The organism is Streptomyces megasporus (assembly GCF_000718985.1).
In the GTDB taxonomy this organism is placed as follows: domain Bacteria; phylum Actinomycetota; class Actinomycetes; order Streptomycetales; family Streptomycetaceae; genus Streptomyces; species Streptomyces megasporus.
The window spans coordinates 1-115,343 of record NZ_JODL01000012.1 but is presented as its reverse complement, the minus strand read 5'-3'; the positions used below and the strand labels follow the sequence as shown (position 1 = coordinate 115,343).

Annotated in this window: 86 protein-coding genes, 1 tRNA gene, 1 rRNA gene, 1 pseudogene and 1 riboswitch (1 of these 90 running past the window's edge); of the genes and pseudogenes, 29 read left to right on the top strand and 60 right to left on the bottom strand. The window is 72.0% G+C overall.

Annotation, left to right across the window (positions count from 1 at the left end):
* On the top strand, positions 1-123 hold the 3' portion of the coding sequence (locus IF47_RS0112565; RefSeq protein WP_031508807.1) for a hypothetical protein. 57 nt of this gene lie to the left of the window's left edge; only the last 123 of its 180 coding nucleotides appear in the window; the start codon falls outside the window, past its left edge; its stop codon occupies positions 121-123.
* 163 nt (positions 124-286) lie between these two features.
* Here the strand turns inward: IF47_RS0112565 and IF47_RS0112560 are convergent, their stop codons facing one another.
* Positions 287-1,090: an inositol monophosphatase family protein gene (locus IF47_RS0112560; RefSeq protein ID WP_031508806.1), complete on the bottom strand. Its 804-nt coding sequence runs from the start codon at positions 1,088-1,090 to the stop codon at positions 287-289.
* Between the two features lie 50 nt (positions 1,091-1,140).
* On the bottom strand, positions 1,141-2,253 hold the full coding sequence (locus IF47_RS0112555; RefSeq protein ID WP_031508805.1) for a ferrochelatase: 1,113 nt from the start codon (positions 2,251-2,253) through the stop codon (positions 1,141-1,143).
* A gap of 162 nt (positions 2,254-2,415) precedes the next feature.
* On the opposite strand from IF47_RS0112555, the gene IF47_RS0112550 reads away from it, so the two are divergent.
* Both IF47_RS0112550 and sepH read left to right on the top strand, forming a co-directional pair.
* The gene (locus IF47_RS0112550) at positions 2,416-3,750 is read left to right on the top strand and encodes a D-arabinono-1,4-lactone oxidase (RefSeq protein WP_031508804.1); all 1,335 of its coding nucleotides are present in this window, start codon (positions 2,416-2,418) and stop codon (positions 3,748-3,750) included.
* 493 nt (positions 3,751-4,243) lie between these two features.
* Positions 4,244-5,305 carry a septation protein SepH gene (gene sepH / locus IF47_RS0112545; protein WP_078591775.1) on the top strand — a complete coding sequence of 354 codons (1,062 nt, stop codon included), beginning with the start codon at positions 4,244-4,246 and terminating at the stop codon, positions 5,303-5,305.
* Positions 5,306-5,369: 64 nt separating this feature from the next.
* Here sepH and IF47_RS0112540 read toward each other — a convergent pair whose 3' ends face one another.
* Positions 5,370-6,212: a sulfurtransferase gene (locus tag IF47_RS0112540; RefSeq protein ID WP_031508802.1), complete on the bottom strand. Its 843-nt coding sequence runs from the start codon at positions 6,210-6,212 to the stop codon at positions 5,370-5,372.
* A gap of 260 nt (positions 6,213-6,472) precedes the next feature.
* Here IF47_RS0112540 and IF47_RS0112535 point away from each other — a divergent pair, with 260 nt between their 5' ends.
* Positions 6,473-7,276: a VOC family protein gene (locus tag IF47_RS0112535; RefSeq protein ID WP_031508801.1), complete on the top strand. Its 804-nt coding sequence runs from the start codon at positions 6,473-6,475 to the stop codon at positions 7,274-7,276.
* Positions 7,277-7,324: 48 nt separating this feature from the next.
* Here IF47_RS0112535 and IF47_RS0112530 read toward each other — a convergent pair whose 3' ends face one another.
* The 4 genes from IF47_RS0112530 to IF47_RS0112515 all read right to left on the bottom strand — a co-directional run bounded on the left by IF47_RS0112530 (position 7,325) and on the right by IF47_RS0112515 (position 12,612).
* Entirely contained in the window at positions 7,325-8,008 is a 684-nt protein-coding gene (locus IF47_RS0112530) for a thymidine kinase (RefSeq protein WP_031508800.1), read from the bottom strand.
* Positions 8,009-8,077: 69 nt separating this feature from the next.
* A complete protein-coding gene (locus tag IF47_RS0112525) occupies positions 8,078-9,262 on the bottom strand; it encodes an alkaline phosphatase family protein (RefSeq protein ID WP_031508799.1) in 1,185 nt (394 codons plus the stop codon).
* Entirely contained in the window at positions 9,262-9,855 is a 594-nt protein-coding gene (locus IF47_RS0112520; protein WP_031508798.1) for a DUF5998 family protein, read from the bottom strand. The genes IF47_RS0112525 and IF47_RS0112520 overlap by 1 nt, the downstream gene beginning before the upstream one ends.
* 27 nt (positions 9,856-9,882) lie before the next feature.
* Entirely contained in the window at positions 9,883-12,612 is a 2,730-nt protein-coding gene (locus tag IF47_RS0112515; protein ID WP_031508797.1) for a bifunctional acetate--CoA ligase family protein/GNAT family N-acetyltransferase, read from the bottom strand.
* Positions 12,613-12,819: 207 nt separating this feature from the next.
* On the opposite strand from IF47_RS0112515, the gene IF47_RS0112510 reads away from it, so the two are divergent.
* The gene (locus tag IF47_RS0112510) at positions 12,820-13,101 is read left to right on the top strand and encodes an HPr family phosphocarrier protein (RefSeq protein ID WP_031508796.1); all 282 of its coding nucleotides are present in this window, start codon (positions 12,820-12,822) and stop codon (positions 13,099-13,101) included.
* 176 nt (positions 13,102-13,277) lie between these two features.
* On the opposite strand, the gene IF47_RS0112505 is transcribed toward IF47_RS0112510, so the two are convergent.
* The 3 genes from IF47_RS0112505 to IF47_RS0112495 form a co-directional block, all read right to left on the bottom strand.
* On the bottom strand, positions 13,278-14,153 hold the full coding sequence (locus tag IF47_RS0112505; protein ID WP_031508795.1) for a M23 family metallopeptidase: 876 nt from the start codon (positions 14,151-14,153) through the stop codon (positions 13,278-13,280).
* A 12-nt stretch (positions 14,154-14,165) separates the two neighbouring features.
* Positions 14,166-14,330, bottom strand: a riboswitch (cyclic di-AMP (ydaO/yuaA leader).
* Positions 14,331-14,682: 352 nt separating this feature from the next.
* Complete coding sequence (locus IF47_RS0112500) at positions 14,683-16,050, bottom strand: M16 family metallopeptidase (RefSeq protein WP_037732490.1); 1,368 nt, start codon at positions 16,048-16,050, stop codon at positions 14,683-14,685.
* Between the two features lie 47 nt (positions 16,051-16,097).
* On the bottom strand, positions 16,098-17,489 hold the full coding sequence (locus tag IF47_RS0112495; RefSeq protein WP_031508793.1) for a M16 family metallopeptidase: 1,392 nt from the start codon (positions 17,487-17,489) through the stop codon (positions 16,098-16,100).
* Positions 17,490-17,715: 226 nt separating this feature from the next.
* On the opposite strand from IF47_RS0112495, the gene IF47_RS0112490 reads away from it, so the two are divergent.
* On the top strand, positions 17,716-20,163 hold the full coding sequence (locus tag IF47_RS0112490; RefSeq protein WP_031508792.1) for a DNA gyrase/topoisomerase IV subunit A: 2,448 nt from the start codon (positions 17,716-17,718) through the stop codon (positions 20,161-20,163).
* 94 nt (positions 20,164-20,257) lie between these two features.
* On the opposite strand, the gene IF47_RS0112485 is transcribed toward IF47_RS0112490, so the two are convergent.
* The gene (locus IF47_RS0112485) at positions 20,258-21,304 is read right to left on the bottom strand and encodes a CobW family GTP-binding protein (RefSeq protein ID WP_031508791.1); all 1,047 of its coding nucleotides are present in this window, start codon (positions 21,302-21,304) and stop codon (positions 20,258-20,260) included.
* 133 nt (positions 21,305-21,437) lie between these two features.
* Between IF47_RS0112485 and IF47_RS0112480 the strand changes: the two genes are divergently transcribed.
* The gene (locus IF47_RS0112480) at positions 21,438-22,340 is read left to right on the top strand and encodes a ferredoxin family protein (protein ID WP_031508790.1); all 903 of its coding nucleotides are present in this window, start codon (positions 21,438-21,440) and stop codon (positions 22,338-22,340) included.
* 54 nt (positions 22,341-22,394) lie between these two features.
* On the opposite strand, the gene IF47_RS27740 is transcribed toward IF47_RS0112480, so the two are convergent.
* Complete coding sequence (locus IF47_RS27740) at positions 22,395-22,844, bottom strand: DUF485 domain-containing protein (protein ID WP_037732477.1); 450 nt, start codon at positions 22,842-22,844, stop codon at positions 22,395-22,397.
* Between the two features lie 197 nt (positions 22,845-23,041).
* A complete protein-coding gene (locus IF47_RS0112470; RefSeq protein WP_031508788.1) occupies positions 23,042-25,144 on the bottom strand; it encodes a DNA gyrase/topoisomerase IV subunit B in 2,103 nt (700 codons plus the stop codon).
* Positions 25,145-25,618: 474 nt separating this feature from the next.
* Here IF47_RS0112470 and IF47_RS0112465 point away from each other — a divergent pair, with 474 nt between their 5' ends.
* A complete protein-coding gene (locus IF47_RS0112465) occupies positions 25,619-25,849 on the top strand; it encodes a DUF7455 domain-containing protein (protein WP_031508787.1) in 231 nt (76 codons plus the stop codon).
* A 444-nt stretch (positions 25,850-26,293) separates the two neighbouring features.
* Here the strand turns inward: IF47_RS0112465 and IF47_RS31905 are convergent, their stop codons facing one another.
* The 4 genes from IF47_RS31905 to IF47_RS0112445 all read right to left on the bottom strand — a co-directional run bounded on the left by IF47_RS31905 (position 26,294) and on the right by IF47_RS0112445 (position 31,446).
* Entirely contained in the window at positions 26,294-27,868 is a 1,575-nt protein-coding gene (locus tag IF47_RS31905; RefSeq protein WP_031508786.1) for an RNA polymerase sigma factor, read from the bottom strand.
* Positions 27,869-28,249: 381 nt separating this feature from the next.
* Positions 28,250-29,284 carry a FadR/GntR family transcriptional regulator gene (locus IF47_RS0112455; protein WP_051717530.1) on the bottom strand — a complete coding sequence of 345 codons (1,035 nt, stop codon included), beginning with the start codon at positions 29,282-29,284 and terminating at the stop codon, positions 28,250-28,252.
* A gap of 185 nt (positions 29,285-29,469) precedes the next feature.
* Entirely contained in the window at positions 29,470-30,225 is a 756-nt protein-coding gene (locus IF47_RS0112450) for an NUDIX hydrolase (RefSeq protein WP_031508784.1), read from the bottom strand.
* A 54-nt stretch (positions 30,226-30,279) separates the two neighbouring features.
* Complete coding sequence (locus tag IF47_RS0112445) at positions 30,280-31,446, bottom strand: DUF4192 domain-containing protein (RefSeq protein WP_051717526.1); 1,167 nt, start codon at positions 31,444-31,446, stop codon at positions 30,280-30,282.
* 130 nt (positions 31,447-31,576) lie between these two features.
* Here IF47_RS0112445 and IF47_RS0112440 point away from each other — a divergent pair, with 130 nt between their 5' ends.
* Entirely contained in the window at positions 31,577-33,742 is a 2,166-nt protein-coding gene (locus IF47_RS0112440) for a RecQ family ATP-dependent DNA helicase (RefSeq protein WP_031508782.1), read from the top strand.
* A gap of 142 nt (positions 33,743-33,884) precedes the next feature.
* Positions 33,885-34,460 (top strand): hypothetical protein, encoded by a 576-nt coding sequence (locus IF47_RS0112435; protein WP_031508781.1) that lies wholly within the window; start codon positions 33,885-33,887, stop codon positions 34,458-34,460.
* Positions 34,461-34,491: 31 nt separating this feature from the next.
* Here the strand turns inward: IF47_RS0112435 and IF47_RS29390 are convergent, their stop codons facing one another.
* The 5 genes from IF47_RS29390 to IF47_RS0112410 all read right to left on the bottom strand — a co-directional run bounded on the left by IF47_RS29390 (position 34,492) and on the right by IF47_RS0112410 (position 38,913).
* On the bottom strand, positions 34,492-34,917 hold the full coding sequence (locus IF47_RS29390) for a hypothetical protein (protein ID WP_342667254.1): 426 nt from the start codon (positions 34,915-34,917) through the stop codon (positions 34,492-34,494).
* A gap of 267 nt (positions 34,918-35,184) precedes the next feature.
* Entirely contained in the window at positions 35,185-35,862 is a 678-nt protein-coding gene (locus IF47_RS0112425) for a ribonuclease HII (protein WP_031508779.1), read from the bottom strand.
* Positions 35,863-35,993: 131 nt separating this feature from the next.
* Complete coding sequence (locus IF47_RS0112420) at positions 35,994-36,722, bottom strand: histidine phosphatase family protein (protein ID WP_051717523.1); 729 nt, start codon at positions 36,720-36,722, stop codon at positions 35,994-35,996.
* Positions 36,723-36,827: 105 nt separating this feature from the next.
* On the bottom strand, positions 36,828-37,436 hold the full coding sequence (locus IF47_RS0112415; RefSeq protein WP_031508777.1) for a YdbC family protein: 609 nt from the start codon (positions 37,434-37,436) through the stop codon (positions 36,828-36,830).
* Positions 37,437-37,479: 43 nt separating this feature from the next.
* Positions 37,480-38,913 (bottom strand): amidase, encoded by a 1,434-nt coding sequence (locus IF47_RS0112410; protein WP_031508776.1) that lies wholly within the window; start codon positions 38,911-38,913, stop codon positions 37,480-37,482.
* 116 nt (positions 38,914-39,029) lie between these two features.
* Here IF47_RS0112410 and IF47_RS0112405 point away from each other — a divergent pair, with 116 nt between their 5' ends.
* Positions 39,030-39,632 (top strand): TetR/AcrR family transcriptional regulator, encoded by a 603-nt coding sequence (locus tag IF47_RS0112405; protein WP_031508775.1) that lies wholly within the window; start codon positions 39,030-39,032, stop codon positions 39,630-39,632.
* Here IF47_RS0112405 and IF47_RS0112400 read toward each other — a convergent pair.
* Positions 39,586-40,350, bottom strand: a complete 765-nt coding sequence (locus IF47_RS0112400; RefSeq protein WP_031508774.1) for an SDR family oxidoreductase — start codon at positions 40,348-40,350, stop codon at positions 39,586-39,588. The genes IF47_RS0112405 and IF47_RS0112400 overlap by 47 nt on opposite strands.
* A gap of 389 nt (positions 40,351-40,739) precedes the next feature.
* On the opposite strand from IF47_RS0112400, the gene IF47_RS0112395 reads away from it, so the two are divergent.
* Positions 40,740-41,270 carry a TerD family protein gene (locus IF47_RS0112395; protein ID WP_031508773.1) on the top strand — a complete coding sequence of 177 codons (531 nt, stop codon included), beginning with the start codon at positions 40,740-40,742 and terminating at the stop codon, positions 41,268-41,270.
* A gap of 126 nt (positions 41,271-41,396) precedes the next feature.
* Here IF47_RS0112395 and IF47_RS0112390 read toward each other — a convergent pair whose 3' ends face one another.
* Both IF47_RS0112390 and nrdR read right to left on the bottom strand, forming a co-directional pair.
* Positions 41,397-44,258 (bottom strand): vitamin B12-dependent ribonucleotide reductase, encoded by a 2,862-nt coding sequence (locus IF47_RS0112390; RefSeq protein WP_031508772.1) that lies wholly within the window; start codon positions 44,256-44,258, stop codon positions 41,397-41,399.
* Between the two features lie 113 nt (positions 44,259-44,371).
* Entirely contained in the window at positions 44,372-45,028 is a 657-nt protein-coding gene (gene nrdR, locus IF47_RS0112385) for a transcriptional regulator NrdR (protein WP_031508771.1), read from the bottom strand.
* Between the two features lie 415 nt (positions 45,029-45,443).
* Here nrdR and lexA point away from each other — a divergent pair, with 415 nt between their 5' ends.
* Positions 45,444-46,247: a transcriptional repressor LexA gene (gene lexA, locus IF47_RS0112380; protein WP_031508770.1), complete on the top strand. Its 804-nt coding sequence runs from the start codon at positions 45,444-45,446 to the stop codon at positions 46,245-46,247.
* 114 nt (positions 46,248-46,361) lie between these two features.
* Here lexA and IF47_RS0112375 read toward each other — a convergent pair whose 3' ends face one another.
* From IF47_RS0112375 to IF47_RS0112365, 3 genes are all read right to left on the bottom strand, one after another.
* A complete protein-coding gene (locus IF47_RS0112375; protein ID WP_031508769.1) occupies positions 46,362-48,371 on the bottom strand; it encodes an ATP-dependent DNA helicase in 2,010 nt (669 codons plus the stop codon).
* 127 nt (positions 48,372-48,498) lie between these two features.
* Positions 48,499-49,260: a GNAT family N-acetyltransferase gene (locus IF47_RS0112370; RefSeq protein ID WP_078591771.1), complete on the bottom strand. Its 762-nt coding sequence runs from the start codon at positions 49,258-49,260 to the stop codon at positions 48,499-48,501.
* 17 nt (positions 49,261-49,277) lie between these two features.
* Positions 49,278-51,269 (bottom strand): IucA/IucC family protein, encoded by a 1,992-nt coding sequence (locus IF47_RS0112365; RefSeq protein ID WP_051717521.1) that lies wholly within the window; start codon positions 51,267-51,269, stop codon positions 49,278-49,280.
* A 269-nt stretch (positions 51,270-51,538) separates the two neighbouring features.
* Here IF47_RS0112365 and IF47_RS0112360 point away from each other — a divergent pair, with 269 nt between their 5' ends.
* On the top strand, positions 51,539-52,759 hold the full coding sequence (locus IF47_RS0112360) for a trypsin-like serine peptidase (protein WP_031508766.1): 1,221 nt from the start codon (positions 51,539-51,541) through the stop codon (positions 52,757-52,759).
* Between the two features lie 1,202 nt (positions 52,760-53,961).
* Here the strand turns inward: IF47_RS0112360 and panD are convergent.
* The 5 genes from panD to IF47_RS0112330 form a co-directional block, all read right to left on the bottom strand.
* Positions 53,962-54,378, bottom strand: a complete 417-nt coding sequence (gene panD, locus IF47_RS29380) for an aspartate 1-decarboxylase (protein ID WP_031508764.1) — start codon at positions 54,376-54,378, stop codon at positions 53,962-53,964.
* A gap of 195 nt (positions 54,379-54,573) precedes the next feature.
* Positions 54,574-55,101, bottom strand: a complete 528-nt coding sequence (locus IF47_RS0112345) for a hypothetical protein (RefSeq protein ID WP_031508763.1) — start codon at positions 55,099-55,101, stop codon at positions 54,574-54,576.
* A 181-nt stretch (positions 55,102-55,282) separates the two neighbouring features.
* Positions 55,283-56,077, bottom strand: a complete 795-nt coding sequence (locus tag IF47_RS32130; protein WP_425423579.1) for an RHS repeat-associated core domain-containing protein — start codon at positions 56,075-56,077, stop codon at positions 55,283-55,285.
* The gene (locus tag IF47_RS30675; protein ID WP_157839955.1) at positions 55,992-56,558 is read right to left on the bottom strand and encodes a hypothetical protein; all 567 of its coding nucleotides are present in this window, start codon (positions 56,556-56,558) and stop codon (positions 55,992-55,994) included. Before IF47_RS30675 ends, IF47_RS32130 begins: the two co-directional genes overlap by 86 nt.
* Positions 56,559-57,953: 1,395 nt before the next feature.
* Positions 57,954-64,115, bottom strand: a complete 6,162-nt coding sequence (locus IF47_RS0112330) for a DNRLRE domain-containing protein (RefSeq protein WP_425423581.1) — start codon at positions 64,113-64,115, stop codon at positions 57,954-57,956.
* 304 nt (positions 64,116-64,419) lie between these two features.
* On the opposite strand from IF47_RS0112330, the pseudogene IF47_RS31490 reads away from it, so the two are divergent.
* Positions 64,420-65,166 (top strand): annotated as a pseudogene (locus IF47_RS31490) (histidine kinase); the annotation flags it as partial.
* A gap of 381 nt (positions 65,167-65,547) precedes the next feature.
* On the opposite strand, the gene IF47_RS29365 reads toward IF47_RS31490, so the two are convergent.
* Entirely contained in the window at positions 65,548-66,126 is a 579-nt protein-coding gene (locus IF47_RS29365; RefSeq protein WP_342667257.1) for a response regulator, read from the bottom strand.
* A 290-nt stretch (positions 66,127-66,416) separates the two neighbouring features.
* Here IF47_RS29365 and IF47_RS0112320 point away from each other — a divergent pair, with 290 nt between their 5' ends.
* Complete coding sequence (locus IF47_RS0112320) at positions 66,417-66,980, top strand: GNAT family N-acetyltransferase (protein ID WP_031508760.1); 564 nt, start codon at positions 66,417-66,419, stop codon at positions 66,978-66,980.
* Between the two features lie 160 nt (positions 66,981-67,140).
* On the opposite strand, the gene hflX is transcribed toward IF47_RS0112320, so the two are convergent.
* The 5 genes from hflX to miaA form a co-directional block, all read right to left on the bottom strand.
* Complete coding sequence (hflX, locus tag IF47_RS0112315) at positions 67,141-68,640, bottom strand: GTPase HflX (RefSeq protein ID WP_031508759.1); 1,500 nt, start codon at positions 68,638-68,640, stop codon at positions 67,141-67,143.
* A 172-nt stretch (positions 68,641-68,812) separates the two neighbouring features.
* Positions 68,813-71,017, bottom strand: a complete 2,205-nt coding sequence (locus IF47_RS0112310; protein ID WP_078591765.1) for a RelA/SpoT family protein — start codon at positions 71,015-71,017, stop codon at positions 68,813-68,815.
* Between the two features lie 29 nt (positions 71,018-71,046).
* Positions 71,047-71,964, bottom strand: a complete 918-nt coding sequence (gene dapF, locus IF47_RS0112305; protein ID WP_051717514.1) for a diaminopimelate epimerase — start codon at positions 71,962-71,964, stop codon at positions 71,047-71,049.
* A 37-nt stretch (positions 71,965-72,001) separates the two neighbouring features.
* Positions 72,002-72,475: a hypothetical protein gene (locus IF47_RS0112300; protein ID WP_031508756.1), complete on the bottom strand. Its 474-nt coding sequence runs from the start codon at positions 72,473-72,475 to the stop codon at positions 72,002-72,004.
* Between the two features lie 107 nt (positions 72,476-72,582).
* On the bottom strand, positions 72,583-73,521 hold the full coding sequence (gene miaA / locus IF47_RS0112295) for a tRNA (adenosine(37)-N6)-dimethylallyltransferase MiaA (protein ID WP_031508755.1): 939 nt from the start codon (positions 73,519-73,521) through the stop codon (positions 72,583-72,585).
* Positions 73,522-73,702: 181 nt separating this feature from the next.
* Here miaA and IF47_RS0112290 point away from each other — a divergent pair, with 181 nt between their 5' ends.
* Together IF47_RS0112290 and IF47_RS0112285 are read left to right on the top strand one after the other, a co-directional pair.
* Entirely contained in the window at positions 73,703-74,023 is a 321-nt protein-coding gene (locus IF47_RS0112290; RefSeq protein ID WP_031508754.1) for a hypothetical protein, read from the top strand.
* Between the two features lie 58 nt (positions 74,024-74,081).
* A complete protein-coding gene (locus IF47_RS0112285) occupies positions 74,082-74,288 on the top strand; it encodes an antitoxin (protein ID WP_031508753.1) in 207 nt (68 codons plus the stop codon).
* Positions 74,289-74,409: 121 nt separating this feature from the next.
* On the opposite strand, the gene IF47_RS0112280 is transcribed toward IF47_RS0112285, so the two are convergent.
* Together IF47_RS0112280 and miaB are read right to left on the bottom strand one after the other, a co-directional pair.
* The gene (locus IF47_RS0112280) at positions 74,410-75,117 is read right to left on the bottom strand and encodes a class III extradiol dioxygenase subunit B-like domain-containing protein (protein ID WP_031508752.1); all 708 of its coding nucleotides are present in this window, start codon (positions 75,115-75,117) and stop codon (positions 74,410-74,412) included.
* A gap of 75 nt (positions 75,118-75,192) precedes the next feature.
* The gene (gene miaB / locus IF47_RS0112275; RefSeq protein ID WP_031508751.1) at positions 75,193-76,671 is read right to left on the bottom strand and encodes a tRNA (N6-isopentenyl adenosine(37)-C2)-methylthiotransferase MiaB; all 1,479 of its coding nucleotides are present in this window, start codon (positions 76,669-76,671) and stop codon (positions 75,193-75,195) included.
* A 77-nt stretch (positions 76,672-76,748) separates the two neighbouring features.
* Between miaB and IF47_RS0112270 the strand changes: the two genes are divergently transcribed.
* Positions 76,749-77,747: a TAXI family TRAP transporter solute-binding subunit gene (locus tag IF47_RS0112270; RefSeq protein WP_211257199.1), complete on the top strand. Its 999-nt coding sequence runs from the start codon at positions 76,749-76,751 to the stop codon at positions 77,745-77,747.
* Positions 77,748-77,825: 78 nt separating this feature from the next.
* Here the strand turns inward: IF47_RS0112270 and IF47_RS0112265 are convergent, their stop codons facing one another.
* Positions 77,826-79,256 (bottom strand): sensor histidine kinase, encoded by a 1,431-nt coding sequence (locus IF47_RS0112265; protein ID WP_031508749.1) that lies wholly within the window; start codon positions 79,254-79,256, stop codon positions 77,826-77,828.
* A gap of 20 nt (positions 79,257-79,276) precedes the next feature.
* Positions 79,277-79,993, bottom strand: coding sequence for a response regulator transcription factor (locus IF47_RS0112260; RefSeq protein ID WP_031508748.1), 717 nt, complete (start codon positions 79,991-79,993; stop codon positions 79,277-79,279).
* Positions 79,994-80,250: 257 nt separating this feature from the next.
* On the opposite strand from IF47_RS0112260, the gene IF47_RS0112255 reads away from it, so the two are divergent.
* The 7 genes from IF47_RS0112255 to IF47_RS0112225 all read left to right on the top strand — a co-directional run bounded on the left by IF47_RS0112255 (position 80,251) and on the right by IF47_RS0112225 (position 87,563).
* Positions 80,251-81,027 carry an amino acid ABC transporter ATP-binding protein gene (locus IF47_RS0112255; protein ID WP_031508746.1) on the top strand — a complete coding sequence of 259 codons (777 nt, stop codon included), beginning with the start codon at positions 80,251-80,253 and terminating at the stop codon, positions 81,025-81,027.
* Between the two features lie 48 nt (positions 81,028-81,075).
* Positions 81,076-81,912 carry a glutamate ABC transporter substrate-binding protein gene (locus tag IF47_RS0112250; protein ID WP_031508745.1) on the top strand — a complete coding sequence of 279 codons (837 nt, stop codon included), beginning with the start codon at positions 81,076-81,078 and terminating at the stop codon, positions 81,910-81,912.
* Positions 81,913-81,999: 87 nt separating this feature from the next.
* Positions 82,000-82,677, top strand: coding sequence for an amino acid ABC transporter permease (locus IF47_RS0112245; protein WP_031508744.1), 678 nt, complete (start codon positions 82,000-82,002; stop codon positions 82,675-82,677).
* Positions 82,674-83,570 (top strand): amino acid ABC transporter permease, encoded by an 897-nt coding sequence (locus tag IF47_RS0112240; protein ID WP_031508743.1) that lies wholly within the window; start codon positions 82,674-82,676, stop codon positions 83,568-83,570. The genes IF47_RS0112245 and IF47_RS0112240 overlap by 4 nt, the downstream gene beginning before the upstream one ends.
* Before the next feature lie 207 nt (positions 83,571-83,777).
* Complete coding sequence (locus IF47_RS0112235; RefSeq protein WP_031508741.1) at positions 83,778-85,358, top strand: FAD-dependent monooxygenase; 1,581 nt, start codon at positions 83,778-83,780, stop codon at positions 85,356-85,358.
* 133 nt (positions 85,359-85,491) lie between these two features.
* Positions 85,492-86,169 carry a helix-turn-helix domain-containing protein gene (locus IF47_RS0112230; protein ID WP_078591764.1) on the top strand — a complete coding sequence of 226 codons (678 nt, stop codon included), beginning with the start codon at positions 85,492-85,494 and terminating at the stop codon, positions 86,167-86,169.
* 89 nt (positions 86,170-86,258) lie between these two features.
* Entirely contained in the window at positions 86,259-87,563 is a 1,305-nt protein-coding gene (locus tag IF47_RS0112225) for an MFS transporter (RefSeq protein WP_425423580.1), read from the top strand.
* On the opposite strand, the gene recX is transcribed toward IF47_RS0112225, so the two are convergent.
* The 6 genes from recX to IF47_RS0112195 form a co-directional block, all read right to left on the bottom strand.
* On the bottom strand, positions 87,548-88,075 hold the full coding sequence (recX, locus tag IF47_RS0112220; protein WP_051717510.1) for a recombination regulator RecX: 528 nt from the start codon (positions 88,073-88,075) through the stop codon (positions 87,548-87,550). The genes IF47_RS0112225 and recX overlap by 16 nt on opposite strands.
* A 3-nt stretch (positions 88,076-88,078) precedes the next feature.
* Positions 88,079-89,206 carry a recombinase RecA gene (recA, locus tag IF47_RS0112215; RefSeq protein ID WP_031508737.1) on the bottom strand — a complete coding sequence of 376 codons (1,128 nt, stop codon included), beginning with the start codon at positions 89,204-89,206 and terminating at the stop codon, positions 88,079-88,081.
* A 226-nt stretch (positions 89,207-89,432) separates the two neighbouring features.
* Entirely contained in the window at positions 89,433-89,627 is a 195-nt protein-coding gene (locus IF47_RS0112210; RefSeq protein WP_031508736.1) for a DUF3046 domain-containing protein, read from the bottom strand.
* Positions 89,628-89,686: 59 nt separating this feature from the next.
* Complete coding sequence (locus tag IF47_RS0112205) at positions 89,687-89,995, bottom strand: AzlD domain-containing protein (protein ID WP_031508735.1); 309 nt, start codon at positions 89,993-89,995, stop codon at positions 89,687-89,689.
* Positions 89,992-90,765 (bottom strand): AzlC family ABC transporter permease, encoded by a 774-nt coding sequence (locus tag IF47_RS0112200; RefSeq protein ID WP_031508734.1) that lies wholly within the window; start codon positions 90,763-90,765, stop codon positions 89,992-89,994. The genes IF47_RS0112205 and IF47_RS0112200 overlap by 4 nt, the downstream gene beginning before the upstream one ends.
* A 10-nt stretch (positions 90,766-90,775) precedes the next feature.
* Complete coding sequence (locus IF47_RS0112195) at positions 90,776-91,627, bottom strand: AraC family transcriptional regulator (RefSeq protein ID WP_031508732.1); 852 nt, start codon at positions 91,625-91,627, stop codon at positions 90,776-90,778.
* A gap of 105 nt (positions 91,628-91,732) precedes the next feature.
* Here IF47_RS0112195 and IF47_RS0112190 point away from each other — a divergent pair, with 105 nt between their 5' ends.
* Positions 91,733-96,499, top strand: a complete 4,767-nt coding sequence (locus IF47_RS0112190) for an Lhr family helicase (RefSeq protein ID WP_031508731.1) — start codon at positions 91,733-91,735, stop codon at positions 96,497-96,499.
* 91 nt (positions 96,500-96,590) lie between these two features.
* The gene (locus IF47_RS0112185; RefSeq protein ID WP_031508729.1) at positions 96,591-97,388 is read left to right on the top strand and encodes an Fpg/Nei family DNA glycosylase; all 798 of its coding nucleotides are present in this window, start codon (positions 96,591-96,593) and stop codon (positions 97,386-97,388) included.
* Between the two features lie 244 nt (positions 97,389-97,632).
* Here the strand turns inward: IF47_RS0112185 and IF47_RS0112180 are convergent, their stop codons facing one another.
* The 8 genes from IF47_RS0112180 to IF47_RS0112145 all read right to left on the bottom strand — a co-directional run bounded on the left by IF47_RS0112180 (position 97,633) and on the right by IF47_RS0112145 (position 111,136).
* A complete protein-coding gene (locus IF47_RS0112180; protein ID WP_031508727.1) occupies positions 97,633-98,016 on the bottom strand; it encodes a helix-turn-helix domain-containing protein in 384 nt (127 codons plus the stop codon).
* A gap of 94 nt (positions 98,017-98,110) precedes the next feature.
* The gene (locus IF47_RS0112175) at positions 98,111-98,659 is read right to left on the bottom strand and encodes a CinA family protein (RefSeq protein WP_031508726.1); all 549 of its coding nucleotides are present in this window, start codon (positions 98,657-98,659) and stop codon (positions 98,111-98,113) included.
* Positions 98,649-99,305, bottom strand: coding sequence for a CDP-diacylglycerol--glycerol-3-phosphate 3-phosphatidyltransferase (pgsA, locus tag IF47_RS0112170; RefSeq protein ID WP_031508725.1), 657 nt, complete (start codon positions 99,303-99,305; stop codon positions 98,649-98,651). The genes IF47_RS0112175 and pgsA overlap by 11 nt, the downstream gene beginning before the upstream one ends.
* Positions 99,302-100,795, bottom strand: a complete 1,494-nt coding sequence (rimO, locus tag IF47_RS0112165; protein WP_031508723.1) for a 30S ribosomal protein S12 methylthiotransferase RimO — start codon at positions 100,793-100,795, stop codon at positions 99,302-99,304. The genes pgsA and rimO overlap by 4 nt, the downstream gene beginning before the upstream one ends.
* 49 nt (positions 100,796-100,844) lie before the next feature.
* Complete coding sequence (locus IF47_RS0112160; protein ID WP_031508722.1) at positions 100,845-101,651, bottom strand: helix-turn-helix domain-containing protein; 807 nt, start codon at positions 101,649-101,651, stop codon at positions 100,845-100,847.
* Between the two features lie 188 nt (positions 101,652-101,839).
* Positions 101,840-104,605 (bottom strand): DNA translocase FtsK, encoded by a 2,766-nt coding sequence (locus IF47_RS0112155; RefSeq protein WP_051717553.1) that lies wholly within the window; start codon positions 104,603-104,605, stop codon positions 101,840-101,842.
* Positions 104,606-104,740: 135 nt separating this feature from the next.
* Positions 104,741-105,418: a response regulator gene (locus tag IF47_RS0112150; RefSeq protein ID WP_031508720.1), complete on the bottom strand. Its 678-nt coding sequence runs from the start codon at positions 105,416-105,418 to the stop codon at positions 104,741-104,743.
* Positions 105,419-105,667: 249 nt separating this feature from the next.
* The gene (locus IF47_RS0112145) at positions 105,668-111,136 is read right to left on the bottom strand and encodes a HAMP domain-containing protein (RefSeq protein ID WP_078591763.1); all 5,469 of its coding nucleotides are present in this window, start codon (positions 111,134-111,136) and stop codon (positions 105,668-105,670) included.
* Between the two features lie 433 nt (positions 111,137-111,569).
* Between IF47_RS0112145 and IF47_RS0112140 the strand changes: the two genes are divergently transcribed.
* Positions 111,570-114,203, top strand: a complete 2,634-nt coding sequence (locus IF47_RS0112140; protein WP_031508718.1) for a SpoIIE family protein phosphatase — start codon at positions 111,570-111,572, stop codon at positions 114,201-114,203.
* Positions 114,204-114,278: 75 nt separating this feature from the next.
* On the opposite strand, the gene IF47_RS0112135 is transcribed toward IF47_RS0112140, so the two are convergent.
* The 3 genes from IF47_RS0112135 to rrf form a co-directional block, all read right to left on the bottom strand.
* Positions 114,279-114,351, bottom strand: a tRNA-Thr gene (locus tag IF47_RS0112135).
* An 84-nt stretch (positions 114,352-114,435) separates the two neighbouring features.
* Positions 114,436-115,146, bottom strand: coding sequence for a DegT/DnrJ/EryC1/StrS family aminotransferase (locus IF47_RS0112130; protein ID WP_078591762.1), 711 nt, complete (start codon positions 115,144-115,146; stop codon positions 114,436-114,438).
* 101 nt (positions 115,147-115,247) lie between these two features.
* Positions 115,248-115,343: ribosomal RNA gene (gene rrf, locus IF47_RS28705) — 5S ribosomal RNA — on the bottom strand; the annotation flags it as partial.

Genomic DNA, 115,343 nt, shown 5'->3' with positions numbered 1-115,343 from the left:
ATCCGCGCTCGCGAGTCGGGCGACGACTTCCTGGTGGACGTCGAGCAGGCGGAGCTCGACGACCTGCGCCGTCTGGCCGCCGAGTACGGAGTGGAGGTGGAGGTCGGCGCCGCCGGCGCCTGACCGATCACGGAAACCGTACCAGTCGTGACGGCGGCGTCCCGGGCCTGCCCCGGGGCGCCGCCGTGTGTCCGCGGGGGTGCGTTCTCGTCCGACGAGAACGCACCCCCGCGGCTTGGTCGTGGATCTCTCCGCGGGTGCGGTGCCGTGGCCCGGTGCCGTGGGCTCAGTCGTGCCAGGCGCCCAGTTCGTCCAGCAGCGGCTGCAGCTCGGCGAAGATCCCGGGCGAGGCGGCCACCGTCAGGTCGAAGCCCGGCGCCCCGCCGGGTCGGCCGCCGGTGAGCGCGCCCGCCTCACGGGCGACCAGGTCGCCCGCGGCCACGTCCCACGGGTGCAGCCCGCGCTCGTAGAAGCCGTCCAGACGACCGCCGCCGACGTCGCACAGGTCGATGGCCGCCGATCCGGAGCGACGGATGTCGCGGACCTCCGGCAGCAGCCTCCGGGCCACCTCGGCCTGTGCGGCGCGGCGCTCGGCGACGTAGTTGAAACCGGTGCCGATCAGCGCCTGTGACAGCGGCGGCGAGGGTCGGCACCGCACGCGCTCCCCGTTCAGCCAGGCGCCGCCGCCCAGCACCGCGTGGTAGGTCTCGCCGCGCGGCGGTACCTCGACCACGCCGACGACGGTCTCGCCCCGGTACTCGGCGGCGATGGAGACGGCCCAGGCGGGCAGCCCGTACAGGTAGTTCACGGTGCCGTCGACGGGGTCGACGATCCACCGCACCCCGCTGCCGCCCTCCACCGACGCCCCCTCCTCGCCCAGGAAGCCGTCCTCGGGCCGGTGCTCGGCCAGGAAGCCGGTGATCAGCCGCTCGGAGGCGAGATCCATCTCGGTGACGACGTCGACGGGGCTGCTCTTGGTCGCCGCCACGCCCAGGTCGGCGGGGCGGCCGTCGCGCAGCAGCTCCCCCGCCCGGCGGGCGGCCTCCAGGGCCAGGTCGAGCAGTTCGTTCCTGAGCCGGTCGTCGGTCACGTCTCTCCTCGGGTGTGTCCTGGGGGATGCACGGTGCCGGTCGTCCCCGGTCAGGCGTACGGGCTGTCGGCGCCCGCGGCGGCCGGCCTGGGCTCGCGTCCCGCGCAGCAGCCCACCGGGCACACGTCGTGGCTGGGGCCCAGCGCGCCCAGCGCGCAGCGCCGGGGGTTCTCGCCCCGCTCGGCGGCGGCGCGCTCCACCACCAGCTCGCGCACGGCCGCGGCGAAGCGCGGGTCCGCGCCGACGGTGGCGGACCGCACCATGGGCAGGCCCACCTCCTCCGCCTTGGCCTTCGCCTCGGTGTCGAGGTCGTACAGGACCTCCATGTGGTCCGAGACGAATCCGATCGGGACCACCACCGCGGCCGGCGCGCCCCGCTCGCTCAGCGCCTCCAGGTGGTCGCAGATGTCCGGCTCCAGCCAGGGGATGTGCGGAGCGCCGCTGCGGGACTGGTAGACCAGCTCCCAGGGACGGTCGACGCCGGTCTCCTCGCGCACCGCGTCGGCGATCACCCGTGCCACGTCCAGGTGCTGGGCGACGTACGCGCCGCCGTCCGGGCCGGCGGTCTCGGCCTGGGAGATGGGGATGGAGTGGGTGCTGAAGGCCAGGTGCGCGCCGTCCCGCACCTCCTCGGGCAGCTCGGCGAGGGAGGCCAGCACCCCGTCGACCATGGGACGGACGAAACCGGGGTGGTTGAAGTAGTGCCGCAGCTTGTCCAGCCGCGGGAGTTCCAGCCCCTCCTCCTTCAGGGTGGCGAGCGCGTCGGCCAGGTTCTCCCGGTACTGGCGGCAGCCGGAGTACGAGGCGTAGGCGCTGGTGACCAGCACCAGGATGCGGCGCCGGCCGTCGCGGACCATCTCGCGCAGGGTGTCGGTCAGGTACGGCGCCCAGTTGCGGTTGCCCCAGTACACCGGCAGGTCCAGGCCGTGGGCGGCGAAGTCCTCGCGGAGGGCGGCCAGCAGTTCGCGGTTCTGGTCGTTGATCGGGCTGACCCCTCCGAAGAGGTAGTAGTGCTCCCCGACCTCTTCCAGCCTCTCCCGCGGGATTCCCCGTCCGCGGGTGACGTTCTCCAGGAAGGGGACCACGTCGTCGGGCCCCTCCGGGCCTCCGAAGGACAGCAGCAGCAGGGCGTCGTAGGGACGGACATCAAGCGCATCGGGCATGTATCGATCCTGCCATCCCGCCTCGTCGCACTCCGTCAGGACCCTCCGCCTGCCGGCCGGGCGCCCCCGTGAGTATGATCCCCCACCAACCGGCCGGGCCCGCCCCTCCGCGCCGGGATCCGGGACGCGGAGCACGTGGAGCCACGGGGAGGGCCGACACGGATGAGCACGCACACCGCCCGACGCGACCGCCGTCCCGCGCCGCCGACCTGGCGCAACTGGGCGGGCACCGCCGAGGCACGGCCGCTGCGGACCGTGGCCCCCTCCACCACCGAGGCCCTCGCCGAGGCCGTGCGCCGGGCCGCCGAGGACGGGCTGACCGTCAAGGCCGCCGGGACCGGGCACTCGTTCACCCCCGTGGCCGTCACCGACGGAGTGCTGATACGTCCCGACCTCCTCACCGGCATACGTCGGATCGACCGTGCGGCGGGGACGGTGACCGCCGCCGCCGGCACCCCGTTGAAGCGGCTCAACGAGGCGCTGGCGGCCGAGGGTCTGTCCCTGACCAACATGGGCGACATCATGGAGCAGACCGTCTCCGGCGCCGTGAGCACCGGCACCCACGGCACCGGACGCGACTCCGGCTCGCTCGCCGCCCAGGTCCGCGAGCTGGAGATGGTCCTGGCGGACGGCTCGGTGCTGCGGTGCTCGGCGGAGGAGAACGCCGACGTCTTCGCCGCCGCCCGGGTCGGGCTGGGGGCGCTCGGGGTGATCAGCGAGGTCACCTTCGCCGTGGAGCCGCTGTTCCTGTTGACCGCGCGCGAGGAGCCGATGCCCCTCGACGCGGTGCTGGCGGACTTCGACCACCTGGTGCGCGACAACGAGCACTTCGAGTTCTACTGGTTCCCGCACACCGACCGCTGTGTCACCAAGCGCAACAACCGGAGCGCGGGCCCGGCCGACCCGCTGCCGCGCCTCGCCGGCTGGCTGACGGACGAGTTCCTCTCCAACGGGGTCTTCCAGGCGGCCTGTTCGCTGGGGCGCGCCGTTCCGGCGACCGTGCCGGGCATCGCCCGGATCGCCGGCCGGGCGCTGTCGGCCCGCACGTACACCGACATCCCGTACCGGGTCTTCACCTCTCCCCGCCGGGTCCGCTTCGTGGAGATGGAGTACGCCCTCCCCCGGGCGGCGGCGGTGGAGGCGCTGCGCGAGCTGAGGGCGACGGTCGAGCGCTCGGATCTGCGGGTGAACTTCCCGGTGGAGGTGCGGGTGGCGCCCGCCGACGACATCGCGCTGTCCACGGCGTCGGGCCGCGACACGGCCTACATCGCGGTGCACGTGTACCGGGGCACCCCCCACGAGCGGTACTTCACGGCGGCCGAGCGGATCATGGTCGCCCACCAGGGGCGTCCCCACTGGGGGAAGCTGCACGGCCGCGACGCGGAGTACCTGGCGGAGATCTACCCCCGTTTCGGGGAGTTCACCGCGCTGCGCGACCGACTCGATCCGGGACGGACGTTCGGCAACGACCACCTGCGGCGCGTGCTGGGGGACTGACGCCCCGTCCGGGGTTCCGCGTCTTCCGAGGGGACCTCGACGGCCTTTCACTCCGGTGCCGTCACCCCTGCGCCCCGTCCGTCCCTCTCCCGGGCCGGATCGCACATATCTTCCTTCACACGCCCGAGCAGCGACTTCCGGCCGGAACGGCGCTCCGGAATCAACGACCTATCGGTGGATTCCGTGCGGAACCGCACATCCACGACCCGCTTTTGACCTCGGCGTGGTGGTCAACTGCCCCTGCCTGTGAGAACTTGGGCGGCGTGCCGATCCACTGGCATGGCCCCAATGGAGTAGTGTGACGAGCCCTGGCCCTGGTCCCGGTCGGCCAGTACCGCGCACAGCGACCCCTTCGGTCACTGTGCGTGGCCAACAGGCAACCGTGCCACAACGGCGGATCCGGGCGCGGGCCCGACACGCCGGGCAAGTCGGCAAGGTTGTGGCAGGCTGCACCCGGGCACGCCACACTCGTCTAGCGGGAGCAGCGACGCACGTGACGTCGGCAGGCACCACCCGGGAGGTTCCCATGCCCGAACTGCGTGTCGTGGCCGTCAGCAACGACGGCACACGGCTGGTGCTCAAGGCTGCCGACAACACGGAGTACACCCTCCCCATCGACGAGCGGCTGCGCGCCGCCGTCCGCAACGACCGTGCCCGGCTGGGGCAGATCGAGATCGAGGTCGAGAGCCACCTCCGTCCCCGCGACATCCAGGCCCGGATACGAGCCGGGGCCTCGGCCGAGGAGGTCGCCCAACTCGCCGGCATCCCCGTCGACCGGGTACGCCGGTTCGAGGGACCGGTGCTCGCGGAGCGCGCCTTCATGGCCGAGCGGGCCCGCAAGACCCCCGTGCGCCGCCCCGGCGAGAGCACCGGCCCACAGCTCGGCGAGGTCGTCTCCGAGCGCCTGATAAGGCGCGGCGCCGAGAAGGACTCGGTGCAGTGGGACTCCTGGCGCCGGGACGACGGCACCTGGGAGGTGCTGCTCGTCTACCGGGTGGCCGGTGAGCCGCACTCGGCGAGCTGGACGTACGACCCGCCGCGCCGACTGGTGCAGGCCGTGGACGACGAGGCGCGGACCCTCATCGGGGAGAGCGACGACACCCCCGAGCCGAGCTTCCCGTTCGTGCCGCGCATCGCCCGGTTGCCGCGCGAGCGCTTCGACCGGGCGGACCGCGCCGAGGGCTCCCTCCCCGAGCCGCCGGAGCCCGTGGGCCAGGACGGCAAGGGCGAGCGGGACTCGCTGACCAGCCTCTTGGAGGCGGTGCCCAACTTCCGAGGCGATCTCGTCGTGCCGGAGCAGTCGTCCTCTCCGGGCGGCAGGCCGGACGAGGCCGAGGACGAAGCGGAGTCGGTGGAGCCGCCGGCGCCCGCGGCGAGCGCCGGCAGCGCGTACGCCGACGTGCTCATGCCGCGTTCGGTGTCGGGCCACCGCGACCGCCTCACGGGCAGCACCGACCGCCAGGCCGAGGCGGACGGCGTCCGCCCGGGCCGTCGGGCGGCGGTCCCCAGTTGGGACGAGATCGTCTTCGGCACTCGCCGCAAGAAGAAGGAGTGACCGCCGCTCGGGGCCCCCGCGCGCCGATCGAACGGCAAACGCGCGGGGGCTCCGGCTCGTGGTCTCAGCCGGGCTGTGGCCCGGTCGCCACCGGGCGGGACGGGTCGGCGCTCCACTGCGACCAGGACCCCACGTACAGCGCCGCGTCGATGCCCGCCACCGCCAGCGCGAGGACCTCGTGCGCCGCGGAGACGCCCGAGCCGCAGTAGACGCCGACCTCGGTGTCCGCGTCGATGCCCAGTCCGGCGAACCGGGCGGCCAGTTCGGCCGCGGGCCTGAGACCTCCTCCCCCGGCTCCCTCCGCGTCGTTCTCGACGGTCGGGGCCGAGAGCGCTCCGGGGATGTGGCCGGCGATCCTGTCGATCGGTTCCACCTCGCCCCGGTAGCGCTCGGCGGCGCGGGCGTCGAGCAGCACGCCGGTGCGGGCCAGGGCCGCCGCGCCGTCCGCGTCGAGCACGGGGACCGACCCCGGCCGGGGGACGAAGTCGCCCTCGGGCGGTCGGGGGATCTCGCGGGTCAGCGGGCCCTCCCAGGCCGCCAGGCCGCCGTCCAGCACCCGTACGTCCTCGTGGCCGGCCCAGCGCAGCAGCCACCAGGCACGGGCCGCCGCCCAGCCGTGGCCGCTGTCGTAGGTCACCACCGGACGGTCGTGGCGGACACCGGCCCGGCGCATCGCCGCGCCGAAGGCCTCGGGGTCGGGGAGCGGGTGACGGCCCGTCCCCTCCCCCACCGGACCGGCCAGTTCGGTGTCGAGGTCGACGTACACGGCGCCGGGCAGGTGGCCCGCCTCGTAGGCGGGGCGGCCGGGTGAACCGCCTGGTTCCCAGCGGACATCGAGCAGCACCGGCCGGGTAGGAGTGCCGTTGAGTTCCCGCGCGAGTTGGGTAGGGGAGACGATGACTGCCATGGCCGTATCTTCGCGCGGCCGTGTGCCCCGCGTCCCGTTCTCTTCCCGGCGCGCCCGTACCGGCGTGCGGATCACACGGAACGAACGGGGGCGCGAGGCGGCGTGTCCGGTGGTCCCCCCGCGGGAGCGCCTTTCCGGTACGGCCGGTCGGTGCGGTCGCGGAACACCGCGGGCGAGGGGTGAGAAGATGGGCACCGGCAGTGCGCGGACCATCACCGAACGACCGCATCGACGACGGTCACGAGGAGAGAAGTGAAGAGATGACCGAGGCTGCGACCCGGTGCGTTCCGGGAACCCCTTGCTGGGTGAGCCTGTTGGCCGAGGACCCGGCCGCGAGCCAGGAGTTCTACCACGAGTTGTTCGGCTGGGAGTATCGGCCCGGCCCGGGGCCGGGAGGCGTCGAGCCGCACGCCCGGGCCGTGTTGGACGGGCACGAGGTCGCGTGCATCGGTCGGATGCCGTCCGGGCGGCGGTGCCAGGCCGCCTGGCTTCCCTATCTGGCGGTCGACGACACCGACGCGGCGGCGGACCTGGTCCGGATGTGCGGCGGAACGGTCGGGGTCGGGCCGTTGGACATGGGCGGAACCATGCGCGTGGCGATCGCGGCGGACCCGGCCGGCGCGTCCTTCGGGATCCGGCAGACGAGCACGCGCCCCGCGGCGCGCATGAGCGGCGGTCCGGGCACGGTGGTGTGGAACGAGCTGATCACCCATCGGACGTCGGCCGTGGAGAAGTTCTACCGGACGGTCTTCGGCGTGGAAACCGAGCCCTCGGCGGGGGCCGCTGAGGGGACGGAGGGCGCCGGGGAGCCGGACCTTCTCACCGTGACGGCGGGCGGCCGGGTCGTCGGCGGCATCCGCGGCGTGGGGGCCGCGATGCCGCGCGACCGCGGCCCGCACTGGCTGATGTACGTCGAGGTGGAGGACGTCGACGCGGTGGCGAACCGGGCGGCCGGGTTGGGCGGACGGGTGTTGACCCCGCCCCAGGACTCGCCCCACGGGCGGTTGGCGCGGCTCGCCGACCGCGAGGGGGCGCCCTTCGCGGTGATCCGACGGGACGGCTGACCCACCACGGGCCCGCCACGCTCCGGGCGGCCCCGACCTCCCCGGGCCTCACCCCCGGGAGAGGGAGGGAGCGTCCGCGCCGTCCACCGGCAGCACCTCCGGGGACAGCGCGCCCGCCCGGGCCGTGGCGGCGGTGAGGCGGCGTCGGTGGTGGCGTCGGCACAGCACCTCGTAGCCGACCTCCTCCCCGGACGCTCCCGCCCCTCCCACGTCCCCGACGACGACCTGGGCGCCCTCGACGACCATCTTCCCGCCGATCGTGCGGGCGTTGTGCGTGGCCCGGGCCCCGCACCAGCACAACGCCTCGACCTGGAGCGACTCGATCCGGTCGGCCAGTTCGATCAGCCGCTGGGAACCGGGGAAGAGCCTCGTCCTGAAGTCGGTCGTGATGCCGAAGGCGAAGACGTCGATGCCGAGGTCGTCGACGATGCAGGCGAGTTGGTCGACCTGCTCGGACGAGAGGAACTGCGCCTCGTCCGCGATCACGTAGTCCGTGCGTCCGCCCGCCGTCAGGTGCCCGACCAGATGGGCGTGGAAGTCGAAGCCCTCGCCCGCCTCGACGGCCTCGGTGACCAGGCCGAGCCGTGAGGAGAGCCGCCCCTCCCCCGCCCGGTCGTTGCGGGTGAAGATCATCCCCGAAAGACCGCGCGCCGAGCGGTTGTGCTGGATCTGGAGGGCGAGGGTGGACTTCCCGCAGTCCATCGTTCCGGCGAAGAAGACCAGCTCGGGCATGGGGGGTTCGGGACCTTTCGAGGGTCGGCGGACGGAGGGCGGGCGGGCCGGACTTCGGGACGCGCGGCCCTAGGTACGGATCTCGAGCAGGGGGACCAACTGCTCGGCGGGCGTCATGGAGCCGTGCATGCCGACGAGTTCGGACTCGTTGGGCTCGGTCTCGGTGGCGACGACCGCGACGCCGTCGCTCATCGCGGCCACCACGTCGCCGATCCGGTCGCGCACCCGGTCGTCGACCCGCGGGCCGAACCAGCCCAGTTCGATCGCCTCGTCCCGCGTCGCCACCCAGGCCCGATCCCCCAGGACCTCGCGCCAGACGGCGTGGACGTCCCCGGCCGCGCCCGGCACGGCGTACAGGTGACGGGCCCGGCCCTCGCCGCCGAGCCGCGCGACGCCCGCGCGCAGCTCCCAGTCCTCGTCGAAGTCGTACCGTGCCTCGGGATCGCGGGGGACGTCCACCATGCCGTGGTCGGCGGTGACGTAGAGGACCGAGCGCGGCGGAAGTTGCTCGGCGAGGCGCTGGGCGAGCCGATCGACGTACATCAACTGGCCGCGCCAGGCGTCGGAGTCCACCCCGTAGCGGTGTCCGTTGCCGTCGAGTTCGGCGTAGTACGTGTAGACCAGCGAGCGGTCGGCCGAGCCCAGTCGGTCGGCGGCGAAGTCCACCCGCTCCTCGGCGGAGAGCCTGCCGTGGAAGGACCCGCCGGACAGCGCGATCTGCGTGAGGGGGGTGTGCTCGAAGTGGGGGGCCGTGACCTGGCAGGTGGCGACCCCGGCCGCGTCGGCGAGCCGGAAGACGGTGGGGTACGGCTGCCACAGGTACGGGTCCGTCCACGGCTGCCAGCGGAGCTGGTTCATCAGCTCGCCGGTGGCCGGGTCGAGCACGCTGTAGCCGGGCAGCCCGTGGGCGCCGGGCACCTGGCCGGTGCCGACCGAGGCGAGCGAGGTCGCGGTCGTCGAGGGGAAGCCCGCGGTGATCGGCTCCCCGGTGCCGGCGCGCGAGGTGGGCAGCAGCGAGGTCAGGAAGGGCGCCTCGTCGGGGTGGGCCCTCAGCAGTTCCCAGCCCATGCCGTCCACGAGGAAGACGCAGGCGCGGTCGGCCGGCTGGAGCTTCAGCCCGGACGTCATCCCCGGCACGCCCTGCCCCGCCACGACGGCGGGGAGCAGGTCGGCCAGGGACGCCTCGCCGTAGCGCGGCACGGGCGCGGTGCGCGGGTCCAGGGGCGCCGGGTCGTGCGGGAGGGATCGGACCATCAGCGGGCGCCGGCCGTCGACGCGGTGGCCTCGGAGAGCGCCTGCGCGAAGGCGAGCGCCTGACGGACGGTGTCCGGGCCGTCGCCCGTCTCGCTGACGCGCAGCGAGAGGTCGTCGGCGGTGAGGGAGCCCGTGTAGCCGTGGTCCGCGTCGCAGTTGGGGTCGCCGCAGTTGGCGGGCTCCATGTCGAGGCGGGAGACGGCGCCCCAGCCGATGGTGAGGACGACCTCGCGGGGCAGGGTGCCGGGGGTGTAGGACTCGGGGTTGGCGACGACGCGGCTGAGGACGACGGAGGAGATCCGCTCCAGCTTCACCGACTCGGTGGAGGTCGTCGCGTAGGGCGACGGGGAGGTGCCGTCGGCGGGCTGCTCGTCGGTGTGGCTGACGATGAACCGAGTGGCGGTGAGCACCAGCACCGTGACGTGGCGCCGTACCTCGTTGGAGTCGAACGTCGTCTCCTGGTGAACCAGATACGAGGCCACGGGCTCACCGCCCACGGCGGACTCGACCGCCTCGGCCACGAGAGCCGGGTAGTAGCCGCTGCGCTCGATCGCCGCGCGCAGCCCCTGGGTCATCGTACCGGTCTTTGCCATGCCGCCCATCCTACGGGGATCGGACGGTCAGTACGCGGGCAGGCGGCGGGGGCCCAGGTCGGCCCAGGCGGGGTTGCCCGTGCCGAAGGCCGCGGGGGCGTCGGCGACGCGGACCGCGGCGTCCAGGACGGTCAGGCCGCGGGCGGCCACCACCACCGGCTCCAGGTCGACGGAGACGATCTCGGGATGGTCGTCGACGAGTCGGGAGACGCGCAGCAGCAGCTCCTCCAGGGCGGCGGTGTCCACCGGCTGCGCGCCGCGCCAGCCGAACAGCACGGGCGCGGAACGGATGGAGCGGACCAGGTCCGCGGCCTCCCGGTCGGTGACGGGGACGAGTCGGTGCGCGGTGTCGCCCAGCAGTTCGGAGGGCGGACCGGCCAGGCCGAAGGAGAGCACCGCGCCGGTGGCGGGGTCGACGGCGGCCTTCACCACGGTGTCCACACCGCGGGGGGCCATGGCCTGGACGACGGGCCGCAGCTCCGCGGGCTTGCCGAGCTGCTGGGTCATCTCGGCGTAGGCGTGTTTCAGGCCGCTCTTGTCCGCGATGTCCAGCCGTATGCCGCCGAGGTCGGGCCGGTGGCGCAGGTGGGGGGCGGTGGTCTTCAGGGCCACGGGGTAGCCGAGTCGCCGCGCGGCGGCCACGGCGGCGTTCACGTCGGGGGCGGGCAGGGCACGCTGCACCGCGATGCCGTAGTGCCTCAGCAGCTCGGCCGTCTCCCTGCCGCTCAGCGGCACGCTGTGGCGCGGATCGCGTTCCCTGTCCAGGACGCGGGCGAGCAGGGAGGCCGCCGCCGTCTCGTCGATGTCGTCGTACTCGGGCACCCGGCCGGGCGACTGGGCCCGGCGCCGCCACTTCGCGTAGCGGACGGTCTCCGCCAGGGCGCCCACGGCCCGTTCGGGCGAGGGGTAGGCGGGCAGACCGTGTTCGGCGAGGGCGGCGTCCAGGCCCTCGATGGCCAGGTGGACGACGAGCACCGGCTTGGCGGTGCCGTCGGCCGCCTCGCGCAGCGCTCCGGCCAACTCGGCCGCGCCCCAGCCTCCGCGGGGGTCGTCCACCCAGGGGATCGCGGTGACCACGGCGGCGTCGACGGCCGGGTCCGCCAGCGTCCCGCGCAGGGCGTCCCGGAAGTCCTCGGGCATGGCCTCGGTGGTGAGGTCCGTGACGGGCTGCGGGCGCAGTCCCCGGGCGAGGCAGGTGTCGTAGGTGAGCAGGCAGAGCGACTCGGCGTTGCCGAGGATGCCCACGCGCGGGCCCTCCGGGAGCGGCTGACCGGCCAACAGGACGCCGGTGTCGACGAGTTCGGTGACGGTGTCGACGCGGACGACCCCGGCCTGCCGCAGCAGCGAGGAGACCGTGGCGTCGGGGGTGCGGCTGACGGGGACGACGTGCCCGGGGGGCGGGGCGCTGGCGTTGTGCCGGGCGCCCTTGACCACGACGATCGGCTTGCGGACGGCGGTGCGCCGGGCCAGGCGGTTGAACTTCCTCGGGTTGCCGAAAGACTCCAGGTACATCAGGACGACGTCGGTGTCGGGGTCGTCGTCCCAGTACTGGAGCACGTCGTTGCCGGAGACGTCGGCGCGGTTCCCGGCGGAGACGAAGGTGGAGACGCCGGCGAACCCGCGGCCCCGGTGGTGGAGGGCGTCGAGCACGGCGATGCCGATCGCGCCGGACTGGGTGAACAGGCCGATGCGTCCGCGCTCGGGGGTCTCGGTCGACAGGGTGGCGTTGAGCCGGACGTCGGGGGCGGTGTTGATCACTCCGAAGGCGTTGGGGCCGATGATCCGCATTCCGTACGAGCGGGCCCGGCGGACCAGGTCGCGCTGCTCGTCGCGGTCGAAGTCGGCGGAGAGGACCACCAGGCCCTGCACGCCCCGCTCCCCGCACTCGGCGACGACGTCGGGCACCCTCTCGGCGGGGACGGCGACGACGGCCAGGTCGACGGGCTCGGGGATCTCGCGCACCGACCGGTGGGCGGGCACCCCGTCCACCTCGGCGGTCTCCGGCGGGAAGGCCCGGTTGACGGCGTAGATCCGGCCGGTGAATCCCGCCTCGCGCAGGCCGGCCAGGACGGCGCGCCCGGCGCCGCGCGGGCCGCGGCTGACCCCGATGACGGCGACCGATCCGGGGGACAGCAGTCGCTGCACGGAGCGGGCCTCGGCGCGCTGCTCGCGGGCCCGCATGACGGCCACGGACTGCTCGGTCGGCTCGATCCCGAAGGTGAGGTGGACCGTGCCCTCCTCGAAACTGCGTTTCTGGGAGTAGCCGGCGTCCGTGAAGACCTTGACCATCCTGGTGTTGGCGGGCAGCACCTCGGCGACGAAGCGGCGCACGCCGCGCTCGCGGGCGCAGGCGGCGATGTGCTCCAGCAGGGCGGAGCCGACGCCGCGCCCCTGGTGGTCGTCGCGGACGAGGAAGGCGACCTCGGCCTCGTCGGCGGGGAGGGAGGCGGGACGGCCGGTGCCGTCGATGCGGTCGTAGCGGACGGTTCCGATGAACTCGTCGCCGACGACGGCGGCCAGGGCGACCCGGTCGACGTAGTCGTGGTGGGTGAACCGGCGCACGTCGCGGTCGGAGAGGTGGGGGTAGGGCGCGAAGAAGCGGTAGTACTTCGACTGGTCGGACACCCGCCCGTAGAACTCGACCAGGCGGTCGGCGTCGGCGGGAGTGATGGGACGGACGCGGGCGGTGCCCCCGTCGCGCAACACCACGTCGGCCTCCCAGTGGGCGGGGTAGGCAGGCTCGGTCGGCGTCCGCATGGGGTCAGCCTAGTCACCGGCGTTCCGGTCCGCGGCCCCCGGCGGCAACGTTCCGGGGCACGAGGGGATCGGCTCGCCCGGGAGAACGGTCGAGGAAACAGTCGGGGGAACAACCGGGAGAACAGGCCGAGGCGGCCCTTGCCCGGACCCGACCTTCCCGTGTGCAAAGCTGGTCGGGACAGTTGCTCCGACCCGAAGGAACGACACATGGCTGAGCGCCGCGTCACCGTCGGCTGGGCCGAGGGCCTGCACGCCCGTCCCGCCGCGATCTTCGTCCGCGCCGCGACCGCGTCCGGTGTCCCCCTCACCGTGGCCAGGCCCGGAGGCGAGCCCGTCAACGCCGCGTCGATGCTCTCGGTGCTGGCGCTGGGAGTGGAGGGCGGCGAGGAGGTCGTGCTGGCCTCCGGGGCCGAGAACGCCGAGGACGCCCTGGACCGCCTGGCGAAGCTGGTCTCCGAGGGGCTCGAGGAGCTTCCGGAGACCGTCTGAGGCACAGGAGACCGAGAGAGGGACCGGAAAATCCGTCGACGGTGGTGGAGCGGTGCGCTCCACCACCGTCGACGCGACCGGTGAGCGACGGACGCGGAGACGCCCCCGGCCATGCGCGGCCGGGGGCGTTCGTTCTCCGTGGACGCGTCCGTGGGGCTCACGGGCGCCGTCCGGGGTCAGCGGATGTCGACGCCCTTGGAGGCCAGGTACGCGGCCGGGTCGATGTCGGAGCCGTAGTAGGCGCCGGTGCGGGCCTCGAAGTGCAGGTGCGGGCCGGTGCTGTTGCCGGTGGAGCCGACCGCGCCGATCTGCCGGCCGCCGTCGACCCGCTGGCCAGGGCTCACGCTCGTGGCGGACAGGTGGGCGTACTGGGTGTAGCGGCCGTCGTCGTGGCGGACGACGACCTGGTTGCCGTACGCGCCGCCCCAGCCGACGGTCACCACGGTGCCCGGGCCCACGGACCGCACGGGGGTGCCGGTGGCGGCGGCGAAGTCGACGCCGCTGTGCGTGCCGGAGGACCAGGAGGCGCCGGCCTGCTTGTACAGGGTGGTGGTGTTCACACCCGCGACCGGGTCGACGTAACCGCTCGCCGCACGGCGCTCGGCGGTCCGCTCGGCGCGGCGCTCCTCGGCCGCCTTGCGTGCCTCGGCCGCCTTGCGCTCCTCGGCCGCCTTGCGCTCGGCCGCGCGCTCCTTCTCGACCTTCTCGGCCTTCGCGGCCTTGTCGGCCGCGATCGCCTCGGCCTTCTCACGCGAGGCGTCGGCCGCGCGCTGCTGGGCCTCGGCCTGGGCCCGGACGTCGTCGGCGATCGTGTCGCCGACGGCCATCGCCTGCGCGAAGCCCAGGGCGTAGGTCTTCTGGGTGTCGCCCGAGGCGGCGACGGCGGGGGTGGCGATGGTGCCCACCACGCCGGTGGCGGCGAGGGTGGCGGCTCCCAGCAGGCCGGCGCCCGAACGGACGGCACGGCCGGAGAGCCGGTGCTTCTCGGTGAGCTTCCCGGTGAAGGTGGTGACCTTCTCGGTGAGCTTCTCGGTGGCACGGGTGAACGCCATGAGCGGCGTGCTCCTTTCCTTCCGTGTCGCCTACCGGGTTAGCTGACGGGTTCGGAGCAGGAAGGTCTCCTACGAGCACTCGGCTCGATTCACCCCGGTGGGATGGACCCCTCGCGCACTGAGGGCGGAGGGCGGGTCCCCGGCTCCCCCAGACGGGGGACTCGGCGATGCGCGGGCCGGCGGCCACGGACGTGGGCGCTTCTGACGGCCAGCGGGTTCGAAGCTAAACGGCCGCGTTTGAGCAGGCAAACAAATCGGGCGTTTTGTATCCCATGCCACATAAAGCTTCCATCGGAAGCGCCAATCCGCTCACACGAAAGGCCCTTGGTGTGACAAGCACACCAAGGGCCTTTGTTGCTCTGAGGGTTGTGGTTCGTCGGTGTGTGACGGTCGCCACGCACCGGGGGTGGCGACCATCACCTCCGGTGCGCCACACCCCTCTTGGAGCCGTGACGGCCGTCACTCCCGGATGCGTCGGGGCTCCCCGCCGGACGTGACGACCGTCACTCTCAAGCCCTCGAACCCTCACTCAGTCCGTGACGACCGTCACCTCTCCGATGCCCAGATCCCGCACCGGGTCGGCGATCTGTGACGCGTCTCCCACCAGGACCGTCACCAGACGGTCGGCCGGGAACGCGGCGACGACCGCCGCCGTCGCCTCCACGGTGCCGGTCTCGGCGAGACGGGCGTACAGCCGCGCCTGGTAGTCGTCGGGCAGGTACTGCTCCACCTGGTCGGCGAGGGTGCCCGCCACGGCCGCCGCCGTCTCGTACCGCAGCGGGGCGACGCCCACCAGGTTCTGCACGGCCGCGTCCCGCTCGGCGTCGGTGAGGCCCTCCTCGGCCAGGGTGCGCAGCACCTGCCACAGGTCGGCCAGCGCGGGCCCCGTCACGTCGGTGGCCACCGAGCCGTTGATGGCCAGCAGGGAGGCGCCCGTGCCGTCGGGAGCCGAACGCAGCACCTGGCCGAAGGCGCGCACGCCGTAGGTGTAGCCCTTCTCCTCGCGCAGCACCCGGTCCAGGCGGGAGGTCAGCGTGCCGCCCAGGCAGTACGTGCCGAGCACCTGGGCGGGCCACACGCGGTCGTGCCGGTCGGGGCCGATCCGGCCGATGAGGAGCTGGGTCTGCACCGAGCCGGGGCGGTCCACGATGATCACCCGGCCGCTGTCGTCCGCCGTGATCGGCGGCATGGGCCGTTCCTCGCCGACGGCGCCGGTCCAGGTACCGAGGGTGTCGGCGAGGGCCTTGTCCAGATCCACCCCGGTGAAGTCGCCGACCACCACGGCCGTGGCCGTCGAGGGCCTCACGTGCGCCTCGTAGAAGGCGCGCACGGCCGCGGCGTCGATGCGTTCGATGGTCTTCTCGGCGCCCTGACGGGGACGGGAGAGCCGGGAGACGTCCGGGAACAGCTCGTCGGAGAGCGCGATGGCCGCCCGGCGAGCCGGGTTGGCCAGCTCGTGCGGGATCTCGTCCAGGCGGTTGCGCACCAACCGCTCGATCTCGCTCTCCGGAAAGGCCGGGGCACGGAGCGCGTCGGAGAGCAGGCCGAGGGCCTTGGTCAGCCGGGAGGCCGGGACCTCCAGGGAGACCCGGATCCCGGGGTGGTCGGCGTGCGCGTCCAGGGTGGCGCCGCAGCGCTCCAGCTCGGCGGAGAACTCCTCGGCACTGTGCCGATCGGTGCCCTCGCTGAACGCGCGGGCCATGATCGCGGCCACGCCCTCCTGCTGCCGGGGCTCGGCGTCCAGCGGCGCGAGGAGGTTGATCTCCACCGCGACGACCTTCTGGCCGGGACGGTGGCAGCGCAGCACCGTCAGGCCGTTGGGCAGCTCGCCGCGCTCGGGGGCCGGGAACGCCCACGGCTTGGGCTGCCCGCCGCGGGGCTGGGGGTGGAACTCCATCGAGACGCCGTTTCGGGGCTGGTCGGGGGAGTGGGCAGTGGCGTCGCTCACTGAGCGGCCTCCTGGTCGTCGTCGGTGGCGGTGTCGGAGACGGTGGCACCGTCGGCGACCTCGGCCGCGGTGTCGGGGGCGGTCGTCCCGGTGGGCTCGTAGATCAGCACCGCGCGGTTGTCGGGGCGCAGCCGGGCCGCGGCCACCTCCCGGACCTCGTCGGCGGTGACCTGCAACACGCGCTCCACCGCGGTCAGGGCGAGCTGGGGGTCGCCGAACAGCACGGCGTACCGGCACAGTTCGTCGGCGCGACCGCCGACCGTGGCCAGCCGGTCCAGCCACTCGCGCTCCAGCAGGGCCTGGGCCCGCTCCATCTCCTTTGGCGTCGGGCCCTCGGAGGCGAAGCGGGCCAGCTCCTCGTCGACGGCCCGCTCGATGTCGGCGACCTCGGCGTCTCCCGACGCCTTGACGTCCAGCCACCCCATCGAGGGCGCACCCGCCAGCCGCAGCATGCCGAAGCCCGCGGCGACGGCGGTGCGGTCGCGGCGGACCAGGCGGTTGTGCAGACGGGAGGACTCGCCGCCGCCGAGCACGGTCAGCGCCAGGTCGGCGGCATCCGCCTCGCGGGTGCCGTCGTGCGGCAGCCGGTAGGCGGCCATCAGCGCCCGGGAGGGCACCTCCTCGCGCACGATCTGCTTGATCTCCTCGCCGATGACGTCCGGCAGCGTGCCGTCGCGCGGCGGTCGCTTCGCGTCGTGGGAGGGGATGGACCCGAAGTACTTCTCGATCCAGGCCAGCGTCTGCTCGGGATCGATGTCGCCGACGACCGCCAGGACGGCGTTGTTCGGCGCGTAGTAGGTGCGGAAGAAGTCCCGCGCGTCCTCCAGGGAGGCCGCGTCCAGGTCGGCCATGGAGCCGATCGGGGTGTGGTGGTACGGGTGGCCCTCGGGATAGGCCATCGCCGTCAGCTTCTCGAAGGCCGTGCCGTAGGGCACGTTGTCGTACCGCTGGCGGCGCTCGTTCTTCACCACGTCGCGCTGGTTCTCCATGGACTCCTCGTCCAGGGCGGCCAGCAGCGAGCCCATGCGGTCCGCCTCCAGCCACAGCGCCAGCTCCAGTTGGTGGGCGGGCATGGTCTCGAAGTAGTTGGTGCGTTCGAAGCTGGTGGTGCCGTTCAACGAGCCGCCGGCGCCCTGCACGAGCTCGAAGTGGCCGTTCCCCTTCACCTGTGCGGACCCCTGGAACATCAGGTGTTCGAAGAGGTGCGCCAGGCCGGTGCGGCCCTCGACCTCGTGGCGGGAACCGACGTCGTACCAGAGGCACACCGCGGCGACCGGCGTCAGGTGGTCCTCGGAGAGCACCACGCGCAGGCCGTTGGACAGGCGGTGCTCGGTCGCTGTCAGGCCGCCGGCGGTGGGCGGAGGCGTGGCCGTGTGACCCATGGGCAGGGAGTCCCTTCGATCGCGATCGCGGACCGCGTTCTCACAACGCGTGTGTGGTCACTGTATGCAAGCGGTCAGACAAAGCGCGAAGTTCCCGTACGGTTCGGGGCGGGGATCCGGCTGTCGGTGCCGAGGTCCACAATGGTCAACGTCCGCGTTCCGTCCCTCCCGGCGGGAGCGGGCACAGCCCGCACCAGCGAGAAGCAGTACGCAAGAAGGAGTCGCAGCCGCGATGGCCCGCCGCAGCACGAAGACCCCACCCCCCGGGGAGGAGTTCGAGGAGCGCATCCTCGACATCGACGTCGTCGACGAGATGCAGGGCTCCTTCCTGGAGTACGCCTACTCCGTCATCTACTCGCGCGCCCTGCCCGACGCGCGCGACGGCCTCAAGCCGGTGCACCGGCGGATCCTGTACCAGATGCACGAGATGGGGTTGCGGCCCGAGCGTCCGTTCGTCAAGTGCGCGCGCGTCGTCGGCGAGGTGATGGGAAAGCTCCACCCGCACGGCGACACCGCCATCTACGACACGCTGGTGCGCATGGCGCAGCCGTTCTCGATGCGGCTGCCGCTGGTGGACGGACACGGCAACTTCGGTTCGCTGGGCAACGACGACCCGCCCGCGGCGATGCGATACACCGAGTGCCGCTCCACCCCGGCCGCCGGGCTGATGGTGGAGTCGATCGACGAGGACACCGTCGACTTCGCGCCCAACTACGACGGCAGCGAGTCCGAGCCCGCCGTCCTCCCGTCGGCCTACCCGAACCTGCTGGTCAACGGCGCCTCGGGCATCGCGGTCGGCATGGCCACCAACATGCCCCCGCACAATCTCGGCGAGGTGATCGCCGCCGCCCGGCACCTGATCAGGTACCCCGGCGCCGATCTGGAGACGCTGATGCGTTTCATCCCCGGCCCGGACCTGCCCACCGGCGGCCGGATCGTCGGGCTGGAGGGGATCAAGGACGCCTACACCAAGGGCCGCGGCACCTTCAAGATCCGTGCCACGGTGTCCGTGGAGAACGTGACCGCGCGGCGCAAGGGCCTGGTCGTCACCGAACTGCCCTTCAACGTCGGCCCGGAGAAGGTCATCTCCAAGATCAAGGATCTGGTCAACGGCAAGAAGATCCAGGGCATCGCCGACGTCAAGGACCTCACCGACCGCCAGCACGGGCTGCGCCTGGTCATCGAGATCAAGAACGGCTTCAACCCCGAGGCCGTGCTGGAACAGCTCTACAAGCTCACGCCGATGGAGGAGTCCTTCGGCATCAACAACGTCGCCTTGGTGGACGGTCAGCCGCTGACGCTGGGGCTGAAGGAGCTGCTGGAGGTCTACGTCGACCACCGCTTCTCCGTGGTGCGGCGGCGCAGCGAGTTCCGGCGCGGCAAGCGGCGGGACCGGCTCCACCTGGTCGAGGGCCTGCTGGTGGCCCTGGTCGACATCGACGAGGTCATCAGGATCATCCGCGGCAGCGAGAACGCCGCGCAGGCCAAGGAGAGGCTGATCGAGCGGTTCGGCCTGTCCGACGTCCAGACGCAGTACATCCTCGACACGCCGCTGCGCCGGCTGACGAAGTTCGACCGGCTGGAGCTGGAGGCCGAACGCGACCGGCTGAACGCCGAGATCGAGGAGCTGACCACCATCCTGGAGTCCGACGCGGCCCTGCGGAAGCTGGTCTCCTCGGAGCTGGCCGCCGTCGCCAAGAAGCACGGCACCCCGCGCCGCACCCAGCTCTTGGAGTCGGCGGACGTCCCGGCGGCGGCCGTCCCCCTGCAGGTCGCGGACGACCCGTGCCGGGTGCTGCTGTCCTCCACCGGCCTGCTGGCCCGCACCGCGAGCGGCGAGCCCGTCTTCGACTCCTCCGCCAAGCGCCGCAAGCACGACGTGATCGTCTCGGCCGTCCCCGCCACGGCCCGGGGCGAGGTGGGCGCGGTGACCTCGACCGGACGTCTGCTGCGGCTGTCCGTCATCGACCTGCCCCAGCTCCCGGAGAACTCCCCGCCCAACCTGGCGGGCGGCGCGCGGTTCACGGAGTTCCTCTCCCTGCGGGAGGGCGAGGAGCTGGTGTGCCTCACCACCCTGGACGAGTCCTCCCCCGGCCTGGCGCTGGGCACCGAACAGGGCGTGGTCAAGCGGGTGGTGCCCGACTACCCGGCCAACAGGGAGGAGTTGGAGGTCATCACCCTCAAGGAGGGCGACCGGATCGTCGGCGCCGTGGAGCTGCGCACCGGCGACGAGGACCTGGTCTTCATCACCGACGAGGCGCAGTTGCTGCGCTTCCCGGCCGGGCAGGTGCGGCCACAGGGCCGTCCGGCGGGCGGTGTGGCGGGCGTCAAGCTGGGCCAGGGCGCGAAGGTGATCTCCTTCACCGCCGTCGACCCGGCCTCCGACGCGGTGGTCTTCACCGTCTCGGGATCGCACGGCGCGCTGGTCGACTCCCTGAGCACGGCCAAGCTGACACCGTTCGACCAGTACCCGCGGAAGGGCCGGGCCACGGGCGGGGTCCGGTGCCAGCGCTTCCTCAAGGGCGAGGACCACCTCGTGTTCGCCTGGGCCGGCGCCGCCCCCGCCCGTGCGGCGGACGCCAAGGGGTCGCCGGTCGAGCTGCCCGAGCCGGACCCGCGCCGCGACGGCTCGGGCACCCCGTTGGCCAAGCAGGTCGCGGCGGTCGCCGGGCCGGTGTGACGGTCCGAACGGTTCTCCGGCGGGGCCTCGTCGCGGTGCGCGGCGAGGCCCCGCGTCCCGTCCCGGCGCCTTCCCCGGCGCCGTCCGCCTCGGCTCAGGGGCGGGCGTAGCGCAGGACGCCCCACATGGCGGAGGAATCGGCCGGCTCCGACGCACCGGTCCCCACGCAGGCCGCCAGCTCCTCACGGACGGCCCCGGCGTCGATGCCGGAGCCGATCAACACGAGCCGTGTCGCGCGCGGTTCGCCGCGCCCCCACGGCCCGGGGGTGAAGCGCAGGAAGCGGCCGACCGCGTGCACCGTGAACTTCTGCCGATGGCCGGGCACGCCGAAGTGGACGAAACCCTTGATCCGGTACAGGCCGTCGGGTCTGTCGTCGAGGAACTCCATGAACCGGCGCGGGTCGACGGGCTCGTCGGTGGCGAACTCCACGCTCTCGTAGGCGGCGTGCAGGTGGGTGTCGTGCCCGTCGTCCTCCCGCGCCCGGAGTTCGGCCCACACGTCCTCGAAGGAGAGCTGTCGCGCCGCCTCCGCCGTCTCCTCCCGGGGGCGTGGGTCGAAGAGCAGTTCCGGATCGACACGCCCGTGGACGGCGGGGACGACGGGCGTTCCGCCGCCCAGCCTCCGCAGTTCCTCCGTGAGGGCCCCCAGTTCGGCCTCCCCGACGCGGTCGGCCTTGTTGAGCACCACCAGATCGGCCAGGGCGACGTGCCGCTCGATCTCCGGGTGCCTGGCCCTGGTGGCCTCGAACTCGGCGGCGTCGACGACCTCCACCAGCCCGCCGTAGACGGCGCGCTCGTCGGTGCCGGCGAGGATCATCCGCACCAGTGTCTCCGGCTCGGCCAGGCCGCTGGCCTCGACGACGATGACGTCGATGCGCGCCGAGGGGCGGGTGAGCCGGGTCAGCATCTCGTCCAGGTCACTGGTGTCGACGGCGCAGCACAGGCAGCCGTTGCCCAGGGAGACCATCGAGTCGACCTGCCCGGCCACCGCCATGGCGTCGATCTCGATGCTGCCGAAGTCGTTGACGATCACACCGATCCGGCTGCCCCCGTTGTGGGAGAGGAGGTGGTTGAGCAGGGTGGTCTTCCCCGATCCCAGGAATCCCGCCAGGACGACGACCGGGATCCGCTTCCTGGCCAAGCTCGCGCCTCCATCGTGCCGGTGGCAGTGCCGTGGAACGGCTGCTGATCGTAGTCGACGGCCCGATGTCCGGTCCGACGCGGCCGGGTGCCCCGACAGGCCGCCCGGGACGGCAGAGGTTAGGCTCACCTGTGTGAGTACCTGCTCGGCAGCCTCTCGGGCCCTGTCCGAACCCCTCGCGGCCACCGCCGCGACGGCCCGGACCTGGCTGCTCGTCGAACAGCCCGGGCCGTGGGGCGCCAAGGCCCTCGGCCACAGCCGGCTCGACCCGGACCTCGGCCGCGCGCTGGAGGAGGCCGCCGCCGGCACCGGGGTGCGGGTCGCGTTGATCCGCCGCCCCGGCCGTCACCCGGACCACCACGGCCCCTCCCGTCACCGCGTCTACCTCGCCCACACCCTCCCGGGCCGTTCCTGGGTGCGCACCGGAGTGCTCTCCGACCCGGAGGTGCTCCGCGACCTGGACATGGCCGCCCTCGGCGAGGGGGACCACGGCGGAGTGTGGGAGCCGTACACCGGCGACCCCCTCGCCCTGGTGTGCACCAACGGCAGGCGCGACCGCTGCTGCGCCCTGCTCGGCCGTCCGCTGGCCGCCGAACTCGTCGCCTCCGACGCCGGCGAGGTGTGGGAGATCACCCACCTCGGCGGTCACCGCTTCGCCCCCACGCTGCTGACCCTGCCCCACGGCTACACGTACGGCCGGCTGGGGGGCCATGCCGTCAAGGACGTCCTGGACGGCGTGCGTCACGGCCGCGTCGTCACCACCGGCTGCCGGGGCCGCTCGGCCTGGGGGCGGCCGGGGCAGGCGGCCGACCTGGCCGTCCGCGAGCTGACGGGCGAGACGGGCGCCGACGCCCTGACCGTCTCCGCCACCGAGGGGGCCGCTCCGGAGTGGAGCGTCACGGTGACCCGTCTCGACGGCCGTTCCTGGCGCGTCACGGTCGTGGAGGACGCCGATGTCCCTCCCCTGCCCGCCAGTTGTGGTGCCGACCCCGCCCCCCAGTCCCGGATGACGGTCACGGCCATCGTCCCGCTGTGAGCCCCGCCGGCGCCTCGGAGGGTGCCGGCGGGGTCGAGGTTCGGCGGCCGAGGGTCACCGTCCTGTTCCTCTCCGTCTCCCCCGCCGCGGGCGGTCCGGGTCTCGGACGCACCGGCGCGGTTCGAGCGTCGTCCCGTCCCGTTCCGGTCGTACGGGCCGGGTGTACGCCCGACCCGCCAGGAGGGCGACCGGGAGCTGTGCGATGCCGACGAGCAGCCCCACGGTGAGCGGTCCGTCGGCCGGCGGGCGTCCCAGCAGGTCGGGGGCGACTGCGACGGCGACCGGACACGCCAGGCACCACAGGAGAACCGCGGCGACGGGGAGGGCGGAGCGGCGCCGGCGGCGCGCCTCCCGGAAGGCGGTGCCGTGGTGGGCGGCGAGGCGGCCGGCGGTGGGCGCGTCCGCCCCGGCGCCGGAAGGCTCCGGGCCGGACATCGCGGGCCCGTAACGTCGCTCGCGCCGGCCGGAGGCGAGGACGTCGTACCAGGGGTCGTCGATCCGCATGCCTCAGGATGGGCAGAGCCTTCTCGCCCCCGTGGGTCAATCCGGACTCTTCACCCTTTTCAGCGTACGTTTCAGGGTGCTCCTCGGGGCCGGGGAAGGCCGCGCCCCTGGGGAACGCCGTCGGGGAACGCTCCCGTCCCGCCCCGGACGGGCCGTGGCGGGACGGGAGCGCGGGAGCCGGGCACCGGCCGGAGTCGTCAGATGTCGATCCGGGACCGGTCCATCGTCGCCGCCGAGGTGGTGATGAACTCCTTGCGGGGCGCGACCTCGTTGCCCATCAGCAGGTCGAAGGTCCTCTCGGCGGCCTCCAGGTCGCTGATGTTGATGCGCCGGAGGGTGCGGTGGCGCGGGTCCATCGTCGTCTCCGCGAGCTGGTCGGCGTCCATCTCGCCCAGACCCTTGTAGCGCTGAACGGAGTCCTTGTAGCGGATGCCGCGGCGCTCCAGGTCCAGCAGGGTCTGGCGCAGCTCGTTGTCGGAGTACGTGTAGATGTACTTGCTCTGCCCCCGCTTGGGGTTGACCAGCTCGATCCGGTGCAGCGGCGGCACCGCCGAGAAGACACGCCCCTGCTCGACCATCGGCCGCATGTAGCGCTGGAAGAGCGTGAGCAGCAGGCAGCGGATGTGCGCCCCGTCGACGTCGGCGTCGGCGAGGAAGATCACCTTGCCGTAGCGCGCCTGGTCGATGTCGAAGGTCCGGCCGGAACCCGCTCCTATGACCTGGATGATCGCGCCGCACTCGGCGTTCTTCAGCATGTCGGAGACGGACGACTTCTGGACGTTGAGGATCTTGCCCCGGATCGGCAGCAGCGCCTGGAACTCGGAGTTCCGGGCGAGCTTGGCCGTGCCCAGCGCCGAGTCGCCCTCGACGATGAACAGCTCGCTGCGCTCCACGTCGTCGCTGCGGCAGTCGGCGAGCTTGGCCGGCAGGGACGAGGACTCCAGGGCCGTCTTGCGGCGCTGGGCCTCCTTGTGCTGGCGTGCGGCGATGCGGGTGCGGGCCGCGGCGACGACCTTCTCCAGCACCGCGCGGGCCTGCTGCTTGGCATCGCGTTTGGTGGAGGTCAGGAACGCCTTCAGCTCCTTGGAGACGACCTGGGCGACGATCCTGGAGGCTGCCGAGGTGCCCAGCACCTCCTTGGTCTGCCCCTCGAACTGGGGCTCGGCCAGTCGGACGGTCACGACCGCCGTCAGGCCCTCCAGCACGTCGTCCTTGACGACGTCGTCCTCGGCGACGCGCAGCAGCTTGGTGGAGCGCAGCACCTCGTTCACCGTCCGGGTGAGGGACCGCTCGAAGCCGGAGACGTGGGTGCCGCCCTTGGGCGTGGCGATGATGTTGACGAACGACCTGACCGTGCTCTCGTACCCCGTTCCCCACCGCAGCGCGATGTCGACGCCCAGGTCGCGGGTGACCTCGGTGGGAATCATGTGGCCGCGCTCGTCCAGAACCGGGACGGTCTCCTTGAAGGTGCCCTGTCCGGTCAGGCGCAGCACGTCGCAGATCGGCCTGTCCTGGGCGAGGTACTCGCAGAACTCGCTGATGCCGCCCTCGTAGTGGAAGACCTCCTCGGCGGGCGGGGCGCCGTCGATCCCGCGCTCGTCCCGGACGACGATGGTCAGGCCGGGCACGAGGAAGGCCGTCTGGCGGGCCCGGGCGTGCAGATCCTCCAGGGAGAACCTGGCGTCCTTGAGGAAGATCTGCCGGTCGGCCCAGTACCTCACGCGGGTGCCCGTCCGGTCCTTGGGGATCTTCTTGCCCTTGCGCAGGCCGCTCGCCGGGTCGAAGGGGGCGTCCGGGCCGATCTCGGTGAAGATCCCGGGGACACCGCGCCGGAAGCTGATGGAGTGGGTGCGGCCGCCTCGGTCGACCTCGACGTCGAGGCGGGCGGACAGGGCGTTGACGACGGACGCGCCGACGCCGTGCAGACCACCGGAGGCGGCGTACGAGCCGCCTCCGAACTTCCCGCCGGCGTGCAGCTTGGTCATCACGACCTCGACGCCCGACAGGCCCGTCTTGGGCTCGACGTCGACGGGGATGCCGCGCCCGTTGTCCCGCACCTCGACCGAGCCGTCCTCGTGGAGGATCACCTCGATGCGGTCGCAGTAGCCTCCGAGGGCCTCGTCCACGGAGTTGTCGATGATCTCCCAGAGGCAGTGCATGAGGCCGCGGCTGTCTGTGGAGCCGATGTACATGCCGGGCCGCTTGCGCACCGCCTCCAGCCCTTCGAGGACGAGCAGGTGCCGCGCGGTGTAGCTGGAACCGTCGCGGTCCGCCCCCGTCAACAGGGCGGTGGACGGCATGGGGGTCCCCCTGCCGGAGGCCAGGGGAGTCTCGGCGGTCACGCGGTTCGCTCCTCGCTGAAATTTCGCTGGGGATGGCTGCCTTGCGGGTCAGAGGGTACCGAGGCCCAGGAGAGCCGATGTGACGCCACCCAGGAGAAGGCCCATGGTAACCCAGCGTCGATAATGCGTTCGATAACTCGTCCGGGTGACGTGTACATCACGTTCCCATCGGGGCATGAACCATCTAGGCTCCGGGCACGTCCTCAGGAACAGACCGGGAGACCGGCCCCCGAGGAGACACAACCGAACAGACAACATGAAGGCGACAAAGATCAACACATCTCTGTAAACGGCTCATTCGCCGCCAAACCGGCAACATGTCAGCCACCTCACACAGAGATTTTTCGAGGAAAAGCCACGAGCGGGAACGTTTTCGGCCTGGTTGGATGTTGACCCTGGTACGACAGCTCGTCGAGCTAGAGAAGAGGCGACGTGACTACTGTTCTGACCCCCGCGAGCCCGCTGACGGCCGCTGACCGCTGCGACCGCTGCGGCGCCCAGGCATACCTGCGTGTCGTGCTCCTCAGCGGTGGAGAGCTGCTGTTCTGCGCCCACCACGGCCGCAAGTTCCAGCCGGAGCTCAAGAAGATCGCCGCGGAGATACAGGACGAGACGGAGCGGCTCAACGCCACTTCCGCGAGCGCGGGCGACAGTGAGCACTGACGGCTGATCCGTCGGCTCCACCGCTCCGGCGGCAACCGCGTCCCCATCCGACGAGCTCGGACCGGCCCCGGGCCGGACGCGACGGGCGGCCACTCCCCTCGAGGGTGGCCGCCCGTACCCATGCCGCCCGACCTCCGCGAGGTACGCCCGGGAGCGTCGGAGGGCCTCCGCCCTTCCTCTCCGCGGAGCTCCGTCCCGAGCGGTTTCCTCGTTCCCGACGCACGTCCTCTCCGCGTCACTCCGCACCCATCCGACCATCCGAGTCCGTACCGAGTCCACGCTCCCGCGCTCCCGTCCGGGCGGTTCCGTGCCCCGCGCGCCGCCGGGCGCGAGCACATCGTCGCGAGCCGCACCGTGTCCCCTCCGGGGCCGGTCCCCCGCGGGGGACCGGCCTCGCCGTATTCGGTCACCGGGATTCGGTCGCCTGGATCAGGCCGGCCGGGATCAGTCCAGGTAGTCGCGCAGCACCTGGGAACGGGACGGGTGGCGCAGCTTCGACATCGTCTTGGACTCGATCTGGCGGATCCGCTCCCGGGTCACGCCGTAGACCTTGCCGATCTCGTCCAGCGTCTTGGGCTGGCCGTCGGTGAGTCCGAAGCGCATCGAGACCACGCCCGCCTCGCGCTCGCTGAGCGTGTCGAGGACGGAGTGGAGCTGCTCCTGCAGGAGCGTGAAGCTGACCGCGTCCGCCGGAACGACAGCCTCGGAGTCCTCGATGAGGTCACCGAACTCGCTGTCGCCGTCCTCGCCCAGCGGGGTGTGGAGGGAGATCGGCTCACGGCCGTACTTCTGGACCTCGACGACCTTCTCGGGGGTCATGTCGAGTTCCTTGGCCAGCTCCTCCGGGGTGGGCTCGCGGCCCAGGTCCTGGAGCATCTGGCGCTGGACGCGCGCGAGCTTGTTGATCACCTCGACCATGTGCACCGGAATGCGGATGGTGCGGGCCTGGTCGGCCATGGCCCGGGTGATGGCCTGGCGGATCCACCAGGTCGCGTAGGTCGAGAACTTGTAGCCCTTGGTGTAGTCGAACTTCTCGACGGCACGGATCAGACCCAGGTTGCCCTCCTGGATCAGGTCCAGGAAGAGCATGCCGCGGCCGGTGTAGCGCTTCGCCAGGGAGACCACCAGACGGAGGTTGGCCTCCAGGAGGTGGTTCTTGGCACGGCGGCCGTCCTCGGCGATGATCTCCAGCTCGCGCTTGAGCTTGGGAGCGAGCTTGTCGCTGTTGGCGAGCTTGTCCTCGGCGAAGAGACCGGCCTCGATGCGCTTGGCCAGTTCGACCTCCTGCTCGGCGTTGAGCAGGGGGACCTTGCCGATCTGCTTGAGGTAGTCCTTGACCGGGTCGGCGGTGGCGCCCGCGGCGGCCACCTGCTGGGCGGGGGCGTCGTCCTCGTCCTCGTCGGACAGGACGAACCCCTCGTTCTCGCCCTTGGCTTCGACGGCGGGCTCGTCGGCGCCCTTGCCGCCCTTGAGCGGGGGCTCGTCGATGAGCGCCTCGTCCTCGACCAGGTCGTCGACGGCGGACTTCTTGGCGGTGGTCTTCTTCGCGGTGGTCTTCTTCGCCGCCGCCTTCTTGGCGGTGGTGGTCTTCTTCGCCGCCGTCTTCTTCGCCGCCGCCTTCTTGGCGGGCTTGGCCGGGGTCTCCTCCGCGGCCTCCTCCACGCCCTCGGCCGGACCTCCCACCTTGGGAGCGGCGGTCTTCCTGACGGTGGTCTTCCTGGTGGCGACCGTCTTGGTGGCGGTGCGCTTGGCCGGGGTCTTCGCTGCGACGCTCTTCCGGGTGCGCTTGGGAGCCTCCGCGGCGCTCACCATGAGCGTCACACCCTCTTCGTCGAGGATCTGGTTGAGGCTGCGCAGGACGTTCTTCCACTGAGTCGGTGGAATCTGGTCAGCCTCGAAGGCCCGACGCACATCGTCGCCGGCGATCTGCCCCTCGGCCTTTCCCCGCTCAATGAGCGCCATCACAGACGCGGACTCGGCGATCTCCGCAGGGAGCGTACGGGATGTGCTGGCCGACACGAACAACCTCTCGGAACGATGGAAACGGCTTCGGCCCCGCCCACGAAGGATCCGGAACCTGCAAGCCCCGGCGGGGATGACCGGCGGCTCGGGTGGAAGCGACGGGAAACACGGCACCGGACACGGCGTCGCGTTCCCAGTAACTGCCACCTCTTGAGTCATCGCGTTGCCACGCGAAGCGTTACGCCCAATTAGAGTGTCCCGAGTCACAGGACATACACGGCCATATCGCCTCTTGCGCTCCATATCGCCGGAATGCACGCCTGTGCGGCGGGGTCGGGTCGGGGTCGTGGCGGATGTGGGTCACGGGGCCGCACGGTGTCGCAGGATCCCTCCCCCAGGATCCGGCGACACCGTGCGGGGCCCGGTCGGTGCCGGCGGTCAGTGTTCGCGCGGCGCGGGCACCACATGGTCGGAGGAGCCGCCGGCCGCGGGAGCGTCGGTCGCCGTTCCCGCGGCCGTGGGGACGGGCGCCGCGGGGGCACCGGAGGTCGCGGGGACGGCCGCCTCGGAGGAGACCGCGAGCAGTTGGCGCATCGTGCTCTCGGCGGTGGCGGCCTCGCCGGAGGCCACGGCCTCGGCGATCCTGCGGTGGTGGGCCACCGATGCCTCGGTGGGGCGCTCGCAGCCGCCCGCGGGGGCGCCGGAGACATGGAGGGCGGCGGCGACGATGCCGGAGAGGTGCTCCAGCATCCGGTTGCCCGCGGCCTGGAGCAGCAGGGCGTGGAACTCGGCGTCGGCCCGGGAGAAGGTCAGGGCGTCTCCCTGGGCGAGCGTGTGCCCCATGATCTCGACCATGTCGGCGAGACGCTGCTGGACCTCGTCGTGGCCGTGGTCGGCGGCGAGTCGGGCGGCGAGCGGCTCGATCGCCCAGCGCAGCTCGCACAGCTCGCGGCGCTGGTCGTCGCGCTGTGGGCCGAAGGCGCGCCACTCGATGATGTCGGGGTCGAGAAGGTTCCAGTCGCTGACCGGGCGGACCCGCGTGCCGACGTTGGGGCGGGCACTGACCAGGCCCTTGGCCTCCAGGACCCGGAGCGACTCGCGGACGACGGTGCGGGAGACCTCGAAGCGCTGACCGATCTCCTCGGGCACGAGGGGGCGGTCGGCGCCGAGGTCGCCGGAGACGATCATCTGTCCCAGTTGCTGTACGAGTTGGCCGTGCAGCCCGCGCCCCCGGTTCCCGGCGGTACGGCGTCCGGCCCGGGCCATGTCCGCCTCGCCGCCGTCCCAGGCGGAGACGCTGGTGGCACGGACCGCGCCGGTCGACTCGGCATAGGCGTAACGGTCCGGCTCGCCCGGACCGGCGAAGCCGGGGTCGGCGGAGCGAGCCGAGGTCATCATGGTGTGCGCAAGGGTAGTCACGCATCCTTTGTCGGCGGTGCTCCGGACGGCCTTGAGGGCTTTGGTGAAAAGCACACGAAAGGGTGATCGTCGCCCTCTGCATAATTGACGCCTTATCGGAAGGAAACGCTCTTTCGATCGGTGTGCGCGGAACCGGACGCGCGGTGGCGGCACATGTGTGCGATGCGGGACCGTCCGACGACGCGGCTCCACGGTGGGGAACCGCCGGGAAGCCCCGGCTCCCGCCCGGCCCGGTTCCCTCAGATCTCCGGACGCAGCATCGGCGGGTTCAACAACGTGGCCCCGCCCGCCCGGAACAACTGCGCGGGCCTGCCGCCCTGACGGGTCGTCGTGCCACCGGTCGGCACCAGGAAACCGGGAGTCCCGGTGACCTTGCGGTGGAAGTTCCTCGGATCGAGCGCGACGCCCCACACCGCCTCGTACACCCTGCGCAGCTCCCCCACCGTGAACTCCGGCGGGCAGAACGCGGTGGCGAGCGAGGAGTACTCGATCTTCGAACGGGCGCGCTCCACCCCGTCCGCGAGGATCCGGTCGTGGTCGAAGGCGAGCGGCACGGGTCGGTCGCCGCCTCCCTCCGTACCGTCCCCGGGCTCCAACAGGGTGTCCACCTGTGCCCAGCGGACGCTGTGCGCGTCCCCGCCGGCCGTGGGGGAGGGCAGGTCCGGGGCGAGCACCAGGTAGGCGACGCTGACCACCCGCATCCGCGGGTCCCGCCGCGGATCGCCGTAGGTCGCCAACTGTTCGAGGTGTGCGCCCACGCTCCCGCTGCCCGGGTCCTGGACCCGGAGCCCGGTCTCCTCGGCGAGCTCCCGGGCCGCCGCGTCCTCGAGGTCCTCGTCGACTCGCACAAACCCCCCGGGCAGCGCCCACCGCCCCTGGTACGGCGACTCGCCTCGACGTACGACCAGTGCGCACAGCGCGTGCCTGCGCACCGTGAGCACGACCAGGTCGACGGTGACGGCGAAGGGTGGGAAAGCCGACGGGTCGTAGGGCATGGCGTGATCATAGTCGTCTTCCTGACGATAAACAGCGCTTCCTCTCCCCCACGGTCAGTTGTGGACCGTCGTGGTCCCCGTGGTCCGCTCGGCTCGCTGTCGTCGCAGGCACCGCCTCAGCGGTTCGGGATCGAGTCCGCTGTTGCAGGCGCTGTGCAGCAACCGTGCGAAGACGTACTCGGAGTCCAGTTCCAGTGCCCGCCCCAGCGCCACGCGCGCACCGGGCTCGTCACCGCTGGACCAGGCGACCCAGCCCGCCAGGGTGAGCGGCGCGGCGGCGTGTTCGGCGTAGGCGCCGACGCACCGCCGCGCCAGGGCCCGCCACAGCCGGAGCGCGGGCGCCGCGTCCTCGCCCTCCATCCACTCCGCGGCCCAGTCCCGGGCCACCCGGTCCTGGAGGCCCAGGATCAAGGTGGCGGCCTCCTCGTGGGAGAGGAGCTCGTCGTCCCGGGCGTCGGCCCGCGCCCGTCCCTCCCTCCGGTCCGCGACGGGCGCCTCCCTGTAGCGGTCGATCAACCGCCGGGCGAGCGCGAGGGTCTCGCTCCGTACGGTGCGTCGGTCGACCTCGCCCAGCATCCGCGGCACGAGGGCCGTGCCCGCGAGGTCGAGGGCCAGTTCCTGCGGTTCCGCGATCGGCGGCCCCAGCGGCGCCAGCCTGGCGGTCAGTTCCTTCAGGGAGCCCTCCACCCGCAGCCCCGCGTACGTGGCGGCGGCGGCCATGACCGAGGTGCCGGGGACGCCCAGTGGGGTGCCCTCGGCGGGGCAACAGCGGACGTCCGGGCAGCAGTAGGACCAGTACCGGCCTCCGGAGACGCACAACGCCTCGTACACGGGCATCTCCAGTGCCCCACAGGCGATCCGCAACCGTTGGGCGAGCGGCTTGAGCCGCTCCATCACGGCCCGGCCGCTCTCGCCCTCGTCCGGCTCCCGGCACAGGAAGACGAGAGCCCCGTCGGGACGGGCGCCCCGTGTGGCGCTGTTGCCGTACAGGCAGTCGGCGAGTTGATCGGCGAGATCGTCCCATCCCTCTTCGCCGGAGGGGATGCCCACCCTGAGCCGACAGCCGAAGCGCCCGTTGGAGCCGTGGAGGCCGACCAGGACGACGGAGTCGTCGGGGTGGTAGCCGAGCAGGTACGGAAGGGAGTCGATCAGCTCGGCCGGGCCTCGCAGGGTGACCCTGGTGGTGGACGGCCGGCGGGCGGATTCACTGTGTCGTGTCATGTGCCGACAGTGACGTGGATGGGCGCGGAACCGCTCGCGTTTGTCCACAGGCGACGCCATTCATCACATGAATCCTTGTTTGTCCACAGGTCATTCGCCTGCCGTCGGTGTCATCGGGTTGCATGGGCGTATGAGCGAGGAGAACCTGCGCACCGAGGCCGATGCCGTACTGTCCCGTCTCGTCGGCGACACCACCGGCGCGGCACGGCTGCGCACGGACCAGTGGCGGGCCGTGGAGGCTCTGGTGGTGGAGCGCCGGCGGACCTTGGTGGTGCAGCGCACCGGCTGGGGCAAGTCGGCGGTCTACTTCGTCGCGACGGCGCTGTTGCGCGAGCGCGGCAGCGGACCGACCGTGATCGTCTCCCCGCTGTTGGCGCTGATGCGCAACCAGGTGGAGGCCGCGGAACGGGCGGGCATCCACGCCCGCACCATCAACTCGGCGAACACCGAGGAGTGGGAGGCGGTCCACGCCGAGGTGGCCGCCGGCGAGGTCGACGTGCTGCTGATCAGCCCGGAGCGCCTCAACCACCCCGACTTCCGCGACCAGGTGCTGCCGAAGTTGGCGGCCACGACCGGATTGCTGGTGGTCGACGAGGCGCACTGCATCTCCGACTGGGGCCACGACTTCCGGCCCGACTACCGACGGTTGCGGACGATGCTCGCGGAGCTTCCCCCGGGCGTCCCCGTGCTCGCCACCACCGCGACGGCCAACTCCAGGGTCACGGCCGATGTGGCCGAGCAGTTGGGCACCGGCGGGGAGAAGGCGGACGCACTCGTCCTGCGTGGTTCCCTGGACCGCGAGAGTCTCCGCATGGGGGTGCTGCGGCTGCCGGACGCGGCGCACCGGCTGGCCTGGCTCGACAGCCACCTGGACGAGTTGCCGGGCTCCGGGATCGTCTACACGCTCACGGTGTCGGCGGCCGAGGAGGTGGCGGCGTTCCTGCGACAGCGCGGGCACGCGGTCTCCTCCTACACGGGGAGGACCGAGAACGCCGACCGGGAGGCCGCCGAGGCCGATCTGTTGGGCAACCGGGTCAAGGCGCTGGTGGCCACCTCCGCCCTGGGCATGGGGTTCGACAAGCCGGATCTCGGATTCGTCGTCCACGTCGGATCGCCCTCCTCCCCCATCGCCTACTACCAGCAGGTGGGCCGGGCCGGGCGTGGCGTGGAGCACGCCGAGGTGCTGCTGATGCCCGGCCCGGAGGACGAGGCGATCTGGCGGTACTTCGCGTCCCTGGCCTTCCCTCCCGAGGAACAGGTGCGTCGCACGCTGGACGCGCTGGCGGCGGCCGATCGCCCTCTGTCCCTGCCCGCTCTGGAGCCCTTGGTGGAGCTGCGCCGCTCGCGGCTGGAGACGATGCTCAAGGTCCTCGACGTGGACGGAGCGGTGCGGCGGGTGCGCGGTGGCTGGATCGCCACCGGCGCGCCGTGGTCCTACGACACCGAGCGCTATGCCCGGGTGGCCCGGCAGCGGGAGGCCGAGCAGCGGGCGATGCGGGAGTACGCGACCGGTTCCGGATGCCGGATGGAGTTCCTGCGGCGCCAGTTGGACGACGAGGCCGCCGCGCCGTGCGGGCGCTGCGACAACTGCGCGGGTCCGTGGTTCGCCACCGAGGTCGATCCCGTGTCGCTGGAGGCCGCGCGGGGCGAACTGCGGCGTCCCGGCGTGGAGGTGGAGCCCCGCAGGATGTGGCCGACGGGTCTGCCCGCCATCGGACTGGAGCTCAAGGGCCGCATTCCGCCCGGCGAACAGGCCGCCCCCGGCAGGGCCTTGGGCCGACTCTCCGACATCGGCTGGGGCAACCGGCTGCGCCCGCTGTTGGAATCGCGGTCGGCGGACGGACCGGTGCCGGACGACGTGGCCGACGCCGTGGTCACGGTGCTCGCGGACTGGGCCAGGGGGCCCGGCGGATGGGCGTCCGGGGAGGCGGACGCCCCGGCACGACCGGTGGGGGTGGTGACGATCGACTCCCGGACCCGGCCGCGGCTGATCCGGTCGCTGGGGGAACGGATCGCCACGGTCGGCCGGATACCGCTGCTGGGCACCGTGGAGTACGCCGACGAAGCGGTGGACACCCGTGTTCCGCGCACCAACAGCGCGCAGCGGCTCAGGGCGCTGCACGGGGCGCTGACCGTGCCCGGGTCGGTGGCGGAATCAGTGGCGGCCCGCGGTGGGCCGGTGCTGTTGGTGGACGACTTCACGGAGACCGGCTGGACTCTGGCCGTGGCCGCGCGGCTGTTGCGCCGGGCCGGCGCGACGGGGGTGATGCCGCTGGTCCTCGCGGTGCAGGGGTGATGTCCGGCGCCGGCGGTCCGTCGGGATCCGTTTCGACGAGGTGACGGCCCGGGTGTCCCATGGCAGTCGAGGTCCCATTGCCGCCGCCGTTCGCGCCGGTGAGAATTGGTGCGCCCCACGGACGAGGAACGGAGGAGGGACCATGGCCTTCGGCTTCGCCTCACCGGCCCCCGCGAACACACCGTCCCACCTCGGCCGCGTCCTCGAACCCGCCGAGTGGGCCGCCGCCGGGATACCCCTGCTCCGCGACCCTCGCGAGGTCGTCACCGGCCTGTGTTCACGTCACCGTCCCACCCCGTCCACCACCGTCGTCGCGGTGTTCGGGCCCGACGAACGGCTCGTCGCGAGCGCGTCGTTCGTCCGCTCCGACTCCGTGCCCGACGGCTGGGAGTGCCGCAACGTCCTGCTGTCCCGACTGCGCGGCATCGTCCCGCACGATCTGCGCCTGCGCAGACCGGTGCGCACCGCGGTCCTGCTGAGCTGCCGGGAGGAGGGCCCCGGCTGGACGGAGGAGGACGGCGCCTGGATGTGGGGCCTGCGCGACGCCTGCACCCTGCACGGTCTGCGGTGCGGGGCGTACATCACTCTGACCCGTACCGGGTGGCAGGTGTTCGGCGAGGACCGTCGCGGCCGGCGCCCCTCCCTCGGCCCCACCGCCCGGGGCGGGCGGACGGGGCACGGCGGCGCCGGGGTGCCGCGTCGTGCCGCGGCCCGCTGACCCTCCGGTCCGAAAAGCGCGGCACGGACGGTCAGAGCAGGCTGCGCAGCCTCTGCGGGTCCCCGCAGACGATCAGTCGGGAGCTCGCCTTGGCGAGGGCCAGGGGCAGCGCCCGAGCCGCCTCCTCGTCCGTCCCGCCGTTGACGACGAGCACGACGACCGGACGGGCGGTGGTGCGCTCGACGGCCGTCGCGTGGGCGTAGAAGACGTCCTCGCCCTCGGCCTGCTGACGCCAGTAGGGCTCCTCCCCGAAGGAGAGTTCGTGCTGGGCCCAGGGGTGCTGGTCGCCGGTGGTGAGCACCAGGACGTCGGCGGGCGAGCGGCCCTCGTCGAGCAGTGTGTCGACGGTCTCGTCGGCGACTTCGACCGCGGTCGCCTCCTCGGCGGCGACGAGTTGGATCTGCGGCGCCTTCTTCGTCCGCGCCGTGGAGCGCCCCGCGGTGGGCTGCGGAGGCACCGCCGTGCGCGCCGGCGCGGGCCGGCCCGGAACGGGACGACCGCGATCCGCTCGCGGCGACGTCGGTCGGGGACCGGGAACAGGGGCCGCGGGACGGGGATTCTGGGGGGTCCGGGTGGTGCCCGCCGCGGTGCGGGGGCCGGGGACATTCGGGTGGATCTTGGGCTCCTCGGAGCTGTGAGGCATGGGCTGATGTCTATCAAACGCCGAAGCCGGATGTGTCACCGGGTTCGGAAAAAGGTGCGATTTCGTTAGCGTGACCCGGGGTCAGAAAAGGCCGATCTGTTCGACCCTCTCCCCGCGTGTCCGTTTCATGTGCCGCCAACGCGGAAGCGCGTCCAGGTACGACCACGACAGCCGGTGGTGGGGTGTCGGTCCCAGCTCCGCGAGGGCGGTGCGGTGCGTGGGCGAGGGGTAACCGGCGTTGCGGTCGAAACCGAAGGCCGCGTACTCCTCGCCCAGCCGTGCCATGAGGGTGTCCCGGTGCACCTTGGCGATCACGGAGGCGGCTGCCACCGCCACGCAGGAGCGGTCGCCCTTGATCACCGTACGGACCCTCCAGGGCGCTCCCAGGTAGTCGTGCTTGCCGTCGAGGATGACCGCGTCGGGACGGACCGGCAGGGCCTCCAGAGCGCGTACGGCGGCGAGCCGGAGCGCGGCCGTCATGCCCAGCTCGTCGATCTCCTCCGGTGAGGAGTGCCCCAGGGCGTGAGCCGTGACCCAGTCGGCGAGTTCCTCCGCCAACTCGGCACGGCGTCCGGGGCCGATGAGCTTGGAGTCCGTGAGCCCGTCGGGCGGCCGACGCAGTCCGGTGACCGCGGCGCAGACGGTGACCGGCCCGGCCCAGGCGCCGCGGCCGACCTCGTCGACTCCCGCGACGACCCTCGCTCCGGTGGTGGCCCGGAGGGAACGCTCGACGCGGTGGGTGGGAGGCTCGTACGGCATGGCGCCAGCCAGGGTACGCCCCCGGCCGGGGCGCGTTCCGCGGGGGCCGGTGCCGGCGCTCGTCCTTCGGCTCCTCCGCCGTGGGCGCGCCGGACGACCGGCCGGCCCCGGCGGCCCCGGCGGCCCGGGCGTCACCGGCTCCGGCGCCTGCCGGGTGGCTCGTAGGAGCGCGCCAGTCCGTACACCTCTCCGGCCCCGCTCTCGTACGCCCCCGCGTACGACTCGGGTGTGGTCCAGCGTTCGAAGGGTCGGTCCAGGTGGTAGCGCCCGTTCGGCCCCAGCAGCAGCATGCGGCTCTCCCCGTTCCCCGGATTGGACAGGGACTCGAACTCCGCGACCGTCCAGTGGAGCCACCGCATGCAGAACAGCCGCATGGTCAGCCCGTGCGTCACCAACAGCACGTTCGGCGGGTGGTCGGGCAGGGCGAAGCTGCGCCACAGGCTCTCCAGGAAGGCGCCGACCCGGTCGTAGACGTCCGCTCCCGACTCGCCCTGGGCGAAGCGGTAGAAGAAGTGCCCGTAGGCGTCGCGCGCCGCCTTCTGCCGCCGGACCTCCTCGCGGTCCTGCCAGTTGCCCCAGTCCTGTTCGCGCAGCCTCGGCTCCTCGCGGACCCGCACCCGCGTCGGGTCCAGGCGCAGGGCGCGGAAGGTCTGGTGGGTGCGGCGGTACGGCGAGACGTAGGCCGAGACGCGCTCGTCGCCGAAGACCGCCCGCAGCCGCTCGCCCGCGGCCTCCGCCTGCCGGAGACCTCGCGCGGTCAGGCTCAGGGCGTGGTCGGGAAGCCGCTCGTACACCGAGTCGTCGACGTTCCCCTCCGACTCCCCGTGCCGGACCAGAACGATGCGTCGGGGTCGTGCCATGTGTCCAGCCTATGCGCGTCGGGACCGCCGGCCCACCGCGGGCACGATCTCCCCGGCCCGGACCGGGGGCGGGCCGGAATCGGGTTCAGGGCCGGGCCCGGTCCGTCAGACGGTCCACGCCGGTTCGAGGTCGATCACGTCCCCGGTGACCGCCGTGACGTCGGCCCCGAGCTGGGCGCGCAGCGCCAGTCTCTCGATCCTCTCCGTGCGGTACTTGCCGTGTTCCGCGGCCGAGTCCCACATCGACAGCACCAGGAACTCGTCCTCGCTCCGCGCCTGGGCGAAGACTCCTCGCAGCATCCCGGGCGATCCGGCCATCGCCGGGTTCCACACCTTCTCCTGCATCAGGATGTAGTGCTCGACGCGCTCCCGGCGCACCTTGCAGTGGGCGACGCGCAGCAGGTCGGCGTCCGCGAACCCCGGTTGGAAACCCACCTTCACATCGAAGCGGTACTCGAAGAGGCGGACTTGGGCGTCCTTGTAGGTGCCGTTCTGCGCCGCCGCCAGTCGGTCGTGGGAGCGCGCCATGAAGGAGTCGTAGAAGGCGCGGCTCTCCCAGAAGCCGAAGAGGTGTGCCACGCCCGGCCGGGCCCGGCTCCAGCCGCCGCCCTGCGCGCGGAAGCCCGGCTCGCCGAGCAGCCCCGCCCACTTCCGCTGCCCTCGCTCGAAGCCGCGTCGGTCGACCACCGTGCACCGCATCCACTTGACCAACACCGCGCCATCGTACGGCCATATGGGGCGCTGATCGCATGGCTCGTCACGGTCGGGGGTCGACGGGGGTGAGGCGTCCGACCCTGCGTTCGACCGCCTCGGCCGCGGTCAGGCACAGGTCCTCGCGGAAGGCCCGCCCGACGATCTGCACCCCCTGGGGCAGACCGCCCCACACCCCGGCGGGGACGGCCACGGCGGGGACGCCGGCGAAGCCGGTGACGGTGCACAACCGCAGCGCCTCGGTGACGGCGCGGTGCCCCTCCTCGTCACGGGACTCCAGCCCGGGCGCCGGCGGTGGACTCGTGAACACGGGGCCGAGCAGCAGGGGGTACTCGGCGAGGAACTCGGCCCAGGCCCGTCGGACCGTCAGCCGCACTCCGGTCAGCCGCAGGTACTCCGGGAGATCCACCGGCGCGGTGCGCGCCATCGACATCTCGATGTAGTGGTGTCCCTCCTCGCCGAGGATCCGTTTGACCGACGGCCAGGTGGCGGCGAACTCGGTCATGATCATCCTGCCGTACGCCTCCAGCGCCTCGTCGTGCCTCGGCACGTCGGGCACCTCCGTCACGTCGTACCCGGCGTCCGACAGGTGTGCGGCCACGGTGTCCACCGCCTCCCGCACCCACGGGTGCACGCCCCGGCCGCCCGGATCGGCGACCACCGCCACCCGCGCGGGCCCGACGTCGGGCCCGCGCGTGGGCACCGGAACGGCGCGCGGGTCGCGCGGGTCGGCTCCCGGGCCGGCCAGTGCCTCGAAGGCGAGGCGCAGATCGCCGACGGTGCGGGCCAGCGGGCCGTCCACCGGGATCGTCTGGGCGCTCAGGGGCGGGTCCTGGGCGCCGATCCGGTGGTCGGCGGGGAACCGCCCCTCGGTGGGTTTGAGGCCGGTCACACCACAGAAGGCGGCGGGGACACGCACCGATCCGCCGGAGTCGTTGCCCAGCCCCAGAGGCGCCAGGCCCGCTGCCACGGCCGCGCCGTCGCCTCCGCTGCTGCCGCCCGGGGTGACGCGTGGATCCCAGGGGTTGGCCGTGTCGCCGAAGAGTTCGCTGCGGGAGTGCATCCCGGCGAGCGTGAGGGTGGGCATGTTGCCGCGGCCCACCGGTATGGCCCCGGCCGCCCGGAGCCTGGCCACCGGCGGGGCGTCGGCCGTGGCCGTGGCGTCCCGGAACCATCGGGCGCCGTGGGTGGTCGGCACCCCGCCGACCGCGATGTTCTCCTTGACGGTGAACGGCACACCGGCCAGCGGGCCCGGATCGACTCCCGCCGCGCGGCGGGAGTCGACCTCGGCGGCCTGCGCCCGGGCCGTGTCGGCGAGCACCCGAGTGACGGCGTTGACCTCCGGGTTCACCGCGGCGATCCGCTCCAGATGTCGGTCGACCACCTCGGCGGCGCTCACCTCGCCGGCCCGGACCGCCCGTGCGATCGCGCCGGCCTCCCACCGCCACAGGGCACCGTCCGCACCACCGTCACCGCTCATCACTCGCCCCTCCGAGGCGCCCGCCGTCTCCGCGGGCACCCCTCTTTCCGATGCGCTTGCATCGGAACAGCATCCTGGAATCGATACAAGCGCATCGGAAAAGCGAGGTCGCGGCCATGCCCCGGAGGATCGACCACGACGGCCGGCGTCGGCGGATCGCCGACGCCGTCTGCCTCCTCGCCGACGAGCGTGGTCTCGAGGGGGTCACCCTGCGCGACGTGGCCGCTCGGGCCGAGGTCTCCATGGGAGCCGTCCAGCGCTGCTTCCGCACCAAGGAGGAGGTGCTCGTCTTCGCCCTCGCGCACGTGGGCGAGCGGATCACCGACCGCGTCCGCGCCCGGCTCGCCGCCTCGCCCGCCCGGTCCGCGCGCACCTCCCTCCGGCACACCCTCGCCGAGGTCTCCCTCCTGGCCGAGGAGCACCGCGCGGAGGCCCGGGTGTGGTTGGCGTTCGTGGCGCAGGCCGCCGTCACCCCCGCGTTGGCGACCGTCGTACGCGGCTCCTACGACGAACTGCGCGCCCTCCTGGTGCGCCTGATCGCCGAGGCGGTCGACCCGCCCCACCCCGAACGCGAGGCCGACGCCCTGCTCGCCCTCGCCGACGGCCTGACCACCCATGTCCTCATCGGGCGGCTCTCCCCCGAGGCGGCCCTGGAGATCCTGGACGACCGGCTCACCCGGCTGGGGGAGTCCGAGCGGCCAGGTACTCGTCGTAGGTGACGCGGCCCACCGCGTGGTCGGGCGTCAGGTGGCCTCCCTCCCGGTAGGCGCGGAAGACGGCCCCCGGCAGCCGCAGCGGCAGCACCGGGCGACGGCGGCCCCGGGCCCGCAGCGTCGTCCGCGTCAACTCTCGGTGGTCGCGCACCTGCGGGCCGCCCATGTCGGGCACCCGGCCGGCGGGCCCGCCGACGACGAGGGCCGCGAGCCGGTCGGCCACCTCCCCGGCGTCCACGGGCTGGAAACGCACCCCGCCGAGCGCCAGGGTCACCGGCAGTCTCCGCTGCGCGTCGACGATCCTGGCGATCAGGTCGTGGAACTGGGTGGCCCGCAGGATGCTCCACGGCAGCCCCGCCCCCGCCACGATCCGCTCGGTGGCCAACTTGGCCCGGTAGTAGACGAACGGCACCCGATCGACCCCGACGATGGAGATGTGGACCAGGTGCGGGCCGCCTCCCGACCGGCGTACGGCGTCCACCAGCCGGCGGGTCGCCGCCACGTCCCCTCGCCCGATCGTGGTCGCGCAGTGCACGATCGCCCCGACGCCCTCGACCGCGGCGTCGATCCCCTCCCCCGTGCTCAGGTCGCCGGTCGCCCAGTCGTACGGTTCCCGGTCGCCGGCGGGGCGTGGACGGCGACTGAGCACCCGTACCGCGCGCCCCTTTGCCGACAGCCGCCGTACGACGCGGCGGCCGAGCGTGCCGGTGCCCCCGGTCACCAGGACGGGCCTGTCCGCGTCCCGACGACCGGTGTTCGCGGCGTCGTCGAACTCGACGGGTTCCCTGTGTTCCACCGGCCTTCCACCTTCCGATACGGAGTCGCTCCTTCCCTTCCACCGGCGAGGCCGGACGACCCGCGCGGACGCGTCGGCTCACCCGTCCGCCGGGCCGCCGGCGGCGGCCGAGTCGGCGTCACACCCGCCACCCGCCGCCCCATGGTCGGGGAATCACTCCTGACACACGGTCAACCCACCGCGTCAATAGGCGACTTCCCTCCGAGATGGGGCCGCGCTCATGGCACCATGGACGGACGGGCCCGAAGCCCCGCCACCCGGGCGCGGGCACGTACCGCGGCGGCTCGGTTCCGAGGAAGGCGAGGAAGGGGAGCCTGGTGAGCAGTCTCAACAAGGGGGTCGAGAAGGTTCAGGTGGCACTCAGGTGGGATCCCAGCGCCTCCGGCGCGCCGCCCCACGACCTGGACATCATCGCCGCGGTCTACTCCGCGGACGACCCGCACGGCGAGCCCGTCCACCTCGTGCACTTCGACAGGCGCTCGCCCGACGGCACCATCACCCTCAACAGGGACAGCAGGACGGGGCTGGGCTTCGGCGACGACGAGGTCATGACGGTGGAGCTCCACCGGATGGCGTCCTCGTACGCCCGCGTGATGGTGGGCGTGGCCATCCAGCAGAGCGCGGGGCGCACGACGTTCGGCGACATAGCGAACACCGCCATCCGGATCGCCGAGGGGTACACCGAGCTGGCCCGGCACGACTTCTCCGCCGTTTCCGGCTCCACGGCCGCGACCGTCGCGGAGTTCACCCGCAACGGCTCGGGGGTCTGGGAGTTCCGCGAGGACGTTCGCGGGTTCGACGCCGACCCGGACTCCTTCGCCGCGCTGATGGGCGCCGCGGTCTCCTGATCGACCTTCCGCCTCCCCGCGGTCCGGTGGGGCGGACACGGCGGAGGGGCGTCGGCCCCGGGCCGACGCCCCTTTGTGTCGCGTCCGAACGCCGGGCGCGGCGCCCACCGCGCCCGGCGTCGGCCGTCAGCTACAGCCGCTGGTGGAGCCGCAGCCCTCGCACAGGTAGCAGCTACCCGCGCGGCGCATCTTGGTGCCGCAGGAGAAGCAGAGCGGGGCGTCGGCGTTGAGGCCGAGCTGCATCTCCACCAGCTCCGTGGAGCTGTGGACCTCCTTCGGGGCCGGAGCCGGGGCCTGCGGCTCGGGGACCTCGACCGGCTTGGGCGGGTCCACCTGACGCGGCGCCGACTGGGCCAGTCCCTCGACGTCCACCTCGTCCTCGGTCGGCTCGTAGGAGCCGGTCTCCAGGTGGCGCTGACGCTCCTCGGCGGAGTGGATGCCCAGGGCCGAGCGGGTCTCGAAGGGCAGGAAGTCCAGCGCCAGGCGGCGGAAGATGTAGTCGACGATCGACTGGGCCATCCGCACGTCGGGGTCGTCGGTCATGCCCGCGGGCTCGAAGCGCATGTTGGTGAACTTCGAGACGTAGGTCTCCAGCGGCACGCCGTACTGCAGACCCACCGAGACGGCGATGGAGAAGGCGTCCATCATGCCCGCGAGGGTCGAGCCCTGCTTGGACATCTTCAGGAACACCTCGCCGAGACCGTCGTCCGGGTAGGAGTTGGCGGTCATGTAGCCCTCGGCGCCGCCGACGGTGAAGGAGGTGGTGATGCCGGGACGGCCCTTGGGCAGGCGTCGGCGCACCGGGCGGTACTCGACGACCTTCTCGGCCTCGCCCTCCTTGGCCTTCTCCTCCTTCTTCTTGGCGGACAGCGGCTGACCGACCTTGCTGTTCTCGACGTAGACGGCGAGCGCCTTCAGACCCAGCTTCCAGCCCTGGAGGTAGATCTCCTCGACGTCCTCGACGGTGCTGGTCGCAGGCATGTTGACGGTCTTGGAGATGGCGCCGGACAGGAACGGCTGGGCGGCGGCCATCATCCGCACGTGCCCCATCGGCGAGATGGAGCGCTCGCCCATGGCGCAGTCGAAGACCTCGTAGTGCTCCGGCTTCAGACCCGGCGCGTCGATGACGTTGCCGTGCTCGGCGATGTGCGCGACGATCGCCTCGACCTGCTCGGGCTGGTAGCCCAGGCGCTTGAGGGCCTTGGGGACGGTGTTGTTGACGATCTGCATCGAGCCGCCGCCGACCAGCTTCTTGAACTTGACCAGGGCCAGGTCGGGTTCGATGCCGGTGGTGTCGCAGTCCATCATCAGGCCGATGGTGCCGGTGGGGGCGAGCACGGACGCCTGGGCGTTGCGGAACCCGTTCTTCTTGCCCAGGCGCAGCACGTCCTGCCAGGCCTCGGTGGCCGCGGCCCACACCGGGGTGTCCAGGTCGTCCATCCGCTTGGCCTCGGTGTTGGCGTCGGCGTGCTGGCGCATGACGCGCTGGTGGGCCTCGGCGTTGCGGGCGTACCCGTCGTACGGGCCGACGATGGCGGCGAGTTCGGCCGAGCGGCGGTAGGACGTGCCGGTCATCAGGGAGGTGATCGCCCCGGCCAGCGCGCGACCGCCGTCGGAGTCGTAGGCGTGGCCGGTGGCCATCAGCAGGGCGCCGAGGTTGGCGTAGCCGATGCCGAGCTGGCGGAAGGCGCGGGTGGTCTCGGCGATCTTCTCGGTGGGGAAGTCGGCGAAGCAGATGGAGATGTCCATCGCGGTGATGACCAGCTCGACGACCTTGACGAAGCGCTCGACGTCGAAGGACTGCCGGCCCTGCTCGTCGTCGCGCAGGAACTTCATCAGGTTCAGCGAGGCGAGGTTGCACGAGGAGTTGTCCAGGTGCATGTACTCGCTGCACGGGTTGGAGGCGGTGATGCGGCCCGTCTCCGGCGAGGTGTGCCAGTGGTTGATGGTGTCGTCGTACTGGATGCCGGGGTCGGCGCAGGCGTGGGCGGCCTCGGCCATCTTGCGGAACAGCGCGCGGGCGTCGACCTCCTCGATGACCTCGCCGGTCATCCGGGCGCGCAGGCCGAACTTCGAGCCGGACTCGACGGCCTTCATGAAGGCGTCGTTGACGCGGACGGAGTTGTTGGCGTTCTGGTACTGGACGGACGTGATGTCCTCGCCGCCCAGGTCCATGTCGAAGCCCGCGTCGCGCAGGGCGCGGATCTTCTCCTCCTCCTTGACCTTGGTCTCGATGAACGCCTCGATGTCGGGGTGGTCGACGTCCAGGACGACCATCTTGGCGGCGCGGCGGGTGGCGCCACCGGACTTGATCGTTCCGGCGGAGGCGTCGGCGCCGCGCATGAAGGACACCGGGCCCGAGGCGTTGCCGCCGGAGGACAGCAGTTCCTTGGAGGAGCGGATGCGCGAGAGGTTCAGCCCGGCTCCGGAGCCGCCCTTGAAGATCATCCCCTCTTCCTTGTACCAGTCGAGGATCGACTCCATGGAGTCGTCGACGGAGAGGATGAAGCAGGCCGAGACCTGCTGGGGCTGCTGGGTGCCGACGTTGAACCACACCGGGGAGTTGAACGCGAAGATCTGGTGGAGCACGGCATAGGTCAGCTCGTGCTCGAAGATCTCGGCGTCGGCCGGGGAGGCGAAGTAGCCGTGCTTCTCTCCGGCGGCGCGGTAGGTCTTCACCACGCGGTCGATGAGCTGCTTGAGGCTGGTCTCGCGCTGGGGCGTGCCCAGGGCTCCGCGGAAGTACTTGCTGGTGACGATGTTGACCGCGTTCACCGACCAGAAGTCGGGGAACTCCACGCCGCGCTGCTCGAAGTTGACCGAGCCGTCGCGCCAGTTGGTCATGACGACGTCACGGCGCTCCCAGACCACCTCGTCGTAGGGGTGCACCCCCGGGGTGGTGTGGACGCGCTCGAACCGCAGACCCTTGCCGGCCTTGCTCCCCCTGCTCTTGGAGCTTCGCGCCGGGTCGCTCGTCGTCTCTGTCATTCCGCCTCCCTGTACAGGCATAACGCCCTGACACACCCGGTCCTTCCCGGGTGTGGTGTCCGTATCGATGGCCGGAACGCCGACGGCGTTCCGGTCCGGTCCGTGCGGGCCGCTCAGTTCCCGGCGGCCGTCGGGACGGCGGGGGCCTCGGGGTCTCCGCCGCCCCCGTGGCCTCTTCCGCCTCCGGCGCCCCCCTCGTCACCGGCGCCGTTCCGGCGTCCGGCGGCGTCCGTGGGGGTGTCTCCGGCCGGGGCCGCGCTCTCGGAGTCCCCGGGTCTCTCCGGGGCCTCGCCGTCGCCACCGTCTCCGCCGTCGCGTGCGTCGGCTCGGGCCGCGCGCAGTTCCGCGATCGCGGCCTCGAAGTCCTCCAACGAGTCGAAGGCCTGGTAGACGGAGGCGAAACGCAGGTACGCCACGAGGTCCAGCTCGCGCAGCGGTCCGAGTATGGCCAGACCGACGTCGTGGGTGGACAGCTCGGCACTTCCCCTGGCGCGCACGGCCTCCTCGACCCGCTGGCCCAACTGGGCGAGCGCGTCCTCGGTGACCGGGCGCCCCTGGCACGCCTTGCGCACCCCGGCGATGACCTTGTCCCGGCTGAAGGGTTCGGTGACCCCGCTCCTCTTGACCACCACCAGTGACGCGTTCTCCACCGTCGTGAAGCGACGGGAGCAGTGCGGGCACTGACGGCGCCGACGGATCGCGGCGCCGTCGTCGGTGGTACGGCTGTCGACGACGCGGCTGTCGGGGTGCCGGCAGAAGGGGCAGTGCATCGCTTCCCACCCTCCTTCACCCTTGACGGCACGGCATGAACAGCATGAGCGCGGCATGAACGCAGCACTGGACAAGCCTTCGAGTGCCCGGTGAACGGCCCTCGAAGCGGCCACCAGCATAGGTGATGTCCTCCCTCCCTCTCAGGCGGGGGACCACAACTTCTGGGTGGCTGCCGACTATCTAACCACTACATCTGGTGGCCGATGACCGAACACGCCGCACGGGCGGGAAACGTCCGGGCCCACGGCGCACGAAACGGTACCGTAGCGATCGGCGACGATCTTCGGGCCATACATCGGCCACATCGATCACGTCAGCTAATCCGCGAAATTTCACTCGAACGTGTGTTTGGCGCAACCTTTCGAAAGCACCTACCGTTGTCCAGCTAGGGAGAACCGCTTGAGAGGGGCCGACGTGAGCACCACCGCAGAGAGCGCCACCATCACCGCACGGGACCGTTCCCGGGACCGAATCGACCATGTGCACGGAGCAAACGCCGCTCCGGGGAAGACCGACGGCGCGAGCGGTCAGGACACCTCCAGGCCCACCCGCGCGCTGCCCGGCCGGCCCCCCGGCATCCGCGCCGACAGTTCCGGCCTGACGGATCGCCAACGGCGGGTGATCGAGGTGATCCGCGACTCCGTGCAGCGTCGCGGCTACCCGCCGTCCATGCGGGAGATCGGTCAGGCCGTCGGGCTGTCCTCCACCTCCTCCGTCGCCCACCAACTGATGGCGCTGGAGCGCAAGGGCTTCCTCCGGCGCGACCCGCACCGCCCGCGGGCCTACGAGGTGCGCGCCTCCGACGCGCCCACCAGCCAGACGACCGACACCACCGGCAAGCCCGCCGCCTCCTACGTCCCCCTGGTCGGCCGGATCGCCGCCGGCGGCCCGATCCTGGCCGAGGAGTCGGTGGAGGACGTCTTCCCCCTGCCGCGTCAGCTCGTCGGCGACGGCGAACTGTTCGTCCTCAAGGTCGTCGGCGACTCGATGGTGGAGGCGGCCATCTGCGACGGGGACTGGGTGACGGTACGCCGCCAGCCCGTCGCGGAGAACGGCGACATCGTCGCCGCCATGCTGGACGGCGAGGCGACCGTCAAGCGCTTCAAGCGCGAGGACGGGCACGTGTGGCTGCTCCCCCACAACTCCGCCTACCAGCCGATCCCCGGCGACGAGGCCACCATCCTCGGCAAGGTCGTCGCGGTACTGCGTCGCGTCTGAGCGACCGACAGACCGGCCCCGGGACCACTGCGCCGGTCCCGGGGCCCACATGTGTCCCAGGGGCCTCTCAGGCCCCTCCCCCGGCTCCGCCGGCCCGCACCGGCGTCCGCCTCCCTACCCGGCGGCCTTCGCCGCCGCGTCGATGGCGGCCAGCGAACGGCGCACCTGATCGCGGTCGGTGGTGTACCAGAAGTCGGGCATCGAGGCCCGCAGGAAACCGCCGTACCGCGCCCGCTCCAGCCGCGAGTCCAGCACGGCCACCACGCCCCGGTCCCCACCGGCCCGCACCAGACGGCCGGCGCCCTGCGCCATCAGCAGCGCCGCGTGGGTGGCCGCCACCGCCATGAAGCCGTTGCCGCCCGCCTCCTCCACGGCCTTCTGCCGTGCGCTCATCAGCGGATCGTCCGGGCGCGGGAACGGAATGCGGTCCATCACCACCAACTGGCAGTTGGGCCCGGGCACGTCCACGCCCTGCCACAGCGAGAGCGTCCCGAACAGACACGTCTCGGCGTCCGCGGCGAACCGGCGGATCAGCTCCCCCAAGGTCTCCTCGCCCTGGAGCAGGATCGGCACGTCCAGCCTCCCGCGCAGCTCCTCGGCGGCGGCCTGAGCGGCCCGCATCGAGGAGAACAACCCCAGGGTGCGGCCACCGGCGGCCTGGATCAGCTCGGACAGCTCGTCCAGCATGTCGCCGCGGCTGCCCTCCCGGCCGGGCGGGGCCAGGTGCCGGGCGACGTAGAGGATGCCCTGCCTGCGGTAGTCGAAGGGCGAGCCGACGTCCAGCCCGCGCCAGCGCGGGACGGTGTCGTCGCCCTCCTCCTCGGCCTCCTCGGCGGCCGTCCGGTCGTCCGGAAGACGGCCCTCGACGGTCAGCCCCAGGGAGGCGCCCACGCCGTCGAAGTCCCCGCCCAGTTTGAGCGTGGCGGAGGTCAGGACCACCGCCCGGTCCTCGAACAGCTTCTCCCTCAGCAGCCCGGAGACCGTCAACGGGGCGACCCGCAGCGAGGCGCCGTAGCGGTCGTGACGCTCGTACCAGACGACGTCGTACTCCGAGCCCGTCAGGATGCGTTCGGCGACCTCGTGGACGTTCTCCACGGACGCCAGGGCCTGCTTGCGGACCGCGTCCTCGTCCTGGACGGACCTGTCGCGGGTGTTGCCCAGTGCGGTGATCACCGCACGGGCCGCGTCCCGCAACGACGCCAGGGCGTATCCGAGGTCCTCGGGGATCTCCTCCAGTCGGCCCGGCAGGGCCAGCTCCATCAGCCTCTCGAAGCCCTCCGCTGCGGTCTGGAGCCGGTCCGCCTCCTTCTCGTCGACCAGCTTGGCCGCCCGGCGCACCGCCCGGTTCACCCCGCCCGGCGTCAACTCGCCTGTGGCCACCCCGGTGACCCGGGAGACCAGTTCGTGCGCCTCGTCGACGATCAACACCTCGTGGCCGGGGAGCACCGGCGCGCCCTCGATGGCGTCGATGGCCAGCAGCGCGTGGTTGGTGACGATCACCTCGGCGAGCTTGGCCCGCTCCCGCGCCGCCTCCGCGAAGCACTCGGCGCCGTAGGCGCAACGGGTGGCGCCCAGGCACTCCCGTGAGGAGACCGACACCTGGGCCCAGGCGCGGTCCGAGACGCCGGGGGCGAGGTCGTCGCGGTCGCCCGTCTCGGTCTCGTCCGCCCAGTCCCGCAGCCGCAGCAGGTCCTTGCCCAACTTGCTGGTGGGGGCGGCGGCCTCGAAGACGTCGAACAGGCCGTCCTCGTCGTCCTGTGGCACGCCCTCGTGGAGACGGTGCAGACACAGGTAGTTGGAGCGGCCCTTGAGCATGGCGAACTCGGCGCGGCGGCGCAGCAGCGGGTGCAGGGCCTCGACGGTGCGCGGCAGGTCCCGTTCGACCAGTTGTCGCTGCAGGGCGAGCGTCGCGGTCGCGATGACCGTGCGCTCCCCGTGCGCCAGGGCGGGCACCAGGTAACCGAGCGACTTGCCGGTTCCGGTGCCCGCCTGGACCAGCAGGTGGGTGTTGTCGTCGATGGCCTCGGCCACCGCCTCGGCCATGGCTACCTGGCCGGGACGTTCGGTGCCGCCGACGGCGGTGACGGCGGCGTGGAGGAGGTCGGTGAGGGCGGGCTTGGTCATAGGGCTGCCACCTTACGCGGCGCCGCCGACAGCCGTGCCGGGAACGCCCCGTCGTCCGCCGGCGAGCCACAAAGGCGCCACGAGAGGTGATGCCACGGAGGCGTCGCGGGGGGCGTCACGGGAGATCTCACAGGACATGACGCAGGCTCCGCTCGCGGACCATCAGCGCGGCGCGCTTGCCCGGCAGGTCGACCTCGGCGGTCAGCCGGAACCCCGCCCCGAGGAAGGCCGCGACGGAGGGGACGTTCCCCACGTCGGGTTCGGCGACGACGCGGTCGCACATCGGCCTGTTGTCCAGCACCAGGTCCGACACGGCGCGCAGCAGCGCGGTGCCGATGCCGTGCCCGCGGTCCGTCACGCCCCCGATCAGCAGGTGGAGGCCGACGTCGTGTGGACGCGCCGGATAGTGCCGGGCGAGCGGGTCCAGGTCGGCGCGGTAGACCTCCCAGTAGCTCATGGGGACGTCGGAGAGCATCCCCAGGCAGGGGACGCTGCGTCCGTCCCCGTCGAGTTGGGCGCGCAGATGGGCTGCGGTGACCTCGCTGGGGCCGGAGAGCCGCCAGAAGGCCGCCACGGCGGGGTCGTTCATCCAGGCCGTGATCAACCGCAGGTCCCGGTCGAGGCGGGCCGGGACGAGCCGGAAGACGCCCACGGCCGTGGTGATCGGCCCCCAGTCGGCGACGGCGCCGAGTAGGTCCGTCCGCGCCGGGGTCGCGTCGTCGTACGACGGCGCGGTCGGCCCCGCGGGAAGGCGCAGGTCGAGGGTGTCGTCCGTGCTGGAGGTGGTGAAGGTCCCGGCCGTGGCGGGCGGGCCGAACACGGCCGGTGCCACGGTGACACGGGAGGCGGCGGGCATGGCGGAGTCGGCCGACGGACCACCGGTGGGCATGGGGGCTCCTGTACTGGTCAGGGTTTCACCAGGGGGTTGGCGACGGTGACGTAGACGGACTGGGTGTCCACCGGGCCGACCAGTTCGTCCAGCCCGTGCAGCCGGGTGAGGAGGTTGGCCTTGCAGCGCAGGGTCGGGGAGTGCAGCAGCAGGGCGGGCAGCGACGACGGACGTCCGCCGTCCGCGGGACGCTCGGACCGGGTGAGGAAGTGGCGCAGCGCCGCGAGCAGCAGCCGCTCGTCGGCCAGACGCTGGGAGCCGAACGCGCCGATCAGTCCCAGCATGTTGTTGACGCCCAGGTAGTAGGCGAAGCGCTCGTCGACGACCTCGTCGGCGACGAAGGTGTCGCTCGCCTCCCCGATGTCCGGCAGCCGCCGTCGGAGTTCCTCGCGGTGGGACTCGCGGAAGTAGTAGCCCTGGTTGTCGCGGTAGCGTCCGCCCGCGGGCCAGCCGTCCCGGTCGAGCAGGACCACGGTGTTCTGCTGGTGGGCCTCCAGGGCGACGCCCGCCTCGGCGTCCAGCCACAGCACGGGACGCACGACGGTGTGGAGGTAGCGCAGGAACCACTCCACGGCGACGGCGGCCGGCGACCGCCCCGTGCGGGTCGCGAGACGGGTCACGACGTCGGCCAGGCGGGAGCGCAGCGCGCCGCCGGGGGCGCCCGGCCAGGGCCGGGGGGAGGTGAGGCCGGCCAGGCACACGGCGTCGTCGGCGAGTCCGAAAGGGTTGTGGCGGACGACGACGTCCAGCCCCGTGACGGGTTCTCCGCGACCGTCGTCGACGGCGATCCAGGCGGGATCGCGCACGATGTCGAATCCGGGGCGGCCGGGGAAGACGGCGTGCCACCGCTCGGCCAGACCGGTGCGGAGCAGTCGGTGCACCTCGACGCCCCGGTGCAGTTCCTTGCGGAGGTTCTCACGGCGGGAGTTGGTGATCCGCAGGCCCAACGACAGCTTGAGCATGGCCGGCACGCCCGGCCGGTGGACGGTGCGCACGGAGGACGTCGGGTGCCAGGGGTCGCCGTGCGGGCCGAGGTCGTGCAGCAGTCCGGCCTCCAGCAGCGCGGCGACGGCCGGCCGGTGCCGCGCCTCGCGGGCCTGCCAGGGGTGCAGCGGCAGCGGGACGGTCCCCTCCGGCGGAGACAGCCCGGGCCCGGCCAGTTCGGTGACCAGTTGTTCGGCGGACACGGTCCGGCCGCGGACGGTCCAGGCCGAGTCGGCGGCCAGGAGGGAACGGTCCACGGCCATCCAGTGCAGGGGGAAGGCGCCGCGCGTCTCCGGCGAGTAGACGCGCGCCTCGGCGTCGGAGAGTCCCTCGCGGCTCTTGGGGGTGGGGTGCAGGGGGTGGCCGAGGAGCAGGGACTGCTCGCCGTCCAGGAACGGGTCGACGCCGGGCGGGGTCTCGGGGCGCACGCGGCGGTCGGCGAGGAAGGCGGCGGTGTGCCGTACCGAGTCGGCGACCCGGCCGACCAGCGCGGCGCTCTCGCCCGCCGAGCCTCCCCGGCCCGGAGCCCCCAGGTGTGCCGCCTCCCGCGCCAGCAGCGCGGCGAGCGTCACGGCGTCGAGGGGGGCCGCCCCGGCCGGCGCGCCGGAGGAGCGGGTGCCCGGCCCGGTCGCCGCCACGACGGGCGGTCCGAAACGGTGCCAGCCGGTGTCCGACCAGTGGAGGACGGGCACCTCCACCGTCAGGCCACAGGACGCCAGGACGACGCGCAGGACGTCCCCGCCGCCGGGGCCGCCGCCGGGGACGTTCCGGTCATCGGGGCGGGGCAGGCCGCTCTCGCGCACCCAGCAGCGCAGCAGGTTCTCGCGGGCCGCGGCGTCGGCGGCCGTCACCGGGTCGGGGTGTTCCAGCGGGTCGTCGGGGCCCCGGTCGGTGGTCGCGCGCGGCGGCGCGCCGCCCGCCGTTGCGACGCCGCCCTGCGCGTCCGTCTCCCCGCGGGGCGACTGCCGCGGGACGGGGGGCCGTTCCCGCGTCGTCCTCCCGTCCGGACCGGGACATGCGTTCACGGAAGTCTCCCTGGGGGTGAGGGCACCGCACCGGTGCGTGGTCGTCCGGTTCCCGTGGCGCGACGGAGCGCGCCGTGTCTCCGCCCGTACCAACGACGCCGCCGCTGTCCGATCACGGTCGCGGTCAAGATCCTTCGCCTGTGGGCCGTCGGGAACCGGGGACCCGCCGAGTGCCGTCCCCTCCGGCACCGGCATAGTGGGGCCGTCTCCTTCGAGAAGTCCATGACAAGCCGCACCGTACGACGTTCCGTTCAGGGGGATTTTCGTCCATGTCATCTGTGAGCAGAGGGCGGTCGGCGCTGGCCGCCGCGGCGGTGGTCGCGGCCTTGGCCGTCACCGCCACCGCGTGCGATCCGGCGGACGGCGAGGCCGACGCGAGCGCCAAACCCAGCGCCTCCGCCGAGGACGGCGGCAACGCCCTCGAGGGCGGTCTGGGCGATATCCGCCTGCCGGACGAACTGCCCGCCGCGCTGAAGGACTTCGACCCCGAGAAGTGGAGGAACGGGGAGTGGCGGAACTGGGACAGAGAGGACTGGCTGCGCGAGGCCAAGGACTTCGTCAATCCCATCATCGAGGGCCTGTGGGATCCGGACCGGATGAAGGACGCCGAGGAGAACGACCGTCGGGTCGACGACTCCGACATCGACGGCGGTGAGGGCGGCGGCGGGTCGGACGAGGGTGTCACCGACCCCGAGCCCGCGCCGAAACGGGCCCAGCCGGTGAAGGCCCCGTACCGGGAGAACGCCCCGGCGGTGGGCAAGGTGTTCATGGACACCCCCAAGGGGGCCATGGTCTGCTCCGGCACCGTCGTGCAGGACCCGCGCAATCCGGGCAAGTCCAACCTCGTCGCCACCGCGGGCCACTGCGTCCACGCCGGCAAGGAGGGCGGCTGGTTCCGCAACATCGTCTTCGTGCCCGCCTACAACGACAAGGCGCTGACGTCGAAGGAGCTGGAGAAGGCTCCTCGGGAGGAGGTCGCGCCGCACGGCGTGTACTGGGCCACCTGGACGCAGACCACCGACCACTGGATCGCGGAGGGCGCCCAGACGGGCGGGGCGGGCGCTTCCCAGGACTTCGCCGTGCTGCACGTGGAGCCCGAGGAGAAGGGCGGCAAGTCCCTGGAGGAGACCGTCGGCACCGCCCTGCCGATCAACTTCGACACCCCGGCGGTGTCCGCGCTCTCCTCCGTGCGGGCGCACGGCTACCCGGCCGCGCCGCCCTTCGACGGGCTCACCATGCACACCTGCGCCGACGAGCCCGGCCGGCTGACCCTGGGCCCGTCGGAGTCCACGATGTACCGCATCGGCTGCACCATGACCGGCGGTTCCTCCGGCGGCGGCTGGTTCGCCACGGGGGCCTCCGGCAAGCCCGTGCTGGTCTCGGTGACCTCCATCGGCACGCTCGACCACACCTGGCTGGCCGGTCCGCGACTCGGTGACGAGGCCAAGGCCGTCCACGACGCCGTCAGCCGGAAGCACGCCGGAGACTGACCCCCGGCGAGGGGGTCTCCACACCCCGTTCACCGTCCCCGCCCCCGTCCGGGGCGGGGACGGTGTCAACCGGAGCCGCAGTCGACACCACAGGGGGACGCACACCTCATGTCATCGATACGCAGGCGACGCCTGGCACCGGCCGCCGCCGCGGTGGTCGCCGTCCTGGCCGTCACCGCCACCGCGTGCGGGCCGACGGACGGAGGGACCGACGCGAAGACCAAGCCCGGCGCCTCCGCGCGGGACGGCGACAACGGCGACGACGCCGACGTCGACGACCTCGGTCTGCCCAAGGAACTTCCCGACGCCCTGAAGGACTTCGACTTCGACAGGTGGAAGGACGGGGAGTGGCGGAACTGGGACAAGGACCGGTGGCTGCGTGAGGCCAAGGACTTCGTCAACCCCGTCATCGAGGGCCTGTGGAAACCCGAGCGGATGAAGGAGGCCGAGGACAACACCAAGACGGTCTCCACCACCGCGGGCGCCGACCAGGGAGCCACCGACCCCGAGCCGGACCCGGTGGAGGCCGAACCGGTGAGGAGGCCGTACCACCGGCACGCCGCACCGGTGGGCAAGGTGTTCATGGACACCCCGCAGGGCTCCATGGTCTGTTCCGGCACCGTGGTGCAGGACCCGCGCAATCCGGGCAAGTCCAACCTCGTCGCCACCGCGGGCCACTGCGTCCACGCCGGTGGGAGCGGCGGCTGGTTCCGCAACATCGCGTTCGTGCCCGCCTACAACGACAAGGGCCACTCCTCCGCGGACGTCGGAGGCGCGCCGTACCAGGACGTCGCGCCGTACGGCGTGTACTGGGCCACCTGGGCGCAGACCACGAACTACTGGATCTCGCAGGGCACCGAGTCGGGCGGCGGCGGCGCGCAGGAGGACTTCGCCGTGCTGCACGTCCAGCCGGAGCGGAACACCGGCAAGTCCCTGGAGGAGACCGTCGGCGCCGCGCTGAGGATCAACTTCGACGCGCCGGAGATGGCCCGGATCTCCGGGGTGAGCGTCTACGGCTACCCGGCGGCCCCGCCGTACGACGGCGCGCTGATGTACACCTGCACCGACCGGCCGACCCGGCTGACCATCGACCCGTCGGCGCCCACGCGCGCAGGGGGGGGGGCCCGCCCCCTCGGCGGGGAGCGGCGGGCCCTCGCCGTGTGCGCGCACCGCCCCGCCGGGTGGGCCGGTACGGGTGGGTCTCAGGCCATCGCCATCGGGCTGCGCCGGGTGTCGCTGCCGGGGACCGGCTCGGACGGGTCGGCGCCCAGTTCCACGATGCGGTTGTCCGCGTCGACGTGCACGACCGACGGCCGGAAGGAGCGGGCCTCGGCGTCGTCCATCTGCGCGTAGCTGATGAGGATCACCAGGTCACCGGGGTGGACGAGGTGTGCGGCGGCGCCGTTGATCCCGATCACCCCGGAGCCGCGCCGCCCCTCGATGACGTACGTCTCCAGGCGGGCACCGTTGGTGATGTCGACGATGTGGACGAGTTCTCCGGGCAGCAGGTCCGCGGCCTCCATCAGATCCGCGTCGATCGTGACGGAGCCCACGTAGTGGAGATCCGCCTCGGTGACCGTGGCCCGGTGGATCTTCGACTTGAACATGGTGCGCAGCACGGTGCCGTCTCCTAGGAGTGAGAAGGGTCGCGCTCCCGGCGGGATGCGCGCCGTCGCGCCCAATCGTACGGCCGGACGCCCCGGTCACCCGGCGGCCGTGACCTGGATCACGGCGATCTTTCGGCCACGGCTGCCCCGTCGTTCGGTGAGCCGTTCAGTGGGGCGAACACCGCCGTTCCGCCGCATGCTGCGGGCTCAGGGCTCGAGGGCCCGGTCCCGACGCTCCGACCTTGCCAACCTCCTCACCACCCTGGCCCCCGTCGGCCAGAGGACCGGGGAGAGGAAGGCGTACGCGGCGTACAGCAGGGCCAACGTCACGAACACCGGCGACGCGAGAAAACCGGTGAAGCCGGCAAGCCGGGCGTCCCACGGTCGATCGCCCAGCAGTACCCCGAGCACGAACAGGGCGAGTACGGAAGCCCCGAGCAGCAGGACGAAGCATCGGACGCGATCCCACCGCCCCCGTGCCCGGATGTCACGCTCCCGCGGAATGAGATCAGCGGACATCACGTCTGCCCCCAGCAGAGGGAAACCGATGACCAGCCACGCGTACAGCACCCACTGCAGCACCCCGATCTGCCCGAAGACCTCTGCCCAGGAGCTGCCCGTCGCTATCGTGTTGCTCGCGGCCAGCATCAGAATCGCCCACAGGAAAGCCAGGGAGAACGCCACCCGGCTCGCCGGGCGCGGCCCGGCTTTCCGCCGCCTCAGCACCGATTCCACTCCGCCGTCTCGTCTCTCATGTCCGCTGTCTCCTTGCCTGCGAAACAAAGGAGGGAGCAGGGCAAAATTGATCAGACCGGCCCCTATCAGAGGCAGAACGAAGGCCCAAGTCTCCCGAAAGAACAAGATCGCAACAAGGAAAGCCGATGCGTACACGGCGGCCTGAACGAACTTGTGCATTTTATTCCGTTCTGTTGTCGGAGTATTCGCCTTGGGAGGTGGAGACGCTGTTGGGTCCGACCCTCTGAGGTCGGACCCAACAGCAATCCATGTATTGCCTGCCAGGTAGAGAGGGGGGAACAGTGCCTTGTCGATGGTGCCTGCCGCGCTTATAGCCGTGCTTGCCGGAGGACTTGCTCCACGGAAGTGACCAACGAGTCCACCCGTTTCGGCGTACCTCGGTCCCTCTGCCGGCGAAGCCGGAGCGAGTGCACCGCTTTGCGCCCATGTTCCGATTGACCACATAACTCCCGCCGCCGGCGAAGGCCCCTGTCGCGGCACCGGCCAGCACGCAACCAACGATGGCAGTGGCAGCGCACACAACACCAGTAGCCAGGTCGGCGCCAACGGTGATCGCGGCATATCCGACGAACCTGGCGGCCCGCGCGCCTCGGCAGGACCCGTTTCGGTTCTTGCCGAACCAGCACCGCTTCCCGTCGAGGTCGAATCGGCTGAGCGGGTCGGCGTGGACGTACTCATAGGCGCCGGCGTTGCCGCCGTGGACCGGGTCGACGGACAGGAAGCGGCCGGTGGCCGGGGTGTAGAGGCGGACACCCATCAGGGCAAGGCCGGTGAGGGCCTCGGTGGAACGCTGCTCGGCACCCGGCCGGCCGTAGCGGGTGGCCGACCGACCACGGGCGACACCACGAGTTCGATCTCGGTGGGAGGTCTCACGGCAACAAAAAGGCCCAGAACCAGGCGGAGAGGATGGGAACGAGCAGGAGATCCATCCAACCGAATCGGATCCGACGCACAACCTCGCCGCTCTCCTGCCCCGTCTCCCCCTCGACGGCCCGCAGCACCGCGTGCCTCATCTCGCGCCTTGCCTCATTGGCTCTCTTTCCGTCGAAAACCGACCGCGAGAGCGCCCACGGAGGCACTTCCCCGATTCCCTCGACACCGAGCGCTCCCCCCTTGCCCGCCCTGCCGACCAGCCTCACCTTGCCAAGCGGAGCCGAGTACGACACGAACGGATTTTCCACGGATATCCTTCCGTCGCCCCAGGACACCCTCGGCAGGACCCCTGCTCTGAGGAACGCCCATGTCACAGCCGACGGGACGGAGAGAGCCAGAACAGGCTCCCAGATGTCGCGCCCGACAAGCCCGAGTCGAGGAAGACGAAGTATGCGGCCACGGCGGGCTGCGGCGCGATGGCGACGAGAGAGAAAAGGTAGAGCGGCCTGTTTCTGTATTCCATCCGGGATGCCTCCGAAGCGGTGGGGCAGCTTCCAGTCCATGCCACGGGCGAGCGTTCCGGTCCAGGAGTTGCGCGGCGACGCCGGACTCGATGCGGTACCGAGCCACACCGCCGGCAGCACTCAGCGCCGCTCCGCAGACGAGCCCGCCCGCCCCCGCACCATCGGCTCTCCCCTCACCCGGCGCAGGCACACCGGCAAGCGGTCACCGACCGCCTCCCTCTTCCCCCTCCCGCCGCTCCCGACGGGAGCGGATCCGTTCGGCCACCCACGAGACCCCAAGCACCACGGAGGAACAGAAGAAAAGCCTCTGCCCGTCCCTGGCGCCGTAGGCAAAAGACGCGATCACGCCCAGAAAGAAAACAAAAGCGCCGGCACCGAACAACGCTGCGGACTCTCTTCCAGGTTTGCTCACTTTTCCCTCCGGTCGGCACATACATGTTTCATACTGCGATAGCGCTTTGCGGTACCGCCTCGGAAAATCTCTGAGCCGGCCCCTGCCTCTCGGACCTGCACCGGCTGACGCTGCGTCAGCCGGCTGCTGAAGCAGCGGACTGGGCAGCCTGCGAAAACAGCGGATCACGTCTGTTCCCTGATTGAGGCTCGGCGCCGCCACCAGTCCTTACGCGTGCCGCTTCCGCGTCCTGCTCGACGGCCCGCCGGCCGGGACGCCGGCCCCCAGCGGCGCAGGCAGGTGCCCACCCTCTGCTCGGTCAGGCGCACCCGGTACGGCTTCGCGAACAACTCGCCGACCTGGGCACGTGTTCACAACTGCCCGGAGAGCCCCAGGCCACAGGGCTGTGGTGGTCGAGCACCGCCGACCGGAGGGCCGCCCATTCGGTCGGGGACAGCGCCCGGTGCTCACCCACGCGCCGCCCGCGCGGCTGGGACACCAACGCCTGCCGTGCACCGGACGGCCACCTGGTCCACCGGTGGTCCACTGCCTTGAGCGAGACCTTGGACATCGCCGCGGCGTTCTCGCGGTCCCGGTCCTCGACCAGCGCGGCCGCCGCCCGCATCCGCAACGCTTCCCGCGCCGCCGGCGACAAGTGCCGCGCGTCCCCCACCGGAACACTGGGACGAGGTGGTGGGCCGCGACGATCAGTCACGACCCACCACCGGGCTTGCTCCAGGTCAGACGCCCCACCTCTGTTGGTAACGCCGGAGTTCGTTCGTGCTTAGCCGTCCTTTTCCCGCCGCGAGATGCGCTCGAATATCCACGCACCCGCGAATACCACGGACGAACAGGCAAAGAACAATGCCGAATCTGCCCTTCCTGACACTCCCCAGAAGATGATCCCCGTCACGAAGGAGATCGCACCCAGGCCAAAAAACGCGCCTGAATTCTTCCGTGATTCACTCATTGTGACTCCGTAATCCACGTGTGAAGCCCTCCCTGGTTCCCTGAGGGAGCCAGGGCACCAAGGAGAGCGCATGTCACCGTCGCCAGCTCGACCACCACGACGACTTCTTGCGGTGGCTGTGGCTGGACTTGCGGTGCTTGCCGCTGGCGGGGTAGCGCTTGGTGGCCCACCGGGTAACGGTCCGCTTCACGCCCCAACGGCCAATGGCTCCGACTACGGATCCGAAGGGGCCGATACCCGTGGCGCCCGCCACTCCGGCACGTGCGATCGAACCGACCGATGCCTTGCGGTTCCAGTACCACTTGGCTCCAGCACCGGCGGCCGCGCCAAAGACGACCGCGCACCCGGCTGCTGCCAGACCAGCGGTGAACAGGCCGCAACCAATTCCCGCCGCAGTCGCTGCGATGCCGACTCGGTGCCGCTTGATCCAGCGCTTGGTCTTCTTCCAACTCCACCGCTTGCCGTCCAGGTCGTACTCGTTGACGGGGTCGCCTGGGTAGGCATAAGCGTTGTCGCCGCCGCCGTAGACCGGGTCGACGGACAGGAAGCGGCCGGTGGTCGGATTGTAGAGGCGGACGCCCATCAGGGTGAGGCCGGTGAGGGTCTCGGTGGAGCGCTGCTTGGCGCCCAGCCAGCCGTAGCGGGTGGCCGGCTGCCCGGTGCGGGGGTTGCCGTACTCGTCGCTGTCCAGGGCGACGGGCGCCTTGCCGGCGTCCAGTGGAAGCTGGAGGGCGATATCGCCGTGGACCGTGCCGAGCTGGAGGACGGTGTCGCCGGTCTTGCTCGTGGTGGCTGCCAGGTCGCCGGAGGCGGAGTCGACGTTGCGGGTCAACGCTCCGGTGGCGGTGTCCTCCACGATCCAGCGGGGGTTGTCACCGTCGCCGTCGTAGTGGTTGCGCTTGGACTGCGTCTGGGTCCAGGTGCTGCCGCTGCCGGTCTCCACGGTCCAGGCGCGGAAGCGCATGGCTGCGTCCAGAGTCCAGGTCTGGCGCTTGCCGTCGGCGGTCTGGCGGTGGACCAGGTCGTTGGCGTAGTAGCCGAGGGTGCCGTTGCCGGGCGCGGTGGTGGTGCGGCCGAAGGCGTCGTAGGCGTAGCCGGAGTCCACGATCCGGTCGGCGCTGTCGTAGGTGTGGCTGGCGGTGGTGCCTCCGGTGGTGGGGCAGTCGGCGCCGGGTGCGCCGGTCGCGGTGGTCAGGGACTTGCGGTTGGTGCGGGCGTCGAAGGCGTAGGAGCGGCGGGTGCAGACGGTGTCGGCGGTGTCCTCGACGGTGGTGAGGCGGCCGATCGCGTCGTAGCGGTAGGTCTGGCCGGACCAGCCGGCGTGACTGGTGTTCTGGCCGTGGACGGACTCGGTGACGGTGTCGGCGTAGACGAGCGTTCCGTCGCTGTCGCGGGTGTAGGTGCGGTCGGTGGTCGAGCCGGTGGTGTCCTCGGTGACGGTGAGGGTGTAGCCGCCGGGCAGTTTCTCGGTGGCCACCGAGCCGTCCGCGTCGTAGGTGGCGGAGAAGGCACCGGCGATGGAGTCGGTGGTCCTCGTGGCCAGGCCGCGGGGTTCGGCGGTGTGGTCGTAGGTGTAGGTGACCGTCGACGGCACGGTGTCGGTGGCCTTGACCGGGCGGTCGAGCAGGTCGTACTCGGTGGTGGTCTTTCCGCCGTCGGCGTCGGTGTAGGCGATCTGGCGGCCGAGTTTGTCGTACGTCTTGGTGATCGTTCCGCCGGTCGGGGAGACGGTTCTGACGGCCTTGCCGGTGTCCGGGTCGTACTCGGTGGTGGTCTCCGGCACCGCCTGGCCGACTCCGCCGGTGATCTTCACCGTGGTGGGGCGCCCGGCACCGTCGTGGGACGTGGTGGTGGTGCGGGTGACGCCGCCTGCGGTCTCGGTGACCTTGGTCGTGTTGCCCCACCAGTCGTACTCGGTGGTGGTGGTCGGCAACTGGGTCGGGTTGGTGCCGCCGCCGGTGATCGCGCCGCCGGGTCCGACCGAGCAGACCAGGTCGGCCCACTCCGGGCGTCCGGCGCAGGCTCCGGTGCCGCTCGCCGACCAGTAGGTCGTCACGCGCGTCCCGGCGTCGGTGCCGGTGGCGCCGGGCAGGAGGTGCTTGGTGATCCGGCCCTGGGCGTCGTACTCGGTGGTCTCGGTGATGGCCAGACCGCCGGGGTCCTTGATCGTCTTGGTCGGCAGGCCCTTGACCCAGTCGTAGACGGTCTGGGTGACGCGGGTCTCGCCGTGGACGGTGGGGTGCTCGCGCACCTGCGCGCCGACGGTGACCTTGGTGATCTGGTCCTTGACGGTGGCGGTGCCGTCGGTGGGCCGTCCGGCGTCGTACTCGTTGGCCGTCCAGCTCCGGGCGGTCACCGAGGTGCCGGAGGGCACCAGGGTGGTGGTGCCGGACTTCAGGTCGGCGGTGAGGTCGACGCGGCGCAGCGGGCCGAACTCCTCCAGCTCGCGGGTGCCGTTCTCGTTGTAGACCGAGCGGGTGGCGAGCAGGTCGGCGCGCTCGGCGCCGGTGAGTTGGGCGATACCGAGGTCGGCCTGGACGGCCCGGTCACCGGCCGTCAGCCCGAGGGCGACGGCCCGGTTGGCCGCCGACAGTTCGCGGACGGTGTTGCCGAACCGGTCGTACTCGGTGGTGGTGATGTGGCCGCCGGGGGTGGCGGAGTTGACCTCGCGGCCGGAGACCCCGAGGTAGTGGACCTGGGCCCGTCGGTAGGCGGCGGCGGTCAGCGAACCGCCGGTGTGGGAGGCCGGGACGGCGTCCGCGGGGAAGACCGCGGTGGCGTCGGTCGGGGCGTCGAGCTGACCCCATGCCCGCACGTCGGAGGCGCCCATCTTGTACGGAGCGGCGGTGCCGGTCAGGGGCACGTCGTAGACGACGCTGGTGGCGGCCTCGCCCTCGACCGTGTCGACGGTGCCCTGCTTCAGGCCCGGCCGGGTGGCCTTGAGCAGCATGCCCTCACCGGCGGTGGAGGCGTTGCCCGCTCTGCCGTAGGCGAAGGTCCACGGCAGCTCGCCGGGCGGGGTGAGCTTGGTGACCCGTCCCGCCGCGTCGTAGGCGTACTCCGTCTTCAGCGCCGGGCTGATCTGCGGGTTCCATGCCCGGCGCAGTCGGCCGGAGGTGTCGTAGGCGTAGGTCTGCACCGCCTTGGAGGTGGCGTTGGCCGCGTCCGGGGCGGTGGACCACAGCCGGATCTCCTTCACCTGGCCGCTGTAGTCGCCGAAGGCGTCGGCGGTGGCGGTGGTGGAGGTGGCGTAGACGAACTCCATGACCCGGCAGCCCTTGGTCGCCGGGTCCGCGGTGCAGGCCGCGGCCGTGGTCGCGGAGGTCGGGGCGATGATCCGCTTGGGGCGGGCCAGCTTCTTGCCGTCCACGGTGACCGTCTCGGAGACGACGGTGGTGGTGGAGTTGGTCAGGCCGTCCAGCAGCGTGCTGGAGACCTGCCAGGTGGTGGCGGACGTGTCGGGCTTGGTGAACTTCGTCACCGTGCCCTCGGTGTCGGTGAGGGTGAAGGAGCCGGTCACGCTGCCGGTGAGGGTCAGGTCCTCCGCGCCGGGCTCGGGGATCCAGCCGTTCTTCGCCGCGTTGGCGGTGAAGTGGATGGCGTCGCCCTCCTCCGTCACCACGTCCACGGCGGTGTCGGAGACCCTGCGGATGTGGGTGTAGTCGGACTCGGTCAGCTCCGCGACCGTGCCCGCGACCCACTCCTTGCCGAAGATCGGCGCCTGTCCCTCCTGTGTCGCTCCCTTGTCGGGGGTGCGCGAGGAAGCCGTACGGCTGACGGAGAGGTCGAACGCCGAAGCGTCGGTCTCCGACAGGGTGTAGTCGCCGGTGAGCAGGTTGACCGAGCCGGGGCCGATCTCGTCGGTGGCGGCTCCGGTGGCGTTGCGGTCCACCACGACGGTGATCGGTTCGGTGGCGCCGGAGGCGCTGTTCGGGCCGGTGAAGTCGGCCTTGATCTGCACGCTGCCGTCGGGGTCGACGGTGTCGGTGGCGTTCCACACCAGGCGGGCGTTCTTGCCGTTCGTCAGCGGCACCGGCCAGGCGGAGACCGGGTCGCCGCCGGCGGTGACGTCACCGACCGGGATGCGGGTCCAGGGGTCGGCCTCGGAGCGGCGCCAGGAGAAGGACACCTTGTCGTACTTGGCGCCGTCGGCCTCGGCGACCAGCGGCAGCCGCCGAGCGGTGCGCTCGCCGTCGGAGGGCTGGAGGAAGCCGCCGGGACCGGCGTGGAAGGTGTACTCGACCGCGTCGGACTTGTTGTCGGCCTTGTCCACGGCCCGCACCTGGAGGGTGTGGGTGCCGTCCTTGGGCGGGGCGATGGAGATGTTTCTGGCGGTGGACGAGCCGCTGGTGGCGACCTTGGTCCAGGTCACGCCGTCCAGGGTCCACTCCAGCCAGTGGTGGTCGGTGCCGGAGGGCGGGGTGACGGTGAAGGTGCCGGCCTGGCCCGCGCCCTTGACCCACTTGTCCACCGGATAGTCGGTGGAGGCGATCTTGGTGGGGGCGGAGGGGGCGGTGGTGTCGACGGTGAAGGTCTTCCACGCCGACCAGCCGGTGTTGTAGTGCGTCCCGTCATAGGGGGAGGTGCGGAACCGGTAGGTCTTGCCGTTGGCGAGCACCCCGGCGGGGACGGTCACCGAGGCGACCTGCCCGCTGGGCACGTACTTGGAGACCAGCACGTTGCCGACCTGGGTGTTGGTGGCGTCGTCGAAGATCTGGAAGGTGCCGTTGACCTTGTCGCCGTCGGCGTCGACGAAGGTGTCCCGCAGCGTCGGCGTGGTGGTGTTGACCATGTAGGCGCCGCCGTAGGAGAAGTACGGCGGACCGGCCTCCTGCTTGGTGCCGGTGCGCGGCCGGTAGTTGTAGGTCACCACCAGCCTGGGCTGGTTCCTGGCCGCGTTGGCGGAGCTGACCTGCTTCCAGTGGGTGGTCGCGTCGACCGCGGCGCGCAGGCCCATGTGGCCGCGGGTGGCCTTGGCCGAGGCCCATTTCTGCACCAGGCCGGTCACCTCGGCGTTGATCCACCCCGCCCCGCCGCAGGCCGCGCGGCCCTTGGTCTCGGTGGAGGAGTGGTGCTGGGCGACCCAGGTCGGCTGATTGTCCCACCGGGTGGCGGTGGAGGCGGCGCCGGTCTCCCAGATCGTCCACTCGTAGGGCTTGCAGTCGGAGTTGCCGGAGTGGACGTTCCACAGCGACAGCTTCGCGTCGGAGACCAGCGCGTCGGAGATCGGCGAGGTGTTCCAGGTGATGAACGACCGCGACAGCCGCGTGGTGCCGTCCGGGTTGGTGGTGCCCGGATTGCCCAGGTGCAGCTCGGTGTTGGTGGACCAGTCCGTCGTGTCGCCGCGCTTGACCAGAGTGTCGAAGACGTTGGACAGCGCCGAGGTGGAGGGGTCCACCGTCACCGGGTACTTGGTGTCCGGGTCGGCGAGGAAGTCCGCGTCCGGGGTGACGACGAGATCGACGCCGCCCTTGGTCTCGACGACCTTCCAGTCGACCTTCGCCCGGTTGGCGTGCTCACCGGAGACCTTGTCGACGCTCGCGTCCCACATCACCGGCGCGGGCATCACCGCCCGCTTCTTCTTGCCCGACTTCTTGTCGGTGAACAGCAGGCTGCCGTCCCTTTGTTGCTCGACCCTCAGCCCGTCGGTCTTCAGCGGCAGGGTGTAGGAGTAGTCCTTGGCGGTGGGCCGCTCCTTGAGCTCGACGAACTGCTCGAAGCCGGTGCGGGTGGCCTCCACGATCAGGTCGGCGCCGGGCAGGGCGTCGGGGTAGGTGGCGCGGGTGCCGTCCAGTTTCGGCTTCGGCAGGCCGCCCTTCCAGCGCAGGGTGATCCGCTCGTCCCCCTCGCCCAGCGTCACCAGGTCCCGGGCGGGGGCCTCCTCCGCGGCGGTGAGGGACTTGGGCACCGTGCCGCCCTCGCCCGCCAGGCTCAGCCCCGCCGGGTGGGCCTTGGCGGACACCGAGCCGTCGCTCTCCTCCCGCAGCTCGACGTCCACCTCCACCCATTCCCCGTCGCGCTGGAAGCGGGCCGGGCCGGCGGTCAGCTCGGTGGTGAGGCTGCCGTCCTTGTTCACCCACGTCCGGGAGGTCTCGCTCCGCTCGGACAGCGCCTCGACCCGTTTCCCCGACAGTCGGGCGGCGACCTTCGCCGACGGAATGTCGGCCGCCTCGCGCGGCGCCTTGTCGGCCGCCGGCCGGGCCGGGGCCCGGACCTCTTGCCCGGCAAGCGCCACGGCCTGGCCCGACGTGGCGACGACGAGCGCCGTCTCGGCGGTGAGCAGGGCCGCGGCGGCCAGGGCTATGCGGGGCAGGAGTCGTTTGCGGCGCCGTAGCGCCAGGACGGACCCCTGCCACTGTTCGGGCAGGGTGGTGTGGTCTCTCACCGGGGGTGTCCTTCTCTCGACGGCACAGATCGCGTCGATCCGACCACCGAGCCGGCCGGCAAAGAAGTGAAATCTTCACCGAATCCACGTACAACTTCCCAGGGGCTCCACGGATGACCGGCATCCGGCGACGCCCCGACACTGGGAGGATCGGATGTCCAACGGCGAGCGGGACCGCCCCCGGATACCGCAGGGCTCGCGGATCGCCTTCGGGACCGTCGCCGTGGTGGTCGCCGGATCGCTCACGCTGCTCGCGCTGGACGTGCTCAGCCAGCCGTTGAGCCGCCGCGCGGTGATCACGGGGCTCCTGCTGCTGATCGTGCTGCCGGCCGTACTGCTCGGCCAGTACGCCCCACCCCCGTACCGCCTCCCCTACCGGTGGCGCTGGTGGCTGTTGGGGACGCAGGCGTTGTTGACCTACCTGCCGCTCGTGCTCTTCCGGGCCCCCTGGCTCAGCCTGCTGGGCTTCCTGGCCGGGGCCGTCCTGCTCACCATTCCGCCACCCACCTCACTGGTGCTCGCGGCCGGGGTCGCCGCCAGCGGCCCCCTGCTGGCCGTGACGCTCGTCGACACGCACCGCGGCGCGCTGAACGTGCTGGTGTCGGGCGCGGTCACCGCCGGCAGCGTCTACGGCGTCGCGCACCTGGCACTGCTCGTCTCCCGGTCGCAGGCGGCCCAGGCACAAGCCGCCCGGCTCGCCGAGCAGCGCGAACGCGACCGGATCGCACACGACCTGCACGACCTGCTGGGTTCCTCGCTGGTGTCGATCGCCGTCCGGTGCGAGTCCGCGCTGCGCCGGGCGGGCACGCCCGGCCCGGTTCCCGCCACGGAGGAGGCCGCCCAACGCGCGCTGGCCGAGGTCGCGGCGATGGCCCGCCGTACGCACGCCGAGGTGCGGGCGGTCGCGCACGGGCACCTGTCGCTGTCCCTGCACGCCGAACTCGCCCACGCCCAGTTGCTGCTCACGCACGCCGGCATCGCCACCCGCACGGCCATCCCCCCGCACAGCCGGCTGTCGCATCCCGTCGACGGCTGCCTGGGCGCTGTGCTGCGGGAGGCGACCGGCAACCTCCTGCGGCACAGCCGGGCCGCGAACTGCGCGATCACCGTGGCCGAGGACCACGGGAAGGTGGTCCTCACGGTCGTCAACGACGGTGCCCCGCAGCACCGGCCGCGCCACGGCGCGGGGTTGACCGGCCTGGCGGCCCGGGTGGCCGCTCTGGGCGGTCGGCTGACCGTCTCCGCCAAAAGCGGCTCCTTCCGGCTGGTGGCGGAGGTGCCGTCAGATCCAGCCGTTGCGCTCGGCGATGCGGACGGCGTCCACGAGGGTGCGGGCGTGGAGCTTGCCGACCGCGGTGGAGAGGCGGTTGCGCACCGTCCCCACGCTGAGGAACAGGTCGGCGGCGATCTCCCTGGCCCCCGCCCCGGCCGCGGACAGCCGCAGTACCTCGGCCTCGCGGGCGGTCAGTGGGTTCCGGCACAGCGCCGCGCTCTGCTCGGCCAGCCGAGGGTCGACGGCCCGTCCCCCGGCCGCGACGGTGCGGATGGCCGAGGCCAGTTCCCCGGGGGTGGCGGTCTTGAGCAGGTAGCCGGCCGCTCCCGCGTCCAGGGCCCGGCGCAGCAGCCCGGGGCGGTCCAGCGCGGTCAACATCAAGGTCCGACACGCGGGGAGCCGGTCGCGTAACCGTCCGGCCACCTCGATGCCGTCCAGGCCCGGCATGTCGATGTCGAGGACCGCGACGTCGGGGCCGCACCGCCGGGCCGTCTCCAACACGGAGGCGCCGTCCGCCGACTGCCCGACCACCTCGATCCCCAACTGCCCTCTCAGGACCTCGACCAGCCCCGCCCTGACCACGTGCATGTCCTCGGCGACCAGCACTTTGACCATGTGTGCAGTATGCCCGGCAGGCCGGACACGGCACGGTCCCGGCACGGTGGGTCGGAGCGGGCCGCTCGGTGTCGGGCGGCTCGGTCCTCGGTGCGAGCCGCCCCGGGCGACCGCGGTGGCCGGATGTCGTCGCTCCCGTCCCGCCTCCGCTCCCTGGCGTGATCGACTGGGACGCGGCATCCGCGTCCGCCCCGACCGGACGTCGTGGAGCTTCCTTCGACCGATCACCGGCACACGACCCTTCGACACCGTGAGGACCGTGAATGTTCGAACTCGTCGAGCCCATCAAGACCGAGCGCCTCGTCCTCCGTCCCTTCACCCCGCGGGACGAGGAGGACATGCTGGAGTTCGAGTCGCGGGAGGACGTGGCCCGCTACCTCTTCAACGAGCCCCGCACCCGTGAGGACAACGCCAGGGAACTCGCGGTCCGCGTGAACCGGACGGCGCTGCGCAAGGAGAAGGACACCCTGATGGTCGCCGTCGAACTCGACGGCAAGGTCATCGGCTACGTCCTGCTCGTCTGGCTGAGCGAGGAGCACCGGCAGGGCGAGTTCGGGTACGTGTTCCACCCCGATTACCACGGCCGGGGGTACGCCTCCGAGGCCGCCGTGGAGATGCTGCGCATCGGCTTCGAGAAGATGAACCTCCACCGCGTCATCGGCCGCTGCGACCCGCGCAACACCGGCTCCGCCAGGCTCATGGAGCGGCTGGGCATGCGCAAGGAGGCCCATTTCGTGGAGTCGGAGATCTTCAAGGGCGAGTGGGGCGGCGAGCTGCACTACGCGATGCTGGAATCGGAGTGGCGCGCGTCCCACGGCGCTCGGTGATCCCGCCTTCGTCCCCGCTCCCGCCGGGGCCTGCCCTTCCTGGTGCGGCGGCGTACCGCGGGGAGTCGGCGGCCACCGCGCCCTGGCCGTGGCCCCGGAACGAGGGGAAGGTGCGTGCCCCCGGACGGGGACACGCACCTTCCCGGTTGTCGTTCCGCGATCAGGGCCGCGCGTCCGCCGGGACGTACGCCCTCAGCTCCGCCGCCAACTCCTCGTGGACACGGGCCGAGAGCACCGTGCCGGCCTCGGTGTGCTCCTCGGAGAGCACCTCGCCCTCGGAGTGGACTCGGGAGACCAGGTCACCGCGGGTGTAGGGCACCAGAGCCGTCAGCTCCACGCCCGGATGCGGCAGCTCCCGGTCGATCAGCTCCAGCAGTTCGTCGATGCCCTGACCGGTGCGGGCCGAGATCGCGACGGCGTTCCGGTCGGCGCGCAGCAGCCGCTGGAGGACCAGCGGGTCGGCCACGTCCGCCTTGTTGACCACCACGATCTCGGGTACGTCCGCCGCGCCGACCTCCCGGATCACCTCGCGCACGGCGACCAACTGCTCCTCCGGCGCCGGGTGCGCGCCGTCGACCACGTGGAGGATCAGATCGGCTTCGCCGACCTCCTCCATCGTGGAGCGGAACGCCTCGACGAGGTGGTGCGGAAGGTGCCGCACGAAGCCGACGGTGTCGGCCAGGGTGTACACCCGCCCGCTGGGCGTCTCGGCACGGCGCACGGTCGGGTCGAGAGTGGCGAACAGCGCGTTCTCCACCAGGACGCCCGCGCCCGTGAGCCGGTTGAGCAGGGAGGACTTGCCGGCGTTGGTGTATCCGGCGATGGCGACCGACGGCACCTTGTTGCGGCGCCGCTTCTGCCGCTTGACCTCGCGCCCGGTCTTCATCTCCGCGATCTCCCGGCGCATCTTCGCCATCTTCTCGCGGATCCGTCGCCGGTCCGTCTCGATCTTGGTCTCACCGGGACCGCGGGTGGCCATGCCGCCGCCCGCGGAGCCGGAGCCACCGCCACCCATCTGCCGGGACAGCGACTGACCCCAACCGCGCAGCCTGGGCAGCATGTACTGCATCTGCGCGAGCGAGACCTGCGCCTTGCCCTCTCGGGACTTGGCGTGCTGGGCGAAGATGTCGAGGATCAGGGCGGTGCGGTCCACCACCTTGACCTTGACGACGTCCTCCAGGTGGATGAGCTGGGCGGGGCTGAGCTCACCGTCGCACACGACGGTGTCGGCCGCCGTCTCCACCACGATGTCGCGCAGCTCCTGGGCCTTGCCGGAGCCGATGTAGGTGGCCGGGTCGGGCTTGTCGCGGCGCTGGATCACGCCGTCGAGGACGACCGCACCCGCCGTCTCGGCGAGGGCCGCGAGTTCCGCGAGGGAGTTCTCGGCCTCCTGCACCGTGCCGGAGGTCCACACGCCCACGAGCACCACGCGCTCCAGGCGGAGCTGCCGGTACTCGACCTCGGTGACGTCTTCGAGTTCGGTGGACAGGCCCGCGACCCTGCGGAGGGAGGCGCGGTCGTGACGGTCGTACTGGTCGCCGTCGCGCTCACCGTCGATCTCGGGGACCCAGGCGACGTCCTCTTCCATCAGGGCGTCGGCTCGGCGGTACGACTCGGCGGTGCGCTGGCCGTTCTGCGGAAGGGAGGAAGAGGGGGTCATTGTGTCCTTACGTCGTTGAAGTGGGTCTGTCGGGACAACGCCTGTGACGTCCGGAACATTCCCCGGGGGTCGAGGGTGGAACCCGATCCGGCGGCGGCCCGACCGTGACGATGGTGGCACGACGCGGCCCCGCCGTCACCTGCTTTGTACGGCCATCCGTCCAGTGGGGCGACTACGAGGCGCCCAGGTCGCGGGTGGCGCGGACGACGTCGTAGACGCCGGGCACGTCCCGCATGGCGCGCATCAGCCGGGGCAGGTCTCCGGCGTCGGAGAGCCGGAGGGTGTACGTGTGCCGCACCCGGTGCTCCCGCGGCGGCTCGACCTCGGCGGAGATCACGGCGACGCCCTCCGCGGCGATGGCCTCCGTGAGGTCGGCGAGCAGGTGGGGGCGGCTCAGCGACTCGGCGTGGAGCGTCACCCGGCAGCCCGCGTCGGACGCCTGCCAGCGCACGGGGACGGTCTCGCGCCCGGCGGCGGCCATCCGGGCCACGGTGGGGCAGTTCTCCCGGTGGGCGGTCACCGCGCCACCGCGGACCGCGAAGCCGACCACGGCGTCGGGCGGCACGGGCGTGCAGCAGCGGGCCAGCCGTACGGGCGTGTCGGACGTCCCGGCCACGGCCGCTGACTTCTCGCGGGCGCGCGCCGCGCGGGCGGAGGAGAAGGTCTCGGGATCGGTCCCGGCGTCGGCTTCTCCGGCGGTCTCTTCGGCGATCCCTTCAGCGGTCAGGCCGTCGGGCTCCGGCTCCGTCCGGGATTCCGCCCGGTCGCCGTCCTCGGGACGGGAGTCGAGCCAGGCGCGGATGGCGATCCGCGCGGTGGGCGTGCGGGCGTGTTCCAACCACTGCGGGGAGGGGCCCGAGGTGCCCTCGGGGGCCATCAGCAGTTGCAGCGCGTCACCGTCGCGCAGCGCGGTGCCCAGCGGGGTCAGCCGTCCGTCCACCCGGGCGCCGACCAGGGCGTGCCCGGCCGCGCCGTAGCGGGCGTAGGCGGCGTCCACGCAGGTGGCGCCCGCGGGCAGGTGGAGGGTGGCGACGTGGCCGGTGGTGCTTCCGGGGTCGGTGCAGAAGACGGTGATCTCGCGGTCCTGGGCGAGGTCGTCGCGGAGCTCGGCCCAGAAGGTGTCCGGGTCGGGGGCGTGGCTCTGCCACTCCAGCAACCGCTCCAGCCAGCCGGGACGGGTGGGGTCGGTGCGCTCGCCGTCCGCGCCGGCCGTCTCGCCCTGGGAGGCGCCGGAGGTCCGGTGCGGGTCCCCGAGGGCGATCACCCCGGCCTCGGCGACCCGGTGCATGCGGTGGGTGCGGACCAGGACCTCCGCCACCCGTCCCCGGGTGTCGGCGAAGGCGGTGTGCAGCGATTGGTACAGGTTGAACTTGGGGACCGCGATGAAGTCCTTGAACTCCGACATCACCGGGGTGAAGCAGGTGTGCAGCTCGCCCAGGACCGCGTAGCAGTCGGCGTTCTCCCCGACCAGGATCAGCAGCCGTCCGAAGTCGCAGGGCCCCAACTCGCCGCGTTTGGTCCGGGCCCGGTGGACGGAGAGGAAGTGCCGCGGCCGGATGAGGACCTCGGCCGCGATGCCGGCCTCGCGCAGCACCGTCCGTACGGACTCGGCGATCTCGGCGAGCGGGTCGGGGCCGGCGTTGTGCTCGCGGATCAACTCCCGGGTGCGGGCGTACTCCTCGGGGTGGAGGACGGCGAAGACCAGGTCCTCCAGTTCCGTCTTGAGCGCCTGCACCCCGAGTCGCTCGGCCAGTGGGATCAGCACGTCGCGGGTGACACGGGCGATCCGCGCCTGTTTCTCGGGCCGCATCACGCCGAGGGTGCGCATGTTGTGCAGCCGGTCGGCGAGCTTGATGGACATCACGCGGACGTCGTTGCCGGTGGCCACGAGCATCTTGCGGAAGGTCTCCGGCTCGGCGGCGGCGCCGTAGTCCACCTTCTCCAGTTTGGTGACGCCGTCGACGAGGTAGCTCACCTCCTCGCCGAACTCGGCCCGTACCTGGTCGAGGGTGACGTCGGTGTCCTCGACGGTGTCGTGGAGCAGCGAGGCGGCCAGCGTGGTGGTCTCGGCGCCGAGCTCGGCCAGGATCAGGGTGACGGCGAGCGGGTGCGTGATGTACGGCTCGCCGCTCTTGCGCGTCTGACCGCGGTGCGAGGACTCCGCCAGGACGTACGCGCGGCGCAGGGTGTCGAGGTCGGCGCCGGGGTGGTGAGCGCGGTGGGCCTTGGCGACGTGCTCGATGGCGTCGGGGAGGGCGTGGCGGGGCGATGGCCCCAGGAGGGCCGCACGACCGAGCTTGCGAAGGCTCCGTACTGCGCTCAAGGCGCCTCCCACTGCGTCGGGGTGCCTGATCCTATCGAGCCTGCCATGCACCATGTGCCGCCTCCCGTCCACAGTGGCCGGGATCACCCGTTCGAGCGGTCGTTCTCCCGAGGGGCGGCTTCCCGGGAGGCCGTGAACCATTCGGGGTCGACGGTCCCCTCGGCCACGATCACCGCCGGTCCGGTCATCTCGACGCCGCCGTCCGCGCGTTCGGTGATCACCAACCGTCCGCCGGGGACGTCGACGGTGTATGTGGCGGGAACGCCGTCGGCGGACGGATCGACGCCGTCCCGGCGGGCGGCGGCGACCATCACGGCGCAGGCTCCCGTGCCGCAGGAGCGGGTCTCGCCGGAGCCCCGCTCGTGCACCCGCAGGGCCACGTGGCGCGGCCCCCGGTCGACGACGAACTCGACGTTGACGCCCTCGGGGTACGCGCCGGCCGGCGCGACGGCGGGAGCGGTGAGCAGGTCGCCCGCGTGGTCGAGGTCGTCGACGAAGGCGACGGCGTGCGGGTTGCCCATGTTGACGTTGCGGGCGGGCCAGTCGCGCTCGCCGACGGTGACGGTGACGGACGGTTCGGGCCCGTCGGGCAGTCGGGCGGCGCCCATGTGGACGGTGATGTCGCCGTCCTTGGCCACGTGCACCCGGCGCACTCCCGCCCGGGTGGCGACGGCGAGGTCGCCGGCGTCGGCCAGGCCGGCCCGCCGGAGGTACCGCGCGAAGACCCGCACGCCGTTGCCGCACATCTCGGCGACGCTGCCGTCGGCGTTGCGGTAGTCCATGAACCACTCGGCCTCGTCGGCCATCGCCCGGGCCTCGGGATGGGCGGCCGAGCGGACCACGCGCAGCAGGCCGTCCCCGCCGATCCCGGCGCGCCGGTCGCACAGCCGGGCCACGACGGCCGGGGACAGCTCCAGCGTCCCGTCCGGGTCGGGGATGATCACGAAGTCGTTCTCGGTGCCGTGTCCCTTGAGGAACCGCACGGGCGCTGCGCTGTTCACGGTGCCATCGTACGGGTGCCCACGGAGCCGCGAGTCCCTAGCGGAGTCGGGCGACGCGCCAGACGGCCAGCGCGACGAGCGCGACGGCGACCGCGGTGTACAAGGCGATCAGACGCCAGTCGGGGCGTTCGCCCGAGCCGCGCGGCGGCAGTCCCGGCCAGCCCAGACCGGCACGGCGGGCGGCCATCATGCCCCAGCCGGCGGCACAGCAACTGAGCAGCAGGCCGAGCATGGCGACCACCGCTCCCCCGTCGCCGAGCCCGAAGGCGAGGGGGAAGGCGAACATCAGCGAACCGGCCGCGGCCAGCCCCACGACCGGGGCGATCTGCCACAGGCGCAGCCGCCGGGGCGGGCGGAGCTCGCCGTAGGACTCGTCGCCCTCCACGGCGGCGTCCTCCAAGGGCCCCACGTCCTCCAGGCCGTCCAGCCCCGAGGGGCCGTCGTCGTCCGGACCGTCGGCCCGGAGCGGTCCGACGACCGGTTCGTCGCCGTCACGAGGGCCGGCCTCCATCGCCACGTGCCCTCCCAACTCCCGGCTGTGCGGCTCACTCGAAGCCGATGATGGCACGCTCCGGCACCCGTCCACGGCCGACGGGGCGTCCCGATGCCATGACGTGATCAGGCTGTGACCGGTCGTTCGAGGAGTGCCAGGGCACGCTCGGCGAGGTCCTCCCGGCGGTCGGCGGACCCGTCGAGCCAGTGCACCCGCCGGTCGCGCCGGAACCACGAGTCCTGGCGCCGTGCGAAGCGCTTGGTGGCCCGCACGGTCTCGGCGCGCGCCTCCTCCTCGGTGCACTCCCCGGCCAGCGCGGCCAGTACCTGTTGGTAACCCAGGGCGCGCGAGGCGGTGCGCCCCTCGCGCAGTCCGACGCGCTCCAGCGCGCGCACCTCCTCGACGAGACCGGCCTCCCACATCCGGTCCACCCGGCGGGCGATCCGCTCGTCCAGTTCGGGGCGCGCGACGTCCACCCCGATCTGGAGGGTGTCGTAGACGGACTCGGGGCCGGGCAGGTTGGCGGTGAAGGGACGTCCGGTGATCTCCACGACCTCCAGGGCGCGGACGATCCGGCGACCGTTGCTCGGCAGGATCGCCCGGGCGGCCTCCGGATCGACGGCGGCGAGCCGGGCGTGCAGCGGCCCGGAGCCGCGCTCGGCCAGCTCGGCCTCCAGGCGGGCGCGGACGGTCGGATCGGTGCCCGGGAACTCCAGGGCGTCGACGGCGCCGCGCACGTACAGGCCGGAACCGCCCACCAGCACGGGCGTGCGCCCCAGGGCCAGCAGGCGGTCGATCTCGGCGCGGGCCAACCGCTGGTACTCGGCGACGCTGGCGGCGACCGTGACGTCCCAGATGTCCAGGAGGTGGTGCGGGACGCCCCGGCGTTCCTCCGGTGTCAGCTTGGCGGTGCCGATGTCCATGCCGCGGTAGAGCTGCATGGAGTCGGCGTTGATCACCTCGCCGTCCAGGTGTCGGGCGAGGGCGACGCCCAGGTCGGACTTTCCGGCCGCGGTCGGGCCGACCACGGCGATCACGCGGGGGGTGGGGAGTGCGCTGCTCACGGGGCAAGTCTCCCAAACACCCGGTGGGGACTCCGAACGAGTGACGTGACATCACACGTCCGGAGTCGTTGCCCGATGCGAGGTTCCGTCCGTGGACTCACGGGCCGGTGGCCCCGAGTGCCACCCCGAGCCGCTCCGGAGGCGCGGAACTTCACTCGCACGAGTATCGTCTGGAGTAGATATGGGCGTTTTTGCCTGGTTCCGCCGTGGCTCGAAGCCGGCGAAGGAGGACACGCCCGCGGTCCTCGCCGACTCCCCCGCGCCCTCGCCGGAGGCGGAGGGGACCGCGGCGCCGCGGGAGTCCGACGGAGACGGTCCGGCCGGAGACGACCGGGAGGAGACGGTCCGGGCCGCGGCCGACGACGGAACCGACGGCGCCGACGGAACCTCGGAGGAGGGCACCGCGACGAACGTCGACATCCCCAGGCAGCAGGCCGCCGAGCGGACGACGGACGGCGTGGGCGTCTCCGACGGCCCGGCGGACGAGGACGCCCGTCGATGAGCCCGCCGGCGGACGTCGGCGGCAACCGCCACGGAGCCACGGAAACGGGGTGACCACCATGGGCTTCATGGACAAGGTCAAGGGCAAGATGGGCCGGCACGGCGACAAGGTCGACCGGACCGTCGAGCGGACCTCAGAGACCGCCGACGCCAAGACCGGCGGCCGGCACCGGCGGCACATCAGGATGGGCACCGGCAAGGTCCGGGAGCGTACGGGACGCATGTCGCGCGGGCGGCACGGCAAGGGCGGCGGCTCCGCCTCCTGACCGCCTTCCCACGAGAGGTTTTCCGTCACGGGCCGCGCCGTCTCGACGAGACGGCGCGGCCTCCTCACGCGCGACGCCCCCGCGGCGGTCTCGCAGCGCCCCCGCGGCGTCCTCGCGGCTCCTACGACCAGCACGCCACCAGGTACCCGACGCCGTACGGCGCCCGGTCGTACAGCAGCCGGCCCGCCAATCCCGCCCCCTCCGCGGCTCCGGCCAACACCTGCCAACCGGCCCGCCCGGACGCTCCCAGCCGGCGTGCCAGTCCCTCGTCCAGCGCCGACAGCGCCTCGGTGTCGGCGGCCTCCAGGGCCCGGGCCACGGCCGCGTCGAAAGGGGCGGCGCGCTCGTCGAGGTGACCGGGGGCCTTCTCCGTCCGGCAGTTGGTGCCGTCGCCCATCACGAGCAGGGCCACGCGCTCCGCCCCGCCGGCCAACTCCCGGCCGGTGGCCGCGCAGTGCTCCCTCGGCGACGACTCCTCCACGCCCAGTCCCTCGACGGGAGCGGAGTCCCAGCCCGTGCGCTCCAGCAGCCAGGCGCCCACCGCCAGGGACGGCGGCAGCGGACGGTCGGCGGGTTCGCCCCGGCCGAGGCGGACCTCCAGATCGACGCCGAAGGGTCGGAAGGACCCCACGGCCCCCTGCGGATGTCCGCCCCGACCGGACGGGTCGGCGGGGCCGACGACGTACAGCCGGTCGGGGCGCGCGGCGGCCAGCACGGCGACGGCGTCGTAGCAGGCGGCCCGCGCGTCGTCCATCTCGTGCGCGGCGCCTCCGGCGATCTCGGGCACCAACAGCGGCGGACAGGGGCATACGGCGGCGGCGACAAGCATGTCGCGCAGCCTACCTCCGCGCGACGGCCCCGCCCGCGGGTGCGGAACGGGGCCGTCGGCGCCGGTCGGAGCGGTTCAGCAGGTGCGGCAGCCGTCCGGGGCGGCAGGCAGCGGCTCGGGGACGCCCACGGTCGGCAGACCGAGCATCACGCCCTTGGGCTCGGGCGCGGCGGTGCGCCGCTCCCAGGCGTCGCCGGCGCGGGTGCGGCGCACCCCCAGCACCGGCCCCTCGGCCAGGAGGTGGTGCGGAGCGGCGTAGGAGACCTCGACCGTGGCCATGTCGCCGGGCCGGACCGGCTCCTCGGGGCGGGTGAAGTGCACCAGGCGGTTGTCGGGGGCGCGGCCGGACAGCCGTCGGGTGGCGCCGTCCTTGCGGCCCTCCCCCTCGGCGACCATGACCTCCAGCGTCCGTCCGACCTGCTTCTTGTTCTCCTCCCAGGAGATCTCCTCCTGGAGGGCCACCAGGCGCTCGTACCGCTCCTGTACGACCTCCTTGGGGACCTGCCCGTCCATCTCGGCGGCCGGGGTCCCCGGGCGCTTGGAGTACTGGAAGGTGAACGCCTGCGCGAAGCGCGCCTCGCGCACCACGTGCAGGGTCTGCTCGAAGTCCTCCTCGGTCTCGCCGGGGAAGCCCACGATGATGTCGGTGGAGATCGCCGCGTCCGGGATCGCGGCCCGGACCTTCTCGATGATCCCCAGGTAGCGCTCCTGCCGGTAGGAGCGGCGCATCGCCTTCAGCACGCGGTCGGAACCGGACTGCAGCGGCATGTGCAGTTGCGGCATCACGTTCTCCGTCTCGGCCATGGCGGCGATGACGTCGTCGGTGAAGTCGCGCGGGTGGGGCGAGGTGAAGCGGACCCGCTCCAGGCCCTCGACCTTGCCGCAGGCCCGCAGCAGCTTGGAGAACGCCTCGCGGTCGCCGATGTCGGACCCGTAGGCGTTGACGTTCTGCCCCAGCAGGGTCACCTCGGTGACGCCCTCGGCGACCAGCGCCTCGATCTCGGCGAGGATGTCGCCGGGGCGGCGGTCCTTCTCCTTGCCGCGCAGGGCCGGGACGATGCAGAAGGTGCAGGTGTTGTTGCAGCCGACGGAGATGGAGACCCAGGCGGCGTACGCGCTCTCGCGCCGCGTCGGCAGCGTGGAGGGGAACGTCTCCAGCGACTCGGCGATCTCGACCTGCGCCTCCTGCCGGACGCGGGCGCGCTCCAGCAGCACCGGCAGGCTGCCGATGTTGTGGGTGCCGAAGACCACGTCGACCCAGGGCGCCCGCCGGACGATGGTGTCGCGGTCCTTCTGCGCCAGGCAACCGCCGACCGCGATCTGCATGCCCGGGCGGTCCGCCTTCTTCGGCGCGAGTCGCCCGAGGTTGCCGTAGAGCCGGTTGTCGGCGTTCTCCCGCACCGCGCAGGTGTTGAAGACGACCACGTCGGCCACCTCGGCGTCCTGGGGCGCCCGGACATAGCCCGCGTCCTCCAGCAGGCCCGCCAGCCGCTCGGAGTCGTGGACGTTCATCTGGCACCCGTAGGTGCGCACCTGGTAAGTCTTCGCACTCATCTCAGACGACAGGGTACGTGCTCGCACCCGGCCCCCGCCCCTCCCTTCCGCACTCGGCCCCTGGCAGGATCGGGGCCGTGCTCTCCTCGTCGTCGCGCCGCCCCGAAATCCGGCGCCTGCTGACGGCCGTCGCGTGCGCGGTGGCCGTGCTGGCGCCGCTGCTGTGGTGGCTGTCGCCCGGCGGCGGTCCGACGCCCGGCGGGTCGGTGACCTTCGCGACGGGCGTGCGCGGCGGGGTGTACGAGCGCTACGGGGAGCTGCTGAAGGAACAGCTCCGCCGCGACCTCCCCGAGGTGGACGTGACCCTGGCGCCCAGCCAGGGCTCGGTGGAGAACATCGAGCGGCTGGTCTCCGGCGAGGCGTCGTTCACCATCGCCGCCGCCGACGCGGTGGCGGCCTATCTGGAGGAGGGCCGGCCGGGCGCCGACCGGCTGCGGGCCTGCGCGCGGCTGTACGACGACTACATCCAGCTCGTCGTCCCGGCCGGCTCCCCGGTGCGCGCCGCGGCGGACCTCAAGGGGCTGCGGGTCGGGCTGGGACAGCCGCGCTCCGGCGTCAACCTGATCGCCGGACGGCTGCTGCGGGCGGCGGGCCTGGACCCCGAGCGGGACGTCGTCCCGGTGCCGGAGGGCATCGACCGGATGCCGGACCTGCTGGCCCGCGGCGGGCTGGACGCCTTCTTCTGGTCCGGCGGGCTGCCGACCGGTGCGATCGAGGACCTCGCCGAGGAGTTCGACATCCGTCTGGTACCGCTCGGCGACCTGGTCCCGACGCTGCACGCCCAGGAGCCCGAGACACGTTCCTACCGGGCCGCGCTGATGCCCGCCGACGCCTATCCCGGCGTCCAGGACGGCAAGGCGATCGAGACGGTCGCGGTGGCCAACCTGCTGGTGACCGTGGACGGCGCGGACGACGCGCTGACCGAGGGGATCACCCGTTCGGTGATCAACAGTCGGGACCGCATCGGCCGCGAGGTGCACGCGGCCCAGAAGGTCGACCTGCGCACCGCCATCTACACCCACCCGCTCGACCTCCACCGGGGAGCCGAGCGCTACTACCGCTCGGCGAAGTCGTAGCGGCGGTTGCCCCACCGCCGTCTGCGACGCCCGGAGCCCGTCGTGAGGCGACCCGGTTCGAGGTGACCGGGCGGGTCCTCACCCCGCGTCCGGCGCGTTCCGCGGCAGGGCGATCGACACCCGCAGGCCGTGCGGCTCGTTGTGGGCATAGGAGATCGTCGCGTCGCCCGCGGCGAGCAGCGCCTGGGAGATGGACAGCCCGAGCCCGGAACCGGAGACGTTCTGGTGGCGGCTGCTGCGCCAGAAGCGGTCCCCGACCCGGGCCAGCTCGTCCTCGGTGAGGCCGGGGCCCCGGTCCGCGACCTCGATGACCACCCGGTCGCCCTCGGAGGCGACACGGACCGTGACCGACTCTCCCGCCGGCGTGAACTTCAGCGCGTTGTCCACGACCGCGTCCAGCGCGCTGGACAGGGCGACCGGATCGGCCCAGCCCGTCGCCGCCCCGTGCCCTTCCGCGCTCAGCGCCACCCCCTTGTCGTCGGCGACCGGCCGCCAGGCGGCGACGCGTTCGGCGGCGAGTTCGGCGATGTCGGTCAGCCGCAGGTCGGCCGGGGTGTGTTCGGCGAGCGCGAGGTCGAGGAGGTCGTCGAGCACCCGCGCCAGGCGTTTGCCCTCGGCCCGCACCGAGGCGATCTCCTCGTTGCCCTCGGGGAGTTCCAGGGCCAGCAGGTCGATGCGGAGCAGCAGCGCGGAGAGTGGGTTGCGCAACTGGTGGGAGGCGTCGGCGACGAAGGCGCGCTGTTGTTCCAGGGCGGTCTCGACGTGGTCGGCCATCTCGTTGAAGGACCGCGCCAGGCGCCGCAGCTCCGGCGGCCCGCTCGAGACCACCACCCTGGAGGCCATCCTTCCGGTGGCGATGTCGTGGGCGGCCTTGTCCAGGACGCGCACCGGTTCGAGTACCCAGCCGGTCAGCCGGAAGGCCAGGGCGACCGCGACGAACATGGCGGCCGCCTCCCCCGCGGCGAGCGGCAGCCAGCCCCGCAGGACACGCGAGCGCATCGGCCCGGTGGGCGAGTCGGTGAGGACGACGGCGACGACGTCCCCGTCGCGGACGACCGGCGAGGCGACCGCTATCCGTCGGTCGGTGTCCCACGGCCACACCTGGGCGGGGTCGTGGCTGCGCCGTCCGACCAGCGCCTCGGCGAAGGCCTCGGCGCCCTCTCCCTCTCCGGGGACCTGCCAGTGCGACGGGGCTGCGGCCATCGCGCTGCCGTCGCGGTAGAAGACGCCGGCGCGGATGCCGTACAGGTCGTGGTAGCGCTCCAGCTCGTCGTAGAGGGTGGCCAGCCGTTCGTCCCGCTGCCGGGCCTCGGCCGTGGTGGGACTGCCGGCCGGGGGGCGGGCGGTGACGTACTGGGCCAGGGAGGCGAAGCGGGCGGTGTCGTCGATGCGGTCCACGACCACGTTCTGCTGTTCGGCGGCGGCGATGCTCGCGGCGAGCGGGAAGCCCAGGGCGAGCAGCACGGCGGTCAACAGGACGATGAGGACGGCGAGCAGACGGGTGCGCACGGCGGTCGGTCCGCTCCGGGTCAGCCGACGGGGGCGACGAGCCGGTAGCCGACGCCGCGCACCGTCTCGATGAGGGACGGCAGGCGCAGCTTGGAGCGCAGCGAGGCGACGTGCACCTCGAGGGTGCGGCCCGCGCCCTCCCAACTGGTCTGCCAGACCTCGCTGATGATCTGCTCGCGACGGAAGACGACTCCGGGACGCTGGGCGAGCAGCGCGAGCAGGTCGAACTCCTTGCGGGTGAGGGAGACCGCTTCCCCGTTCACCGTCACCCGGCGGGTGGCGATCTCGATGGTCAGCGGTCCCAGGAGCAGTTCCCGCGCCCGACCGTGCCCGCGCTCGCCGTCGGGGGCGGGCGCGGTGGCGCCGGGGGCGCTGCGCCGGCTGACGGCGTGGATGCGGGCGAGGAGTTCGGCCGTGTCGTACGGCTTGACCACGTAGTCGTCGGCGCCGAGGTTGAGGCCGTGGACGCGGGAGCGCACGTCGGCCCGCGCCGTCACCATGATCACCGGGACGGTGGTCAGCCGGCGGATGCGTGCGCACACCTCGAAGCCGTCGGCGTCCGGCAGACCGAGGTCGAGCAGCACCACGCCGAAGGGCGGGGCCGTGCCGTCCGGCAGCAGACGGCGGAGGGCCTCCTGGCCGCTGCGGGCGTGCACCACGTCGAACCCGTGTCGGAGCAACACCGCGGACAGTGCCGCGGCGACACGGTCGTCGTCCTCGACGAGCAGCAGTCTCATGGGCCTCCTCCCCCGTACCCACCCCGTGCCGTCCCCGCGCGACGGGCATCCGCGCCGTCGCCGACGGCGCGCCACAGGGTCGTCATCAGCGCGGACGCCTACGTTATGCAGCCAATACGCCGTCCGCTGCCCTCTTCGCGGAATATGTCTGTTTGCGGCTGGATCGTTATGCTCAAGTTCAGCTCAGATGTGATGACGTTCGCCGGCGGCGGTCACTAAGGTCCCCTCAACCGACGAGGACGGAGCGAATGACGCCGATGAGCAACGTATCGGTGACCAAGGATGCCGCGCCGGCGGCGGAGGACCTGGTCGTCCTGAAGAACGTCGACAAGCACTTCGGTGCCCTGCATGTCCTCCAGGACATCAACCTGACCATCGGGCGTGGTGAGGTCGTCGTCGTCATCGGGCCCTCCGGGTCCGGCAAGTCCACGCTGTGCCGCACCATCAACCGCCTGGAGACGATCGACTCGGGAACGATCACCATCGACGGCAAGCCCCTGCCTGCCGAGGGCAAGGAGCTGGCCCGGCTGCGGGCCGACGTCGGCATGGTCTTCCAGTCCTTCAACCTCTTCGCGCACAAGACGGTGCTGGAGAACGTGATGCTCGGGCAGATCAAGGTCCGGGGCGTCGACAAGAAGGCGGCCGAGGAGAAGGCGCGTTCCCTTCTCGACCGGGTCGGGGTGGCCACCCAGGCCGACAAGTACCCCGCCCAACTCTCCGGCGGTCAGCAGCAGCGCGTCGCCATCGCCCGCGCGCTGGCGATGGACCCGAAGGTGATGCTCTTCGACGAGCCGACCTCCGCCCTGGACCCCGAGATGATCAACGAGGTCCTGGAGGTCATGCAGCAACTGGCGCAGAACGGCATGACGATGGTCGTCGTCACCCACGAGATGGGCTTCGCCCGTTCCGCCGCGAACCGGGTGGTCTTCATGGCCGACGGGCGGATCGTCGAAGAGGCCACTCCCGACCAGTTCTTCAGCAACCCGCGCAGCGACCGCGCCAAGGACTTCCTGTCGAAGATCCTTCACCACTGAGCTCGGCTCAGCGGAACCACGCACAATTCGATTTCAGGGATGTTCACCATGACTCTCCGCAAAGCCGGCCTCGCCGCCGCCACCGCACTCGTTCTCTCCCTGACCGCCACGGCCTGCGGTGGTGGGGGCAGCGACAGCGGCTCGGGCAGCGACAAGATCAACATCGGCATCAAGTTCGACCAGCCCGGTCTGGGTCTGAAGACCCAGGACGGCGAGTACACCGGCTTCGACGTCGACGTGGCCAAGTACGTCGCCAAGGAGTTGGGCTACGACGAGAAGGACATCGTCTGGAAGCAGGCGCCCAGCGCCGAGCGCGAGAACATGATCGCCAACGGCGACGTGAAGTTCATCGTCGCCACCTACACGATCAATGACGAGCGCAAGAAGCGGGTCGACTTCGCCGGGCCGTACCTCCTCGCCCACCAGGACCTGCTGGTGAGGGCCGACGACAACACCGTCCGGAGCGAGGAGGACCTCAACGACAGCAAGATGAAGCTCTGCTCGGTCACCGGCTCCACCTCCGCGCAGAACGTCAAGAAGGACTTCGCCCCGAAGGCCAACCTGATCAATTACGGTGGCTACTCCGAGTGCCTGACCGGCCTGGAGAACAAGGCCGTCGACGCTCTGACCACCGACGACTCCATCCTGGCCGGCTACGCCGCGCAGAAGGAGCACCAGGGCAAGTTCAAGCTCGCCGGTCTCAGCCTCAGCGACGAGCCGTACGGCATCGGCCTGAAGAAGGGCGACACCGAGCTGCAGAAGCAGATCAACGACGCCCTCAAGAAGATGGTCGAGGACGGTTCCTGGGAGAAGGCCGCGAAGAAGCACTTCGGCCCGGCCGACTACAAGTACGAGGCCGCCCCGGAGATCACCGAGACGAGCTGATGGCCGTCCGCGGTGCGCCGCCCACCCGGGGCGGCGCACCGCACCTTTGACGAGACGCCATCCGATGAGGCGAGAGCGCGGGAGAACGTGTTCGACTTTCTTGAATCCGGGCAGTACGACGTGCTCGGAGCCTTCTGGGTGACGGTGCAGCTCACCTTCTACTCGGCCATCGGTTCCCTGATCTGGGGAACGGTCCTGGCCGCCATGCGGGTCAGCCCGGTGCCGCTGATGCGCACCTTCGGCACCGTCTACGTCCACGTCGTACGGAACACTCCGCTGACGGTCATCGTCATGGCCGCCTCACTGGGCCTGTTCCAGACACTGGGAATCACGCTGACCGGCAGCGACGACTTCGAAGTGATCGGCTTCAGGCTCGCCGTGCTCAGTCTGATCGCCTACCACGCCACCTTCGTCTGCGAAGCACTGCGGTCCGGCATCAACACGGTGCCCGTCGGGCAGGCCGAGGCGGCGCGCGCCCTGGGACTGAACTTCTCCCAGGTGCTGTCCCTGATCGTCCTCCCACAGGCGTTCCGCGCCGTCGTGACCCCGCTGGCGAACGTCCTGATCGCCCTGACCAAGAACACCACGGTGGCGGCGGCCATCGGGGTCGCGGAGGCCGCGCTCCTGATGAAGGAGATGATCGAGACCGAGAGCGACGCCATCTTCCTGGTTTCCGCGATGTTCGCCTTCGGGTTCGTTGTCCTGACCCTCCCCACCGGCATGCTGCTGGGCTGGGTGAGCAAGCGCGTGGCGGTGAAGCGATGAGCAATCTCTCCGTTCTGTACGACGCCCCGGGCCCGCGGGCCAAGGCGCGGAACGTCCTCTATTCCGTGGTGTTCGTCGTCCTCCTCGGCCTCGCGCTGTGGTGGGTGCTGGACATCATGGCCGACAAGAACCAGCTCGACGCGGAGAAGTGGAGCCCGTTCGTCAGCGACGGTCGGGTGTGGACGACCTATCTGATCCCCGGTCTGCTCAACACCCTCAAGGCCGCGGCCCTGTCCATCCTCATCGCGCTTCCGCTGGGTGCGGTGTTCGGCATAGCCCGGCTGTCGGACCACCGGTGGGTCCGCGTGCCCGCCGGCGCCGTGGTGGAGTTCTTCCGCGCCATCCCGGTGCTGCTGATGATGTTCTTCGCCAACGCGGCGTACGCGCAGTTCACCGACATCTCCTCCGATGTGCGCCCGCTGTACGCCGTGGTGACCGGCCTGGTGCTCTACAACGCCTCGGTCATCGCCGAGATCGTCCGGGCGGGCATCCTCTCCCTGCCCTCCGGCCAGACCGACGCGGCCAAGGCCATCGGCATGCGCAAGGGCCAGATCATGGTCTACGTGCTGCTGCCGCAGGCGGTCACGGCGATGCTGCCGGCGCTGGTCAGCCAGATCGTGGTGATCGTCAAGGACACCGCGCTGGGTGGCGCGCTGCTGGGCTACATGGAGCTGCTGAGCCAGGTCCGGCTGATCACCGCCAACTACGGCGCCAACACCATCGCCGCCTTCACGGTGGTCGCGCTGATCTTCGTGGTGCTGAACTACCTGCTCACCAGTCTCGCGAGCTGGGTCGAGGGCCGGGTCCGGCGCGCCAAGAGGTCGACCGGCGCCGTGCTCCACGCCGACACCAACACGGAGATGGAGTTCGACGAGCCCAACGTCGCTTCCTGAAACCACAGGGAGCGGAGGGCGGACGAGCCGGGAACGCCTCCCCGGCCACACCGGCCCCTCCGCCCTCCGTGCCCACTGCCTGTGCCCCCGTCGCTTGACGGGGGCACAGGCAGTGGGTTGCATACGTCGTGTGATCGTCTTCCGGGTTCCATCGGCTCCAACTCGCCTTCCTGTCAAGGACCGTGAGAACTGCGAGGTCCGCCCGTCGTGGACCCGGTGATCGTCGTCGGCGCGGGACCGGTCGGGCTCGCGCTGTCCCTGGCGCTCGTGCGCCACGGCGTCCCCTCGGTGGTGCTCGACGCGGGCGACGGAGAGGTCGAGCCGCGCACGGCCCGCACCTGTGTGCTGCGGCCCGACACGGCGGCGTACGTGTCGGTACTGGGCGGCGCGCGGTGGGCGGCATGGCGCGCCGAGCGGCGGCGGCAGGTGGTGCGTCGGGTGGAACTGGAGGCCGCCGACTCGCCGGTGCACCTCCAGCAGTACGCGCTGGAACGGCTTCTGCGCGCCACGTTGGAGCGCGAGCCCCTGGCCCGGATCGTCACCGGGGCCCGGCTGGAGGAGTTGGAGCAGGACGCGCACGGAGTCTCGGCCCGCACGCGCGGTTCCGACGGCACCTGGTGGCGCGGCAGCCACCTGGTGGGGTGCGACGGCGCCCGCTCCACGGTGCGCAAGCTGCTGCGCGTCCGCTTCCCGGGACGCACCTCCGTGGAACGGCACGCGGTGGCGGCGCTGCGCGTGGAGTTGCCCTGGGACGGTGAGGCACTGCTGCACCGGGACGTCCCGGACGGGGGCGGCGAGGTGGTGGCGCGTCCGCTGCCGAACGGGGTGTGGCGGCTGGACTGGTTGCTTCCGCCCCGCGGCGACCTGGTCACCCCGGAGGAGGTGGTCGCCCGGATACGGCAGACGCTCACCGCCTGGTGCGACCGGGTTCCGCCGTACGAACTGCTGGACACCGGCGTGCACGTCGCGCACCAACGGCTGGCCCGGCACTGGCGCTCGGGGCGCGTCTTCCTGGCCGGGGACGCGGCGCGCCTGTTGGGCGCGCTGGGCACCCAGCCGGTCGATGAGGGGCTGCGGGACGCCGCCAACCTCGCCTGGAAACTGGCACTGTGCCTGCACGGCCGGGCCTCGGAGGATTTGCTCGACAGTTATGAGACCGAACGCCGGGGAGCGGCCAAGGCCCGACTGCGCGCCCTGGACCAGGCGCTGCCGCTGGTGCGCGGGGGCGGTGGGCTGCGCACCCTGCTGCCCGGTGGAGTCCGAGGATGGCTCGATCTGTTGACGGACGGTCACCTGGGACGTGGCCCGCTGGGCGCACCGCCCCACTACGGACACTCGCCCCTGACGCCGGGGAGGGACACGCTGCCCGAGGCGGTCCGGGTCGGGACCGAACCGGGCGCGCTCGTGGACGACGTGCCGGTCACCGCCCTGGACGGATCGCGTGGGCGGCTGTGGCAGCGGTTGGGGCGTGATCCGCTGGTGTTGCTGGTCGCGCCGGGGACCCATGTGTGGGACAGCCGCCACTGGTTGTCGGCGGGGCTGATGCCGAAGCTGGCTGCCGTGGTGGGAAGGCTGCCCGTGCCCGCCGACCTGCTGGTGACCGAGAGCTATCCAGGCGCCGCCGCCCACACCGTTCTGGTGGTCCGCCCGGACGGACACCTGGTGACCGCGTTCCCGGGGGCCCGGCCGGACGACCTGATCGCCTGTGCCGAGGTGATACGCGGCGCCGGCATCGAGGGAGCCGAGACACCCACCGACCGCGCCGACCGTTCGGCGCATCGTCCCTGACCCTCGCTCCATCCCCTTGGCCGCGCCGCCGGCGAGGCCGTGACCGGTGCTTCTCCTCCGCCCGTGGAACTTTGCCAAGAAAATTCTGCAAAAATTGTTTTGCAGAACTGGTGCAGGCCTCTACCCTCCTCCCATGACCGACGAGGAAACCGAGAGAACCGAGGGAACCGAGGGCCCCGAGGGCCCCGAGGGAAGAGCCCGCGCACTCGACCCCGAGCGAGACGCCGAGGCGCTGAAGGCGCTCACCCACCCCCTGCGCATCCGGCTGCTCGGGCTGCTGCGGGAGGACGGTCCCGCGACCGCGACCGAGCTGGCGGAGCGGACGGGGGAATCCTCCGCTTCCACCAGCTACCACCTGCGGGTGCTGGCCCGGCACGCCTTCGTCGCCGAGGCCGAGCACCGGGACGGACGGGAGCGCCGCTGGCGGGCCGTGCACTCCCTCACCTCCTGGAACAACACGGCCATGCACGCCTCGCCCGACGGCCGGGCCTCCGTCAGCGCCATCCGGAGGTTCCAACTCGACCACTTGGAGCGCGTCCTGCGCCGCCACGAGGAGGACCTCGCCTCCGGGCGGCTCGGGCCGCGGTGGGTGGAGCCCTCCGGTGTCGAGGACCTGCTGGTCCGGCTGACCCCCGAATCGCTCACCGAACTACGGGAGACGCTCCGTCGGAAGACCGCGGAGTTGGCGGCCCGTGACGAGGGAGACCCCCGCGGGGAGAAGGTCGTGTTCCTCTACGCCGGGCTGCCTCTGGCCTCCGACGGCCCGGCCGCTGACGCCTCCGACACCGGCGGCCGACTGGACACCCCGTGACCGGGCCCCTGGACCCGCGGACCGCGCGCCGCCGCTTCGCCTCGGTCACCTTTCTGCTCTGGCTTCCCGCCGGGCTGTGTCTGCCGACGATGGTCCTGCTCATGGGTGAACGCGGCATGGGTCTCTCCGCCGTCGCCGGACTCTTCGCCGTCCACTCCCTCACCGTCGCCGCGCTGGAGTTGCCCACCGGCGGTCTCTCCGACGCCATCGGCCGCCGTGCCGTACTGGCTTTCGCGGGAGTGCTCTCCGTGGCCGCCATGCTCCTGCTGGCACTGGGCACCACCCTCTGGGCCCTGGTGCTCGCCATGGTCCTGATGGGCTCGGGCCGTGCGCTGTCCAGCGGCCCCGCGGAGGCCTGGTACGTGGACACCGTCCAGGCGCGCTCCGGCTCCGATGCCGAACTCCGCACCGGACTGGCCCGGGGCAACACCGCCTCCGCCGCCGCGCTGGCCCTGGGCACCCTGTGCGGCGGTGGCCTGCCCTGGCTGCTGGACCTCGCCCCGCTGCCGAGCGCGTGGACGGCGTCCATCGCCTCCGGGCCGGTGCTGCCGCTGTCGATTCCACCGCTGGTGGGCGCGGTCGTCGGACTGGTCCACACGGTCTACGTCCTGACCGCCCTGCCCGAGCCGCCCCGTGCCCCGACCACCGTGCGAGGAGTGCTGCGCGGTGTCCCGGCCACCATGCTGGACGGACTGCGGCTGGGTACCCGGAACCTCCTCGTCCGCCGCGTGCTGTCGAGCACCGCCGCGATGGGCACGGCCTTGGCCGCCATCGAACTGCTCGCTCCGGGACGCTCCGCCGAGCTGACGGGCGCTCCCGAGTCCGGTGCGCTGCTGTTCGCCTCGCTCGCCTGTGCGGGCTTCGTCTGCACGGCCCTCGGCAGTCATGCCGCGCCGGCGGTGGCCCGCCTGACGGGCAGCGGCGAGCGGGCGATCCTGGTCGCCCTCGGGGTGAGCGTGACGGGGCTGCTGCTGCTCGGGGTGACCGTGCTGTGGTCCGGGCCCTCCGCCCTGGGACTCGCTGCCGCCGGCTATGCCCTGGTCTATCTCGGGCTCGGCTCCTCCGGCCCCAATCAGAACACCCTGCTGCACCGCAACGTCGACAGTACGGGCCGGGCCACCGCGTTGTCCGTCCAGTCCCTGGCGCAACAACTGGCCGGTGCCCTTGCCGGTCTGGTCATCGGCGCCCTGCCCTCCGGCCCACTGCCCTGGCTGCTCGCCGGCGCGGTCCTGCTGGCGGGAGCCCTGCCGTGGGCGCGCGGTGGACGTCGGGACGGTGCCGCTTCCGGCGGGAGACCCCTCCGGCAACCCGAGGCCGAGCCGTCCGAGCCGTCAGGACCGTCCGAGGCGGACGACAAGGTGGGTGGCCCCGGCCCCGCTCAGTCCATCCCGTAGAGGCCGTACTCCTCCGGATCCTCGCCCTCGGCCTCCAGAACCTCCCGGACCACCCGCAGGGCGAGCCCCTCGGGGTATCCCTTGCGAGCGAGCATCCCGGCGAGCCGACGCACCCGCTTGTCCCGGTCGAGGCCCCTGGTCATACGCAGTTTGCGTTCCACCAGGGCGCGGGCCGTCCTCTCCTCCCGTTCCGGATCGAGCCGGCCGACCGCTTCGTCGATCAGGGCGGAGTCCACACCCTTCGTCCTCAACTCGCGGGCGAGCGCCCGGCGGGCGAGACCTCGCCCGTGGTGCCGGGACTCCACCCAGGCGTCGGCGAACGCCGCGTCGTCGATCAGACCGACGTCCTCGAAACGGGACAGCACCGCCTCGGCCACGTCCTCCGGGATCTCCCGCTTGCGCAACGCTTCCGCGAGTTGCCCCCGGGTGCGCGGCGTCCCGGTGAGCAGGCGCAGGCAGATCGCCCGCGCCCGCTCCTCCGGGTCGGTCGGGAGTTCCTGGCGTCCCGCCACGGCTCAGCTCTTGGCCGCGGTGCTCTTGACCGCCTTGGCCCGGCTCGCCGGCGCGGGCACCGCCTTCGCCGCGGCGACCGGCGCCTCGGCGGGCCCGGCGGCGTCCACGCCCGGCTCGCTCTCGGGGGCCTCCGTCTTCGGGCCGATGCCCAGCTTCTCCTTGATCTTCTTCTCGATCTCGTTGGCCAGATCCGGGTTGTCCCGCAGGAAGTTACGGGCGTTCTCCTTGCCCTGCCCCAACTGATCGCCCTCGTAGGTGTACCAGGCCCCGGACTTGCGGATGAAGCCGTGCTCCACCCCCATGTCGATCAGCCCGCCCTCACGGCTGATGCCCACCCCGTACAGGATGTCGAACTCCGCCTGCTTGAACGGCGGCGCGACCTTGTTCTTCACCACCTTCACCCGGGTGCGGTTGCCGACCGCCTCGGTGCCGTCCTTCAGCGTCTCGATGCGGCGGATGTCCAGCCGCACCGAGGCGTAGAACTTCAGCGCCCGCCCGCCGGTGGTGGTCTCCGGCGAGCCGAACATCACGCCGACCTTCTCGCGGAGCTGGTTGATGAAGATCGCGGTCGTCTTGGACTGGCTGAGCGCGCCGGTGATCTTCCGCAGCGCCTGGCTCATCAGCCGGGCCTGGAGGCCGACGTGGGAGTCGCCCATCTCGCCCTCGATCTCCGCGCGCGGCACCAGGGCGGCCACCGAGTCGATCACGATCAGGTCGAGCGCGCCGGAGCGGATCAGCATGTCGGTGATCTCCAGCGCCTGCTCGCCGTTGTCCGGCTGGGACAGGATCAGGGCGTCCACGTCCACGCCCAGCTTCTTGGCGTACTCCGGATCCAGCGCGTGCTCGGCGTCCACGAAGGCCACCGTGCCGCCCGCCTTCTGCGCGTTGGCCACCGCGTGGAGGGTCAAAGTGGTCTTGCCGGAGGACTCCGGGCCGTAGACCTCCACCACCCGACCGCGCGGGAAGCCGCCGACGCCGAGGGCCACATCGAGAGCGGTCGACCCGGTCGGGATCACCTCCACCGGCTCGTTCGGCCGCTCGCCGAGACGCATGACGGCGCCCTTGCCGAACTGCCGTTCAATCTGTGCGAGCGCGGCGTCCAGCGCCTTCTCGCGGTCGGTTCCTGCCATGGGTGCCACCCGGTTCGCTTGAGTCGATCGCTTCACGTCAGAGACGCTAACGCCTACCACTGACAATCGGTCCGGGCGCCGTTCCCGGGCCGCCCGACCCTTCCATGAGAATGGTTGTTCGATTTTTGTGTCAAGTCGCCCCGTCGCCCTGTGGAAAACCGGGAAACCGCAGCTCAGGGCCGGTTCCGACAGGGCGTGTCCGCGCGGCGCGCACTCACCTCGGAGTTCACCGCAGATCGGCGGGAACGTCCATCGCGGCACAGACCGCGCGCCAGACGTCCTTCGCCTCCCACCCCGCCTCCAGGGCCTCGTACACCGTCCGGCCGCCCAGCTCGGACATCACGTGATCGCGTGCGAAGGAGTCGGCGTACGCCTCACCGAAGTGGGCCGCCATCCGCTCCCAGAAGATCGTCAACCGCATGCTTCCAGTATCCGTCCCGACACCGGTCGACCGCCCGGCCCGACGGACCTGCCCCACACCTACCCCAGAGCCCGCACCCCCGCGGTGACCACGACCGCGACGGCCACCACCACCAGGAACGGCGCGCGCAGCACCAGGGCGACCGCCGCCGCCCCCACCCCGGCGGCGCGGGCGTCGACCACCAGCGCGCCGCCGTCGCCGCCGAAGGTCTGCTGCGCGGTGAGCGCCGCCAGCAGGGCCACGGGCAGCAGGGCCGCCAGCCGCCGCACCAGCGGACGCTCCAGCGCCCCGGCCGGCACCGACAGGCCGAGCAGTTTCACGAGGTAGCAGCCGACGGCCGTCACCGCTATCGCACCCCACACGCTCATCGGGCCCCCTCCTCGCCCCGTCGCCCGCGCACCAGCAGCACCGAGGGGGCGGCCAGCGCCGCCACCAGCACCGGGACGCCGGCGGGGAGCACCGGCAGCAACCCCAGACCCAACAGCACCGCCAACCCCGCCGTGGCACGCTCCACCGTCGTGCGCAGCATGGGGGCCAGCAGTGCCAGGAAGACGGCGGGACCGGCCGCGTCCAGCCCCCAGGCGTCGGTGTCGCCGAGCGCGGCGGCGCCCAGCGCGCCGAACAGCGTGGTGAGGTTCCACAGCAGATAGAGGGTGACGCCGGTGACGGTGAACCCGATCCGGGCGGACCGCCTGTCGCGCTGGGCGAGCGCGACCAGGGAACTCTCGTCGATGACCAGTTGGGCGGCGAACGGACGCACCGCGCGCGGCAGCCGCAGCAGCGTGGACAGCCGCAGCCCGTAGAAGGCGTTGCGGATGCCGAGGAAGAAGGCCCCGGCCGCGGCGGTGAGCGGGTTGCCGCCCGCGGCGAGCGCTCCGACCAGGGCGAACTGCGAGGCGCCGGTGAACACCAGCAGGCTGAGCGCACAGGTCTGGGCGAGGTCGAGCCCGGCGCCGGCGGCGGTCACCCCGAAGGCGAAGCCGGAGAGTCCGACGGCCACGCCGACGCCGAGCGCGTCCCGTACGACGGCGCGGTCGTCGCTCGCGGGCGGGCCCTCGACGACGGCCGTCCCGGTTTCCGCGGGGACGGCCGGTGGGGTTTCCCTGTCTGTTCGGGTGGTCTGGGTCCGTTCTGGCACGGATCCGATGCTACGGGCGATCTTTCCGCTCGGTCTTGTACGTTCTTGCGCGTTCGCGCTGGTAGGCGCCGGGAGGCACCCCGACGATCCGGCGGAAGTGCCGTCCCAGGTGTGGCTGATCGGCGAACCCGACGGCCGTGGCCGCCTCGGCGGGCGGCACCCCTTCCTCCAGCAGGCGGCGCGCGCGGCGGACCCGCGCGCTGGTGAGCCAGGCGTGCGGCGGCATGCCGTACCGCTCCCGGAAGGCGCGCAGCAGCGAGAAGGGGCTCGTGCCCAGCTCCGCGGCGAGCCTCTCCAGGGTGGGCGGGTCCGTCATGCGCTCCACCAGGATCTCGCGCGCCCGCGCGGCATTGCGCGCGCCCGCGGTGCGGACCGTGCGCGCCGGGAGCGGGCCGCCGCTCAGCCGCAGCAGCCGGGTGACGGCGACGCGCAGCAGGGTGTCGGCGGCCAGGGCGTCGCCCCGTTCGGCGGCCCGGTGCACCCCGGTGATCAGTCGCGCGGCCTCCGGGTCGTGCACCAGGGACTCGGCGAACCCCACGGTGCCCCGGACGGCGGTGGTCTCGGCCGCGATGGCGGCGACCGTGTCGGCCGCCGGGTAGAGCGTGGCGTAGGACCACCCGTCCGGCGTCCCGGCCCGCGCGGTGTGCGCCACCTCCGGATTGATCATGACGACGGACCCCGCGCCGGCCCGCAGGACGCCCCCCGGCAACCCCACCTCCTCCACCCCGCCGGTGACGGCGGCGAGCACGTAGCCACCGTGGGCGTGCGGCGGGAAGGTGTGCCGGATGTACCGGGCACGCAGCAGGTCCGTGTCCGGCAACCGCTCGTACCGCCAGTGCCGTGCCCACTCCTCCGTGCCCATGACCCCATTGTGCTCGGCCCCGCACAACGGCCCCGGCCGTGGCCCCACCTGCGACGGCGGTGACGGAGTCGGGGCGGTGTCGGTGGCGGGGTGCACGATGGACCCATGGACCGGGCACCCGCTCTCGACATGTTCTCCCCCGCGACCCGCGCGTGGTTCGCGGGGGCGTTCCACGCGCCCACCGCCGCCCAGGAGGGCGCCTGGCGGGCGCTCGCCGAGGACAGCGACGTGCTGGTCGTCGCCCCGACCGGTTCCGGCAAGACGCTGGCCGCCTTCCTCGCCTCCCTGGACAGGCTGGCCGCCACACCCCCGCCGGCGGACCCGGTCCGCCGCTGCCGGGTGCTGTACGTCTCACCGCTGAAGGCGCTGGCGGTGGACGTGGAGCGGAATCTGCGCAGCCCGCTGACCGGCATCCGGCAGGAATCGGCGCGGTTGGGGCTGCCCGAACCGGACATCCGGGTCGGCGTCCGCTCCGGGGACACCCCGGCCGCCGAACGCCGGGCGCTGGTCCGACGCCCCCCGGACATCCTGATCACCACGCCCGAATCGCTCTTCCTGATGCTCACCTCCTCCGCCCGCGAGGCCCTACGCGGCGTCGAGACGGTGATCCTGGACGAGGTGCACGCCGTGGCCGGCACCAAGCGCGGCGCCCACCTGGCGCTCTCCCTGGAGCGACTGGACGAGCTGCTGGACCGCCCGGCCCGGCGGATCGGCCTGTCGGCCACGGTCCGCCCGGTGGACGAGGTGGCCCGGTTCCTCTCCCCGCGGCGCGGTGCGCGCGTCGTGCAGCCGCCCTCGGGCAAGGAGTTCGACCTGTCGGTCGTGGTGCCCGTGCCGGACATGGGCGAACTGGGCGGGGCGCCACCCGGGGACTCCGGCGGAGAGGGCCCCGGCGGTCAGAGGGACCGTCCGTCGATCTGGCCGTCCGTGGAGGAGCGGATCGCCGACCTCGTCCAGGCCCACCGCTCGACGATCGTCTTCGTCAACTCCCGCCGACTGGCCGAGCGGTTGTGCAACAGGCTGAACGAGATCGCGTACGAACGGGCCGGCGGCGAGCCGGCACCCGAGCACCGCTCGCCGGCCGAGCTGGGGGCACCTCCCGGACGGAGTCCGGGGGAGGGGGGATCGGGGTCCGCCGGGGACGCGCCGCCGGTGCTGGCCCGCGCCCACCACGGATCGGTCTCCAAGGAGCAGCGGGCCCAGGTCGAGGAGGACCTCAAGGCGGGCCGGCTGCCGGCCGTGGTGGCCACCTCCAGTCTGGAACTGGGCATCGACATGGGCTCGGTGGACTTGGTGGTCCAGGTCGAGTCCCCGCCCTCGGTCGCCTCCGGGCTCCAGCGGGTGGGTCGCGCGGGGCACCAGGTGGGCGCGGTCTCGGCCGGGGTGGTCTTCCCCAAGTACCGCGGCGATCTGGTCCAGGCCGCGGTCGTCACCGAGCGGATGCGCGAGGGCGCCATCGAGGCCCTGCGGGTGCCCTCCAACCCCTTGGACGTGCTGGCCCAGCAACTCGTCGCCATGGCCGCCATGGACACCTGGGACGTCGACGAGCTGCTGGCGGTCGTCCGGCGCGCCGCGCCCTTCGCCTCGCTGCCGGAGTCGGCGTACACCGCTGTGCTGGACATGCTCGCCGGCCGCTACCCCTCCGACGCCTTCGCCGAACTCCGCCCCCGCCTGGTGTGGGATCGCGTCGCCCACACCGTCACCGGGCGTCCGGGAGCCCAGCGGCTGGCGGTCACCTCGGGCGGGACGATCCCCGACCGCGGGCTGTTCGGCGTCTTCCTCGCGGGCGCCGATCCGAAGAAGGGCGGTGGCCGCGTCGGGGAACTGGACGAGGAGATGGTGTACGAGTCGCGGGTGGGCGACGTGTTCACCCTCGGCACGACCAGTTGGCGGATCGAGGACATCACCCGTGACCGGGTGCTGGTCTCCCCCTCCCCCGGAGTGCCGGGACGGCTGCCGTTCTGGAAGGGCGACCAGCTCGGCCGCCCGCTGGAGCTGGGTCGCGCACTGGGCGCGTTCCTCCGCGAGGTGGGCGGTCTGCCGCCCGAGGCCGCGCGGGAGCGGCTGGCCGCGGCCGGGCTGGACGACTGGGCCGTCGACAACGTGCTGGCCTACCTCGACGAGCAGCGACGGGCCTGTGGCCACGTCCCCGACGACCGCACGATCGTCGTGGAGCGCTTCCGCGACGAGCTGGGCGACTGGCGGATCGTCGTCCACTCCCCCTTCGGCGCCCAGGTGCACGCCCCCTGGGCCCTGGCGCTGGGCGCGCGGCTGAGCGAGCGGTTCGGCATGGACGCGCAGGTGATGCACGCCGACGACGGCATCGTGCTGCGTCTGCCCGACACCGATCTGCTGGGGTTCGACTCCGACGCGCTCTTCGACACGGGCCCCGGCCCGGAGTCCGACGCCGCGGGGTACGGGTCGGAGGAGCCGCCGGTCGGCGCCGCCGACGTCCTGTTCGACAAGGACGAGGTGGAGCGGGTCGTCACCGACCAGGTCGGCGGCTCGGCCCTGTTCGCCTCGCGGTTCCGCGAGTGCGCCGCCCGCGCCCTGTTGCTGCCCCGCCGCGATCCGGGCAAGCGCACCCCGCTGTGGCAGCAGCGTCAGCGCGCCGCGCAACTGCTGCAGGTGGCGAGCGAGTTCGGGTCCTTCCCGATCGTGCTGGAGGCCGTGCGCGAGTGCCTCCAGGACGTCTTCGACGTGCCCGGGTTCGCCGAGTTGATGGGCGACGTCGAGGCGCGCCGGGTGCGTCTGGTGGAGGTCACCACACCCGAGCCGTCCCCGTTCGCCCGTTCCCTGCTGTTCGGTTACGTCGCGCAGTACCTGTACGAGGGCGACTCCCCCCTCGCCGAGCGCCGGGCCGCCGCGCTCTCCCTGGACTCCCGGCTGCTGGCCGAGCTGCTGGGCCGCAGCGAGCTGCGCGAACTGCTCGACCCGGAGGTGCTGGCCGAGCTGGAGCGCGAGCTGCAGTGGCTGCCCGACCCCGATGGCGTCCGCCGGGTCAAGGACGTCGAGGGCGTCGCCGACGCGCTGCGCGTGCTGGGCCCCCTCACCGACGACGAACTGGCCGAGCGGGGTGCCGAGCCGCGGTGGGCGCGGGAGTTGGAGCACGCCCGACGCGCCATCCGGGTCCGTGTCGCGGGCCGGGAGCACTGGGCGGCGATCGAGGACGCCGGACGGCTGCGCGACGCCCTCGGCACGGCACTGCCCGTGGGCGTCCCCGAGGCGTTCACCGAGCCCGTCCCCGACCCGCTCGGCGACCTGCTCTCCCGGTACGCCCGTACCCACGGCCCGTTCACCACGGCCCGAGCGGCCGAACGCCTCGGCCTGGGCACGGCGATCGTCGACGGCGCCCTGCACCGGTTGGCGGCCTCCGGCCGCCTGGTCCAGGGCGAGTTCCATCCCTCGGGGGTGGAGCAGGAGTGGTGCGAGCCCACCGTCCTGCGGCGGCTGCGCCGCCGTTCCCTGGCCGCGCTGCGCCAGGAGCTGGAGCCGGTGCCGCCCGCCGCGCTCGCCGCCTTCCTCCCCCAGTGGCAGCACCTGGGCTCGGGAGGACTGCGCGGCGTCGACGGACTGCTGCGCGCCGTCGAGCAGGTGCAGGGCGTCCCCGTGCCCGCCTCCGCCCTGGAGAAACTGGTCCTGCCGTCCCGGGTCGCCGACTACCACCCGTCGATGCTGGACGAGCTGACCACCACCGGGGAGGTGCTCTGGGCGGGTGCCGGCGCGCTGCCCGGCAAGGACGGCTGGGTCCGGCTCCTGCTCGCCGACACCGCGCCCCTGCTGTTGCCCCCTCCGCATCCGCTGGAGCCCACCGATGTCCACCGGGCGATCCTGGAGGCGCTCTCGGGCGGGTACGGACTGTTCTTCCGGCAGATCTCCGAACGGGTCCGAGCCGCCGGGCACGAAGCGACCGATCCGGAGCTGGCCGAGGCCCTCTGGGAACTGGCCTGGTCCGGCCGGCTCACCAACGACACCCTCGCCCCCCTGCGCGCCCTGCTCGGCTCCGGTCGCACCGCGGGGGCCACGGCGCACCGCGCCAGGCGGGCCACGCCCCGAGGCCGGTACGGCTCCCTGACGGCTCTGTCCTCGGCGGCCTCGGCGGCCTCGGCGGTCTCGGCGGTCTCGGCGTCCCGTTCCCTCCGTCCCACCGCCTCCCGGACCGGCCCCCCGACCGTGGCGGGCCGCTGGTCGCTGCTGCCCGAACGGGAGACCGACCCCACCCACCGCGCCCATGCCCTGGCCCGCACCCTCCTGGACCGGCACGGCGTCGTCACCCGGGGGGCCGTGGCCGCCGAGGGGGTGGAGGGCGGCTTCTCGGCCGCGTACCGCGTGCTGTCGGTCTTCGAGGAGAGCGGCCAGGCCCGGCGCGGCTACGTGGTGGAGGGGCTGGGCGCGGCGCAGTTCGCCATGGACGGGGCGGTGGACCGGCTCCGCGCGATCGACACCGCCCGCGAGAAGCCGGAGGGGGCCCGTCCCCGAACGGCCGTGCTCGCCGCCGCCGACCCCGCCAACGCCTACGGTGCCGCTCTGCCGTGGCCCGATCCCCCGACGGTCTCCACCGACGGCTCCGCGCCGGGCCGCGCCGCCGCCCACAAGCCGGGCCGGAAGGCGGGCTCCCTGGTGGTCCTCGTCGACGGCGAACTGGTCCTCTACCTGGAGCGCGGCGGGAAGACGCTCCTGGCCTGGCGGACCGAGGGGCCGATGCTGGACGCCGCCGTCGAGGCCCTGGCCCACGCCACGCGCCGGGGCATGGTGGGCACCCTCACCGTCGAACGCGCCAACGGCTCCCCCGTGTTGGGCTCCCCACTCGGTCACGCGCTGGAGGCCGCCGGTTTCCACACCACCCCGCGGGGGCTGCGGATGCGCGCGTGACGGCGTCCGGTGGTGCGCAAGGGCGTGCCACAGTGGAGAGGTCGGTGGAGAGGTCACGGACACGGGCGACGACGAGGGAGGGCGGATCACGGTGCCCGAGGGAGACACGGTCTGGCGCACCGCCCGGCGGCTGCACCGGGCGCTCTCGGGTGCGCCCGTGGTCCGCGGCGACCTGCGCGTGCCGAAGCTCGCCACCGTCGACCTCACCGGCCGCGAGGTGCTGGAGACCATCGCGCGGGGCAAGCACCTCCTCACCCGCTTCGAGGGCGGCCTGACGCTCCACTCCCACCTGCGGATGGACGGTGCCTGGCGCGTCTACGCGCCCGGTGAACGCTGGAGCGGCGGGCCCGGCCACCAGATCCGCGCGGTCCTCGCCACCGCCTCCCGCTCCGCGGTGGGCTACCGCCTCCCCGTCCTCGACCTGCTGCGCACCGCCGACGAGGAACGGGTGGTCGGCCACCTCGGACCGGATCTCCTCGGTCCCGACTGGGATCCCCGGGAGGCCCTGCGGCGCCTGCTCGCCGACCCGGCCCGCCCGGTCGGCGAGGCCCTGCTCGACCAGCGCAACCTCGCCGGTATCGGCAACATCTTCATGGCGGAGCTGTGCTTCCTGGCGCGGGTGACCCCTTGGCTCCCGATGGGCGAGGTGCCCGCGCCCGAGCGGCTGCCCTCCCTGGCGAGGAAGCTGCTGGAGGTGAACAAGGAGCGCTCCCTGCGCGTCACCACCGGCGATGTCCGAAGCGATCGGAGTCTGTGGGTGTACGGCCGGGCGGGGAGGCCGTGCCTGCGCTGCGGCGGCGACATCCGCAAACGGACGCCGGACCCGTCCGACCAGCAGCGGGTGGCGTACTGGTGCCCCCGCTGTCAGACGGGGCCGGCTCCACCGTGACCGCCGGCCCGCCGGGGCGTGGGGCATCCCTCGGTGGGCAGTGCCGCACCCGACCGTACCCTCGACCGAATCGGTGCCCGTCCGCGTCCTTCGTCCACCCGGTGGGCACCCACACCCCACCACCGGGCGCTCTCGCGGCCGTGGACGGCACGCCACTGCCGTCTCGGGCCCGGTCCGGAACGCGCGGTGTGCGATCGGACCGGGCCCGTACCGGCTTTCCGGCGTGTGCCCCGGACCGCGTCGATCAGGCGGCGACGACGTCGACGGCTTCCGTCGGCGCCTTGATCGTCACTCGTTCGTCCGGGCGTCCGGTGACGGACGTCACGGACACCGGATTGAGAACGGGACGACGCATCGGCGCGGGCACCGTGTCGCTCGCAGCGGACTCCGCGAGTTCCGCGAGTGCCAGCTCGTCACTGACCTCTCGCATGAGCTCGGACATCCGCACGTCCAGCGCATCACAGATCGACGCGAGCAATTCGGAGGAAGCCTCCTTCTGACCCCGCTCGACCTCGGAGAGGTAACCGAGTGACACCCGGGCGGACGAGGAGACTTCGCGCAGGGTACGGCCCTGGCGCTGGCGCTGCCGACGCAGCACGTCACCCAGCAGGCGACGGAGCAGAATCATCGGTGGCTCCCTCCTAGGACCGCTGACCCGGATCCTTCATGCCCCACCGTACCGCCTACAACCGCGGCCGTGCGGGGAGCGATGCTGTGTTCACTCAGGGCTGCAAACATCCATTCCCCCCACTGTGTTCCGTATCCTTTGTCGCCGCATTTTCCATGAGTTCGCTCAAGAGCAGTCGGAGGACCGCCTGAACGCTCTTGTCGCGAATTTCCTTCCTGTCGCCGTCCAGACTCAGCCGGCGCGCCACGGTGCGGGGCTCCCGTCCCGGTCCGCCCGGCCCGGCGACCGCGACGTAGACCGTGCCGACCGGCTGCCCGTCCTGGGGCTCGGGACCGGCCACCCCGGTCGTCGCCACGCCCCAGTCGGCGCCCAGCAGCCGCCGGACGCCCGCCGCCATCTGGCGGGCCACCTCGCCGTCGACCGCGCCCTGCTCCTCCAGCAGGTCCCCGTCCACGCCCAGCACCTCGTGCTTGACGGCGGTGGCGTAGGACGTCACCGACCCCCGTACGGTCACCGAGGCCCCGGGGGCCTCGGTCAGTTCGGCGGCGACCAGACCTCCGGTCAGCGACTCGGCGGCCGCGACGGTCTGCCCCCGGTCCGCCAACAGCTTCAACGCCTGCTTGGTGGTCGTGTCACTGCTCATGGGCGTGCTCCGCCGCCAGTCCGGCCCGCCTCAGGGCCACCGCCTGCCGTACGTAGTCCAAGCCGGTGCCGACCGTCAGCACCACGGCCGCCGCCATCACCCACCAGCGCAGTGTGGCCAGCGGCCCGGTCAGCACCAGGATGTACATTCCCACGGCGACCCCTTGGGCGAGGGTTTTCATCTTCCCGCCGCGGCTGGCCGGAATGACGCCGTGCCGAATCACCCAGAAGCGCATCAGGGTGATGCCGATCTCTCGGAAGAGAATCACGCCCGTCACCCACCAGGGCAGATCTCCGAGTGCCGAGAGGCAGATCAGCGCGGCGCCCATGATCGCCTTGTCCGCGATCGGATCGGCGATCTTGCCGAAGTCCGTGACCAGGTTGTATCGCCGCGCCAACTCGCCGTCGAAGAGGTCGGTGATCATGGCGGTGGAGAAGGCCGCCCAGGCGAGGGAGCGCCAGGCCGGGTCGTGCCCTCCGTCGGCGATCATCAGGAACACGAAGCCCGGCACCAGGAGCAGCCTCACCATGGTGAGGATGTTCGCGATGTTCCACAGGCTCACCTTGCGGACAACACCGCTCTTCGGGCCGCTCTTCGGTCTCACCACAGGTCCACCGCTCGCCGTGGAGGCGTGGACGTCCGTCATGTTCCCGCCTCCTCACTCTCGGGCCGCCCCCACTCGACATCCCGGGACGGCTCGGCAACGAGATCCACACCCTCGGTCGCCACCACCTTCGCCTCGACCATCTGCCCCACGGAGAGCCCCGAGACGCCGGTGAGGAAGGTCTGCCCGTCGGTCTCGGGGGCCTGGTGCTCCCCGCGTCCCGTCGGGCCGTCCTCCTCGCCCACCGACTCGACCAGCACCCGTACGGTCTCGCCGATGCGTTCCTCCGCGCGCTGCGCGGTCAGTTCCTCGGCGAGTCGTGAGATGTGGGCCAGGCGTTCGGCCACCACCTCCGGGTCGGTCTTGTCCTCGTAGGTCGCCGCTTCGGTGCCTTCCTCGTCCGAGTACCCGAAGACGCCGATCGCATCCAGCCTCGCCTCGATCAGGAACCTCTCCAGTTCGGCGAGGTCGGCCTCGCTCTCGCCGGGGAAGCCCACGATGAAGTTCGACCGGATGCCCGCCCGGGGCGCCTTGGCGCGGATGGTCTCCAGCAGTTCCAGGAAGCGGTCGGTGTCGCCGAAGCGCCGCATGGCGCGGAGCACTCCGGGAGCCGAGTGCTGGAAGGAGAGGTCGAAGTAGGGCGCGACCTTCTCGGTGCCGGTCAGGACGTCGATCAGACCGGGGCGCATCTCGGCGGGCTGGAGGTAGCTCACCCGAACCCGTTCGATGCCGTCCACGGCGGCCAGCTCGGGCAGCAGCGTCTCCAGCAGTCGGATGTCGCCCAGGTCCTTGCCGTAGGAGGTGTTGTTCTCGGAGACCAGCATGATCTCCTTCACCCCCTGCTCGGCCAGCCACCGGGTCTCGGTCAGCACGTCCGAGGGGCGGCGGGAGACGAAGGCCCCCCGGAAGGAGGGGATGGCGCAGAACGAGCACCGACGGTCGCAGCCGGAGGCCAGCTTCACCGAGGCGACCGGGCTGCTCCCCAGCCTGCGCCGCAGCGGCGCCCGCGGTCCGGAGGCCGGGGCCACCCCTTCGGGGAGGTCGGCGGGGGCGGTCGCGGCGACCTCCCCGTGGCCGGGCAGCGCGACGGCGGCGCCTTGGCGCTCGACCGGGCTGATGGGCAGGAGCTTGCGCCGGTCGCGCGGGGCGTGCGGGACGTGCGCGCCCCCGGCGAGGATGGTCCCCAACCGCTCCGAGATGTCGGCGTAGTCGTCGAAGCCGAGCACGCCGTCGGCCTCGGGGAGCGCCTCGGCCAGTTCCTTGCCGTAGCGCTCCGCCATGCAGCCGACGGCGACCACGGCCTGCGTCCGGCCGTGGTCCTTCAGATCGTTGGCCTCCAGCAGGGCGTCGACGGAGTCCTTCTTGGCGGCCTCGACGAAACCACAGGTGTTGACGACGGCCACGTCCGCTTCGGCGGCGTCCTCGACGAGCTCCCAGCCGTCCGCCGCCAGACGGCCTGCGAGCTCCTCCGAGTCCACCTCGTTACGTGCGCAGCCAAGGGTGACGAGGGCGACGGTACGGCGTTCGGGCATGGCCTCAGCCTACTTCGTCCCCACCGCCCCTCCCGCCGTCAGGGCTTGATCATCCCTGCTCGGGGTCGCCCTTGGTGTAGCTGACGCGCTGCACCTGGCCGACCTCGCCGACCTTGTCGACCTCCTTGCCGTTGACGAAGAGGGTGACCGCCCCGGCGTTGCCGAGCACCAGGTCGATCCGCTTGTCGTCGGTGAAGGTCCTGGAGTCGCCCTCCTTGAGCACGCCCTCGTGGAGCAGCCGTCCGTTGTGGTCCTCGGCCGAGATCCAACTGTTGCCCTTCTCGGCGACCAGCTTGACCGTGACCTTGTCCGCCGGGACGGCGGCGATGGCGCTTTCGGAGCCGGACGGCTCCGGCTCGGGCTTGGGGTCGGCGGGCTTGCCCGGATCGGGTCGGTCGACGGAGTCCGGGGCGTCCTCCCCGGCCACCGGGGTGCGTGCCTGTTCGTCGCCGTCGCTGAAGAGGGTGAAACCGACGAAACCGACCACCGCCACGATCGCGGCGACCATGGCCGCGGTCCAGTTGGGACGGCTCGGCTCGGGACGGATGCGCTCCGCCTCGAAGAGGGCCGCCGCCGGGGTCGGCTCCGGACGCCCGCCGTGCTCGGCCTCGTACTGGGCCGCCAGTTCGTCGGGGTCGAGGCCGACGGCCTTGGCGAGCGTGCGGACGTGGCCGCGGGCGTAGACGTCGCCTCCGCAGCGGGAGAAGTCGTCCTGTTCGATGGCGTGCACGATCGGGACGCGGATGCGGGTGGTCGCGCTGACCTCGTCCACCGTCAGTCGCGCTTCGATACGGGCTTGCTGGATCGCCTGACCGACGGAAAGCCGGTCTTCTGGGGAGGAGTTGCCGATGGACACGGGGGCGCCTTTCGAGCGTGTAGCCACCTGCTGGATGTTCAGTCTAGAGCGGAGGCGGAAGGGTCGGGCAAGCGGGCGGAGGGGGTCTGTCCGCCATAGGGATGGCCTTGCCACCCATCGGTGAACACATGACCGCGCCCTCCTCCGAGTTGACGTTCGACCAGGGGAAACGGTTGCCCTGCTCACCCCTACGAGTGAGTCTCGCCCCGGATCACCGCCAGCACGTCGTCCAACTCGTCCGGCTTGACCAGCACGTCCCTCGCCTTTGAACCCTCGCTGGGACCGACCACTCCACGGGACTCCATCAGATCCATCAGTCTGCCCGCTTTGGCGAAGCCCACACGCAGCTTCCGCTGGAGCATCGAGGTGGAGCCGAACTGCGTGTTGATCACCAGTTCGGCCGCCTGGCACAGCAGGTCGAGGTCGTCGCCGATCTCCTCGTCGATCTCCTTCTTCTTGCCCTGCCCGACCAGGACGTCGTCGCGGAAGACCGGGGCCATCTGCTCCTTGCAGTGCGCCACGACGGCCGCGACCTCCTCCTCCGTGACGTAGGCGCCCTGCATACGGGTGGGTTTCCCGGCCCCCATCGGCAGGAAGAGACCGTCGCCCTTGCCGATCAGCTTCTCGGCCCCCGCCTGGTCGAGGATGACCCGGCTGTCGGCGAGGGAGGAGGTGGCGAAGGCCAGCCTCGAGGGCACGTTCGCCTTGATCAGACCGGTGACGACGTCCACGGAGGGGCGCTGTGTGGCCAGCACCAGATGGATCCCCGCGGCCCGCGCCAGTTGCGTGATCCGCACGATCGCGTCCTCCACGTCGCGCGGGGCCACCATCATCAGGTCGGCCAACTCGTCCACGATGACCAGCAGATAGGGGTACGGGGTCGGCTCCCGCTCGCTGCCCTCGGGGGCCTTCACCTTGCCGGCGCGCACCGCCGCGTTGAAGTCGTCGATGTGCCGGAAGCCGTAGGCGGCCAGGTCGTCGTAGCGCAGGTCCATCTCGCGCACGACCCACTGCAGGGCCTCGGCCGCCTTCTTCGGGTTGGTGATGATCGGGGTGATCAGGTGAGGGATGCCCTCGTAGGCCGTCAGCTCGACCCGCTTGGGGTCCACCAGCACCATCCGGACCTCCTCGGGGGTGGCGCGGACCATCACCGAGGTGATCAGGCAGTTGATGCAGGAGGACTTTCCGGACCCGGTCGCGCCCGCGACCAGGACGTGCGGCATCGTCGCCAGGTTGGCCGTGACGTAACCGCCCTCGACGTCCTTGCCGAGACCGACCAGCAGCGGGTGGTCGTCGCCCGCGGCCTCCGCCAGACGGAGCACGTCGCCGAGGTTGACCATCTCCCGGTCGGTGTTGGGGATCTCGATGCCGACCGCCGACTTGCCGGGGATCGGGCTGATGATCCGCACGTCCGGACTGGCGACGGCGTAGGCGATGTTCTTGGCCAGCGCGGTGATCTTCTCGACCTTGACCGCGGGGCCCAGCTCCACTTCGTAGCGCGTGACCGTCGGGCCGCGGGTGAAGCCGGTGACGGAGGCGTCCACCTTGAACTGCGAGAAGACGGTGCTCAGCGCCTCGACGACCGCGTCGTTGGCGGCGCTGCGGGTGCGCCCCGGACCGCCGCGCCGCAGCAGGTCCAGCGGCGGCAGCCGGTAGGTGATGTCCCCGGCGAGCTGGAGCTGTTCGGCGCGCGGCGGCAGGGATTCGGCGGGTTCGGCCGCGGCCTTGGTCAGGTCCGGCACGGAGCTCCGCTCCGTCGGCCGTGCCCCTTGCCTGCCGGGCGCGGGGGCCTCCGGCTCCCGCGGAACCGTCGGAGCCGTCGGGGACGGCCCGGCCGTCGGGGTGCCGGTGTGCTCGCGTTCCTCCCGGTCGGCCCTGACTCCGCTGGTGAGGTCGGCGACCAACGGCGAGGGATGGACGCCGTGCAGGATCGCCCCCTCCAACTGGGCGGCGGCCTGGGCGGCCACGTCCACCGCGTCGGGGAAGCCGTCGGGGGCCGGTGCCGAGCGGCGGGAGCGGCGACGGCTGTCCAGCGCCTCCTTCTCGGCCCGGAAGGCGTCGTCGTCCGCCTTGCGGAGGTTCGCCCGTCGCGGCCGGGGCTCGTCCTCCCCGGGGTCGTCGTACGCCCCGTACCCGTCGTACCCGTCGCGTTCGTCGTACCCGTCGCGCCGTCCGTCGTCCTCCGCCACCACGCCCAGCCGTACACCCAGTTGCCTCAGCCGCTGGGGGATGGCGTTGACGGGTGTGGCGGTGACGACGAGCACCCCGAAGACGGTCAGCAGCAACAACAGGGGAACGGCCAGCGCCTCGCTGACGGTGAAGATCAGGGGCTTGGACACGGCCCAGCCGATCATGCCGCCCGCGTCCCGCACCGCCTCGTCGCCCTCGCCGCGTCCCGGGGCGCCACAGGCGATGTGCACCAGTCCGAGCACGCCGATCGCCAGCGCGGAGAGCCCGATGACGATCCGTCCGTTGGCCTCCGGCTTCTCCGGATGCCGCATCAGCCGCACGGCGACGGTGCCCAACAGCACCGGCACCAGCAGATCGAGGCGTCCGAAGGCGCCGGTCACCAGCATCTCGACCAGGTCGCCGACCGGCCCCTGCAGGTTGGACCAGGTGCCGGCCGCGACCACCAGGGCGATGCCGAGCAGCAGCAGGGCGAGCCCGTCCTTGCGGTGCGCCGGGTCCAGCCCCTTGGCGCCGCGACCTATCCCTCGGAACAGCGCGCCGACGGTGTGCGCGAGGCCGAGCCACAGCGCGCGGACGAGGCGGTAGACGCCGTTGGTGGGTGACGGCGCGGGCCTGGGGGGCGCCTTGGCCGCCGTCTTCTTCGCCGCCGCCCTCCTGGCCGGTGGCTTCTTGGGCGCGGCGGACCTCGATGCCGGGGGCTTCCTGGCCGGAGCCTTCTTCGCGGGCGCCTTCTTGGCGGCCTTGCCGGACGTACGTGAGGCCATGATGCCGAGGTTACCCGCGACCGTCCCACCGGACACGGCCGGCCGTGGGACCGGTGGGACGAGTGTGCCGCCACCGGGGAACACCTGACGCCCCGCCGGCTTCCGATCCGTCCGGGCGACCGCCCTGCTCGAACGTCAGTTCTGCGACGGCAGCGAGGTCGTCCGGCCGTCGTTGCCCGGCTCCAGGGCGTCGAGCGCCCGCCGCAGGCCGGTGAGCTTGCGCTCCAGGTGGGCCGCCGTCGCGACCGCCGCGGCGTCCGCGGACTCGTCCAGGTGCTTGGAGAGCGCCTCCGCCTGCTCCTCCACCGCGGCCAGGCGGGCGGAGAGTTCGGCCAGCAGGCCCGAGGGCCCCTTGGCGCCGTCCTCGCCCGCGTCCCGGCCCTCCAGTTGGAGCCGGAGCAGGGCCGCCTGCTCGCGCAGTTGGACATTCTTCATGTACAGGTCGACGAACACCGACACCTTCGCCCGCAGCACCCACGGGTCGAACGGCTTGGAGATGTAGTCGACGGCACCGGCCGCGTAGCCGCGGAAGGTGTGGTGCGGGCCGTGGTTGATCGCGGTGAGGAAGATGATCGGGATGTCCCGGGTACGCTCGCGCCGCTTGATGTGGGCGGCGGTCTCGAAACCGTCCATGCCCGGCATCTGCACGTCCAGCAGGATGACCGCGAAGTCGTCCGTGAGCAGCGCCTTGAGCGCCTCCTCCCCTGACGATGCCCGCACCAGTGTCTGGTCCAGCGCGGAGAGGATGGCCTCCAGCGCCAGAAGATTCTCCGGCCGGTCATCGACCAGGAGGATCTTGGCCTTCTGCACCATGGCCCGTCCTCCTCGCCCCGACAGCGTCCTCGACGCCGCCACTGGCAACGACTCCTTTGCGCCGCCCGTCCTTGTGCCGGTCATGGTAGCCCCACCTCGCGGCCCACCACACCCTGTCACCGAGATGTCACTGTGCACGTAGGTGAAACGCTGTGAGAGACCCGAAGGTTCCCCCAATACAGCACTTCACACGTAATGAGCACCAACCGGTCGGCACGCCTCGCGCCCGCGCCCCGGAACCATCCCACATCACTCCCCACGCATCCACTGCGCCATGACGGACAGCAGGTGATCGGTGTCCACCGGTTTGGTGACGTAGTCGGAGGCCCCGGACTCGATGCTCTTCTCCCGGTCCCCCTTCATCGCCTTCGCCGTCAGCGCGATGATCGGCAGCCCGGCGAACTGGGGCATCCGCCGGATCGCCGCGGTCGTCGCGTACCCGTCCATCTCGGGCATCATGATGTCCATCAGGACGACCGCCACGTCGTCGTGCTGCTCCAGCACCTCGATGCCCTCGCGTCCGTTCTCGGCGTAGAGCACCTGCAGGCCGTTCTGCTCCAGCACGCTGGTGAGCGCGAAGACGTTGCGGATGTCGTCGTCGACGATCAGGACCTTCTCCCCGTCGAAGGCGACCCCCGGGCGTCCTCCCTCCGTCTTCCGGTCGCCGCTCGGCCACACCTCCTCCACGCCCGGACGGTCCCGGTCCGTGTCCCGCTCCGGCAACGGCACCGTACGGCGGCGGGAGGCGAGCTCCGCGGCGGCGCGTTCGGCGGCGGGCACGTCCAGCGCGCCCTCCGCCTCCCGGCCCGTCTCCTCCTCGCCCTCGGCTCCGGGCTCGCCCTCGAACACCGGGGCGATCTCCGGGACGCCGCCGGCCTGCGGGTAGCCCGGGGGCGGCAGCTCGGCCGGCGCCAGGGGCAGGTAGAGGGTGAAGGTCGAGCCCCGGCCCGGCTCGCTGACCGCGTGGATCTCGCCGCCGAGCAGTCGTGCGATCTCCCGACTGATGGACAGGCCCAACCCGGTGCCGCCGTACTTGCGGCTGGTCGTGCCGTCCGCCTGCTTGAAGGCCTCGAAGATCACGCGCATCTTGCTCTGCGCGATGCCGATGCCGGTGTCGGTCACCGAGAAGGCGACCATGTCGGAATCCGGGTCGCGCAGCGTGCCGGACTCCAGCATCTGTTCGCGGATCGACTCCGGCACGTCCGACTTGGCCGAACGGATCACCAGCTCCACCGCGCCGCTGTCGGTGAACTTCACCGCGTTCGACAGCAGGTTGCGCAGCACCTGGAGCAGCCGTTGCTCGTCGGTGTGGAGGGTGGGGGGCAGCTCCGGCGAGACCCGCACCGAGAAGTCGAGCCCCTTCTCCGCGGTGAGCGGCCGGAACGTCGCCTCCACGTAGTCCACGAGCTGCACCAGCGCGATGCGGGTCGGGCTGACGTCCATCTTGCCCGCCTCGACCTTCGACAGGTCGAGGATGTCGTTGATGAGCTGGAGCAGGTCGGAGCCGGCGCCGTGGATCGTCTCGGCGAACTCCACCTGCTTGGGAGTCAGGTTCCCCTCGGCGTTGTCGGCCAACAGCTTGGCGAGGATGAGCAGCGAGTTGAGCGGGGTGCGCAGCTCGTGCGACATGTTCGCCAGGAACTCCGACTTGTAGCGCATCGAGACCGCGAGCTGCTCGGCGCGCTCCTCCAGGACCTGCCGGGCGTCCTCGATCTCGGAGTTCTTGATCTCGATGTCGCGATTGGTCTTGGCGAGCAGCTCGGCCTTCTCCTCCAGCTCCTCGTTCGACGCCTGGAGCGCCCGCTGGCGGCTCTCCAACTCGATCGAGCGCTCCTGGAGCTGCTCGGCCAGCTCCTGCGACTGCTTCAGCAGCAGCTCGGTCTTGGTGTTGACGCTGATCGTGTTGACGCTCGTGGCGATCATCTCGGCGATCTGGTTCAGGAAGTCCTTCTGGATCTGGGTGAAGGGCTGGAACGAGGCCAGTTCGATGACGCCGAGCACCTGGTCCTCGAACAGCAGCGGCAGCACGATCACATGGGCGGGCGGCGCCTCGCCGAGCCCCGAGGAGATCTTCAGGTAGCCGGGCGGGGCGTGCTCGACCAGGACCGTGCGCTTCTCCTCCGCCGCGGTGCCGATCAGGGACTCGCCCGGACGGAAGGTGGTGGGCATGGTGCCCGGGGAGTAGCCGTAGCTGCCGATCATCCGCAGCTCGTACGAGCCGTCCTCGCTCGCCCCCACCCCGATCTCCGGGCCGCCGCCGGTCGGCGCGGCCACGAAGAACGCGCCGTGCTGGGCGGAGACCACCGGAGTCAGCTCGCTCATGATCAGCCGCGCCACGTCCGCCAGGTCGCGGCGGCCCTGCATCAGACCGGAGATCCGGGCGAGGTTGCCCTTGAGCCAGTCCTGCTCCTGGTTGGCGAGCGTGGTCTCGCGCAGGGTGGCGATCATGGTGTTGACGTTGTCCTGGAGCGCCAGGATCTCGCCCGCGGCGTCCACGTCGATCTTCACGCCGTGGTCGCCGCGGGTCACCGCGGCGGCGACCGCGGCGATGGCACGCACCTGGCGGGTCAGGTTCCCCGCCATCTCGTTCACCGACTCGGTGAGGTCCTTCCAGGTGCCGGAGACGCCGTCGACCCGCGCCTGACCGCCCAGCCGCCCCTCGGTGCCCACCTCGCGGGCCACCCGGGTCACCTCCGCGCCGAAGGCGGAGAGCTGGTCCACCATCGTGTTGACGGTGTTCTTGAGTTCGAGGATCTCGCCCCGGGCCTGGATGTCGATCTTCTTGGTGAGGTCGCCCTTGGCGATCGCGGTGGTCACCATCGCGATGTTGCGGACCTGACCGGTGAGGTTGGAGGCCATCGAGTTCACGGACTCCGTCAGGTCCTTCCAGGTGCCCGACACCCCGGGCACGTGGGCCTGACCGCCGAGGATGCCCTCGGTGCCCACCTCGCGCGCCACCCGCGTCACCTCGTCGGCGAACGACGACAGCGTCGTCACCATGGTGTTGACGGCGTCGGCGAGCTGGGCCACCTCGCCGCGCGCCTCGACGGTGACCTTCTTGGTCAGGTCGCCGTTGGCGACCGCCGTCGCCACCTGGGAGATGTTCCGCACCTGACCCGTGAGGTTGGACGCCATCAGGTTGACGTTCTCGCTGAGGTCCTTCCAGATGCCCGTGACCCCGGGCACGTGGGCCTGACCGCCGAGCTGGCCCTCGGTACCGACCTCGCGCGCCACCCGGGTGACCTGCTCCGCGAACGACGAAAGCTGGTCCACCATCGTGTTCACGGTCGTCACCAGGGCGAGGATCTCCCCCTTGGCGTCGACGGTGATCTTCTTGGAGAGGTCACCCCGGGCGACCGCGGTGGTCACCTCGGCGATGTTGCGCACCTGGGAGGTCAGGTTGTTCGCCATCCCGTTGACGGACTGGGTGAGGTCCTTCCAGGTGCCGGAGACGCCCTCCACCTCGGCCTGGCCGCCGAGGATGCCCTCGGTGCCCACCTCGCGCGCCACTCGCGTCACCTGCTCCGCGAACGACGAAAGCTGATCCACCATCGTGTTGAGGGTGTTCTTCAGCTCCAGGATCTCGCCCCGGGCGTCCACCTCGATCTTCTGCGACAGGTCACCACGCGCCACCGCCGTCGCGACCTGCGCGATGTTGCGCACCTGGGCGGTGAGATTGCCCGCCATGCCGTTGACCGAGTCGGTCAGGTCACGCCACACGCCGGCCACTCCGGGCACCTGCGCCTGACCGCCCAGCCGCCCCTCGGTGCCCACCTCGCGCGCCACCCGGGTGACCTGCTCCGCGAACGACGAAAGCTGGTCCACCATCGTGTTGAGGGTGTTCTTCAGCTCCAGGATCTCGCCCCGGGCGTCCACCTCGATCTTCTGCGACAGGTCACCACGCGCCACCGCCGTCGTCACCTGCGCGATGCTGCGGACCTGGGCGGTGAGATTGCCCGCCATGGAGTTGACGGAGTCGGTGAGGTCCTTCCAGGTGCCGGAGACGCCGTCGACCCGCGCCTGGCCGCCCAGCCGTCCCTCGGTGCCCACGTCCCGGGCCACCCGGGTGACCTGCTCGGCGAAGGCGGAGAGCTGGTCGACCATCCTGTTGACGGTGTTCTTCAACTGGAGCATCTCGCCGGAGACGTCCACCGTGACCTTCTGCGACAGATCGCCGTTGGCGACCGCCGTCGTCACCTGCGCGATGTTGCGGACCTGGCCGGTGAGGTTGCGGAACGCGGTGTTCACCGAGTCCGTCAGGTCCTTCCACGTCCCGGCCGCTCCCGGAACCTGCGCCTGACCGCCCAGTTCGCCCTCGACACCGATCTCCTGTGCCACCCGGGTCACCTCGGCGCCGAAGGCGGAGAGCTGGTCGACCATCGTGTTGACGGTGTTCTTCAGCTCCAGCATCTCGCCGGAGACGTCCACCGTGACCTTCTGCGACAGGTCACCGCGCGCCACCGCCGTCGTCACCTGCGCGATGTCCCGCACCTGGGCCGTCAGGTTGCGGAACGCGGTGTTCACCGAGTCCGTCAGGTCCTTCCACGTCCCGGCCACCCCCGGAACCTGCGCCTGACCGCCGAGGATGCCCTCGGTGCCCACCTCGCGGGCCGCGCGCGTCACCTCGTCGGCGAACGTCCGCAGCGTCTCGGTCATCGTGTTCATGGTGTCGGCGAGCTGGGCCACCTCGCCGCGCGCGTTCACCGTGACCTTCTGCGACAGGTCACCGTTGGCGACCGCCGTCGTCACACGCGCGATCTCGCGCACCTGGGAGGTGAGGTTGCCCGCCATCGTGTTGACGGAGTCGGTGAGGTCCTTCCACACGCCCCCCGCGCCCGGCACCCGCGCCTGGCCGCCGAGCTGGCCCTCGGTACCGACCTCGCGCGCCACCCGCGTCACCTCGGACTGGAAGGCGGAGAGCTGGTCCACCATCGTGTTGACGGTGTTCTTCAGCTCCAACATCTCGCCGGCCACGTGCACGGTGACCTTGCGGGACAGGTCGCCCTTGGCCACCGCCGTCGTCACCAGCGCGATGTCGCGGACCTGGGCGGTCAGCCGGGAGGCCATGGTGTTGACGGAGTCCGTCAGGTCCTTCCAGGAGCCGGACATGCCGCGCACCCGCGCCTGACCGCCCAGCTTGCCCTCGGTGCCCACCTCGCTGGCGACCCGCGTCACCTCGTCGGTGAACGTCGAGAGCTGGTCGACCAGCCCGTTGACCGTGCGGCCCACCTTCAGGAACTCGCCCCGCAGAGGGTGCGTCGCCCCGTCCGATCCCTGGAACCGCAGGTCCATCCGCTGCTCCAGGTCGCCCTCGGCCACCGCCGACAGCACCCGGCCGACCTCCGAGACGGGCCGTGCGAGATCGTCCACCAGGGCGTTCGACGCGTCGATGGCCGCGGCCCAGGCCCCCTCACAGGGCCCGGTCTCCAGCCGCTCGGTCAACTTGCCGTCCCTGCCGACCACCCTGCGCACCCGGGCCAGCTCGCTGGTCAGGTGGAGGTTCCGATCGGCCACCTCGTTGAAGACGGCCGCGATCTCGGCCATCGGACCGTCGCCGGTCACCGTGAGGCGTTTACGGAAGTTCCCGTCCCGCATCGCCTCGAGAGCGGTCAGCAGACGGTTGACCGCCGCCGCCTCCACCTCGATCGTCCCGTTCGCCCGGGACCGTCCGCTCCTCGTGCGCGTGCCGGCGCCTCGCGCCGCTCCGCCAGACTGCACCGTGTCCCTCCCGTTGGATCGAACGTTCCGCCCGGGCATTCCCTTCGAGCGTTCCCAGTGTTTCACCCTGGTGGAACCAGGTGATAACAGTTCGGCAGCATCGCACACCGCCGACCGATCGCCCCAAGGGGGAAACACCCGCATCCGGGGCCCGCTCGCACTGCGAACGTAAGTAACCTGGCATCCGGCTGTCCATCCGTCCCGGTCCGCCGGGGCCGCGATGGTACGTGATCACGACGGGCAACGGAGGGGCGCTGCGGTGGACGAGGCGAGTGCCGGACAGGGGCTGGCCGCGGCGGCGGTGGGTGCCCAGCGCACATCTTCGGCGCCGGCGCGCGCGGACGGCACCGACGTCCACGGCGTCCACGGCGCCGACGACACCAACAACGCCGGCAACACCCACAACGCCGACGACAGAGCCATGGGGAGAACAGTGATCACGGCGCGAGCTGCGGCTACCTTCGAGCCGGTCGGACGCTCGGTCGCGGCCGCCCGCGCCTTTGTGCGCGACACCCTCCAGGGCTGGGGGCTGGCGGACATCATCGACGACGCGGTGGTCCTCACCAGCGAACTGGTCACCAACGCCGTCGTCCACGCCGGAACCGCCGCCGACGTCCTGTGCCTGCGCGACGGCGACGGGAGCGTGCGCGTCGAGGTCGCCGATCGCTACCCCGACCGGGGCCTGCCCGTCCAGGATTTGGGCCACCACTTCGGCGATCCCGACCGTGAGGGCGGACGCGGCCTGCTGCTGTGCGCCTCGCTCGCCGACCGCTGGGGCGTGGAGTACACCTCCACCGACAAGCGCGTCTGGTTCCGTCTCGACCTCCCCGAACGCCCGGTCGGCACCCGCAGCGCCGGCCCCGCGCTCCCCGACGACGCCCTGCCCGCCACCGACACCCGGGTCCGCGTCGCCGTGGTGCAGGTCGACCGTGCCGGTGCCGTCTCCTCCTGGAACGACGACGCCCGCGAGCTGTTCGGCTACACCGCCGAGCAGGTCGTCGGCAAGCCCCTCACCGACCTGGCCGCCTGGCCCCACACTCCCGGCACCGGCACCGGCATCGCCGAGGCGCTGACCCTCTCCCGCTGGGAGGGCTCATACGGCGTCCGCGGCGCGGACGGTCGCACGATCCCGGTCTACGCCTCGCACCTGCGCGTCCGCGACGCCGACGGCGAACCCTCCACCGTCTGCCTCCTGGTGCGCGACCACGAGCGCGCGGTGCTCCAGTCCCCGGCGCGCGGCACGGCGTCCGACACCGCCAACGCGTCCGAGAGCCGCGACCGCACCGCCGATCCCTTCGAGACCTTCATCGGCTCGCCCCCTCCGGACGACCTCGACGGGCTTCTCCAGCGCACCGTCGAACGGGCCCGCGACATGCTCGACGGCGACGCCGCGTTCCTCCTGCTGGCCACGGACGACGAGACCGAGCTCGAGGTCCGCGCCACCACCGGACTGCCGTCCGCCCGCCAGCGCTTCGCCCGTGTCCCCGTCGAGGCGGGCAGCGGACGGTACGGCTCGGCCCGGATGCCCTCGGTCCACGAGGACCTCACCGCCGTGCCGGGCGCGGTGCCCCTGCTGGAGGGCACGGGGATGCGTTCGGTCGTCACCGTCCCGTTGAAGGTGGAGGGACGGCTGACCGGTTCCCTGGGCGTCGCCGCCGAGGCGTCCGGCCGCTACACCAACGAGGAGGCCCTGCGCCTGCAGTTCGCCGCCGACCGGATCGCGCTCGCCGTGGAGTCCGCGCGGCTGACCGAACTGGAGAGGCTGCGCCGCGGCTCGCTGTCCTTCCTCGTCGAGGCCTCCGACCTGCTCGCCGGGACTCTCGACCGCGACCAGACCCTCGCCCTGATGGCCCAGATGACGGTACCCACCCTCGCCTCCTGGTGCGCCGTCTACACCATCGCCGACCAGTCCTCCGAGCCCGAACTCTCCTACGTGCTGCACGAGGACGAGGATCGCATCGACGGTCTCAAGGCCCTGCTGACCAAGGTTCCCCCGCCCGATCCGGTGCCCACCCCCGGCGCCCGGGTGTGGACCGCTCCGGGCGACGCGGCGCACTCCGCGGCCCTGCGCACCTCCCTGCGCAGCCTGGGGCTGGATCAGGCCGGCCTCTCCGGCGACCGTCCCCCCACGGGCGTCGCCGGCACCACCCTCGCCACCGCCGCCGCGGTCGGCGGGGAGACGGTGGTCCTGCCCCTGGTGGCCCGCAACCGCGTCATCGGCATGCTGACGTTGGGCAAGCCGACCGAGGAACGCTTCCGCCAGGAGATCCTGGAGCTGGCCGAGGATCTCTCCCGCCGGGCCGCGCTCGCCCTGGACAACGCCCGGCTCTACAGCGAGCGGACCGCCATCAGCCAGTCCCTCCAGCGCAGCCTGCTGCCGCCCGAACTGCCCGAGGTGCCGGGCGTCGAGGTCGAGGTCATCTACCGCGCCGCGGGCGAGGGCAACGAGGTCGGCGGCGACTTCTACGACGTCTTCCCCATCCGCGACGGCGCGTACGGCTTCGCCATCGGCGATGTCTGCGGCACCGGCCCCGAGGCCGCTGCGGTGACCGGCCTGGCCCGCCACGCGTTGCGCCTGCTGGCCCGTGAGGGGTTCGGCGGCCCGGCCGTTCTGGAACGGCTCAACGCCGCGATCCTCGACGAGGGCGCCCGCAGTCGCTTCCTCACCCTGCTCTACGGCGAGTTGTGGCCGAAGCCGGAGGGCGGCGCGACCTTGAAGGTCGTCTGTGCGGGCCACCCGCTGCCGCTGCGTCTGCGTCAGGACGGCAGCGTCGAGCCGGCCGCCGAACCGCAGCCACTGCTCGGCGTGCTGGACGACCTGGAGTTGTTCGAGGAGACGGTCACCCTCGATCCGGGCGACGTCCTGCTGTGCGTCACCGACGGGGTGACCGAACGCCGCGAAGGCGCCCGCATGTTGGGGGACGAGGGTCTCGCGGACGTCCTCACCACGTGTACGGGGCTGACCGCGGGTGCCGTCGCCGCACGCATCATGCGCGCCGTGGAACGCTTCGCGGCGGACGCCCCCTCCGACGACATGGCGATCCTCGCGATGCGCGTTCCCGAGTGATGTCACGGGGCGAAGGAACGAATGACGACGAGGCCCCCGCCATCCGGCGGGGGCCTCGTCGTTCTCAACTCGCTGAGCCCCAATACGGAATCGAACCGTAGACCTTCTCCTTACCATGGAGACGCTCTGCCGACTGAGCTATTGGGGCGCGGCAGCGAAATAGATCATACCTGAGTTCCGGAGCCCTTCCGACCACCCTCCGCCCTCACGGCTCCCGAGGAGCGCGACCGCCTCAACAGGCGGGTTCCATCAGCAGTCCGCCCAGGGCGTTGCAGGCCGAGACGATCCTCTGCAGGTCACGACGGGTCATCGCCGCGTCCAGCGGCAGCGCCAGGCACTCGTCCGCCGCCCGCTCGGCCTCGGGCAGCCAGACGTCCGCCCGGAACTCCGGCAGCCGGTACAGAGGCGTCCTCACCGGTACGTGGCACTGCACGCCACGCGCCCTCAGCGCGTGCTGGAAGGCGTCCCGGTCGGGCCGTCCGTTCCCCGGCACCCGGACCACGTACTGCTCGTAGGCGTGCCGTACACCGGTCGCGGTCCGCGGAACGATCACACCGTTCAGCCGCGCGTTCAGGAACTCCGCGTGCTGCCGGCGTCGTGCGGCTTCCACCGAGGAGACCGCCGACTCCTCCGCCGAGTCGATCACCTTCACCTCGTGCTGCTGTGCCAGCGCCCGCAGACACACCATGTCCACCGGGTGTCCGAAGAGGTGTACGGGGATCACGGCCGCGGTCCGCTCGGTCAACACCGCGGCGACGGAGGCGGGGGCGATGCAGAGGCTTTCCGTCTCGATGTCGGCGAAGACCGGCAGCGCTCCGACCTCCTGGACCGCCGCGGCCACCTCACCGTCGCAGTAGGCGGGTACGACGACCTCGTCCCCGATGCCTATGTGCTGCTCCTCGAGCCTTGCCCGCAGCGTGCTGCCCAGCGTCGTCGTCCCCATGACGGCGATACTGGCGGCGCCACGTGAACTCCCGGTAACAGAACACAGAAAGGCCGTGGTTCCCGGAATGACATCCGGGAACCACGGCCTTCTCAAAGTTTGTTCGGCGGCGTCCTACTCTCCCACACGGTCCCCCGTGCAGTACCATCGGCGCTGAAGAGCTTAGCTTCCGGGTTCGGAATGTAACCGGGCGTTTC

What these genes read in the sequence shown, in the direction of transcription:
- IF47_RS0112505 (WP_031508795.1), bottom strand. Translation starts at nt 14,153, where the DNA reads ATGGCGTTCACCCGTGCCACCGAGAAGCTCACCGAGAAGGTCACCACC.
- IF47_RS0112225 (WP_425423580.1), top strand. Translation starts at nt 86,259, where the DNA reads ATGGTCCTGCTCATGGGTGAACGCGGCATGGGTCTCTCCGCCGTCGCC.
- IF47_RS0112310 (WP_078591765.1), bottom strand. Translation starts at nt 71,017, where the DNA reads ATGGTGCATGGCAGGCTCGATAGGATCAGGCACCCCGACGCAGTGGGA.
- IF47_RS0112320 (WP_031508760.1), top strand. Translation starts at nt 66,417, where the DNA reads ATGTTCGAACTCGTCGAGCCCATCAAGACCGAGCGCCTCGTCCTCCGT.
- IF47_RS0112155 (WP_051717553.1), bottom strand. Translation starts at nt 104,605, where the DNA reads ATGGCCTCACGTACGTCCGGCAAGGCCGCCAAGAAGGCGCCCGCGAAG.
- IF47_RS0112525 (WP_031508799.1), bottom strand. Translation starts at nt 9,262, where the DNA reads ATGGTCCGATCCCTCCCGCACGACCCGGCGCCCCTGGACCCGCGCACC.
- IF47_RS0112190 (WP_031508731.1), top strand. Translation starts at nt 91,733, where the DNA reads ATGGACCGGGCACCCGCTCTCGACATGTTCTCCCCCGCGACCCGCGCG.
- IF47_RS0112290 (WP_031508754.1), top strand. Translation starts at nt 73,703, where the DNA reads ATGGGCGTTTTTGCCTGGTTCCGCCGTGGCTCGAAGCCGGCGAAGGAG.
- miaB (WP_031508751.1), bottom strand. Translation starts at nt 76,671, where the DNA reads ATGAGTGCGAAGACTTACCAGGTGCGCACCTACGGGTGCCAGATGAAC.
- IF47_RS0112230 (WP_078591764.1), top strand. Translation starts at nt 85,492, where the DNA reads ATGACCGACGAGGAAACCGAGAGAACCGAGGGAACCGAGGGCCCCGAG.
- IF47_RS0112550 (WP_031508804.1), top strand. Translation starts at nt 2,416, where the DNA reads ATGAGCACGCACACCGCCCGACGCGACCGCCGTCCCGCGCCGCCGACC.
- IF47_RS0112535 (WP_031508801.1), top strand. Translation starts at nt 6,473, where the DNA reads ATGACCGAGGCTGCGACCCGGTGCGTTCCGGGAACCCCTTGCTGGGTG.
- IF47_RS0112300 (WP_031508756.1), bottom strand. Translation starts at nt 72,475, where the DNA reads ATGGAGGCCGGCCCTCGTGACGGCGACGAACCGGTCGTCGGACCGCTC.
- IF47_RS0112260 (WP_031508748.1), bottom strand. Translation starts at nt 79,993, where the DNA reads ATGAGACTGCTGCTCGTCGAGGACGACGACCGTGTCGCCGCGGCACTG.
- IF47_RS0112490 (WP_031508792.1), top strand. Translation starts at nt 17,716, where the DNA reads ATGGCCCGCCGCAGCACGAAGACCCCACCCCCCGGGGAGGAGTTCGAG.
- IF47_RS0112540 (WP_031508802.1), bottom strand. Translation starts at nt 6,212, where the DNA reads ATGGCAGTCATCGTCTCCCCTACCCAACTCGCGCGGGAACTCAACGGC.
- IF47_RS0112450 (WP_031508784.1), bottom strand. Translation starts at nt 30,225, where the DNA reads ATGCCCTACGACCCGTCGGCTTTCCCACCCTTCGCCGTCACCGTCGAC.
- IF47_RS0112445 (WP_051717526.1), bottom strand. Translation starts at nt 31,446, where the DNA reads ATGACACGACACAGTGAATCCGCCCGCCGGCCGTCCACCACCAGGGTC.
- IF47_RS0112440 (WP_031508782.1), top strand. Translation starts at nt 31,577, where the DNA reads ATGAGCGAGGAGAACCTGCGCACCGAGGCCGATGCCGTACTGTCCCGT.
- IF47_RS0112150 (WP_031508720.1), bottom strand. Translation starts at nt 105,418, where the DNA reads ATGGTGCAGAAGGCCAAGATCCTCCTGGTCGATGACCGGCCGGAGAAT.
- IF47_RS0112390 (WP_031508772.1), bottom strand. Translation starts at nt 44,258, where the DNA reads ATGACAGAGACGACGAGCGACCCGGCGCGAAGCTCCAAGAGCAGGGGG.
- IF47_RS0112175 (WP_031508726.1), bottom strand. Translation starts at nt 98,659, where the DNA reads ATGAGCAGTGACACGACCACCAAGCAGGCGTTGAAGCTGTTGGCGGAC.
- IF47_RS0112510 (WP_031508796.1), top strand. Translation starts at nt 12,820, where the DNA reads ATGGCTGAGCGCCGCGTCACCGTCGGCTGGGCCGAGGGCCTGCACGCC.
- IF47_RS0112255 (WP_031508746.1), top strand. Translation starts at nt 80,251, where the DNA reads ATGAGCAACGTATCGGTGACCAAGGATGCCGCGCCGGCGGCGGAGGAC.
- rimO (WP_031508723.1), bottom strand. Translation starts at nt 100,795, where the DNA reads ATGCCCGAACGCCGTACCGTCGCCCTCGTCACCCTTGGCTGCGCACGT.
- IF47_RS30675 (WP_157839955.1), bottom strand. Translation starts at nt 56,558, where the DNA reads ATGGACTGGAAGCTGCCCCACCGCTTCGGAGGCATCCCGGATGGAATA.
- IF47_RS0112405 (WP_031508775.1), top strand. Translation starts at nt 39,030, where the DNA reads ATGCCCCGGAGGATCGACCACGACGGCCGGCGTCGGCGGATCGCCGAC.
- recA (WP_031508737.1), bottom strand. Translation starts at nt 89,206, where the DNA reads ATGGCAGGAACCGACCGCGAGAAGGCGCTGGACGCCGCGCTCGCACAG.
- IF47_RS0112130 (WP_078591762.1), bottom strand. Translation starts at nt 115,146, where the DNA reads ATGGGGACGACGACGCTGGGCAGCACGCTGCGGGCAAGGCTCGAGGAG.
- IF47_RS0112360 (WP_031508766.1), top strand. Translation starts at nt 51,539, where the DNA reads ATGTCATCTGTGAGCAGAGGGCGGTCGGCGCTGGCCGCCGCGGCGGTG.
- IF47_RS0112555 (WP_031508805.1), bottom strand. Translation starts at nt 2,253, where the DNA reads ATGCCCGATGCGCTTGATGTCCGTCCCTACGACGCCCTGCTGCTGCTG.
- IF47_RS27740 (WP_037732477.1), bottom strand. Translation starts at nt 22,844, where the DNA reads ATGCGGATCGACGACCCCTGGTACGACGTCCTCGCCTCCGGCCGGCGC.
- IF47_RS0112410 (WP_031508776.1), bottom strand. Translation starts at nt 38,913, where the DNA reads ATGAGCGGTGACGGTGGTGCGGACGGTGCCCTGTGGCGGTGGGAGGCC.
- IF47_RS0112435 (WP_031508781.1), top strand. Translation starts at nt 33,885, where the DNA reads ATGGCCTTCGGCTTCGCCTCACCGGCCCCCGCGAACACACCGTCCCAC.
- IF47_RS0112210 (WP_031508736.1), bottom strand. Translation starts at nt 89,627, where the DNA reads ATGCGGTTGACGATCTTCTGGGAGCGGATGGCGGCCCACTTCGGTGAG.
- IF47_RS0112515 (WP_031508797.1), bottom strand. Translation starts at nt 12,612, where the DNA reads ATGCGGACGCCGACCGAGCCTGCCTACCCCGCCCACTGGGAGGCCGAC.
- IF47_RS0112530 (WP_031508800.1), bottom strand. Translation starts at nt 8,008, where the DNA reads ATGCCCGAGCTGGTCTTCTTCGCCGGAACGATGGACTGCGGGAAGTCC.
- IF47_RS0112205 (WP_031508735.1), bottom strand. Translation starts at nt 89,995, where the DNA reads ATGAGCGTGTGGGGTGCGATAGCGGTGACGGCCGTCGGCTGCTACCTC.
- IF47_RS0112240 (WP_031508743.1), top strand. Translation starts at nt 82,674, where the DNA reads ATGAGCAATCTCTCCGTTCTGTACGACGCCCCGGGCCCGCGGGCCAAG.
- IF47_RS0112195 (WP_031508732.1), bottom strand. Translation starts at nt 91,627, where the DNA reads ATGGGCACGGAGGAGTGGGCACGGCACTGGCGGTACGAGCGGTTGCCG.
- IF47_RS29365 (WP_342667257.1), bottom strand. Translation starts at nt 66,126, where the DNA reads ATGCACGTGGTCAGGGCGGGGCTGGTCGAGGTCCTGAGAGGGCAGTTG.
- IF47_RS0112420 (WP_051717523.1), bottom strand. Translation starts at nt 36,722, where the DNA reads ATGGCACGACCCCGACGCATCGTTCTGGTCCGGCACGGGGAGTCGGAG.
- pgsA (WP_031508725.1), bottom strand. Translation starts at nt 99,305, where the DNA reads ATGACGGACGTCCACGCCTCCACGGCGAGCGGTGGACCTGTGGTGAGA.
- IF47_RS0112500 (WP_037732490.1), bottom strand. Translation starts at nt 16,050, where the DNA reads ATGGAGTTCCACCCCCAGCCCCGCGGCGGGCAGCCCAAGCCGTGGGCG.
- hflX (WP_031508759.1), bottom strand. Translation starts at nt 68,640, where the DNA reads ATGACCCCCTCTTCCTCCCTTCCGCAGAACGGCCAGCGCACCGCCGAG.
- IF47_RS0112425 (WP_031508779.1), bottom strand. Translation starts at nt 35,862, where the DNA reads ATGCCGTACGAGCCTCCCACCCACCGCGTCGAGCGTTCCCTCCGGGCC.
- IF47_RS0112520 (WP_031508798.1), bottom strand. Translation starts at nt 9,855, where the DNA reads ATGGCAAAGACCGGTACGATGACCCAGGGGCTGCGCGCGGCGATCGAG.
- IF47_RS0112470 (WP_031508788.1), bottom strand. Translation starts at nt 25,144, where the DNA reads ATGCCGTCCACCGCCCTGTTGACGGGGGCGGACCGCGACGGTTCCAGC.
- nrdR (WP_031508771.1), bottom strand. Translation starts at nt 45,028, where the DNA reads ATGCACTGCCCCTTCTGCCGGCACCCCGACAGCCGCGTCGTCGACAGC.
- IF47_RS0112180 (WP_031508727.1), bottom strand. Translation starts at nt 98,016, where the DNA reads ATGATTCTGCTCCGTCGCCTGCTGGGTGACGTGCTGCGTCGGCAGCGC.
- IF47_RS0112370 (WP_078591771.1), bottom strand. Translation starts at nt 49,260, where the DNA reads ATGCCCACCGGTGGTCCGTCGGCCGACTCCGCCATGCCCGCCGCCTCC.
- IF47_RS0112250 (WP_031508745.1), top strand. Translation starts at nt 81,076, where the DNA reads ATGACTCTCCGCAAAGCCGGCCTCGCCGCCGCCACCGCACTCGTTCTC.
- IF47_RS0112285 (WP_031508753.1), top strand. Translation starts at nt 74,082, where the DNA reads ATGGGCTTCATGGACAAGGTCAAGGGCAAGATGGGCCGGCACGGCGAC.
- IF47_RS0112280 (WP_031508752.1), bottom strand. Translation starts at nt 75,117, where the DNA reads ATGCTTGTCGCCGCCGCCGTATGCCCCTGTCCGCCGCTGTTGGTGCCC.
- IF47_RS0112375 (WP_031508769.1), bottom strand. Translation starts at nt 48,371, where the DNA reads ATGACCAAGCCCGCCCTCACCGACCTCCTCCACGCCGCCGTCACCGCC.